Here is a 115343-nt window from a genome sequence, read left to right as displayed (position 1 = left end):
CGGTGGCGCTCGAGGAAAGGCTCGTAGTCCATGCGGTAGAGGTGGTCGCCCGAGAGGATCATGACGTCGCGCGGGTTCGGCGACTTGACCTCGCCCAGCTGCTTGCGGACCGCGTCGGCGGTGCCCTGGTACCAGTCGCTGTGGGTCGGCGTCTGCTCGGCGGCGAGGATCTGCACCGCGCCCGCGGAGAAGACGTCGAATCGGTACGTCTGCGTGATGTGGTTGTGGAGAGAGACCGAGTTGTACTGCGTGAGGATGTGGATGCGATTGAAGCCCGAGTTGAGGCAGTTGCTGATCGGGATGTCGACCAGTCGGTACTTGCCGCCGGTCGGGACCGCTGGCTTCGAGCGCAGCTTGGTGAGCGGATAGAGGCGGCTTCCGACGCCTCCGCCGAGGATCAAAACCACCACGTCGTTGTGCTTCAAGCGGACCTCCGCAGGTGAGGGGGACGGTTCGACGCCCGGAGCATGGGCGCGACTAGACTAGCCGATCCTCGGGATCGGTCGAGCCGAATACCATGTTGTGCGATGTGGTTGCAACCGTCGCGCTCGCCGGGTGATCCCGGGCCGGCCCGCGCGGGAGGCGCGCCGGCCCCGGGGCCGCCGCCGCCGCGCCGGGGCGGTGAGCTGCCGCCGCGCCGGCGCGGCGATCGGGCGAGAGAGAGACAAACCGCCAAGGCGCCGAGGACGCCGAGAGAGAGAATTCTCCGGGTCCCGTGGCGCCTTGGCGGTTTCTTCGGTGATCGGGTATCTCGCCCGGCGACGGAGGCTCGCGCAGCGTCACGCCGCTGCGCGAGCCCTGGCGCGGCCCGAGCCGTCGGGCGACGACGGCGGCCGCTCCGCCCGATCAGCGCGTGGCGCCGGAGCCCGGCGCGCTGCCCGTGGCGCCGGAGCCCGGCGCGCTGCCCGTGGCGCCGGAGCCCGGCGCGCTGCCCGTGGCGCCGGTGCCCGCTCCCGGGCTCTGCGTGCCGGCGCCGGTCCCCGTGCCGGTCGTGCCGCCCTTCTTGTTCTGCGGATTACCCTGCTGCGGGCTCGTGGTGGGCGACTGCGTGCCGCTGCTCGTGTCGCCGCGGAAGCCGCCGGGGACCCCCGCGCCCGTGCCCGGGGTCCCGGTGCCCGTCGCGCTGCTGCCCGTGGCACCCGGGGTGCCGGTACCGGTGGCGCCAGCGCCCGTGGTCCCCGTGCCCGTGCCCGTCAGACCGGTGCTCCCGGTGCCGGTGCCCGTTACACCCGTGCCCGTCCCGGAAGCGCCCTGTCCAGAGCCCAGGTCGCTCGTGCCGGAGCCGATGCCGCCCGTCGAGGGCTGACCCGCGCTGCTGCCGGTCCCAGGAGCTCCCGTGGCGTCGCCCGTCCCGACGCCCGTGCCCGCGTTCGTCCCGGTGCCGCTCGCGTCCGAGCCCCACGGCGCTTGCGTTCCTTCCGTGGCGCCCGGGGAGGTGGCGCCAGCGGGGCTCTGCGCAGGCTGCGAGTTGCTGGAGCAGCCGAATCCGGCGAGGGCGAGCATGGTCGAGAGCGCAAGAGAGTGAACGAGAGTTCGCATGATCATCAGTCTCCTCGCTACCGCCCGAGACGGGCGTGATAGCGCTGAAACGAGCTCCGGTGTCCCGGAGTCTCGTGGACAACGGCAATCCGTTGGTGTGAGCGGTGGCGGCCCAATGCACGGCGCGAGCCACCCGCGCGGCGGCCCCGGAAAACAGGCCGCTTCCGTACGTCGCCGCCACGCCGTCACCGCGAGCTCAGCCGCGCGTCCGTGTGGGGGCGCTCTGCCACAGGTGTGGCACGATGGCCGGCGGGCTCAGCGGCAGCGCGCCGGGCGGGCGCGCGCGCGGAGGCCCTCCCACGCGATCGCCCCCGTCTGCTCCTCGACGCTGAGCGAGGTGATCAGCGGGTCCGGCGAGGTGTCCACGCGCACGGCCACCGAGAGCGCCCCGCGCTCGCAGCGCAGGCCGAAGCGCGCCGACGTGGCGCTCTCGACCATCGCGGAGCCGTCGAGCGCGCACGCGCCCACCCTCGCGCCGACGTCCCGCAGCTCCTGCCGCAGCGACGCGAGGTGATCCTCGGGGAACCAGCCGGGCCGGAGCCGGCGATCGAGAGGATCCATCCGCGCGCGGCCGATGACCGAGGCGACCGCCTGCGCCGCGCGGCGCACCGACGGGGAGGGCGGGACGACGCGCGCGACCATCGCGCCGGTCGCCTCGAGCTTGCCGAGGGCCTTCGCGCTCAGCGACTCGAGATCGGCGCCGGCCACGTTGGCGAGCGCGACGACGCCGACGCCGCGCTGCGGGAGGATCATCACCGAGGCGGAGAAGCCGTCGATGAGGCCGTTGTGGAAGACCACGTGGCCGAGGTCGCAGTCCTCGCGCACGTGCCAGCCGAGCCCCGGGCCGTCGGCGCCGCCGGCCGCCGGGAACGCCGAGCCGTTGCGCGCCATCATGTGCGACTCGCGCAGCGTGCTCCGCCGCAGGGGGCCGGCCTCGGGCGCGTCGCGGGCGGGCCAGGCGGCGAGCTGGAGCCCGATGAACCGGCCCATGTCGGACAGGCTCGCGTAGAGCCCCGCGGTCGACTCGGAGGCCCCGAGCCGCCACGGCTGGATGGGCGTCACCTCGTCGCCCGTGCGCACGTGCGGCGACGCGAGCGCGTCGGGCGGCACCTCGGCGGCGTCCCACGCGGCGTCGCGCATGCCGAGCGGCGCGAGCAGCGCGTCGTTCATGTAGCGCCGGTACGGGACGCCGGCGGCGCGCCCGACGAGCAGCCCGAGGAGCGAGTAGCCGAGGTTCGAGTAGGACGTCTCGGTGCCCGGCGCGCTCTCGAGCCCGAAGCCGTCGAGGGTGGCGAGGATCTCGCGCTCGGTGACGTCGCGCGCCGTCGACGCGGGGGAGAACACGCCGAGCCGGGGCAGGCCGGAGCTGTGCGTGAGCAGGTCGCGCACCGTCATCGGCCGCGAGTCGCGCGTCGGGTAGACGACGCCGGCGAGCGCGGGCAGGTAGCGGGCCGCCGGGGCGTCGATCGACAGCCGCCCCTCGTCGCGGAGCCGCAGGACCGCCGCGGCGGTCAGCGTCTTCGTGATCGAGCCGATGCGGAAGCGCGTGTGCTCGTCGACCGCCCCGCCCCGCGCGACGTCGCGCACGCCGACCACCTTCTGGATCGCGAGCTCGCCGTCGATGACGACGCCGAGCGCCAGGGCGGGCAGGCGCTCCCGCTCCGCGGTGCGCTGCGCCAGCGCCTGCACCTCGGGCGCGGCCGCGCGGAGCTTCCGCCCGCGCTCCGGATCGAGGAAGCGCGGCGCCGGCGCGGGCTCGCTGGCGAAGCGCTGGAGGAGCGGCGCCGGGGCCGCTGGCCGGGCGGCCCGCGGCGCGGGCGCGGCCTTCGCGCACCCGCCGAGGAGCGGGAGCGACGCGGAGAAGACGGCCGTCGCGAGGCGTACGGCGAAGTTGCTACCAGTCGTCTTCAAGGCGGAGCCGTGATTTTCGCTCCTCCATCACGGTCCGACAATCGAAAGCAGCAATCGAACGATTTCCGTTCTCGATTTTCCATTGAAGGAAGACGGAAAGAGCCACCTCGGCGCAGCTCGGGCGTATGTCTCCCACGGTGTGGCCCGCGCGTGGGTCTCCCACGGTGTGGCCCGCGCGCGGGCCATGGGGCGGCGCGCGCCTACGCCCCTGCGAACCGATCCCGGAAGGCTCGGTAGTTCGGCTGGTCGGCGCCCCGGTCGTACACGGCGAACACCACGCGCGAGAACGCGCCGCGGAAGCGCGGGTGATCGAGCCACCGGGCGAACACGTCGGCGACCTCGCCCGGGTCGTTGCGGAAGACGCCGCACCCCCAGGCGCCGAGCACCAGGCACCGGTGCCCGTGCGCGCCCGCCGCCGCGAGCACCATGGCCGCGCGGCGCTCCAGGGCCGCGCGGATGTCTTGATCCACCCCCTCGTCGCGCAGGAGCGCCTCGCCGGCGTTCGGCGCCGGCGCGGTGATGATCGACAGCGCGAAGGGCCGCTCCAGCAGGCTGTGCTGGTCGTCGCGGAAGAACGGCACGTCCGGCGAGTAGATGAGGTGATCGGTGTACAGGAAGCTGCCCGAGGCGCGGTTCTGGTCGTAGTACTCGCGCTGCTCGACCAGGCATGCGTACAGCGCGGAGCACCTGGCGAGGTCCTCTTCCTGGGCCTTGGCCCCGCGCAGGAACCCGCCCCCGGGGTTCTTGCCGGACGCGAAGTTGAGGGCCGCGACGCGGGCCTCGCCCTCCTGCTCGACGAGCCGACGGCCGGCGGCCCCCGTGGTCTCGCCCGTGACCTCGAGGGTCGTCGGCCGCTCGAGGCGCTCCTTCGGCTCCCAGGTGTCGAGGGATCCGGGCCGGTAAAGCGCGGTGGCCTTCACCGCGGCGAGCACGCGGTCGCGGATGCGGACCGTCGCGCCCGAGGGCGCGGTGTACTCGCCCCGGCTCGCGATCTGCACGGTTTCTGCGGCGATGCCCGTGAGCTTCATGCGTCCAAAGATTGGCGAATCGCGGCCGAGCGTCCAGCGAAACGCGCGCCGCCGCGGGCGCGCGGGGCCTGCTCCACCGGGGCGCCGGCGGGCCGGCGGCGTCGTCTGCCCGCGATCTCCTGCGGATCGGCGCCGCGGATGGCGCGCGGGCGCCGCGCATGGCGCGCGGACGCCGCGGATGGCGCGCGGACGCCGCGCATGGCGCGCGGACGCCGCGCATGGCGCGCGGGCGGCGCGCGTGAGATCATGGCGCGCGATGTCCGAGGTCGAGCTCAGCGTCCGGCGTCACTCGGCCGAGCAGGCGGCCCCCCGCGCTCCGGCGGAGGCGGCCCCCCGCGCCCTGGCGAAGGCGGCCCCCCGCGCCCTGGCGGAGGCGACATCGGCGGCGCGCCCCTCGCGGCGCACCGCCACCCTCGCGGGCGTCGCGGCCATCTGCCTCTGGGGCAGCTTCACGCTGCTCTCGACCTCGGTGCGCAGCCTGCCGCCGCTCCAGGTGCTCGCGTCGACCTTCGCGATCGCGGCGCTCCTCGGCGCGGCGCGGATCGCCCGGCGTGGCCGGGGCGGCCTCGGCGCGCTCCGCCAGCCGCTCGGCTGGTGGCTCGTCGGCGTGGGCGGCCTGTTCGGCTACCACGCCCTCTATTTCTTCGCGCTCACCGCCGCGCCGCCCGTGCAGGTCAGCGTGATCTCGTACCTGTGGCCGCTGCTCATCGTCCTGTTCTCGGCGGCGCTGCCCGGCGGCCGCCTGCGCTGGAGGCACGTGGCCGGGGCGCTGCTCGGGCTCGCGGGCGTCTGGACCGTCCTCGCCGCCGGGGGCGCCGTCATCCCGAGCGCCGCGCACCTGCCCGGCTACGCGGCCGCGCTCGGCTGCGCGCTCCTCTGGTCGACGTACTCCGTGCTCCAGCGCCGCTTCGCCGAGGTCCCCGCCGACGCCCTCGTCGGCCCCTGCGCCGCGACGGCGGCCCTCGGCCTCGCCGGGCACCTCGCGTTCGAGCGCACGGTCGCGCCCACGGCCGGCCAGGTGCTCGGCCTGCTCGCGCTCGGGCTCGGCCCCGTGGGCGTCGCGTTCTTCGCCTGGGATCACGCGACGAAGCACGGCGACGTCTCGCAGCTCGGCGTGCTGGCCTACGGCGCGCCCATCCTCTCGACGCTGCTCCTCTGCCTCGCCGGCCACGCCGAGGCGAGCCTCGCGCTGCTCGCCGCCTGCGCCCTCGTGGCGGCCGGCGGCCTCGTGGCCACCGCTCGCGCCGCCTGAAAGGCGCGGCCGCGCCCCTCGTCACGGGCGCGATCGGATACGCCCTATTCCAGCCTGTCGCCTGACGATGCGGCGTCGAATCGGCTCAGGTAAGGTGTCCCTCGTGCATCGAATCGGCATACCCATGCGTGGTCAGGATCATACGCGGTAGCACCTCCGATAGAGACAGGCGGGGCCGTTTGTAGACTCGGCAGCGCCTCGAGGATCTCCTCGCTCCCCGCACGCCAGCGAAAGCACCATCTCGTCATCTCGGAAGGCCTCGGGTGATGCGCGCTTCGACGTTCGATGATACGGCCCCGCGTGTGGCGATACCATTCATTGAGCCGTTTGGCTACGTACAGATCTCCCGTGTGTGAAAACCATGCATCGAGCTCAGATTTCGCGTTGATCGAGTTGGCGAAGACTTTGACCGGCGAGAGCCACTCTCGCGATAGCTGTCGCAGGAGGAGCTCATCAAAGCGCGATAGGTAGAGCCCATGGCCTGCCCGTCGGGGAAAGAGTCCGGCATGATAACGCCCAAGGTTGGCCAGCTGTGGGTGGAACGTGCTCCCAGATGCACAGAACCTGGAAAAGGCGACGGGCGAGCGGCGGCACCACAATTTCCAGAGCGTAGCCGCGAGGGCTGTCTCGAGCTTCGACCATTGGACCACAGGCGGCTCGCGTAGCAGAGCATCCGCGACAGTGAGGGATGTGGCCCTGCCCGGGCCGGGCCCTTGCGGAAATGCTCCGGCGGCGTCCGGGCTGAGATCGACGACGAACACCGTTCGCCCGCGCTCGACCACGGAAGCGCAGATTCGACAGAGGCTCATCAGGCCGCTTGGTGTCGGCGGAAGCGCCACGCAGACCGGCGGCCCATCAGAACGCGCGAGCTCTTTATTGAGATCGGTGGACGGCTCTCCACCCAAGTATCTAACGCGCGCAGCGCGATGGCGTTCAGGATCGACTCTTGATGGCCCCAGCAGGAGCTCGTCATCGTCGACCACGACGGGGGATGCAACCTTGGCTAGAGCCGCTCCGGCAACCCTGCCCATGGCAACGTAGACTGCGCCCTGTATCGGCTCATTCATCATCTGAATCCGCACGATCTGCATTTGCGCGCTGGCGGGCATGGTGTGCTCGATTGTTCTCCGGCCCCTGCGCCTTCCGTCCCCCTCAGATAGCACTCGCCCACGTCGTAGTTGCGCGTGCACACCGTGAGACCGAGAGGAATAGGCACAGGGATGGCCTTCATTTCAGCCTGTGGCGCATACCCATCCCCCTGGTGGTTCCAGATGCACGTTCGGAGGGGCGGTGTCAACTGTGATTCAGGGCACGGATTGCGTCCCTGCGGCTACGGCTCGTCGACCTCGTCCAGGGCCGAAGCCGAGCTCGACTGCCCGCACTGCCGCGGGGGAGGGGAGGGCACGGCATGCAGTAAGAAGAGGGATCGCAAGGGCGCAAGGGGAAGGGAGATTCTATTCTTCTCTTCCCCTTGCGTCCCCTGCGCCCTCGCGGTCCTCTTCTCATGAGCCGATTTTCGCGGGACGACGGGTGCATGGCCCCACCCAGCGCTCTGACTGGATCGTCGCGTCACGCACCTCACGACGCCGCCGTCGCGACGGCGGTCGGCGACCTATCCGCCGTGCAAGCTACCGAGGCGGGGCCTTTCAGACGCCGGGCGTCGCGGTTCTTCCGGCCGATTCGTCGCCACCTCGGCGTCAGCGCTTGATCTGGGCATCGGGCCAGAGCCCAAGGATCTCTTGCAGCTGCTGCTCGGGACCGAACTCTTCCCAGAGAATGCCATTGCAATCCCGAGCCTCGGAAAAGGCGCTGGCGTCATCGTCCTCCCACCCCAGATGACGCAATCCCGGAGCCCCGCCATCGGGGAGCTGGCGAATCGAAAAGTTTACCGCGTCGGTGCGCCAGAGCGCGTACTGGCCCGGCACGATCACCTGCGGCTGGGCCGCCAGGCGCCGCGTGTAATCCGTGATGGAATCCGCCAGTGAGCTCACACCCAAAGCAATATGAATCTTTCGCATCCAGGACCCTCCGCGCAGCGCCGACGTCGGCGCCGCGAGACACGTCATGATCGAGCTCCGAACAGAGGCCGATACCATGGGCGAGGCAACGGCACCAGCCTCGGCGTGCGAGCTCGGCGCGCGCGCCGGATCGAGCTCGGACACGCCGGCGCACATGGCGCCGGAGCATCAGCGAGGGCGCGCCGCGCGCCCGCTCCGGCGCAGCCACGGCGCTACTGCCTGCGCACCTGCGCACGTTCGGGACGGGGCGACCCCGAGGCGCTCTGGTTTCGCCGCAGAATTTGTCGTTGACGTCCATCCCACGGCCGGAACAATGGCGCGCGGTCCTCAGCGCGCAGCGCGCGCATCGGCCAAAGGCTTCCAACCGGGGGGTGACGGTGAGGGCGTCACAGCGACGGATCTCATGGGCAGCAGGGGTTGTCCTCCCGCTCCTTGTTGTCCCGGCGCCCGTAGAAGCGTCCGAGCTGAGCGCCGGTGTGAGCCTCGGGTGGCTGCAGGCCGGTACCGTTCCGCGCCTCGCGGTGGGGCCGCACGCGGGCATCGCGTGGCCCATCCAGCGAGAGATCCTGTTCACGGTGCACGACCTGTGCACGATCCTACCCGCGACCCAGGAGGACGGGCCCGGGGTCTACAACCAGACCTCGGCTAACATCGGGTACGCGTGGAAGGACGGCAACGTCAGCGCGGGGCCCTCGGTCGCGTTCTATGTCATGCCGGCGTGCGGTATCACCTTGTGCGGCCGCGTCGGCGGCTTGGCCGTAGGTGGCCACGCGCAGGCCAACGCGTACGTTGCCGGACCGCTGGGCGTGTCGATGAGCGCCAACGTGAACTGGGTCGGCGGGAGCAGCCTGGTGCTCCCGGGCTACGTGTCCGTCGTCATTGTTGTTGGTCCTGTGCTTCGATGGAGTACCCAATGAGCATAAGAACGAGTCTACTGGCGACCATGGGCGCCGCCGCTCTGGCGGTTTCGGCGTGCAACTGGACGATAGGAGACTGCTATCCTGTCGAGGAACGAAGCTCGGGGGTAGGTGCAGGTCCAGGTTGGGATCCCGTCCCCATCTACACCTCCGCCGCATCCGGTGACTTCGGGGCGGAGCCGGACGGCCCGTACGATGGCAGCGAGCGCAAGATCGCGTGCAACGAGTCCGACCTCGAAGACGAAGACAAGAGGCCGAGCGACAGCTCGGAGAGCCCGGCATATAGCCCGGACAGCCCGCGAGACCCGTGCCCCGGATTCGGCGATGTAACGGGAGGCGGAGCGACCTTCTTGAGCTGTAGCGGTGCCTGCAGCTCGAAGTGTCCGCAGCCTGGAATGGCTCACTTTGTGTACGTGGATTTCGATCCGTCGGACTTTCCATTTGTTACGATTGTCAAGGATGACGGCCGGGGGAGCGCAGGCGGGTGGCAACAGGCCAAGGCAAACCTGAAGTTCACGCACAGATCCTCACGCGGCACCACCGAGTGGTACTGCGCTATCACCATCAAAATGCCGATTCGGACTGAGTTTATGGGAAAAATTGATCCGATTCGTGCGGCCAACCTCAGCGAAGAAATTACGGAGGCGGTCGCGAACGTCATGGACTACAATCTCCCGCCGGGGATCTTTTGCAAAGATTTTGCCGGCAAGGCAAAGGTCGCGTTCAAGTCCACGTATCCGCTGCTCGGCGCGTCGGTGACGAATCCATGAAAATGACCCGCTCCGAGCTGCTCGACGTCGTCTACCGTTTCTACCCGCGGGGGGTGCAGAAAATGCAGCGCATCTATGTGCCTCCGGGCGAGCGCGTCTACGAGGACACGGAGGAGCACCGCCGCTTGGTGGAAGCCGCAAACCGTGGACGTGCGGAGTATACAACGTGGGAAGCGATGATTCACCGCATGTACGAACGATACAGACTTCAAAACGAGTCTATCGACCTGTTCGCGGGAGGGGTTGCCCCGGCCTACTCGGCCCGCATCTATCGCCCCAAGGACTTCGAGCCCGCTCCCTCGCTCGGCAGCAGGGCTTCGCTCAGCTTCCACGTGAGCCTTCTCGGGCCGTATTATGGAATCCACAGTAGGGGCGAGCCAGACGAGATACCGGCGGCGGTCGCAGAAGAGATCGAGGCCACGTACCCCGGCTACCAGACGATCCCGCCGGAGCTCGGGAACGACGTGGTGCCGGATGTGGAGTTGGATGGGGTGTTGATGGGCGAGGCGACGATCTACATGTGCCTCTTCTCGGACGTCTGGACCTGGGTGGATCCGTAGCCATTCTCCTGGGCGGCCGTCGTCCACTCGGCCGAGCTCGGGCGCATCGCCGTCGAGACGCTCGAGGCGAGCTCGGCGCCGTCGCTGACGTGGAAAGCCGGCTTAGCCGCCGGGAAGCGCCGCTCGCTGGGGGCGCCGCTCGCTCGGGGCGGCGACTGGTGGAGGAGCGGCCGCGGATCGAGGTGGACACCGGGATCCCCAGCGACCCAGCACGAACGCGACGGCCGCAGAGGTGCCGCACGGTTGCATCGAGCTCGACCGGCGCCGAGACTCGGGGCGCCCCTGACCAAAGGAGGGTATCTCATGGGTTATCGCAATCTCAGCCCCCAGGCGATGGTCAACATCTCCGCGCCGTGGCTCGATCCGGCGCAGGATCGGAAGGTCTTCACGTCGCTGCCGCTGCTCGCGCCGCTCCTGCCAGCGGTCGAGGAGGCGCACGGTCGGATCCTGACCACGCAGCGGCTCGGCTCCAGCCTGCAGCAGCAGGCGAAGGCGCTCATGGAGCGCGCCCTCGCGCTCGACGCCACGCACGACCGCAAGCTCCGCGGGGCGTACAACTACCTCGGCGCGCTCGCCGAGATGACCGACGATCCCGAGCTCGCCGCGGCGCTCCTCGACCTGCGCGATCGGCTCGCCCCGGCGGGGCTCCGGGCGATCTCGCGCAGCTATGGCGACCAGGCGGGCGACGCAAAGCTGCTCCGGTCGCGCCTCGACGAGGCCTCGGAGAAGCTGCTCAAGAAGCTGAAGACGCCCGAGGGGCCGCTCGCGCAGGTGGTGGACGCCTGGGTCGCGGCCGCGCTCGAGATCGAGAAGGTGGAGGCGCAGCGCGAGCAGCTCGCGCTGAGCGCCCCGTCGAACACGGACGGCGCGACGCCGCGTGAGGTGCTGAACGCCCGCAACGCCTGGATCCGCATGGCCCGCGCGGTCGAGACGAACCTCGCCCTCGAGAAGACCGCGAGCGCCGAGGCCGTCGACCGCCTCCTCGGCCGGCTCCGCCGCGAGTCGGCCCGGGCCGACCGGCGCGGGCGCAAGGGCGGCGCCGAGGCCGCGGCCGAGCCCGCGCCGGCCGACGACGCCGCGCCGCCCGCCGCCGACGCCGTCGCCGACGCGGACGATTCCTTCGACGGCGCCTGAGCCCGGCGCTCCTCACCTCCTCGGCACGAGCACCACGCCCGCGCCAGGGCGCGCGAAGGTTGGGCACCTTGCTCGAACTGCCGTCCTCCACCCCGTTGAGGTAAGCCATCTTTCTTTTTTTGCCGCCTGCCAGGGGGTGCGAGGCTGTCCACTTGCGCCGATCGGTGGTCGGTGGCGATCTCGAGGAAGATGTCTCACGCCGAAGCGCCTCCAGGCGGCGATCTCAAGTAAGGTGTCTTACGCCGAAGCGCCTCCGGGCGGCGATTGCGAGTAAGAGGGCTTACGCAAGATCGCCACCGGGCGGCGATCGCCGAGAGTTGGTTTGCGCCGAGCGCCGCCGGGCGGCGATCTTGAGTAAGAGGGCTTACGAGAGAGCGCCGGCGGGCGGCGATCGCCGAGAGTTGGTTTGCGCCGAGCGCCGTCGGTCGGCGATCGAGGGAAAGGGGGCTCGCATCCGAACGCCGCCCGGCGGCGCTCGCCGGCAGTGGATTGGCGCCGAGGAGCCGCCCGGCGGCGCTCGCTGGCAGTGGATTGGCGCCGAGGAGCCGCCCGGCGGCGCTCGACGGAGCACGGCGACGTCCCGCTGCTCGGCGTGCGGTCCTGCGGCGCGCCCGTCCTCTCGACGCTGCTCCTCTGCCCCGCCGGCCACGCCGAGGCGAGCCCCGCGCCGCTCGCCGCCTGCGTCGCCATGACCGCAGGCGGGCTCGCACAGGCCGCGCCAGCGAGCCCCGCGCGGCGCGCCGGACAATTAGTTGTATTGACAATTAATTCTTCTGCGGTACGCTCGGCCATCATGCGCGACCAGTTCACGGCCGAAGGGGGGATCCTCCTCGACAACGCCCTCAGCTACTGGGTCGCGCGCGTGTACCTCGCCTCCCGCGCCGCGATGTACCGGCGCTTCCGCGCGCACGGCGTCGAGATCACGCCCGAGCAGTGGATGGTCCTCGTCCGCCTGTGGGAGCAGGAGGGCGTCACGCAGACGCACCTGGCCGAGCGCACCTTCCGGGACGTGCCCACGATGAGCCGGATCCTCGCGCTCATGGAGCGCGACGGGCTCGTCGAGCGGAGGCACGACCCGACGGACCGGCGCGCCCGGCTCGTCTACCTCACCGCGCGCGGGCGCACGCTGCGCAAGGCGCTGTCGGGCGAGGCCAAGGCCCTCGTGGACGCGCTGCGCGCCGGCATCCCGGAGGACGATCTGCTCACGACCCGGCGCACGCTGCAGCGCATCCTCGCGAACCTCGAGCCCGAGGGCTGAGCGCGGCCCGCCCCCCGCCCGCCTCATCATCCCCAATTGATTGCATTGACAACCAATTCAGGAGACACCCGCATGACCCAGACCGCTGCTTCCCCTGCCCAGGCCGCCGCATCCCCTCATTTCCCCGCGCACACGCTCGACACCGCGCCCGCGGCGGCCCGCGCCGCGCTGGAGCGGACCTCGCGGAAGTTCGGCTTCCTGCCGCTGCCCTCGGCGCGCTTCGCGACCTCGCCGCTCCTCGTGCGCGCCTTCGACGAGCTCCTCTCGGTCTTCGAGGGGGCCACGCTCTCGCCGGTGGAGCGCGAGGTCGTGGTGATGGTCGTCGCCGGCGAGAACGGCTGCGATCTCTGCCGCGCGATGCACCGCGGGCTGCTCCTCCGCGCGGGGGCGCCCCCCGAGGTCGCCGCGGCGCTGTTCGAGCGGAGGCCGGCGCCCGACGCGCGCCTCCAGGCGCTCGCGGCGTTCACCGAGGCGACGCTGCGCGAGCGCGGCCAGGTCTCGGACGCCGATCTCGACGCCTTCCTCGGCGCGGGCTTCACCGCCGAGCAGGCCCTCGAGGTGATCGTCGGCATCGGCACCTACACGCTGTCGACGTTCGCGAACCGGATGACCCGCACCCACGCGCTGCGCTGACGCGCCCGGAAGCGCGGGCGCTCGCCGCGATCGCGGGCCGCGCTCGCGATGGGTCACGCGCCGCGGAGCGGGCGCAGCTCCTCGCCGACGAGGCCCGCGGTCGCGCTCGGCGTCGCGAAGACCCCCGGCTCCTCGCCGGCCGGCGCCCATTGCCCCGCGCACATCAGCGCGCCCCCCAGGATCTCGGGCTGCGCCGCCGGGCGCACCTGCACGTCGTCCGCGTGGACGCTCACGTTGACGTGCACGCGCGCGTCCGCCCCCGCGCGGCGGACCACCGCCTCGTGCAGCGCCGCCGCGACCCGGAGCGCCGCGCGCCGCTCGTCGCGCTCCGCGTCCGCCCCGGCCGGCAAGAGGCGCACGCCGAGCACCTCGTTGCCGGTCGTCGAGGCCAGGATGAACCCCGCGCGCTCGAGCTGCGACTCGGCCGTGTCGAGCACCTGCCCGATGTCCGCCGCGAGCGCGTCGTCGAGATCGTCGGAGCCGCCGCGCGTCCTCACCTCCAGGTACACGCCCACCGCCGGCTGCGTCGGATCCGGCCCGCCCCTCGTCCCCGACGCGGGCTCGCCGATCGCCTCCCGGAGCGCCCGCACCAGCTCCTCGACCGAGCCGAACCGCCGCTCCCGCCGCTTCTCCATACAGCGAAGCACCACCGCGTCGAGCTCGAGAGGAAGCGGCACCCGCAAGCTCGGGGGCATCGGCGGCTCCTCGAGGTGCTTCCGCACCATCTCATCCATGTCATGTGTGTGGAATGGTAATCTTCCGACCAACATGCGATGGAGGAGCACTCCGAGCGCATAAACATCCACCCGCGCATCGATGGGGCCGCCCAGGATCTGCTCGGGCGCCATGATCGATGGCGTCCCGGGCATTCTTCCGGCGGTGGTCAGCCAGGTCGAGCCCTCCTCGGGCCCCATCAATTTCGCGATGCCGAAGTCGAGCAGCTTCACGGTCCGTGGTTTGCCGGAGCAGATGAAGATGTTGCTGGCCTTCACGTCGCGGTGAATGATGCCGGCGGCGTGCGCGGCCCCCAGCGCCGCGCAGATGGGCTCGAACAGCTCGAGCGCCTCCCGCGGCGCGAGCCGGGTTTCGGCCCTGATCAGCGCATCGAGCGTCTGCCCTTCCAGGCGCTCCATCACGTAGAACGGCTGATAGTTGTTCAGCTCACCTACTTCGTAAATTTCTACGATGTTTGGGTGGGAGATGAGGCGTAATGCCTCGATCTCGCGCGCGAAGCGCTCGACCACGCGGCGCGAGTGGGCTACCGCCTCGCTCAGCACCTTGACCGCGGCGGGCCTCCCTGAACGGGCGTGCCTCGCTGCATAGACGACCCCGCAGCCGCCGCGCGCGATGAATCCTTCGAGGATGTATTCGCCGGCCAGGGTCCCCGGCGGGAGCTCGCCGCGCGCGCTGGCCCGCTCGACCTCCGAAAATGGCCTCGTCTCGTCCTCTTTCGTCATCTTGCCCCACCGTGCGGCGCGTCACGGGCCGCGGCGCGCGCGCGCTGCTGTCCCCTTCGAGGATGATCTTGATGAACCGGTATACTCAGGAGCGTTTCTAAATGGTAACTTAAACTTGGCCGCACCTCGACACTGAACCGCCGGCCGGGACCCGTCGCTGAAAGGGGGAACAAGATGTTCCTTTGCTGGACACGGACTGTTGCGCTGCTCGCAATACCTCTGGTTACTACCGCCTGCATCGGGGCCGAGATCGACGACGAGACCGATGAAGAGCTCGAGGAGCTCATCGGCGAGGCGGAGGGCGCCGTCGTGGCTGGGAACGGCGCCCTGTCCAATATCATCAACCGGAACGCGCTCCTCTCCGGCGCGCTCACCCCGAGCCATCTCGGCGCAAACGCGCTCAAGCCGAGCGCGCTCAGCGCCGCCGCGCTCGCAGCCATCCAGGATCCAGGACCTCAGGGCGCCTTGTCAAGGCAGCTCCTCCAGTACGTCGTGAGCTGTGCGCTCCGGCCAGACCAGTCGTTCTCGTTCACGTGGACCGACAGCGGCGGGGCGAGCCGACAGGAGACGTACAGCGGCTACCTCGGGATCGTGGACTGGTGGGTGTACGGCCCGCTCACGGATCCCTTCTACCAGCGCTACATCTCCGCGTGCCTCGCCGCGCGCACGAACTATTACGGCGTCCCGGTGATGATCTCCCTGCGCGCGAGCCAGGTATCCATGGGCTCCTCGTGGTCCGAGCGCTCGAGCTACTCGGTCAGGGAGGGCGCGTTCTGGGGCAACCTGTTCACCTCGACGCCCTACCTACGGGCCTGCTACTCGCCGGCAGGCGTCGCGCGCGCGCGGGCGCTGAAGCGTGACTGTGCGGCAGGTCACATCGGGGTCGACCCGGCGACCGGGGGGCCGATCACGGAGCCGTGCGGCCCCATCGCGCTCGCGGGCTCGTGCGATACTGTGTGCGAAGCGGTGGTCGCCGACGGCGGCTTCTACTCCCAATGCCTCGACAACCCGGCGATCTCGTCCTCGGCGCGCACGGATGTGGTGATCACGTCCTTCCTGCCGCCGTAAAATGCGGCATGGGCTCCGAGGTCCAGCGGAACCAGGATCCCGAGCGCGCCCCTCCGGAACATCGGCGCTGCCCGTCGTGCGGGCGGCGGAACCAGGGTTCGTGCCCCGAGTGCCCGCCGTCCGAGCTGCATCGCTACGACGAGGCGAGCCCGCCGGACATCACCGAGGTCGTCCCCGTCTCGCTGCCTCGCTTCCCGGGCTACCGGACGCGCAGGGTCCTGGGGCAGGGCGGCTTCGGCACCGTGTTCGAGGCCGAGCCGGAGGGCGGCGGGGAGGCGGCGGCGATCAAGCTCGCGCGCGCCGATCGCCGCGGGGCCGCCCCGCGGCTCCGGCGCGAGATCGAGGCGCTCCTCGCCGTGGGGCCCCCCCACGTGCCGGCCGTGCACGCGCGCGGCGCGCTGGACGACGGCTCTCCGTACGCCGTGCTCGACCTCGTCGCCGCGCCCACGCTCGCCGCGCGCCTCGCCGCGCGGCCGGCGCCGCGGCTCGACGAGGCCGCCCAGCTCGGCCTCGCGACGCTCGCGGCCCTCGAGGCCGTCCACGCGCGCGGCTACGTGCACTGCGATCTCAAGCCCGAGAACATCTTCGTCGATCGCTCGGGGAAGGCGACCCTCATCGACCTCGGCATCGCCCGCGTCGTGGGGCGGCGCGACGGCGCGCAGGACGACGATCTCGCCCTGGGGACCGCGGAGTACATGGCGCCGGAGCAGTCCGCCGGGCGCGCGGATCTCGACGCGCGCGCCGACATCTACGCGATGGGCGTCATCCTGTACGAGCTCTTCGCCGGCCGGCCTCCGTTCTGGGGGCCGCGCGCGGTGGTGCTGGAGGAGCACCGGAGCCGCAGGCCGCCGCGCCTGTCGGCGCGCGCGGCCGTGCCGCGGGCGATCGAGCAGGTGGTGCACCGGTGCCTGGCCAAGGAGCGGGGCGAGCGGTTCGCGAGCGCGACCGAGCTCCGCGCCGCGCTGGAGCGCGCGCTCGGGGACGAGCTCACGGCGAGCGAGCACGGCGGGCCTCGCTCTCTGGCCGGCGCCGAGCGCCGCGCGGTGGGGCTCCTGTTCTTCGAGGGCGCGGCGGATCGGATGGCCGTGCAGCGCAGGGTCCGGGCGCTCGGCGGCGAGCTCGCGCACGCGTCCGGCGCTCGCTACGCGGCGGTCTTCGGCCACGAGGGCGCGGCGAGCCCCGCGCGCCACGCCAGGCGCGCGGCCGACGAGCTCCTGCGCGCGGGGCTGTGCGAGCGGGTGCTCATCGATCTCGCGCCCGTGTCGGTCCAGGCCCGCCCCGGCGGGGCGCGGCGCTTCCTGAGCCCGCTCTTCTCGCGCGCCGAGCGGTGGCCCTCCGCCTCCGGGCCGCCGGGGCCGTTCCTCACGCCCGCGGCGGCGGCCGCGCTCCCGGAGGCGTCCCTCGCCGCGCCGGAGGACGATCGCGCAGGCGACGGCGAGCCCCGGCCCGGCGACGACGCGCGGGAGACGACGGGCCCCGGCGCGCTCATCGGCCGCCGCGAGGTCCTCGAGCACCTCGTCCACGGCGCCGAGGAGGCGCTCCGGCTGCGGCAGCCCACGGTCGTGTCGGTGATCGGCGAGCCCGGCTACGGCAAGAGCCGCCTCTTCGTCGAGCTCGTCAGGCAGCTCCGGGAGCGCCTGCCCCACGCCAGGCTGATCGACCTGCGCGGGCGGGAGCCGACGAGCGGCGTCGCGGACGCGACGCTCCAGGAGCTCGTGCGCGAGGCGCTCGACATCCCCGAGGCGCCCCCCGAGAGCGGCGTCCGCGCGGCGCTCGCGGAGCGGCTCGGCTCCGCGCTCGGCGAGGAGCTCGGATCGGGGCTGGCGATGGCGCTCGGATGGGTGGACGAGCGGACGGGCGGCGAGTTCTTCCGCGACGTCGAGGCGCTCAAGGCCGTGCCCGGCGCGCTGCGCTCGGCGTGCGTGCGCGCGGCGGGCGAGTGCCTGCGCCGGTGCGCTGCGGCCGCGCCGGTCGTGGTCGTCCTCGACGACGCGCAGTTCGCGCACGAGGCGACGCTGGCGGCGCTCGAGTACGCGGCGCTCGGGGACGGGGCCGCGCCGCTGTGGGTCTGCGCGATGGGGCGCCCCGCCTTCGCCGAGGCGCAGCCCTCGTGGGGCGAGCGGGCGGCGCGGCGCGAGGTCGTGCGGCTCGACGCCCTCGACCCGGACAGCGCGCGGGCGCTCTGCCGGCGCCTGCTCCTGCCCGCGCGGGACGTGCCGGAGTCGGCGATCGATCGCCTGATCGAGCGGGCGCAGCGGGTGCCGCTGCTCCTCGTCGAGCTCGTGCACGGGCTCAAGCGCGAGGGGATCCTGCGCCGGCACCCGCGGGGCGACGCGTGGTACCTGGCGACCGACGAGCTCGAGCGCCTCCCGGCGCTGCCGCTCCTCGATCCGCTGGCGCAGGGGGAGATCGAGGCGCTCGGGCCGGCCCTCGGGGCGCACGCGCGGCTCGTCTCGCTGCTCGGCGCCGAGGTGTCGCCCGACGAGATCGCGGGCGTGCTGGGCCACCTCGATCGGCGCGGCGAGGGCGCGGCCTTCCCGCTGGACGCGCGGGTCGGGACCGAGCGGCTGCTCAAGGCGGGCGTGCTCGTCGTCGATCGGAAGGGCCGGCTCGGGTTCCGTCACGCGCTGATGCGGGAGGCGATCGCGCAGGGGGTGGCCGAGGCCGAGCGGCGGCGGATCCACCTGGCCGCGTACGAGCACCACCGCGAGGCGGCGCACGAGAGCCGGGAGCAGCGGCGGTTCAAGATCGCCTACCACGCGGCCGAGGCGGGGCTCTCGGCGGTGGCGGAGGCGGCCTACCTGGAGCTGGCCGAGCGGGCGCGGGCGCGGCACGCGTACATGGAGGCGGAGCTGCACTACAGCCGCGCGCTGGCGCAGCCGGCCCCGGATCGCGGCGCGCGGCGGAGGTCGGCGTACCGGGGCCGGGGCCTGATGCGCTACCGGCTCGGCCGCTACCACGACGCGCTCGGGGATCTCGCGCGCGCGCGCGCGATGGCGATCGAGGAGGGGGAGGCGATCGAGCAGATCGAGATCCTGCTCGACGAGGCGATCACGCTCGACTGGATGGACGACTTCGGGCGATCGAAGGAGCGGGTGGAGCAGGCGAAGGCGCTCGCGAGCGGCGAGCTGCCCCCGGCGCTCTCGGCGCGGCTGTCGATGGGGGTGGCGCTGTCGCTCCACCGGGAGAGCCGGGAGGAAGAGGCGGCGCGGGAGTTCGAGCGCGCGGCGGCGCAGGCGGAGGCGCTCGGCGACGAGGGCTACGAGACGCTGGTGGTGTCGCTGCTCGTCCTCGGCTTCATCTACCAGGGGCTGAGCAAGCTGGATGAGGCGGGGGCGGCGCTGGAGCGGGCGATCCGGATGTGCGAGGCGCGCGGCGATCTCCTGCACCTCGGGCCGGCCATCAACAACCGGGCGCTCCTGCGCGCGTGCCTCGGCGACAACGAGGGCATGATCCTGGACATGTGCCGTCTCCTCGCCCTCTCGCGCGAGCTGGGCCTCGGGGCGATGGAGCTCATGGGGGAGTTCAACCTCGGCGAGTACCTGTACATGGTGGGCAACCTCGAGATGGCGATGCCGCACGTGGAGCGGGCCGCGCACCTGGAGCGCCAGCAGCGGGGGGAGGAGGCGCGTCCCTGGGCGCAGCTCCTGCAGGCGAGGCTGCTCCTTTATCGAGGCGACGAGGGCAAGGCGCGGGAGATCATCGAGACCATCCGGGCCCAGCAGGGGAAGGCGATCGCCGCGGGGCGCGGGGGCATGGAGATGGCCCCCGCGGAGGAGGTGCTGTGGTCGATGATCGACCTGGCGACGCGCGACGCCACCGACGAGGAGTGGGACGAGCTCGAGGGGCGGTCCGCCCGCTGCTCCGTGGGCCAGGAGCAGATCGAGGTGATCGAGGCGCGGGCGCGGGCGCGCTCGCGCCGCGGCCGCGACGCCGAGGGGAAGGCGGCGCTCGCGCGGGCGATCGAGGCGGCCGAGAGGATCCCCAACTGGATGAGGGAGCGGCTCGAGCGGCAGCGAGGGAGCTAGGAGCCCGGCGGGCCGCGAAGTACAGGGGGAGCGCTGATGCGCGCTTCGGACGTGGTGGAGGGGCGGTTCGAGATCGAGCGCCTCGCGGCCTCGGGCGGGATGGGGGACGTCTACCGCGCGCGCGACCGGGGGTCCGGGCAGGCGGTGGCGCTCAAGGTGCTGCAGGGCGCGAGCGCCAGCGAGCTGCGCCGGTTCGCGCGGGAGGCGGAGGCGCTCGTGACGCTCCGGCTGCCGGGCGTGGTGCAGTACGTGGCGCACGGAGCGACCGGCGCAGGGCAGCCGTATCTGGCCATGGAGTGGCTCGACGGCGTGACCCTGGAGGAGCGGCTCGCCGCCGCGCCGCTCGCGCTCGCCGAGAGCGTGGCGCTGACCGCGCGCGTGGCGGAGACGCTCGGCGCCGTGCACCGGCTCGGCGTCGTTCACCGCGACCTGAAGCCGAGCAACCTGATGCTCGTGGGCGGCGCGGTCGAGCGCGTCACGCTGCTCGACTTCGGCATCGCGCGCGACCTCCGGCTCGCGCAGACCCTCACGGCGCCCGGCGCGGTGCTCGGCACGCCCGGGTACATGGCGCCCGAGCAGGTGCGCGGCGACGCGCCGGTCGACGCGCGGGCCGACGTGTTCGCGCTCGGGTGCGTGCTGTTCCAGTGCCTCGCGGGGCGGCCGCCGTTCCTCGGCAACGGCGCGCTCGCGCTCCTGATGAAGGTCGTCCTGGAAGAGCCGCCGCGGCTCGGGGAGCTGCGCGGCGACGTCCCGGAGCCGCTCGAGCGCCTGGTGGCGCGGATGCTGGCGAAGGCGGCGGGGGAGCGGCCGCGCGACGGCGCCGCCGTCGCGGCGGAGCTCGCGGCCGTGGCCGGCGCAGGGCCGTCCGCGGGAGCGAGCGCGATCGCGGCGCCGGCCGCGCCGGGCGAGGCGATCACGACGGCCGAGCGCAAGGTGATGTGCGTCATCCTGGCCGAAGACGGCGGCGCCGAGGCCGGCGCCACGCTCGAGACGCTCACCGACGCGGGCGGCGCCGCGCGGGCCGAGGCGCTGCGGGACATCGCGGCGCGCCACGGCGGGCGCCTCGATCGGCTGCAATCGCGCTGGCTGCTCGTCGCGCTCTCCGGCGCCGAGCCGCCGACGGACCTCGCCGCGCGGGCGGCTCATTGCGCGCGCGCCTTGCGGACGCCGCTCGGCGCCGTGCCCATGTCCGTCGCGACCGGGTTGACCGAGGTCGAGGGCAAGCTGCCGGTCGGCGAGCTTGTCGATCGGGTCGCGCAGCTCATGGCCGGGCGCGATGGCCCTGCGGCCGGGGAGATCCGGCTCGACGACGCGACGGCCAGCCTGCTCGCGAGCCGCTTCGAGACATCGCAAGGGCCCGGCGGGAGCTGGCTTGGCCGACCGAAGGAGGAGCCGGACACCGTGCCCCGGCTCCTCGGCAAGCCGACGCCCTGCGTGGGGCGCGAGCGCGAGCTCTCGCAGCTCGCGACCGAGTGGCGCCATTGCGTCGACGAGCCCTCCGCGAACGCGGTGGTCGTCGTGGGCGCTCCTGGCCTCGGCAAGTCGCGCCTCGCCTGGGAGTTCCTCCGCACGCTCGAGGAGCGGGGCGAAGCCGTCGAGACCTGGATCGGCAGGGCCGACCCGGTGGCCGCCGGGTCGGCGTTCGGCCTGCTCGCGCGGGCGCTCCGCCGCGCCATGGGCATCCGCGACGGCGAGCCGCTGGAGGTGCGGCGGCGCAAGGTGCTCGCCCGGGTGGAGCGGCTCGAGCGGCGCGGGGACGAGGGCGCGCGCGTGGCGGCGTTCCTCGGCGAGCTCGTGGGGGCGGCGTTCCCCGGCGACGGCGACGTGCAGCTCCGGGCGGCGCGGCAGAGCCCGAGGCTGATGAGCGACCGCCTCCGCGAGGCGTTCGAGGACTTCGTGCGGGCCGAGTGCCAGCGGAAGCCGGTGCTGCTGGTGCTGGAGGATCTGCACTGGGGCGATCTGCCCACGGTGACCCTGGTCGACGCCGCGCTCCGGCACGCGAGGGACCTGCCGTTCTTCGTGCTGGCGCTCGCGCGTCCGGAGGTCGACGGGCTCTTTCCTGCGCTGTGGAGCGAGCGCAACGGCCTCCGGCTGCGGCTCGCGCCGCTGCCGCGGCGCGCGAGCGAGCGGCTGGTGCGCGAGGTGCTCGGCGACGGCGTGGGGGCCGAGCTGGTGGAGGAGCTGCTCGCGCGCGCCGAGGGCAACGCGTTCGTGCTGGAGGAGCAGATCCGCGCGGTCGCCGAGGGCCGGAGCGCGGGCATTCCCGAGACGGCGCTGGCGATGGTGCAGGCGCGGCTCGAGGCGCTGGACGTCGAGGAGCGGCGCGTGCTGCGGGCGGCGAGCGTCTTCGGCGAGACGTTCTGGGAGGGCGGGGCGAGGGCCCTCGTGGGCGGCGCGCCGGTCGCGCCGCGGCTCGCCGAGCTCGCGCGGCGGGAGCTCGTGGTGCGGCGTCACGAAGGGCGCATCGCCGGCGAGGTGGAGTACGGGTTCCGCCACGCGCTGATCCGGGAGGCCGCCTACGGCATGCTCACCGAGCGCGATCGCCGCGTCGGTCACGCGCTCGCGGGCGACTGGCTGGAGCGCGCCGGGGTCGCGGACGCCATGGCGCTGGCGCAGCACTTCGAGGTCGGCGGCGCGCCGGCGCGGGCGGCGGACGCGTACCTGCGCGCCGCCGAGGAGGCGCTCCGCGGCAACGACCTGGCCACGGCGCTGGAGCGAGCCGAGCGCGGTATCGGCTGCGGTGCGGCCGGAGGCACCGCCGGAAGGCTCCGCGGCGTCCAGGCCGAAGCCCATGGATGGCGCGGCGAGGCCGCCCTCGCCGTGGAGCGAGGGACGGAGGCGGTCGAGCAGCTCGATCGCGGCTCGAGCGCATGGTTCTCGGCCATCGGTCAGGTGGCCATCGCCGCGTCCAAGCTGGGATGCCTCGACGACGTCGAGCGCTGGATGACGGCGGCGGTGGGCGCGCCGGCCGCGGACGGCGCGCAGGGCGTCAAGCTCACCTGCGTGGTCGAGGGCGCGACCGTGCTGATCCTGGGGGGGCGCTACGCCGAAGGGCTCGCCCTCGTCGAGACCGTCGAGCGCGCCCTCTCGCAATCAGACGCGCAGGACGAGGCGCAGGACGTGAAGCTGCGCACGCACCTCCAGGAGGCGCGCTGTTACCACGCGATGTGCGTCGGCGATCTGAGCGCCGGCGCGAGCGGCCTGGAGGCCGCGGTGCTCGCCTTCGAGCAGGCCGGCGATCGCCGCAACGCCTGCAGCAACCGCGCGAACCTCGGGTATGCCTACGCGGAGCTGGGCGACTTCGAGCGGGCGGAGCTGACGCTGCGCGCGGCCCGCGAGGAGACCGACCGGCTAGAGCTGCAGGATCTGAAGCTCATCGTGGAGTCGAGCCTCGCGAGCGTCCTCGCGTGCCGCGGTCAGCGGGCCGAGGCGCGGGCGCTCGCCGAGGCGTGCGTCGCGCAGAGCCGGCAGGCGAGCGGCGCGCGCGCGGAGATGATCGTCCGCTCTTGCCTCGCGAGGGTCGCCCTCGCCGCCGGCGACCTCGAGACCGCCGAGCGCGAGGCGCGCGCCGCCGTGGCGCTCTCGCCCGCCGTGCCGACGCTCGGCGTGCAGGCCTCCGCCGTCCTCGCGCGCGTGCTGCTCGAGCGCGGCCGCGTCGACGAGGCCGTCGGGACGGCCGCCGAAGCGAGCGACATGCTGGCGTCGTTCGGCGCCATCGAAGAGGGCGAGTCGCTCGTCCGCCTGACGATCGCCGAGGCGCTCTCGGCGCACGGGCGCCGTGAGGAGGCCGCCGCCGCGATCGCAGCCGCCAGGGCGGCCCTGCTCGCGCGCGCCGAGAAGCTCCGTGACCCGACGTGGCGCGAGCGCTTCCTCCGGGATGTCCCGGACAACGCCCGCACGCTCGAGCTCGCGCGGCGGTGGCTCGACGGCTGACGCAGCGCCGCGCTCACGCGCGCCGCCGGCCGCACGCGAGCCGCAGCATGCCGCCGAGGAGCGCGAGCCACGGCGAAAGCGGGCCGCCCGACGGCGCGCCGCTCGCGGCGTGGCAGTCACAGCCGGGTCCGCCGCCGCCGAGCCCGCCGCTGCTGCCCCACGACGACGACGACGACGCCTCGACCGACGAGCTCACCGCGCTCGAGGCCGCCGCGCCGCCGCCCTCCCCCCCGGGGCAACCCTGGTTCGAGGCAGGCCCGGGCTCGGTCGGGCACTCGTCATGGACGTCCCGCACGAAGTCGTTGTCGTCGTCGGCGTCGCACGCGTCGCCCGCGCCGTCGCCGTCGGTGTCGACCTGATCGGCGTTCGCTAGAGCCTCGCAGTTGTCGCACGCGTCGCCCACGCCGTCGCCGTCGGTGTCGGCCTGGTCCGGATTCCTGACGACAGGGCAGTTGTCCATGCCGTCGAGCGCGCCGTCGCCGTCCGAGTCGGCGAAATCCCCGTCGCAGGCGTCGCCGGTCCCGTCGCCGTCCGAGTCCTCCTGGCCGGGATTCGCCACCTTGGGGCAGTTGTCCTCATCGTTGTTCACGCCGTCTCCGTCGTCGTCGGCGTCGCACGCGTCGCCGACGCCGTTGCCGTCCGAGTCCCGCTGATCGGCGTTCGGCGTCCGAGGGCAGTTGTCGTCGGCGTCGAGGACCGTGTCGTCGTCGTCGTCCGGGTCACAGGCGTCGCCAGCGCCGTCACCGTCGGTGTCGCGCTGGGTCGAGTTGGCGGTGGAAGGGCAGTTGTCCGCGCCATCCAGCACGCCGTCACCGTCGTCGTCCGGGTCGCAGGCGTCGCCCTCGCCGTCGCCGTCGAGATCCTCCTGACGCGGGTTCTCCGCATGGGGGCAGTTGTCCGCGCCATCCAGCACGCCGTCGCCGTCGAAATCGATCGCGCCGGGCGTCGGGACGGCGCACGCGGCCCAGGTCGACGACGTCGGCTCGCTGGTCTCGACCGCGCCGGTCACCCCGTTCCCCCCGCTCGCGGTCTGGGTGCCTTCGGTGAAGTCCTGCCGACAGCTCCCGTTCGCGGTCGACAGCGGCGCGTGCAGCGCGGCGTCGTCCGCCGCGTCGTCCAGGTAGGCGCTCGGCGCGGTCCCGGGGTCCGGCCCGTCGATCGATACACCCGTCTTGTCGACAGGCGTGTTCGGCCCCGTCACGCCATAAAAGACGTAATCGACGTCCTTCACGAGATCGCTCACGCCGTCCCAGTAAAAGAGGATCAGGCACTCATGATCGTTCGTCAGCCCGCGCGTCTCTCCCACCGATCCCTGGATCGGCAGCCTCATGTCGGGCACCGCGTCGGCCGACTTGCCCTCCGCGCCGCCGGCGCTCTGGATCTCGTAGGTGGGGGGCGCGCCCCAGCCGTTGAACGCCCTGCTCTCGTTGCACCCCGTGCGGTAGCACTCGGCGCCTGCGATCGACACGGTCTGGACCTCACCGGGGCCGATCTCGGCGCCATCCGGGAAGCGCACCAGGAAATCATTCGTGTTCGGGAGCGTCGGGGCCGGCGTGACGAGCTGGTAATAGAAGCGGTAGTCCGCGAGGTAGTAGTCCGACAGATCGACCGGCGCGCTGCCCGGGTTATAGATCTCGACGAACTCCGCGGCCGCCGGGTGGACGAGGAGCTCCGTCAGGAGGAGCTTCGCGGGGCTCGACGCCTGCGCGCGCATCCGGCCGTGGCGCGCGTCGAGCTCCAGCGTGACGACCTGCCCCGCCGCCGCGCTGAAGGCGCCGCTCGACGAGTCCCGCGGGGCGTAGCTCCAGCCGTTCGCCCCGAGCCTCGTGCTCCAGGGGCCCTGCGCCGCGAACTTGAAGGACGCGCCGGAGAGCGCCGTCCGGGCCACGAAGCGGTACGTATACACCCCATCGCCCGCGACGCGATCGCCGAGGTTGCCGTCGTCGCGCGCGACCGTGAGGGAAGAATACGGGTTCCAGTCGGTGTCGCCCACGGAGCTCTGCCAGTCTCCGACGGCGACCCACACCTGCGGTGCGCCGCCTTCGTCGAGCGAGGCGCTGCGCGAGTCCGAGGCCGACTCGGTCGCCGGCAAGAACCCTTGTGCGGTCAGGTCGCGCTTGTCGTAGTAGAAGGTGACATCGTAGGGCGGTGTCCCGCCGGCCAGCGTGAAACGCAGGCTCTCGCCGCTGGCCGCGCCGGCGCCGCCGTCCGCGAGATCGACGCCGTTTCGCGAGATCTTGTACTCGACGTCTCCCGGCGCCGCGAACGAGACCGCCGCCGTGAAGACGCCGTCCCCGGCCGCCCTGTCCGGGGCGATCCCGTCGTCGCGGAGCGGCGCGCCGCGGCGCGCATCCCACGATCCGAGCTCCGGCGTGGAGCCGGTCACCGTCGGCGAGGCGAGCGCCGCCCTGGGCAGGAGCGAGAGCAAAGCGAAGCTGATACCGACGAAGGAGCGGCGTCGTCGCACGGGGCCACCTCGGTGCCGGGGCGAAAGTTCCGGACCCGCGGAACCCTAGCGCAGGACGGACGAACAACGAAGTCACAAAGCAGGAACGATCCAGCGCGCGTGACGCGGCGTCACGCGCCATCCATCGGTGAGCGACGAATCCCGACCTTGACCGCGTCGAGCGGCGTAAAGGTGTCTCGATGTCGCGGCCCAGGCGCGCGGGTCGCTCCAGCGACCCGCGCGACCCGCGCGGCGCCGCGCCCTCAACGCGGGACAGCCGCTGTGGCCGGGCGAGGCGAGTCCTCGCGATGCGAGATGCTCGTGAGAACGCTCTTTACGCTCGTCTGACCGGCGGGGTCGCCCGTCGCGTCGAAGAGGGCGAGCGCCCTCGTGTAGTCGAGCGCCGCGCCGGCGGTGTCGCCCCGCTCGCAGCGCAGGTCGGCGCGCGCCTTGAGCGCGGCCGCCTGGCCGGCGCCGTCCCCGAGCGCCTCGAAGAGGCGGAGCGCATCCTCGTAGTCGCGCTCCGCGCCCGGGAGCGCGCCCCGCTCGCGGCGCAGGTCGCCGCGGGCCTTGAGCGCGGCGGCCTCGCCGCGCCGATCGCCGTTGTCCCGGTAGAGCAGGATCGCATTGCCGTAGTCGCGGGCCGCGAGCGCCGTCTGGCGCTCCCGCAGCCGCAGGTCGCCGCGGGCCTGCCACGTGCGCGCGTGGGTCTGCTCGCACCCGAGCGCCCGGAGGAGCTCGGCCTGCGGCAGGATCTCGCGCGCGGCGCGGGCGCTCGACCCGCGGCGCTCCTCGGCGCCGCCCGGCGGCGAGCGGAGCTGGCTGAGGACGCGCTCCTCCACGCCCTCGAGGATGTAGAGCGCCCGGTCGTAGTCGCGCGCCGCGCCCGCGAGATCCCCCTCGCGGAAGCACAGATCGCCGCGCACCTTCAGCACGTTGGCCTCGCCCGGGCGATCGCGGCAGGCCCTGAGGAGCGTGAGCGCGCAGCCGTAGTCGCTCGCCGCGCCCTGCGCGTCGTCCTGGTCGAGCCGGAGGTTGCCGCGGGCGAGCAGCCCCATCGCCTCTCCGGTCCGGTCGGACGCCGCCCTGAACACCGAGAGCGCCCGCTCCAGGTCGCGCGAGGCGGCCGCGAGGTCCCCCTGCCGCCGGCGCAGCTCGCCGTCGAGCAGGAGCACCGTCGCCTGGCCGCGCCCATCCCCGGCCGCCTCGAAGGCGGCGAGCGCCTCGCCGCAGTCGGACGCGGCGGCCTCGAGCGCGCCCTCGCGGAGGCGCAGGGCGCCGCGCGCGAGGAGCTCCTTCGCGCCGCGGAGGGCGTCGTCCTCGACCGGCGCGCTCCGCGCCGCGGCGCGCTGCGCGTTCGCGCGCACCGCCTTGCGGAGGACGTCGCGGTGGCCCGGGCGGCCGCGCTCGCGGGCGGCCGGCGTGGCCCGGAGCGTCCCGAAGGTGCCCCGCCGCTTGCTCGCGAGCTCGGCGCGCCGCGTCCCCTCGAGCGCCGCCAGCGCGCGCGCGCCGAGCTCGGGGAGCGCGTCGCCGGCGAGGCGCGCCGCCTCGTCGAGCAGCCGCTGCTGGACCTCGGTCGGGAGCCCGAGATCGAGCACCGTGCAGGCGTCGACGAGCGCCCGCGCCAGCACGTCGGCGCCGCGCGCGCCGTCCCGGAACGGGGCGATGTCGAGGGCCGCGAACACCTCGGCGGCGACGCGCCGGCGCATCGCCGCCTCGGGCCGCCCCTCGACCGCGGCCGTCCAGAAGAGGAGCGCCTGCATCGCGTCCGCCGCCCCGCGGTGCAGCGCGTCCCAGCGCTCCGCGTCGCCGGCCACTTCCTTGCAGGCCACGGCGCGCACGAGCGGCGTCACCCGATAGGTCTGCGTGGCCTGATCGAGCGACGCCAGCCGGCCGTGCACGAGCAGATGAAGCGGCCGAGCGGCCGAGGGCGCGGGCTTCCCCGCCGCCGCGGCGACCACCTCCAGCGGGACCCCCGCGGCCGGCAGCACGGCGAGCGCTTGCACCACGCCGCGCGCGTCCTCGCCGAGCGACTCCAGCGCGTCACCGAAGACCACGCCCAGGATCTCGTCCCCGGGCCCTCCAGGATCCAGGTGCGTCGCATTTTTCCGCAGATAGGCCTCGGCCGACATCCCCGTCCGCCGCAGCGTGGCGGCGGCGATCTCGATCGCAGCCGGCAGGTACCCGAGCGCGGCGACGAGCGCATACGCCCACTGGACCTCTGCTGCGGGCGGGGCGTCCGTCCCCCATGCACCCTGAGAGAGGGCGGACATCGCAGCGGATACCGAGAGCACCGAGACCCTGAGCTCAGCTGTCTTCCGATCTCCGGACGTGGAGCGGAACCTCAACATTTCGCCTCTATCATTCCCGAAGAGCTGGTTATCCGAGCAGGCGCCGCCGGGCTCTCGGCCCGTGCCGACACGCCTGCTGGCCCCCGTGAGCCTGGAGATTGCTGCGGTTTCGAAGAGCTTAGCGCGGCGCGGGACGGGCTCAACGACCTTCCAGGTTTTCGCATACGGCGGCCCGCGCTGCACGCGCTCCGCATCGCCACTTCGCACCGGCGCCGCGCGCGGGGTGGCACGCGTCCGGCATCGCCTCGCGGCTCATGGGGAAGCGCGCCCGACGACATGGAACGATGGAACCCTGCGATGGACGCTCGCGCGGCGCCGCCGAGGTGTCTGTCCTGTGGCCGGCTCGAAGAGACGAGAGCCGGCGCCGCTCCGCGGACTTCGCGGCGAGGCGAGCGGCGCGGGAGGAGAGCCGCGGACGGGAGATCCGGGTCGGCGATGAGGTCGTTTATGTGACCGAGACGGGCACCGGGGCGCCGGTCGTGCTTCTGCCCAGCATGCTGGTCGGCGCCGCGACCTACCGGCCCGCGGTGGACGCGCTCGCGCGGCGCGCCCGGGTGTTCGTCCTGGAGCTGCCGGGCTCGCGCCGCGGCTCGCGGCTGCGCGCGCCGTGGTTGCTGGAGCGGTACGCGCGTTGCGTCGACGACACGCTGCGAGCGTTGCGGCTCGATCGCGTCACGCTGATCGGTCACTCGCTCTCGGGCGCTGCGGCGCTGGTCACCGGCGCCCTGTACCCCGAGCGGTTATCCGGGCTCGTGCTCGCCGATTCCGTCGGAGTCAACCCGCCGCGCTCGGTCCTGTCGCTCGTGTGCGCGCGCGCGATCGACATGCTGCTCGAGCCTCGCTTCTCCGTGCGGACGGCGCCCGCTTTCCTCTACAACATGCTCGTCCACACGCGGAGCGTGCTGAGCCTCGTGCGGATCGCCGCGACGGTGGACCTGAGCGGCTACGCCGTGCGCGTGCGGGTGCCGACGCTGCTCGCGTGGGGCGCGCGCGATCTCACGGTGCCGCTCCGCGATGCGCTCGCCCTCCAGCGCCTGATCCCGGGCTCGATCCTCGTCGTCTCCGCGAAGGGGAGCCACGACTGGATCGTCGGGCGACCCGAGGAGTTCGCGGACGTGGTGGCGAGGTTCATGGCGCGCGGCGGCTGAGCGCGGAGGGGGCGTGGCCCGCCGGCGTGCGCGATCGTGGTCGCGGCGATCCGCGCCGCCCGCGCGGTGGCGGCGCGCCCTCGCCCTCCGTCTTCCGTCCCCCTCTTCGTGCGCGTGCGCGATTTCCCGGATTTAGCGCGCACGAAGCACGAGCACGAGAGATAAGAGATGAGAGACGAGAGATGAGAGATGAGAGACGAGAGACGAGAGACGAGAGATGAGAGACGAGAGATGAGAGACGAGATGATGCGGAGGTGTATCGCACTATCTATCTCTTGGTGTCCTTGACGCCCTGGCGCTCTTGCTCACCTCCTTCAGCGAGATCGAGTTCCTGGACCGGAAGGTCTTTCCCCTCGGCCTCGGGGCCGCCATGCGGTTCACGCTGCGCACGAGGACGGCCCATGGCCGGGACGGTACGCTCGACGGCGTCGATGTGTTCGAGCTGAACGAGCAGCGCAAGATCGCGAAGATCACGAGCGACCTCGACGCGCCCGGCGCCAGCGCCGCGGCGTCGGCGCCGCAGGCGGGCGCGCTCGAGGTGTACTGGGCCAGCGGCAGCCCGCCCGCCTGGCGGGTCCTGCTGCTGCTCGCGGTGAAGGGGTGCCTTACACGTCGAAGCTCCTCCAGCTCTCGAGAGAGGAGCACAAGGCGCCGGCGGCTCGCCGACGAGGAGCCGGCCGTGCGCGCGGCGGTCGCCATGCTGCACGAGGAGCTCGCGCGCCTCGAGGCGTCGCTCGCGCAGCGCGACCACCTCGCAGGCCCGCGCCTCTCGGCGGCCGACCTCACCGTCTACCCGTCGATCCAGCTCGCCATGCGCGCCGCGACCCGCCCCGCCGCCGCGCCGCTCGATCTCGCCGCCGCGCCGCTCGCCGCGCGCTACCCGAAGCTCGCGGCGTGGGGCGCGCGCATCGAGGCGCTGCCCGGCTACGACGCGACGTACCCGCCGCACTGGCGCGCGGCATGATCCGAAGCGCACGCGCCGCCTCGTCTCGTCGGGGGCGACGTGCGCTCGTGCGCGCAGGACGGCGGCGCGCTCACACGCGGCGCGCTCACATGGCGCGCGCGGCAGCGGCGCGGCGCGCGCGCCGCGCGGATCAGAGGGCGTCGAGCTCGGCCGCCGCCTGCACCGGGTGGGCGGCGTGGATCGTGGGCGCGCGCGGCGCGGCGAGGCTGCCTGCCGCGAGCAGCGGCAAGGGCGCGCGCGGCGGGGCGAGGCTCTCCGACTGGAGCTTCATGAGCTCCTCGCGCTGGTACTTCCACACGGTGCGGTAGCGGAAGAACGGCACCGCCGGGTAGAGGTGGTGGATCAGGTGATACGTCTGCCCGAAGAGCAGCACGTTGAAGAGCGCGCTGTCGATCGCGCGCGTCGCGCGATACCGGTTCTGCGCCGCCGTGATCTCGTGCGGGTAGTGAGGCAGGTAGTCGAAGGCGAACGCGAGGAAGAAGATCGCGAGCCGCGCCGGCACGATCCAGTAGAGCAGCGCGAGCTCGCCGTGGCCGAGCCCGAACGCCAGCGCCACGAGCGCGAACATCGCCGCGAGCGTCGCGATCGTCTCGATCCGCTCGCCGCGCTTCTGCGCGTGGTACGAGCGCAGAAACAGGTAGTAGTAGTGGAGATCCTGCGTCGCCCAGCGCAGCGGGAGCAGGTACCACGGGCCGCGCCCGCTCCAGTGGTCGGGATCCCGGTCCGCGTCGTTCGTGTGCTTGTGATGCTCGAGGTGGAAGTGACGCACCGCCAGGAACGGCGCCATGAGCAGCAGCCCGGACAGCCGTCCAACCACGCCGTTCAGCAGCGCGGAGCGCGCCAGCGACCGGTGCGCGGCCTCGTGCATCGGCGTGAACGCGGCGTACGCCGCGACCGCCGCCCCGAGCACCGCCGGCACCGTCGACACGAGGCCCGCGACGCCCGCGTAGACCGACGCCGCGAACAGGGCGTACGACCCCGCGAAGAGCGCCAGCGACGGCCACTCGATCGGCCGGGTCTGCAGCAGGCCGCTCGCCAGCGGGAGCACGCTCCAGACCGCCGGCCGCCCGGAAGGTCTCCCCGACGGCCTCCCTGACGGTCGCGCCGAGGGCCGTCCCGAGGGCCGGCTGGAGCGATGCTCGTCGTTGTTCATCGTGAAATTCCAGACCGCTGGCCGCCCCGATGGACGACTGAGTCGATTCTCGTCGTTGTTCATGGCGTTCAACACTCCCGGGGGAAGCTTCGGTTTTTCACTATGATGACAGCGGACGACGGACGCCGGATCAAGCGCAAGCGAACGTTCGACCACCCGGGACCGCGCTCCAGGGATCGCGCCGCGAGATCGTCAGCGGCCGGCGATCTCCAGAGCGAGGTCCTCCACGGCCACTCTCTCGAATGAACAGGGGAGCGCCGTGGGCGTTTCCGCTGCGAGAGAAGGCGGGAGTTGCTCGCAGACGAGCACGAATCCAATCTAGCAGCCTCGCAACAAGAGCACAACGAGACTTTCGGAGCGATGCGTTGGGCTTCTGGTTAGCTGGATTTCAGGAGCGGCCTCTTCTGCTTGGCCTGCACAGGGTTCACCGCGTCACGGCGTTCACAGCGTCATAGCGTCACAGCGTCACAGCGTCACAGCGGGCGCGGCCGTTGCAGCGGCCACGCGAGCGCGGCTCGGCGGCGTGTCTTGAGCCGGCCCGGAGGCGAGGCGCTGAGCTCGCCGACACCGTCGAAACAGTGCGGGCGCGCTTTTTCTTTCTTTTTCCTTCGCGTTCCTTCTAGACGCAGCCGTGCGTCGAACCGCCGCCGTGCCGCAGCATCGCGCTCACCTCGCTGGCACAACCCCACGCGAGCGTGTACCCCGCGCCACCATGGCCGTAATTGTGGATCACGCGGCCTTCGCGCTCGAGGCGCACGACGCTCCGGTACGGGCGCAGGCCTGCGCGCGCGCGGAGCAAGCGGCCTGGCCGAAGTCCGGCCGCCCGCACCCGCTGGAGCATTGCGTCAGTACGCTCGGGATCGGGCGTCAGCGAGCGGTCGTCAGGGGACGGAACGACGCAGCCGCCAATCACGATCTCGTGACGCCGCGGGATCACGTAGACGAGCGCGGATTCGTCCCTTTCATCACCCAATGCGACATCTAGGTGTATCTCGCCTGGCTCGACGATCGCTACCTGGCCGTAAAGGGCGAGGAGCTCGCCGTCGCCGGTGAGGGCGCGCGCCCCGAGCCCGGTGCAATTCACGACGACGTCGCCCTCGACCTCGGCGAGCGATCGCACGCGCTCGATGCGCAGCGGGCGGTGGAGCTGGGACTCCAGCCAGGGCAGGTGCAGCGCCGGCTCGATGCGGGGCGCCGTGAACCGCAAGCTGTGGGGCGCGCCCAGCGGGTGCGGCCCAGGCTCGATCGCGAGGTCCGGGACGCTCGGGGCCCACCAGGGCAGCTGCACGTCGTCCGACGCCTCGCGCGTGATCAGGAGATCCACGCCCGCCTCCGGGTGCTCCCTGGCGATGCGCGTGAGCTCATCGAGGGTCGCGCGCGACCACGCGTTCACGCGCTCGGGCGGGTTCGCCGCGAACGGGTGCCACAGCGCGGCCGCGACCGCGGACGTCGTGTGCTCGCCGCGCTCTGCCGCGATCACCTGCACGCGGTGGCCGTCGCGCTGGAGGACGACCGCCGTGGTCAATCCGATCACCCCTGCGCCCACGACGGTGACGTCCAGCCCCGGAGCTTGCCTCGCCGATGACTCCACGATCGCGCGCTCTAGCACGCTGAGCCCCTGCGTCGAGAGCGCGCGTCGCGCCCGTGGATCGAGGCCGATCGGCCGGCCGACCGACCGGGCGACCGATCGCGCGGCCGCCCCGGGCGAGGCGCGGCCGCGGCGGCCCGCGCCTCGCGCGCGCTGACGCCGCCGCGCGGGCGGTGCTACGCAGTCGCGGATCCGCAGCGCCGGATCGCCGCCGTCCTGCGGCCCGGCGCGCGACGCGAGGGACCATGTCGAGCCACCGCTTCAACGATCCGGAGATCGCCGCCGTGTACCGCGCCATCCACGAGCGGCGCGACATGCGCCACTTCCTGCCGGGGCCGGTGGACCCCGACGCGCTCGCCAGGCTGCTCGCGGCCGCGCACGCGGCGCCGAGCGTGGGCATGATGCAGCCCTGGCGCTTCGTGCGGATCACGGCGCCGGCGCTCCGGCGCGACATCCACGCGCTCGTCGAGGCGGAGCGCCTCGCCACGGCGCGCGCGCTCGGGGAGCGCGAGGACGAGTTCATGCGCCTCAAGGTCGAGGGCGTCCTTGAATGCGGCGAGCTGCTCGTCGCCGGCCTCATGGCGGGGCGCGAGGCGCACGTGTTCGGCCGCCGCACGCTGCCCGAGATGGATGTCGCGTCGGTGGCCGCGGCCATCCAGAACCTGTGGCTCGCCGCGCGCGCGGAGGGGCTCGGCGTGGGGTGGGTGTCGCTCTTCGAGCCGGACAGGCTGGCCGCGCTGCTCCGCATGCCGCCGGGCAGCAGGCCGCTCGCCATCCTCTGCGTCGGGCACGTGGAGGCGTTTTACGGCCGCCCCATGCTCGAGGCGTGCGGCTGGGCAGCGCGCCGGCCGCTCTCGGAGCTCGTCGCCGAGAACGTCTGGCCCGAGGAAGCCACCGCGTCCACGGGCCGACGCCCGTGAGCGCGCCGCGCTCGCGCCGGCGTGCGCGCCGCGCGAGGCGAGCGCGCCGCGGGCTTGGCGTGCGCGCCGCGCTCACGGGCGAGCGCGCCGCGGCCTCACGGGTCCCGCGCGCAGCGGGCGCCGATGTTGTTGACGCGGTCGAAGGGGTAGCTGAAGTCGCGGTTGCCCGCGCGCAGGTCCGACGCCGGCGCGCGGTAGCTCCCGCCGCGCGTGACCCGCGTCGCGTCGCGCTCGCCGTCCACGCGATGCACGCAGTCGATGCACGGCGTGAGGAGCGCGTCGCGCCACCAGTCCATCGTCCACTCCCACAGGTTGCCGGCCAGATCCGAGTGCCCCCATCGCCCGTCTCCGCTCGGCTTCGACCCCACCGGCAGGATGTCGCTCAGCGCGCAGTCTCCCGCGGCGCTCCCATCGCCGATGCAAGCATAGGCGGCGCGCTCGCTGTCGAGATCGGCGCCCCACGGGTACGGCCGGTGCTCGTCGCCGCCGGCCGCCGCGTAGTTCCACTCCGCCTCGGTGGGCAGGCGGCCGCCGTCCCACGCGCAGAACGCGAAGGCCTCGAACCACGTGATGCAGTTGATCGGGAGCTCCTCGTTCGGCCCCGGCGCGTCGGTCCATGTCCAGAGGCGATCACCATTGCATTGCAGCGCCGATTTCAGCGCCGCGGTGTTCGGCTCGAGCCGCCGGTTCCACCCCGCGATCCATCCGCTGCCGTCGACGTGAGGGTTCCGGCCAGCCCCGATCGCGGGCGGGTTCTCCTGCACGCCCCGCCCGGCCTCCACGAAGGCTCGAAATCGACCCACGGTGATCTCGAACTTGTCCAGCCGGAAATCGCTGACGGCCGCAGGGAACGAGTCGTCCGTGCTCGATACGCCGTCGTAGCTCCTCAGGTACGTGCCGCAGGGGACCAGCCTGTTGCCGCAGCAGCTCGCGCCGCCGGGCCCGCAGCCGTCCCCGGCGCCGGGCGCGCCGCTCGCGCAGCTCGGCGGCCTGGCCATCACGTCCGGCGAGCCGCACGTGTTCGGGCAACCCGGGTCCCCGCACTCGCCGCATCCATCGTCGCCCTCGCACGGCACGCAGACCCCGGCGGGGTCGCACTCCGCGCCGCCGTCCGGCCCGCAGGGCGTCCCCGCCGGCCGCGGCCGCTCCGCGCACGCGCCCTCGCTGCACACCGCTTCCATGCACGCCCCCTGCGCCGGCGGGCAATCCTCCGCCGGATCGACGCAGGCCCCCGGCGCGCCGCCGGCGCCGCTGCTGCTGGCGCTGGCGCTGCTGCTGCCGGCGCCATTGCCGCTGCCGCCACCGCCGTCTCCAGGCTCGCCTCCGGAGCCCCCGCCGCCGTGTGCGTCGGGGAAATCGCGGACCCGCGCGTTGCAACCCGACACGAGAGAGATGGACACGAGGAGCGCCAATTGTCTCATGTACGCCATGATACGCCACGGCGTGCGCCACGTCGTCGCGTCGAGCGCGGGGAGGATCGACCCGGGCGCCGCGGGCCGTCCCTCCGGCGAGCCCGGGCGCTCTCTGTCGGCCGGGGCGGCCGCCGTGATGGCGGCGACGCTCTCGTCGCCGCGCCGCGCGCGCCGTGACCTCGACAGGCGGGGCGGCGACTCGATGGCTCCGGGATTGGCTACTTGCGCTGCCCGTCGCCGCCTTCGCGCCGCCCGGGCTCGATCTGGCCGACATCGCGGACAGCGCCATGGGCGGCGCTCGTGGCCATGAGCGCGTAGGCCCGCAGGGCAGGGGAGACCTTGCGATCGCGGTTCGGCTTGAATGCATCGGCGCCCCGCGCCTCGGCGGCGCGGCGGCGGCGCTCGAGCTCCGCGTCGCTGACGAGGACGTCGATGGTCCGGGCGGGGATGTCGATCCGGACGCGGTCGCCCTCCTCGATGAGCCCGATGTTCCCGCCCTCGGCCGCCTCGGGCGAGACGTGCCCGATGCTCAGGCCCGACGTGCCGCCGCTGAACCGGCCGTCGGTGATGAGGGCGCACGCCTTGCCGAGGCCCTTCCCCTTCAGGAACGACGTCGGATAGAGCATCTCCTGCATGCCCGGGCCGCCCTTCGGCCCCTCGTAGACGATGACGACCACGTCGCCCGAGCGGACCTGGTTGTTCCAGATCGCGTCGCACGCCGCCTCCTGCGAGTGGAACACCCGCGCGGGCCCCTCGAACTTCCAGATCTCGGGATCGACGCCCGCGGTCTTCACGATGCAGCCGTCCGCCGCGATGTTGCCGTAGAGCACGGCGAGGCCGCCCTCGCGGCTGTACGCGTGAGCGACGTCGCGGATACAGCCCTTCTCGGCGTCGTCGTCGGTGTCGGCGAAGTACTTGTCCTGCGAGAAGGCGACCGTGGTCGGGACGCCGCCCGGCGCGGCGAGCGCGCGCTTCTTCGCGGCCGCCGTCGCGGTGGGGCGGCGGAGGTCGTTCTCGTCGATCGCCTCGCCCAGCGTGCCCGCGTGGACCGTGCCCACCTGCCGGTGGATGAGCCCCGCGCGATCGAGCTCCCCGACGATCGTCAGCACGCCGCCCGCGCGGTGCACGTCCTCGACGTGGTGGTGCGACGACGGCGCGACCTTGCAGATGTTCGGCACCTTGCGCGACATCCGGTCGATGTCCGACATCTTGAAGTCCACCTGCGCCTCGCGGGCGACCGCCAGGAGGTGGAGCACCGTGTTCGTCGAGCCGCCCATCGCGATGTCGAGCGCCATCGCGTTCTCGAACGCCTCGAACGTCGCGATGCTCCGCGGCAGCACCGACGCGTCCCCGTCGACGTAGTACCGCTTCGCGAGCTCGACGACGCGCTTCGAGGCCGCCTCGAAGAGCCCCCAGCGCGCCGCGTGCGTCGCGAGCAGCGTGCCGTTGCCGGGCAGCGCCAGCCCGAGCGCCTCGTTGAGGCAGTTCATGCTGTTCGCCGTGAACATGCCGGAGCACGAGCCGCACGTCGGGCACGCGGACCGCTCCATCGCGGCGAGATCCGCGTCGGTCACCTTGTCGTCGCTCGCGGCGATCATCGGATCGATGAGGTCGAGCTTGCGGATGAGCGGCTTGCCGTCGCGGTCGTGCGTCCCGACGAGCTTGCCCGCCTCCATCGGACCGCCGGAGACGAAGACGGTCGGCACGTTGAGGCGCATCGCCGCGAGCAGCATGCCGGGCGTGATCTTGTCGCAGTTCGAGATGCAGAGCAGCGCGTCGGCGCAGTGCGCGTTGACCATGTACTCGACGCTGTCGGCGATGAGCTCCCGGCTCGGCAGCGAGTACAGCATGCCGGCGTGGCCCATCGCGATGCCGTCGTCGATGGCGATGGTGTTGAACTCGACGCCCCACCCGCCCGCGGCGTCGATGACCTTCTTCGCCCGCTGCCCCACGTCGTGGAGGTGGACGTGCCCCGGGACGAACTGCGTGAAGCTGTTGGCAATGGCGATGATCGGCTTCTCGAAGTCCGCGTCCTTCATGCCGGTGGCGCGCCACAGCGCGCGCGCCCCTGCCATGTTGCGTCCCTGGGTGGATGTACGACTGCGGTATCCGGCCATGCCCGGAACCTACTCCGTTCCAGCCGTGGCGCCTAGCCGACAGGCGGGGCCGGCGTCATCGGCGAGCTCCGCGTCGGAAATTCGCCGCGGCCGGGGCGCCGCCGCCGGTGGACGAGGCGCCCGCCCGGGCGCGGGGCCGCTCCGGCGCGGGCTCCTCGGCCGGGCTCGCGGACGGCAGCGCGAGCGCGAGCGCCGCCGCGAGGGAGGGCGCGGCGCGCCTCATCGGCCGCCTCGTGCCGCCGGCGCGGCGGCGTGGAGATCGACGAACGGCAGCGCGCCGAACGGGGCGTTGCGCGACTCGGCCGCCAGCAGGAAGCGGTACTGGCCGGGCTCGGGGGGCGTGAACGTCACCGAGAAGGCGCCGTCCGCTTCGGCGCGGGGCAGCGCGATCTCGCGGAAGCCGACCGGGAATCGGAAGATCATGACCTTCATCTCCTTGGCTTCGACGGGAGGCGCGGGCGCCTTCGGCGTCGCGCGGAAGCGCAGCGTCGCGGGCCTCGAGACCTCGAGATCGACGCTGCCGTCGAAGAGCGGCTCGATGGCGAGCCCGGGCGAGCGGTCCTCGGCGGGGGCGGCCGACGGCGCGACCGTCGCCTCGAGGCACGCGGCGACGCGGCGGCCGCCGAGCAGGAGCTCGACGTCGTACGCGCCCTCGTCGCCGAGCCGGACCGTGGCGGCGTACACGCCGGGCTCCACCTCCCTGAGCGACCGATCCTCGATGAGCGCCGCCCGGGGCTCTCGTCCGTAGTTCGAGAGGGTGCCCATCGGCGCCATCAGGCCCTCGACGTAGTAGTAAAGGCCCTTGTCGGCCGGGCTCGCGATGATGGCGCCGTTACCCTCGGGCAGGACGGCGAACGGCGCGGCGCTCCGGGCGCCCTTCGCCGTCCGGGGGGCCTGCTGGCCCACCGCCACCTCGACGACCACCGGCTTGCCGGGCCGCTCCAGGGAGGGCAGCTCGATGAGCGAGACCCGGTTCTCGCCGAGGCTCCTCACGTAGGCGTACGTCTTCGTGAAGGTGATCGCGTCGGGGCCCGCGAACCCGGCGAGCGTGTGCGCGAGCGCGCCCGTCGAGGCGTCGAGGATCGACACCTCGCCCTTCGCGGGGTTCAGCGCGAAGGCGAAGCGGCCGCTCGGCGCGAACTGGACCGCGCTGACGCCGGGCTTCACCGCGACGCGGCTGGAGATGGCGCGGCGCCCGGCGTCGAGGATCGCGATCTCTCCCCGCGGCTCGTTCGCGACGTAGACGGCGCCCGCGGCGTCGCTCGCCGCGACGGCGGCGGCGCCATCGCCGATCTCGATCGCGGCGACGGGCTCGAGCGCGCCGGTGTCCACGGCCGTGACGACGCGGGCGTCGCGGCTCGTGATCCACGCGGTGCGCCCGCCGTCGGAGAAGGCGATCTCGTGATGCCCGGCGCCGACGTGCAGCGTCTTCAGCACCTCCGCCGCGCGCGCGTCGACGACGCTGACCGTCCCGTCGCCGTCGTTGCCGACCCACACGGTGCGCCCGTCCGGCGCCACCGCGACGCGCGTCGGGGCCGCGCCGACGGGCACGTTGGCCGCCACCAGGCTGCGCCTCGTGTCGACGACGGCGAGGCCTCGCCCGTTCTGGAGCGTCACGTAGAGGCGGCTCCCGTCCGGGTGGAGCGCGAACGACGTGGAGCCGGCCGCGAGCGTGACGAGGCTGCGCAGCTTGCTCCGGGTGAAGGCGAGCTGCGGGTTGATGACCGACAGCGTGTTGTCGTCGTTCTGCGTCCACAGGAGATAGGCGTTCATGTCCACGTCCGGGCGCACGGCGATGAGCCCGCCCATGAAGCTCTTGATCTTCTCCTGGCACCCGGCGTCGTCGGGCGGCGCCGCCGCGCGCCTGGTCATCCAGGCGAGCGGCGACAGGTCGCGCGCGGGCGCGCCGGTCGCAGCGTCGGTGATCGTGAAGACGGCCGTCGCGTCGGAGCGCGCCTCCGGGAGCGCTGAAGCGCCGGGGAGCGGCCGGAGCTCGAAGGCGATCGACAGCCCATCTCGCTCGATCCGGCTCGCGGCCGGGCCAGGCTCGCCCTCGGCGCGGCCCTGCGCGGGCGCCGGGACCGGAGACGGGGGAGGCGGCTCCCGCCGGCCGCAGGCCAGCGCCACGACGGCGCCGAGGACGCCTGTGGCCAGCGAGAGCCGGCGCGCGGCGATCGAGGGCCTCACGGCACCACCCGGAAGATGCCCCAGAGGCCGTCCGAGACCTTGAAGCTCGGCTGATCGAGGTAGAGCCGGTCGCCGGGGACGAAGAACCTCCCGCCGGCCGCGGAGAACGGGACCACGTTGCGGTGGGTCATGGGGGCGATGGCGTTCTCGACGCCGATGTTCAGCACGTCCCTGTTCTCGCCGATGCGGCGGGAGCGCTCCCCCTCGGCGAACGGGTTGTGCGGCCACGCCGCGCCCCAGAGCCCGAAGGCGTGCATGCGCCGGTGGCCGGACGGCTGCACGATGCGCACGCGCACCTTCTGCGTCGCGCCGGCCGTGAAGATCGGCGTCGCCGGGTCGCCGTGGAGGCGGGAGCTGAAGATGTCGCTCAGGTCCTTCTCGTTGAGCAGCACCCTCGCGAGCTCGGGCTTGATCCCGAGCCGCGCCCAGAACGGCTCGGTGCGGTAGTTGAAGGCCTCGTGGCCCGTGTCCTCCGCGTCGTCCTCGCCGTCGTAGTTCCGGAGGGCGGTGCCGCAGTTGAGAGCGGGATCGAGGCACTGGAACCTCGGATCGTCCGAGTGCAGGCCGACCTCGTCCTGATAGACGACCACGAACTCCCGGAACGAGCGCGTGTATCCGTAGTAATCCTTGAACGTGACCTCCGCCTGCGCGTGCGTGCCCCGATCGGCGCGCCAGGTGGCGCCCTTGGGCTCGATGACGAGGGCGCCGACCGCGCCGTGCATGCCGTGGTTCACGACGTCGGCCATGTCCCTCAGGTTGATGGCGCCGTACTCGACGGCCCTCGGCTCGACCGGGCCCCACCTGCCGTCCTTCTGGGAGAGCTCGCCAGCGTACCACGTGTACTCGCGGGACTCGTCGGGCGCGACGGTCTGGTCCTCGTTGAGCCCGACGTTGGCCCCGTCGTCGGTCCTGACGTCGTAGGCGACGAGCTGCGGGTGCAGCGAGACGTGGTTGGACGGCCTGACCTGGTTCGTGTTGAACCCGTCGACGATCGGCGGGCTATAGTTCCAGTGCGGCGTCTTGGGCAGGTCGAAGGGAAGGTCGTTGACGAGGGTGACCTGGATGCAGTCGCCGGCGGCGGCGCGCAGGATGAGCGGCTCCGGGGCGCGGCGCCCGGCGCGGAGATCGGGCAGATCCTCGGCGCGGACGAACAGGATGGCGTCGGGGTCGTAGAGCTTGAACCTCTCGTTGTAGACGAGGCGATTGCGCGGCAGATTGCCCTTCGCGGTGATCGCGTGGACGACATACCTCGTCACCGGCGCGCCCGCCGGGCAGGTCGGGAAGCGGCGCATCCCGCGGGGCTCGCCGTCCGGCGGGCCGGGCAGCGGCAGCAAGGCCGTATCGGTCCGCGGCCGCACCCTCATGATCCCCCACATGCCGTCCCAGAGGTCGTCGGTCGGCGCGCTCTGGTAGAGGTAGTCGCCGGGCTCGCGATCGCCCCGCGCAGAGGCCGAGGGCGCCATGCCGAACTCGAAGTGCTCGGAGAGGCCGATGGGCTGGCCGTTCGAGTAGCCGCTGTCCGGGTCGTGGAGCTCGTTGAGCCACCGCTGCCCGTGCATCGTGAAGACGTGCTGTTCCTCCTGCGCGCCCTGGAGGAGGCGCACCCGGACGTGGTCGCCCTCGTGGGCCGAGAGCAGCGGCGTGAACGGGTCGGGGTGGACCCGGGAGCTGAACACGTTGTGCATCTCCCCCTCCTCGCCCGGCTTCTGCTCGACGCGGCCGGTTCTACAGTCGCGCCGGGCGATGCGCAGCGGGATCGGCTCGTTGCGATAGTTGATGAGCCCACCGCCCGGGTCGGCCGCCGAGATCGCCTCCGGCGCGAGCACGTCGCGGTGCTCGACCGCGAGCGGGAGCGGGGCCTCCTGCACGGTCGGCGGGTTCACCGGCTCGCCGCACTCGTCGAAGAGGAGGGCGAAGTCGGCGAAGGCGAGGTTGAACTCGCGGAAGGGCGGCTGCGCGGAGCCGCGCGGCGGGAGGATGTCGGCGCGGAAGCTCGTGGGCCCGCCGTCGGCGCGCGAGCCGAACACGACCCCGGTCTCCGGGTCGCGCCAGACCGAGCCGCTCGGCTCGATGACGAGGCCCATGTAGAGGCCGTGCTGCTGGTGGGAGGAGGGGCTGAAATGGTCGTGCGAGAACGAGGTGTTGAGGGTGATGTCCTCGGCGCGCCGGTTCTGGACGGGGTTGGCCCACCAGCGCTGCACCGTGGTCTGCAGGCCGTACCGGTCGTCGTGGATGCGCGGGTGTCGCCGCGCGGTCAGCCGGACGCGACGGCCGCGCTCGTCGACCGAGCCGTCCGCCTTCAGGGCGCCGCCGACGTTGTTGGCCGCGTCGATGCGCTGCACGACGTCCCGTGGCGCGAACGTGCCGTCCTCGTAGTTGAAGCCGTTCGTCGACCCATCCGAGGAGGTGACGTCGAACTTCACGAGGTGGATGTGCTGGCCGACGATGTCGGTGGGCGTGAAGATCTGGAAAGGATCCTCTTCCAGGGAGTCGGGGAGCAGGTTCGTCGCCTCGGAGACGACGCACTCGTTCGAGTTGGCGCGGATGAACAGCGGCTCCGGCGGCCGGGCGCCCGACAGGGTCGCATCGATGTCGCCCTCGAGGACGAGGATGCGCATCTGCGGGTCGTGCCAGCCGCGCCGGTTGACCACGCCGTCGAGCTGGACGAACGCGCTGCGGTACCTGCGCTCCGGCGCCCCGTCTGGGCAGGGGTTCGCGTACGGCGCGCCCGCGGCCGGCGGCTGGCCGTTGACGACGAACCGCGCGGGCTCACCCTCGGGCGTGAACGCCGGGTACGCCTTCGCGGGGAAGCCGTCCGTGGTCGTGATGGGCGTCGCTCCCGGGAACTGGCCGGAATGGAACGCCTGCGCCGCCAGCTCCGCGGGCGTCCCCTCGTTCGGCAGGAGCTTGATGTTGGCTCTCTCGATCTCCACGTCGAACCTGCCGCGCCTGCCGAGCTCGGCGCCGCCCGGGGGCACGCTGGTGACGACGTGCCGCGGGAGCCCGCCGTCGACCGCGAGATCGAGCGGCGGCTGAGGCGCCCTGTGGCCTTCCAGGGCAGCGATGTAGAACGGATATCCCGGCATCGACGGCCGCACCTTCTTGCCGCCGCCGGGCAGCTCCACGACGGTGGGCTCGTAGGTCGGCATGGGCGGCATCGCGATCCCGGGGACGGGCACGACGGCGGGCGTGGGCGTCCCGCTCTCGATCTCGCCGTCGGGCAGGGAGCGATCGCGCGTGCCGGCCTCGAAGACGTCGTGGTTGCGGAAGAGTCCCCACATGCCCTGCGCGAAGTGGGGATACAGGTGGCAGTGGAAGATCGCGTCTCCGGGCGTCAGGACGCGGTTGCCGCCCCTGCCGATGTTGTAGGTGAAGGCCGCGCCCGGGCCGATGGATTGCGCGTCCAGGACGCTCCCGTTCTCGTCGCTCGGCGTCTTCAGCCACTGGTGCGCGTGGAGGTGGAAGATGTGCGTCTCCTTCGGTCCAGCGTGCAGGTTCCTGAACCAGACGGGGTCGCCGAGGTACGCGTGGTGGACGTTCGAGGGGTCGGCGGGGAACAGCGCCTTCGTCGCCTTTCCCCGCCTGTCCCGCTCGACGATCATCGCGGGATCGCCGTTGGCCCAGGAGCTCAGGAAGAACTCCTCGTACTTGCACTCCATGCATTCCTTGCTGGGACCGAGCCTCGCCCGGTTGGCGAGGAGGATGGAGCCGAACCCGGAGGCGCCGTAGTTGACCCCGAACCCATCGCGCACGCCGTGGAAGGTCTCGTCGTCCTCGAGCTCGTCGAACGCCTGGACGGCCTTGAGCTCGTCGTGGAACAGCACCGTGAGCTCGCGGAACCGCCCAGGGGCGACGGGGACCCGGCTGTCGAGCTGGCTTTGCTCGTAACCGGCGATGATCGCGTTGAGATCGCCGTGCACGATCTCGTCGCGATCGTTGATCATCCTGAGGATCGGCTCGCCGCGCTCGTCCAGCGCGTCATAGTCGATCCTGGGCGTCCCGTCGGGGTTCCGCGTGGGCAGCGAGGCGGCGGCGAGCTCCTCGGCCGTGACCTGCGATCGGTACGCGACCGCCCCGGCGGGCTCGACGGTGACCGCGCCGAACAGCCCGAGCACGGTCTGTCCGCCGTCCCCCTCGCCGCCGGCCATGGCGCCGGCGCTGTGCATCAGGAACGTCCCCTCCTTGTCGGCGAAGAGCTCGTAGACGCGCGTCTCGCCTGGCTCTGCGAGCGAGTCGGGCCCCAGGCCAACGTTGCCGCCGAGCGCCTCGATGTTCCTGATCTCGAGCCCGGTGACGTGCACCGAGGCGCTCCTCGTCGCCGTCGAGTCGTCAGGGCGTTTGTCCGCCGGCCGGAGGAGGTTCGTGAACCGGATGCGGAGCGCGTCCCCGACGTTCACGCGCAGCACGAGCGGCCTCGGCCGCTTGCCCGGCCGCAGCATGGCGTTGCCCGGGCCGAGCGGCTTGCGCCGCTCGATCGGCACGACGTCCCGCTCGAGCGCGTAGATCATGCCGGCGGGGTTGAACGCCCCGAACCGGTTGTACACGTAGACCTGATCGAACGCGACGACGTCGGCGACTACGGTCCTGCCGCTCGTCGGATGATCGTTCAGCTCCGATGCTGCGAACTCATGACTTTCTTCCTCGGGCGCCGCGCCGTCCGGGGCTCCACAGCCCGCGACGCCGAGCGCCACCGCGGCCCACCCGATAGCTCCGAGCAGCCTATTCCTGATCAAGGTTGTCCTCTCCTCGGTATGCGCGCAGGCGCGCGCCTCGCACGGCGCGTCGACCGCGCCCCGTGCGTCTCCACTGCGCCGGATCGCCGCCGTCCGCCGTGGACTGGCCGCGATCAGGATGGCACTCCGGGTGAGCGAGTCTGTGACTTTGTGAGATCGCCGTCAATTAGAATTGCTCGCGTCCGGCCGGCGCAGTCGACGCGCGTGGATTACGAGCTTTACAGGGATCGTGTCGTCGGCGCGGCCCGGGGGGAGCCGACGGCGCTGGAAGACCGATGCGCGGTGGAACGGCGTCGCGCCCTCTCTGCGCCTCGATCGAGTCGCCCGCGTCGGGGTGGGTGAGGGGGTGTCAGGGACGTTGGGCCGCGTGGGCGCGCCCGTCGGTAACGTACCGGCCCCGCCGCGGCGCGAGGAGCCTCGCTGGCGGGGTGTTCAGCCTTGCGGCTTGGACCACCGGTCCACGGCGACCATCGCGGCGCCGAGCCCGTCGATGTACGTGCCGTGCCGGAACGTCGCGCGCTTGAGCGCCGTCACCAGCGTGCTCAGGAGCTGGCGCGCTTCGTCTCGCTCGCGCCGCAGGTCCTGGACCTCATCCCGCGACGGCCGGCTCACGGCCGCCGCTTGCCCGGCGTCCTTCGTGCCTGTCTGCTGTGCTCTCTCGGACATGGGTCTCATCCTCCCCTATCAAGGTAGCGCCGCCGCGACCTGGCCATCAATCTCCCGTGCAGGGTTTTGACCCGGTGTTCGTATCCCGGCCCACGCCGCCTCCGGAGCGCGCGACGAGGGTGACGAGGCCGCGCGCGATCTCGCGATGGAGGACGCGGAATCCGGCCGCTTCGAGCCTGTCGCAGACCCAATCGGGGGAGAGCCGCAGCTTGCGATAAAAGCTCGCCGATAGCCTCCACCGTCCGTCCTCGCGGCCGCGCGTGTGGACGAGATCGTGCACCTTGACGGTCTCCGGTTCGTATTCGAGGAAACAGGTCATGATCACGTCCGCCGAGTCGTGCACGGGGATGAACCGGTCGACGCCCTCGAGCTCTCGGGTGAGGTCGCGGAACGTGAGCACGAGCTGGCCGCCGGGCGCGAGGCGCCGACCGCAGGCGGCGAACATCCGCTCTACGTCCCCCTTGCTGCCCAGGTGCGGGAGCGTGTCACCCATGCACACGGCGAGCGCGCAGGGGGGGCCCGGGCGGCCCAGCGCGTCGAGGAGATCGCCTCGCACGAGGTCGACGGGGAGCTGCCCGCGGCGCGAGGCGAGCTCGGCGAGGAGCGTGTCCGAGGTGTCCACCGCCGTCACCCGGAACCCGAGCTGCGCCAGCGCGAGGGACTGGAAGCCCGAGCCGCACCCGAGGTCGATGGCCTCCGGAGCGCCCTCGGGGCGGACGCCGAGGCGCTCGAAGAGCGCTCGCTGCTCGGCGACCTTGGCGTCGTAATCCCCGAACATCCTGGAGTAGTGCTCGGCGAGGAGCTTGTCGTAGTGATCGGCGACGGTGGGCATGGGCTCTCTTCCTCCGCGGCCATCCTACAGCCGCGCGGCCGTCCGCCGCACACCGCCGCACGCGCGGAACCTACGCGACCACGCGACCACGCGACCCACGCGAAAGCGTACATGGACGCACGAGGGCGCACCAGAATCGCTTGTTCTGGAAAATTTCTGTTCTGCTTTGACGAAGGCGTGATATCTTGATTGAAACGCGACTTTTACTCCGACATCGATGTTCGCGTCGGCGATGTTGGAAGGCAACGGGGATGTCCCGGGGGCGATGTTGACGAGGGAGAGGTCGCGGTGTTGTGCGCAGCTGGTGTCGTCGGACGGGTCAGAATGAGATGCGGCGAGCTTGGACCGAGCACGCCGGTCGCTCGCGCGGGCCTCTCGCTCCTCGAGAGCGCGCCTCGCGCGAAGCGCGCTGACCTACCCGTGGGCGGAGCCAGCCAGGCGAGCCGGAGAGCCCAGGAGAGCGGTCGAGCCGGGTAACCAGGCAGCCAGAAGAGCCGAACGGCGGGCGAGCCAGAACGACAGGCGAGCCGCAGGAGCAGGTGACAGGTGAGCTCGGGCGAGCCGCGAGGCGCTGTTGCGCGCGCCGCTCCTCCAGGGCCGGCCAGCCTCGCCGAGCAACCCGCGCCGGGATCCAATCCGGAGAATCCGGCGGTGCGGTGACGCGGCGGTGCGGTGACTGCGGCGACTGCGGCGACTGAGGTGAAGCGGGATGACGCGACCGCGCCGTGAATGAAGCCGAAAGCTGAAAAAAAAGAGTTGCGGAGAGTGGCAGTCTCGGGCAGGATGAAAAGTTTTGTTACTGGGGTGTTTGCGGCCTCGCCGGGTGGATGCGGGCCGCGGGGTCTCATTGAAGCGAAGGAGCGGAGTGCATGAAGACGTTGGTTGTTAGGCTCTCCAGGTGCTCGCGATCCCTCGTCGTGGCGGGTGCGGCCGCGCTCCTCTCTGCCACGCCGGTCACGGCCTCGGCGGAGCACCCGGGGGCGACGCGGCCAGCCGCGCCCGGGGGCGCGGCGGCGGCCCCGGGCGCGGAGAGCGCGCCTGCGGCAGAGCCCGCTGCCCCGCCCGGTGCGGGCGAGTGGGACAGCTACTCCGTGGAGGTCTACGGTATGCTGGTCTCCCGCGCCGGGAAGGTCGCGACGCTCCTGCCGCTCGTCGCCACCAGCGCGACGCCGGTCGCCGCGGGGACCAAGGCGGTGCTCTTCCGCAGGATCGGGGATCCCAAGGGCGCGAGTCCCACGAAATGGGTCGAGATCGCCAGGGTGACCATGAAGAAGATCGAGGCCACCGGCAACATGCAGCTCAGCATCGACTCGGAGCCGCAGGCGCCGGCCGAGGAGAAAGGCAAGGCGCCGGGCCACTTCGTGAAGGGCGCGCGGCTCAAGCTCGCGATCCAGTAGCCCCGACACCGCCTCTGCTGAGCACGCCGCCCGCGTGAGCTGCGCCGCGCAGGGGCCGCCGCAGCCGCCGCGCGCCGTCGCGGCGCGGCGGGGGGGGCGGCGCGCCGCCGAGCGCCGCCCGCGCAGGCCGCGCGCGGCGCGGTGAGGCCGCCCTCCGGATCTCGCCGTCCCCGCACGACATTTTGAAACGCCGCGCCTCATCGTTGATAGAGTCGCCTTGCGGAGACGAGCGACGACGATGAACGCCCTTCGATCCTGGCTCTCGCAACTGAATCGCCCCGAGGTGACCGAGTTCGCCGTGGCCACGGGGCGCATGCCCAGCGTCAAGATCTCGGGCGCCTTCCAGGCCGTCGATCCCGGCGCCCTCACCACCGAGGACATCCTCATGCTCCTCAGCGCGCTCGGCGGCGGCCGCTACGTCGAGGCGCTCGGCGCGAAGCCGTCGCAGTGGCACATCCGCATCGAGGGCATCGGCGCCATCTCGGTCGTCGCCGCCCGCCAGGGCGACCTCGTGCACGCCCGCATGACGCGGATGCAGCCGTCGTCCGCCGCCGCCGCGCCCGGGGCCACCGCCGCGCCCGGGGCCGCCGCCGCGCCCGGGGCCGCCGCGGCCGCGCCGCCGGCCCGTCCCTCGCAGCAGTTCTCCATGCGGGAGCACCTCGCGCCCGAGGAGGCGCAGCGCCCGCCGCCGCGCGACCCGGACGCGAAGCGCCCGAGCTCCTCCGAGCTCGCGTTCGACCTCCGCGGCGCGCCGCCGCCGCCCGCCGAGCCCCGCGCCGGCCGCCCCTCGACGCCGCGCTTCGATCCGCGCGGCGAGGACGCGCCCCCCGAGCCCCGCGCCGGCCGCGCGTCCGCGCCGCCGGCCGAGCCCCGCGCCGCCGCCCGGCCGGCCGCGGCGGGCCCGCGCGCGCGGCCCTCGTCCGCCGACGTCCCGGCGGGCGCCCTCGACGGGCTGCTCGCCATGGCGCGCGATCAGGGCGCGAGCGATCTCCACCTCGTCGCCGGCCGGCCGCCGCTCCTGCGGATCGCGGGCGAGCTCGTGCCGCACGGCGATCCGCTCGACCCGGCGGCGGTCGAGTCGCTCCTGCTCCCGCGCGTCCCCGCGCGCCTCTCGCCGGTCCTCGCGGCCGAGGGCTCGTGCGACTTCGCCCTGGAGCTCGGCGCGCTCGGCCGCTTCCGGGTGAACATCGCGCGCCACCGCCGGGGCTACAAGGGCTGCTTCCGCCTGATCGCGCGCAGCATCCCCACCCTCGCGTCGCTCGGCCTGCCCGACGCGATCGGGCTCGCCACCCGCCACCATCAGGGCCTCATCGTGATCACCGGGCCGACGGGGCACGGCAAGACCACGACGCTGACCGCGATCGTCGACATCCTCAACCGCGAGACCAGCCACCACATCATCACGGTCGAGGATCCGGTCGAGTTCGTCCACGCGCGCGGCAAGGCGATGATCAGCCAGCGCGAGGTCGGCACGCACACCCGCTCGTTCGAGAACGCCCTCAAGGCCTCGCTGCGCGAGGATCCCGACGTCATCGTCGTCGGCGAGCTCCGGGACACGGCGACGGTGCGCATGGCGCTGGCGGCGAGCGAGACGGGCCACCTCGTGCTCGGCACGATGAACACCCCGAGCGCGGCGAAGACCATCGATCGGCTGATCGACCTCTTCCCGCCCGGCGATCAGCAGCAGGTCCGCGTCACCCTCGCGGGCGGCCTCCGGCTCATCGTCAGCCAGCGGCTCCTGCCGAGCGCGGACGGCAAGCGCATGGTGGCCGCCGCCGAGGTCCTGCCCGGCTCGGTCGCGCTGTGGAACCTCATCCGCGACTCGAAGACGTTCCAGATCCCGAGCCTCCAGCAGCGGGGGAAGGGCCTCGGGATCATCCGCCTCGACGACTCGCTGGCCGAGCTCGTCCGCGCCGGCAAGACGACGCTCGAGGCCGCGCTCACGGTGGCCGAGGCGCCGGACGAGCTCGAGGCGGTCCTCACCGGCAAGCGGCAGCCCGCGCTCGCGCCGGACAGGAAGCCGCCCGCCCCGCCGCCCGAGGCGTCGCGGCCCGGCGCCCCGGAGGCGGGCAAGGGCCTGTTCGAGCGCGCGGGCGCGCTCTTCGGGAAGAAGGGAGGTTAGCGTGGCCAGGATCGATCGCCTCTTCGACGAGCTCCTGATCAGGAAGGGCAGCGACCTGCACCTCGGCATCGGCTATCCGCCGCTCGTCCGCGCCCGCGGCGAGCTCGTCTCCCTGCGCGACACGCCCCTCGACGCGGCCGAGATGGAGGCGCTCCTCTTCGAGATCACGACCCCCGAGGAGCGGCGGCGCATCGTCGACGAGCTCGACCTCGATTTCGCCTATTCCTACGCGGACAAGGCCCGTTTTCGCGCCAACTACTTCTACAAGACCACCGGGCTCGCGGCCGTCTTCCGCACCATCCCGAGCAAGATCCTCTCCCTGGACGATCTCGGCTGCCCCGAGATCATCCGCCGGCTGTCGGAGCGGCAGAGCGGGCTCATCTTGATCACGGGCCCGACCGGCTCCGGCAAGTCGACGACGCTGGCGGCGATGATCGACCACATCAACCGCTCGCGCGCCTGCCATGTCCTCACGATCGAGGATCCGGTCGAGTTCGTGCACAGCCCGATCAAGGCCCAGATCACGCACCGCGAGGTCGGCCCCGACGCGGGCAGCTTCGCGAGCGCGATCCGGAGCGCCGGGCGGGAGGACGCCGACGTGATCCTGATCGGCGAGCTCAGGACGAACGAGACGATGAAGCTCGCCTTGCAGCTCGCGAGCTTCGGCGTCCTCGTCTTCGGCACGGTCCACACGAACAGCGCCGCAGCGACGATCGACCGCATCATCAACGCGTTCCCCGCCGACGAGCAGCTCCAGGTCCGCGGCATGCTGTCGGAGAGCCTCGCCGCGATCATCGCCCAGCAGCTCCTCCGCACGAAGGACGGCACGGGCCGCGTCGCCGCGCACGAGATCCTCGTCGGGTCCAGCGCGCTGTCCGCGATGATCCGCGAGGGCAAGACGTTCCAGATCACGAACCTGATGCAGGCCGGCCGCTCCGCCGGCATGCAGACGATGGACATGGCGCTGGAGCGGCTCGTCAAGAAGGACACCATCTCCGTCCAGGCGGCGCTCGAGAAGGCGATCGACAAGGACAACTTCCAGCGGCTCTTTCCCGACGCACCGGGGGCGTGAGGGAGGGGGAGCTGCCAAGGCGGTAGAAGATTGGATGATGAAGAAGAGAAAATTTAACGCAAAGGCGCAAAGGCGCAAAGGCGCAAAGACGCAAAAAAGAATGAGAATTAATTTTTAATATATCTCTCTCTCTTCTTTGCGCCTTTGCGCCTTTGCGCCTTTGCGCCTTTGCGTTGAATTCTCTCTCTCCTGTTCCAGCAGATCACGACGCGAAGCGGCGCGGCAGATCCACGGTGAAGCAGGCGCCCTCGCCCCGCTGGCTCGCCACCTGGATCGTGCCCCCGTGCGCCCGGACGATCTCGTTCGCGAGATAGAGCCCGAGCCCGAGCCCGCCGTAGAACCTCGACGAGACCGCCCGCTCGAAGCGCGTGAAGATGCGCTCCAGATCCTCGGGCGCGATGCCGATCCCGTGATCGCGCACGACCACGCGCGCCGCGTCGCCGCGCCCTTCGACGGTCACCTCGACGGGGCGGCCGGCGCCGAACTTGATCGCGTTGTTGAGCAAGCTCCTCAGGACCTGCGCGACGCGGAGCCGGTCGAAGCGGCCGAGCACCGGGCCTCGCGCGTCGAGCTCGACGCGACAGCCCGCCCGCGACGCGGCCTCGCCGAGCTCGACCACGACGTCGCGCGCCAGCGCGGCGAGGTCGAGCTCCGCGAGCTCCAGATCGAGCCCGCGGCGGGCGACCCGGTCGACGTCGAGCAGGCTGTCGAGGAGCGCCTCGATCCGCACGACGTGCCCCAGGCTCGCCGCGACCATGCGCTCGAGCGACGGGTCCGCGGCCTCGGCCGCGAGCTTCTTCTGCAGAAGCCCGAGCTTCAGCTTGAGCGGCGTGAGCGGCGTGCGGAGCTCGTGGGAGGCGACCGAGAGGAACTCCTCACGGAGCTGGATCGCCCGCTGCGCCTCGCGGTAAAGCCGCGCGTTGTCGAGCACGATCGCCGCCCTCCGCGCGAGCTCGTCCACGAGCTCGGCGTCGGCCCGGCCATAGGGCGGCGCCGCCCCCGTCCGCACCAGCGTGAGCACGCCGAGGCAGCGGTCCCGCGTCAACAGCGGCGCGTTCAGGTACGCCGCCGGCGAGAGCGCGAAGAGCGCCTCGGGGCGCGCCGCCGCCGCGGCCCAGCGCCGCATCACGCCGTCGTCCACGCGGCCGAGCTCGACGCGGTCGGCGCCCAGCGCGCGGCGGGGCGCCCAGGGCGCGCCCTCGGGCGAGGCGAGCGCGCGCAGCCGCCCGGCCCTCTCCGGCGAGTCCGCCGCCACGGCCGCGAGCTCGAGCGCGCCAGCCTCGTCGAGCGCGTAGAGCGCGGCGCCCTCGGCGAGCTCCGGCACCGCGACCTCGGCGATCGTCTGGAGCGTCGCCTCGTAGCCGAGATCGGCCACGAGCCGCCGGGTCGCCTCCGCCAGGAAGCGCTCGGTCATCGCCGCCCGCTTGCGCTCGGTGATGTCCGTGGAGATGCCGCAGACCGCATACGCGGCCCCCGCCGCGTCGCGCAGCGTGAACTTGAGGGTCAGGTAGGTGTGCGGCCCGTCCTCCTGCGGGATCACCTCCTCGAGGTCGAGCAGCGTCTCCACCTCGATCGCCCGGCGATCGTTCGCGGCGAACCGCTCCGCGGTCTCCCGCGGGAAGATGTCGTGATCCTTCCGGCCGACGATCCGATCCCGCGGCCGCTGGACCACCCGCTCGAAGCACCGGTTGACGAGGAGCAGGCGGCCCTCGAGGTCCTTGACGTAGATGATCGCCGGCGAGTTGTCGACGATGGCCTGGAGCTGCTCCTGGCTCTTCTTCAGCGCCGCGTACAGCGACGCGTTCTCGAGCGAGATGGCGGCCTGCGACGAGAGCAGCTCGAGCACCGCGATCGTGCCCTCGGAGAACGCGCCGCGCATCGCCGCGTTCTCCAGGTAGAGGATCGCGAAGGCCCCGGGGCGCCGCGCGATCGGCATGCACAGGACGGAGCGCGGCCCGGCCTGCGCGACGTACTCGTCGGCCGAGAACCGCGACTCCGCCGCGTCGTCGAGGACGACCGGCTCGCCGGTCCGGAGGACGTAGTTGACGATCGACAGCGGCAGCGCGGCGGAGGACGCCGGCGTGCGCGCCTCGCCCGTGAGCGCCTCCGCGAACGGCCTGCCCCCCTCGATCCTCGCCCTCGCCCGGATCGACGCGGCGCCGCGGCCGGCCTCCAGCAGGTAGCCCTTCTGCGCGCCCGCGTGCGCGAGCACGACCCGGAGCAGCGCCTCCTCGAGCCGGGGCATCAGGATCTCGCCGGAGATGCTCTGCGACGCCTTCACGACGGCCAGCCGATCGAGCTCCTCGGCCGGCATGGTGACCGTGCTCGTCGCCGCGAGCGGCCGCGCCGCGAGGTGCGGATAGAGCTGGTCGAGCTGCCTCACCTTGGCGTCGGCGCCCCAGCGGGCGTACGACGAGCGGGCCGCGCCGAGGTAGGTGTCGGCGATGAGGTCGAAGCCGCGATCGCGGTAGAACGCGGCGGCGAGCTCCAGCGCGAGCGCCTCGCCCTGGACGAGGCCGTTCGCGCGCGCGGCCCGGATGGCCTGCTCGTAGAGGCGCATCGCGGCGAGTTCGTCGCCCGCGATGCGCGCGATCTCGGCCGACACAAGCGCGTGGCGGTCCTCCTGGTTCGCGGGCTCGACCTCCGCCCAGCGGCGGAGCTCCGCCTCGTGCGCTCGCAGCGCGGGGAGGAGCGCGCGCCGCTCGGCCTCGGGCAGCGCGCGGGCGTGGCAGGACAGCGCGAGCGCCGCGATATAGCCGTGGTCGGCGGACTGGATCTGGCCGGTCACCAGGCCGAGCAGCTCGCCCGCCGCGGCCGCCGCGTCGACGGCCTCGCCGTAACGGCCGAACACGAGCGCCGCCTGGGCCGCGTAGAGGCGCTCGTAGAAGCGCGTGAGCGGCGACGCCGCCTCGCGCGGCCGGGCGCCCTCGTCCTCCGCGCCCTCGCCCGCCCGGCCCGGCTCGTGGCCGCGCAGGCGCTGCACGAGCCGGTGCAGGACGGCCACGATGTCGTGGACGGCGTCGTACCGGGCCCGGCGGGTGAAGTCCAGGCGCCGCTCGGCCTCGGCGGCGACGTCCGCCAGGGGATCGCCCGACGCGAGGCGCAGCGCCACGATGTGAAAACAGCAGTACGACGCGTAGATGAGCGCGCCGGTCTCGATGGCCTCGTCGAAGGCCTCGTGGAAGAGGGCGACGACGTCCCGGAAGGGGCGGATCCAGGGGTCGATGAAGGTGCTGATCATGTGGAGGATCTGCGCCCGGCTCCCGGCCTGGCCGCCGGCGTCGAGCAGCGCGCGGGCGAGCTCGCCGAACCGGTAGCTCTCCCGGTAGAGCCCGAGGACGCGGCCGAGCGTCCCGCCGAACGCGACGTAGCCGGGCGGAGAGGCGTCCGAGTTGCCCGCGCGCAGGCTGAGCCGGACCATGTGGCACGCGATGAGGCCGTAGAGGTCCGGATCCGTGTAGTAGGCCGACGGCAGCGCGGTCGACAGGGTGGTCATGAGGGCCGCCGCGTCCGGATCGGCCATGCGCGGCAGGCGGGCGAGCGCCTCGGTGCGGCGATCGCCGATCTCGCCCCACGCCTCGCGCGCCGCGCGCTCCACCGCGTCGCGCGCCGGGTGGAGCGGGAGGTCGACGCCGAAGCGGCGCGCGCAGGCGAGGGCGCTCCGCGCCGCCCGCTCGAAATCGGCCCGGGTCGTGTGCAGATCGATCTCGATGCGGTGGATCTCCGCCAGATCGAGCCGGCCCCGGGCGCGCCCGAGGAGCACGCCGACGAGCCGCTCGGCGGCGGCGAAATCGCCGCTCAGGAAGGCGCAGCGCGCGCCCTCGCCGTGGAGATCGAGCGCGAGGGCGTACTCCTCCTCCCACGCGTCGTCCGCGAGCAGCGCCATGCCCGCGGCGAGGTAACGGGCCGCCGCCGCGAAGGCGGAAGAGGCCTTGGCCCGCCGGCCCGCCATCAGGTTGAGCCTGGCGATCTGGTCCCTCTCGCGGCGATCCGTCACCAGCGCCGAGCCCAGGTTGAGGTGGCCGGCGATCTCGAAGACGCGCGGATCGGCGGCGTCCGCCGCCGCGCGGGCGGAGAGCAGCCGGCCGATGCGGAGGTGGACCGCCGCGCGATCCGCCGCCGGGATGAGCGCATGGGCCGCCTGCTGGACGCGGTCGTGGAGGAAGCGGTAGGTGTCGCCGGACCGGAGGAGCAGCCCCTCGCGCACGAGCTCCCGGTGGTCCTCGTGAACCGCGCCCGCGGGCCGATCGCGGATGACGGCGAGGGTGCCGGCGTCGACGGTGTTCCCGACGCAGGCGGCGAGCGTGAGCGCCTCCTGGGCGGGCTCGGAGAGGCGCTTGATCTTCGTGACCATGAGATCGATCACGTTGTCGGCGAGGCCCTTCTCGCGGATCGCGCCGATGTCCCACCGGAAGGCGCCGGCGCGCAGATCGACCTCGATCAGGCCCTCCTTGTGGAGCATGGCCAGAAACTGCGTGGCGAAGAACGGGTTGCCGGCGGTCCTCTCGTGGACGAGCCGCGCGAGCGGGGCGCTGTCTTCGCAGCTCGCCTGGACCGTGTCGGCGACGAGCCGCTGGACGTCCCGGGGGGAGAGCGGCGGGATCTCGATCTCGCGGACCGGCGCGCCGGCGCCCCGCGCGCGCTCGATCATGCGCGCGAGCGGGTGGAGCGGCCCCACCTCGGCGTCGCGGTAGGCGCCGATGGCGAGCAGGTGCCGCGTCTCGGGGTGGGTGACGAGCTGCTCGAGGAGCGAGAGGCTCTCCGGGTCTGCCCACTGGAGGTCGTCGAGGAAGAGGACGAGAGGGCGCTCCGCGCGGCAGAAGACGCCGACGAGCTGCCGGAACACCGCCTCGAACCGGCGCTGCACCTCGGTCAGCGGCAGCTCGGGGACGGGTGGCTGCTCGCCGAGGATGAGCTCCACCTCGGGGAGGACGTCGATGACGAGCTGCGCGTTCTTGCCGAGCGCCGCGGAGAGCCGCCTCCGCCACTCGCCGACGACGGGCTCGCTCGCGCCGAGCACGCCGAGCAGGAGCTCGCGGAGCGCCTGGGCGAGCGTGGCGTAGGGGACGTGCCGGTGCTGCTGGTCGAATTTGCCCGCCGCGAAGAGGCCGCGCCCGCGGACCGACGTGCGGTGGAGCTCCTGCACCAGCGACGTCTTGCCGGCCCCGGCGCTGCCGGCGAGCAGGACGAGCTCGGGCGCGCCGCGCAGGGCGACGCGCGCGAAGGCGGCGAGGAGGGCGGAGGCCTCGCGCTCGCGGCCATAGAGCTTCTTCGAGATCCGGAAGAGGCCGGAGAAGTCGTGCTCTCCGAGCCGAAATGGGTCGATGTGACCGGCCGTCGTGAGCCGCTCGAGGCACAGCTCGAGGTCGCGCGCGACGCCGCGCGCGCTCTGGTAACGGTCCTCGGCGGCCTTGGCCAGGAGCTTCATGACGAGCTCGGACACGGCCCACGGGACGCCGGGGACGAGCTCCGAGGGCGGCCGGGGGAGCACGGCGGCGTGGCAGTGGACCCACTCCAGGGCATCGCCGGCCGAGAAGGGCAGGACGCCCGTGAGCATCTCGTAGAGCGTGACGCCGAGCGAGTAGAGGTCGGCGCGGTGATCGACCGCCCGGTCCAGGCGCCCTGTCTGCTCCGGCGAGATGTAGCCGAGGGTCCCCTCGATGACGCCCGGGCTCCGCGCATCGCTCTGCTCCTCCGGGAGGAAGGACGCGAGATCGAAGCTCACGATCTTCACCTCTCCCGACTCGGGATCGAGGAGGATGTTCTGCGGTTTGATGTCTTTGTGGACAACCCCCTTCGCATGGATGTCCGCGAGCGCGGCGGAGGTCCGGGCGGCGATCGTCAAGAACCGCCCGAGCTCCATCGGCGCGCCCAGCATCCGGTCGAGCGAGCGCCCGCGGAAGTCCTCCAGGACGAGCGCCGGCCGGTCCCGGTACGTCGTGAGCTCGCAGGGCCTGATCGCGGTCTTTTCGCTGAGCCTCCGCCCGATCTCGAGCTCGCGGCGCAGGCGCGCCACGTCCCGGCGATCGAGGCGCTCTGCCCGGGGGATCTTGAGCAATACCGGACAGCCGTCCTCGTTCCGCACGCCGCGGTGGACGACATACCTGGTCTCCTCGCGCAGGACCTCCGTCAGCGTATAGCGATCGGGCCCGGGCATGGGCCTCAACCGGCGGTCAGGCTGCGCCGCGCGAGCTGCCGAGTTCGCCGGCGCTCGGCGCTGCGCGCGCCCGGGCGCTCGACCGAGCGGCTTCGCGCAGAGCGCCGCCGAGCGCTCTCCACGGCAGAGGGCGACCGAGCATACCGCGCGCTGGCCCGGTAGATCTGCTCCACTGTCGGGAGTGTGCTGGCCGGTACAGTGGCGGTCAAGCCGCGGGGGCGTATCGAAGCCTGCGGTCCACCGCAGCTCGGGCCGCGAAGGCGCGCGGCGCGCGGCGCAGCGATGCGGGCTCGAGCGCGCGCGACGACGGCTCCGCGCCGTCCGCCCCGCGGCCCTCGCCGAGCTTCCGCCTGGCGCGGTCAGGGGGGGCGCGCGTATCCTGAGGGCGCAATGCATCCGTCCGCACACGATACCGATCCGCTCGACCTCGACGCCTACATCGCCCGCATCGGCTACCGCGGGGCGCTCGCTGCCACGCGGGAGGTGCTCGATGCGCTGCACTCCGCGCACGTCTACTCCATCCCTTTCGAGAACCTCGACGTCCTCCTCGGCCGCCCTATCCGCATCGACCTGGCCAGCGTGCAGGCCAAGCTCGTCAAGGCGCGCCGCGGCGGCTACTGCTTCGAGCAGAACACCCTGTTCGTCGCGGCGCTGCGCCGGATCGGGTTCAAGGTCACGACGCTCCTCGCGCGGGTGAGGTTCCAGCGGAGCGACGTCGGCCCGCGGACTCATATGCTGTCCCTGGTCGAGCTGCCCGAAGGGCCGTTCATCGCGGACGTCGGCTTCGGCGGTCCGGGCCTCACGCAGCCGATCCGGCTCGTCGAGGGGGAGAGCCAGGCGCAGGCGCACGACGTGGTCGGCCTGCGCCGGGAGGGCCACGTATGGGTGCTCGAGTCGCGGGGGCGCGAGCCGTGGCAGGATCTCTACGCGTTCACGCTCGAGGAGCACTTCCCGGTCGATTACGAGGCGGCGAATCATTACACGTCGACCCACCCCGACTCGCTGTTCGTGAGCAATGTGCTCGCGGCGCTCGCCTCGCCGGAGGCGCGCCTGACGCTGCGCAACCGCCAGCTGGGCGTGTTTCGAGGCGGTCGGTTCGAGCGCTTCGGCGACCTCGGCGACGACGAGCTCCTCGACGTCCTGAAGAGCCGCTTCGGGCTGGAGCTCCCGGCCGGAGCGCGGCTCTCCTGCGCTGGCCTGAACGGCTGAAGCGGTGGCGCGGCGAGGGGGGATGTCCGGCGCGCCCCGCCTCCGCCGCGCGCCGTCGCGGGGGCGAGGCCGCGCCGGGCCGGCGCGCGCGGCTCGCCGGCCGCGCCCGCCGCCCGTCGCGCTGCCGCGTCAGTGGACGCGCCCGATGCCGCGGCGGATGAACGCCGATCGGCTCGTGGCCGCGCCGGCTCGCCCCGCGGTCGCGGCGCCTGCGAAGGTCGGGGCGGGCTCGCAGACCAGCGCCTTCAGGTCCTGGTTCCGGCGCCCCAGATCGTTCAAGAAGCGCAGCTCGCCGGTCACCGGGTCAGGCATGTTGATGCCGGTCATGAAGCCGGACAGCGTCGCCTCGTTCCCGAGCGACCTCGGGTTCACGTGCAGGAAGCCGGTCCCCGTCTCATCGGCCCCGTGGCACCCGTTGCAGGTGTTGAGCGAGAACTTGTGCCGCGCCTCGTTGTTGAGGATGCCCGGGGCCGTCCACGCCGTCAGGTTGTTGAACGACGAGCCGCCGAGGAACGGGCTCCCCTGGAACGTGTCGGGCACCGTGTGCTGCTCCAAGAGGATCGCCGCCTCGTTCTGGTTCACGAAGTCCGCGAGCCTGGCCGAGCCGTCGAAGCCGATGTCCGGCGTCAGCTTCACGGTCTCCGGGCGCAGGAAGCCCGTCTCGGCCGAGAGGACGAACTCGCGCAGCTCCCACGGGGCTGCCAGCGCGATCTCGTTCGTGCGGAGCTGCCCGAGGGAGCTCCCGTTCGGCCTGCCGGGCGCGGCGTTCCGGCCCGCGAACCGCGTGGTGATGGCCTGGAGGGCGGCGTTGTACTCCTCGGACGGGAAGGGCAGGCTGCCGAGGGCGTGCCAGTCGTTCGCCCAGTCGAGCACGTCGGCTTCGGTCGACGCCGGGAGCTTGTACTCCAGGATGATGGTGAACTGCTGCGGGAAGCCCTGGCTGACGACGCCGAACACGAAGCGCCCCTCGCCGGCGTGACCTTCGGCGAGGTTCCGCACGTCGATCCTGTTGACGATGCCGAGCAGCAGGAGCGGCGCCTGCGTCAGGTCGAGCGACCCGTCGGGGCTCCTCGGCCACTCGTCGAGCACGACCTGCTGAATGGTCGGGCGGGCCGGCACCGTGAAGCCGTTCACGACCTGGTCGGTCAGCCAGGTATTGAACATCTGCTCGACCATGGCCGGCGCGTCGGCGGGCGTGGGGGCCATGTCCTCCATGAGGCGGGCGAACGTCCACGCGCCCGTCCGGGGGTCTTCCGGCGGGCCATTGAACGTCGTGCGGATGGGATCCTCGACCACGCTGAGGTTTTTCACGAAGATCTCGCGGCTCGTCCGGACGAAGCAGCCCGTGGGGGCGGCGAGCTCGAAGTCGAGGGCGCCTGAGCCGACGAGGAACTCGGGCGAGCTGAAGTTGAGCACGTCGAAGGGGATCTCGTGGACGCCGGGATCCGCGTCCTCGGTGCCGCTCACGGTGACCGCGAAGTTCGCCGTGCTCCCGGGCGGGACGCCGGGGACGAACGTGGTACCCGCGGAGACGTTGATGCCTGGCGACGGGCTGAAGATCTGGAGGGCGTAGTCCCCTGGGACGCACGCGCCGACATCGTTGTTGGCGACGGCGACCTGGTACGCCACCGGCGTGTTCGGGGCGACCGGCCCGCTGCTCGCCGGGGTGACGGTGATCGTCCCGGGGCGCCGGAGGCAGGAGAGCTGGGCGATCTCGCTCCCGGTCGTCCGGCTGGCGGAGAGCCAGACCTCGTCGATCAGGCCTGTGAAGCGCTGCTGTTTCTGCGGGTTGCCGCCGACGTGGATCGGCGCGTTGACGTCGCGGATCGTGCCGGTGGCGCTGATCTGGCCGACCTGCTCGCCGTTCAGGAACAGCCGCACGAACCTGCCGTCGTAGATGCCTGCCACGTGCGTCCACACATTGGCCTCGATGGGGGCGCGGGAGGTGATGGTCCGGCCGTCGGTGAGGGTCACGGCGAACCGCGCCTCGTCGTTGCGGATGCCGAGCGAGAAGCTCGTGTCTCCGCCGTCCCGCTCCGTCGCGATCGTCTGCAGCGTCGACCCGGACACCGAGGTCGGCTTGACCCACGCTGCGACCGCGAGGTTCTTTCCGAAGGTGAAGCGCGGATCGTCGTCGGCGCTGACGGTGTCTTTCTTCTGGTCGAACGCGATGGCGAGGCCGCTGATGCCCTGAGCGCAGGCGGCGCTGGCCGAGCGGGTGGCGGTCGCGTCGTTGCCTGACGAATCGATCAGATCCGTCGTCGCGCCGCTGCAGTCGTCGAACTGCCAGAATCCGACGGCCGGAGGCCCGACCGGGGGTGGATCGACGGGGCCGCCGCCGGTGCCCCCGCCGACGCCGGTGCTGCTGCTGCTGCTGGTGCCGGTGCTGATTCCGCCGGTGCCGCCGGTGCCGCCGGTGCTGCTGCCGCCGCCGACGCCGGTGCTGCCGACGCTGACGCTGACGGCGATCGTGACGCCTTCCGCCTCGTCGAGCGCCAGCTCTGCGTTGCCGAGCGAGCCTTCATCGACGCCATAGCTTCCGCATGCGGCGGCGCCCGAGGCGAGCAGGGCGAGGACCGCAGCCGAGCTGGTTTTGATTGCGAGAGGATGGGCGAAGCCGAAGGAGAGGTTCCGCATCTGCGTTCTCGTTGGGTAAGAGTTGACTGCACGAGCGTGGTCCGGCCGCAGCGCGATCTGCGGCTGTTGACGCGAGCAGGCGATGGTCAGACCCGACCGGGCTGTTCGGGCTTGGGCGCTGGTGCGGAGCGCCCCTTGGCTCTTTGGCAATCGATATGCCCGCTGCTGGACCGCGATTTCTCCCTTGTCGCGTCGATCCGAGCGTGCCTGGCCATGTCGCGGGAGGCCGACGCTGGCACATCTGGCACACCATTTTTACGATGTCAGGCGGGGGCTCGAGGTCAGACAAGCACGCTTCCAACGCGTCCTCATCGTGCGCCGTTTCGCCGCGTCGACGATAAAGCTCCTCTTTGGTGCCGCGCGCCCGTCGCACTTCGTCCCGAACGCCGCGTCTCTGCCGTCCGTCGCCCCGTTACGCGCTGGAACGCCCGTCGCGCCGCGTTCCGCCCTCGCGCCGTCCCCCGCTTCTATATGCCGCGCCGCGCCGCCTCAATGCATTGCGCCGCCCCAATGCATTGCGCCGCGCTCTCCGAGCATCGTCCCGCGCCGCCGTCTCTCTCTTATAAGGAGGGGGCGTCGATAAGCAGCGGGCCGGCCGTCCCAGCTCCTATAAGGGGGGCTTGCCCCCTCGGCACCCCGACGGTTGGTCGGCCTTATGTCGCCGCGGCCGCAGCTCGTCGTTCTCTGGCGGCGGCCGCGGGGTTCGTTTCGAATCCCGGCAAGTTTCCGCCGCATCCCCCTCTACAACCTCACCCCCAATCTCTGCTACACGTCAGCGGAGCCTTCTCGCCCAGGAGACGGGCCTCGCCCCTCATCTCTGACCCACGTCAGCGGAGCCTTCTCGCCCACGAGACGGGCCTCGTCCCTCATCTCTGACCCACGTCAGCGGAGCCTTCTCGCCCAGGAGACGGGCCTCGCCCCCTCATCTCTGAACCACGTCAGCGGAGCTCTCCCGCACAGGAGACGGGCCCAGATCGGCGTTTTCGGCGCGGAGGCGTACTCTTGTACGCCGAGCACCGAAAACGTCGAGATGGGCCCGTCTCCGAAGCGGGAGAGCTCCTCAGGATGAGGACCAGCGGGGACCGGTGGGGGTGTCTTCGAGGACGACGCCGGCCTCGGCAAGCAGGTTGCGGATGGCGTCCGCCTTGGCGAAATCCTTCGCCTTCCGCGCGGCCTGGCGCATCGCGATCAGCCGGTCGACGGCGGCGTCGCCCCCGCGCCCCGCCGCGCTCTCGGAAGGGGCGACCGCGTAGTCGGCCGCGAGCGCCGGATAGAGCGCCGGCTCGGCGATCTCCACCCCGAAGACCCAGAGGTGGCGCGCCACCGCCCGGTACACCGCGAGCAGCGACGCGCGGTCGTCGCACTGCTCGATCCCCGCCGAATAGAGCGCGCTCACGTAATCGAAGAACGCCGCCACCGCGTTCGGCGTGTTCAGGTCGTCGTCCATCGCCTCGATGAAGCGCGCGATGAACCGCTCGGTGTGCTCCTTGAACCGGCCGTGGACGTACTGGTGGCGCATCCTCGGGAACCGCTCCTCCTCGGGCCGCTGCGACGCATACGCGCCCGCCGCGAGCGGCTCCTCCCCCGCGCCGCGCAGCTTCTCGGCGAGGACCGCCGCGAGCTTCTTGATGCGCGCGTAGCCCTGGGCGCTCTGCTGGAGCAGATCCCAGCCGAACGGGAGCTTGCACCGGTAATGGTGCGTCACGAAGAACCACCGCGCCTCGTCGTGGCCGTGCCGGGACAGGAGCTCCTCGATGGAGATGACGTTCCCGAGGCTCTTCGACATCTTCACCTCCTTGAGATCGAGGTGCTCGGGGTGCAGCCAGTAGCGCACCCACGGCCTCCCGCAGAGCGGCTCGCTCTGCGCGATCTCGTTCTCGTGGTGCGGGAACATGTTGTCGATTCCGCCCCCGTGGACGTCGAAATGGTCGCCGAGCAGCGCCGTGCTCATCGCCGAGCACTCGATGTGCCAGCCGGGGCGCCCCGTCGGCCACGCGCCCTCTCCGGTCGGCCAGCTCGGCTGGCCCGGGGAGGTCGGCTTCCAGAGGCTGAAGTCCGCCGGGTGCCGCTTCCGCGCGAAGTCCTCCTCGACGCGGCCGCTCGCGCCGACCTCCTGCTCGTCGACCTTGCGCCCCGAGAGCTCGCCGTAGGAGGGGCACGTGGCGACCTCGTAGAAGACCTCGCCGTTCACCGAGTACGCGTGGCCCTTCTCGATGAGCCGCTTCACCATGTCGACCTGCTCGTCGACGAAGTCGGTGGCGCGCGTGTAGACGGCGTAGTCCTTGATGTGGAGCTTGCGGCAGTCGCGCCGGAACGCCGCGATGTTCCGCTCGGCGACGTCGACGGCGCCCTCGCGCTCGTTCGCGCGCTGCATGATGCGGTCGTCGATGTCCGTGTAGTTGATGATGCTCAGCACGTGATAGCCGCGGTACTCGAGGTAGCGGCGGAAGACGTCCCAGAAGCAGTAGGTGCGCGCGTGACCGATGTGCATCGGCGCGTAGACCGTGAGACCGCATGTGTAGATGCGCACGATCTTCGGCTGGGCGGAGACGAATGGCTCCTTCTTCCTCGTGAGCGTGTTATGGACCTTGAGCGGCATCGGCCACCTGCGTGAATGTGCGAGCTGCCCCCCGGACCGCGTACGCTACCCTGGCGCTGCCGCCCGGTCAACGCGGAACATCGCCGCCGTTCCCGTGGTTTTCCGCACGCTTGCGGCCGTCCTGTCTTCGATCTACGCAGGCGCGCATGCACATCACTTCAAGGACCTTGCTGTTCGTCCTCACCGGCGCGCTCGCCGCCTGCGCGTCAAATCCGCCGCCCGTCGAGACCGCCCCGCCGCCTCCGCCGCCGCCTCAGGCGCCGGCCGCCGAGCCGGCCGCGCAGCCTGAGGCGGCGGCCCCGCCCCAGGTGGACCCGGCAGAGGAGAAGAAGAAGGCGGAGCTGGCCAAGCTCGCCGAGGACACGAAGGCCATGGAAGCCAAGGCCGACCAGGAGGCCGCGCGGTTCGACGACGCGCTCAAGGCCGAGGTGAAGGCGCTCGTCGCGGCCAATCACCCGAGCGCCGGCGCGGCGCTGCGCGCTGCGCTCAAGAGCAAGCACCGCGCCCCGGGCAACGCCGAGCGGGACGCGGCCCGCCACCCCGTCGAGACCCTGGAGTTCTTCGGCCTCAAGCCGACGAGCACCGTCGTCGAGCTCGGGGCAGGGGAGGGCTGGTACACCGAGCTGCTCGCGCCCGTGCTCGCCAAGAAGGGCAAGCTCGTCATCACCGCCTTCGACCCGAACGGCCCTGCGGAGTCGCGCAACACCCTCTATGGCAAGCGGGTGAAGCGCATGCTCGAGAAATCGCCCGACCTGTTCGGCAAGGTCGATGTCGTCGTGATCGACCGCGACGACCCGAAGCTCGGAATCGACGGCAAGGCCGACCTCGTCCTCGCCATCCGCGAGGCGCACGGCTGGCATCGGAACGGCAAATTCGACACCTACGTCGCCGAGGCGTTCAAGGCGCTCAAGCCGGGCGGCGTCTTCGGCATCGTGCAGCACCGCGCCAAGCCCGACGCGAACCCCGACGAGAGCGCCAAGCAGGGATACCTCCCGGAAGCGTGGGTGATCCAGAAGGTCGAGTCGGCCGGCTTCAAGCTCGCGACAAAGTCCGAGGTGAACGCCAATCCGAAGGACACGAAGGACTATCCGGAAGGGGTCTGGACCCTGCCGCCGAACTTCCGGCTCGGCGACAAGGACCGCGCGCGCTACGCCGCCATCGGCGAGAGCGACCGGATGACCCTCAAGTTCGTGAAGCCCGCCCGCTGACCCCCGCCCGCGCAGCCCCCGCCCGCGCCTCGAGCGCCGCGCCGGCCCGCCGCTACGCGGGCGCCGCGGCGCCGTCCGAGGGCGGCCGCGCGGCCACGCGGCGCATCGGGATCGCGGCGCCCGGGGCCCCCGTGGCCCGGTGCGACGCGAAGCCGAGGCCGTCCAGCATGGCCGGCGACGCGTAGACGCCCGCCGCCGCCGTCTCCGGGAGGCACGAGGAGAGCTCGAGCACGTTCCCGCCCACCACCGAGCCGTCCTCGGTGACCACCACGTCGCCGGCGTGGAGGCAGAAGCGCACGCCGACCCGCAGGTCGCGCCGGTCCGGCCCGGCGATCCGCTCGTACAGCGCGAGCGCGGCCGCGATCGCGCGGCGGCGCGCCTCCTCGGCGCCGCGCTCGTCGCGCGGCCAGCCCGCCGAGAGCAGCACGCTGGTGCTCGTGACCGCGAGCGGCGAGAACCCCGCGGTCGCGAGCTCGGCCATCGCCTCCGGGAGCACCGCCTCGAAATCGGTCAGGAAGGAGTCGGTCGGCGCCTCGAGCGCCCGGCTCTCGGCGAGGACCTCGACGAGCATCCCGATCGCGAGGCGGCGGATGCGCCCCGCCTCCTTCGCGTCGGTGCGGAGGACCCGCGCCGTCGCGGCCCGCACGTCCTCCAGGAACGCGGTGACGTCCGGGTGGCGGCCCGCGGGGTCCTTGCTCATCGCCCGCACGACGATGTCGTCGAACGCCGGGTCGACCGGCGCGTGCAGGCTCGGGCGCGGCGGCGCCTGGTGGAGGTGCAGGTGGCGCAGCACCGGGTACGCGCTCGCCGAGAAGGGCATGGCGCCCGCGATCATCGTGTAGAGCAGCGCGCCGAGCGCGTAGACGTCGGTCCGCATGTCGACCGGCCGGTTCAGGAGCTGCTCGGGCGACATGAACGCCGGGGTCCCCACGACGTGCCGCGACGACGTGAGCGAGAGATCCGTCGTGCCGAGCAGCTTCGCGATGCCGAAGTCGAGCAGCACCACCCGGAGCCCGCCGCCCTGCTCGCACAGGATCACGTTCGAGGGCTTCACGTCCCGGTGGATGATCCCGAGCGCGTGGACCGCGGCGAGCGCGCTGCAGAGCGGATCGAGGATCGCGAGCGCCTCGTCGGCCGGGAGCCGGCCGCGCGAGAACAGGTGCTGCTCGAGGCTCCTGCCCTGCAGCAGCTCCATCGCGTAGTAGGGCCGCCCGTCCTCGAGCTGCCCGACGTCGAGGATCTCGACGACGCTCGGGTGCCGGATCCGCCCGATCGCGTCGACCTCGCGCTGGAAGCGGAGCACCACGTCGGTGCGCGAGATGAGCTCGGCGTGCATGATCTTGACCGCCGCCGGCGCCCCGCTCGTCGCGTGCACCGCGCGGTAGACGACGCCGAACCCGCCCTCGGCGATCACCCCGTCGAGGAGGTACTCGCCCGCCCGCGGCGCCGCGGCGATGGGGATGCCCACGCCGTCGCCCTCCCGATCGCGCGTATCGAGCGTGCGCTGGTCCCAGGTCGGCGCCGTTCCGGCCGCCGTCGCGCCTGCGACGGGCGCGTCCGCCGCCGGCCTGGCGGGGGACGGCTCATCGTTTTGAGAGGAGGTCTTCATACATGACAGCCGTCGACTTCCTGCGTTACTGTAGGCGTCAGCCGGTGTCCAACGCGACCGTCGGCTGCCTGAAATCGAGCCGATCATGCACCGCTGCGCCGTATGTCACGGGCGGCTCGCCGATGGCGCGCCGTGCGCCAGGGACGGCTTCACGCCGCCGCCCGGAGAGCACCACCCCGTGGCAGGCGCGGCGCCCGCGGTCGGCGGCTTTTCGGTGCTCGGTCCGCTCGGGCGCGGCGGCTTCTCGGACGTGTGGGCCGCGGAGCGGGACGACGACGGCGCGCCGGCGGCCATCAAGGTGGCGCGGCAGGCGGCGGCGAGCCTCCGCGAGCGGTTCCGGCGCGAGGCCGCGCTCCTCGAGCGCGTGGGGGTGCCCCACGTCGCGCAGCTGTACGCGCAAGGCGAGCTCGCCGACGGCCGGCCGTACCTCGCGATGGAGCGGCTCTTCGGCCGGACCCTCGCCGACGAGCTCGCCGCGCTCCGCGCCCCGCTCGACCCGGACCGCGCCGCCGGGCGCGCGGACGCGATCCTCGCGGTGCTCGAGGCGGCGCACGCGCGCGGCGTCGTCCACCGCGATCTCAAGCCGGAGAACCTCTTCCTGCTCCGCTCGAGCGGCCGCGCCGTGCTGCTCGATCTCGGCCTCGCGAAGCTCGCCCAGGGCGACGACCAGCCGGCATCGTCGGTCCGCGCGACGCGCGCCGGCGACGTCGTGGGGACGCCGGAGTACATGGCCCCGGAGCAGCTCCGGGGCGACGCCGCGCGGATCGACGCACGCGCCGACATCTACGCGTTCGGCGTCATCCTGTTCGAGCTGCTCACCCTGCGCCCGCCGTTCGTCGGGAACGAGGACGCCGTCGAGCACGGCCACCTGGCGCTGCGCCCCCCGCGCCCGAGCGACCTCGCGGACGTCCCCGAGGGGCTCGAGGAGCTCACGCTCGCCTGCCTCGCCAAGGACCCGAGCCGCCGCCCGGACAGCGCCGCCGCGCTCCGGCGCACCCTGCACGCCCTGCGCGCGCGCCCGGCCGGCGACACCCTCCCGCCGCCGCCGTCGTCGCGGCGCTCCGGGCCGCGGTCGTCGCGGCCGGGCGACGGCGTCGCGACGGCCGCCGCCGAGGGGCGCCAGCCGGTCGCGCTGCTCCTCGCCGAGGCCGGCGCCGGGCCGGTGATCGCGGCGGTCGGCAGCCGCCGGGGGTTCGTCGCGCGGCAGCGGGGGCAGCGCTGCCTCGCCGTGTTCTCCGCTCGGGACGTCCACGACCCGGCCCGCGCCGCCCTCGCCGCGGCGCGCGAGATCGGGGAGCGCAGCGGCGCGCGCGTGGCGCTGCACCTCGCCAGCGTGCGCCTGCGCCGGGTCTCCGGCGGCATGCACGCGGCCTACGGCTCCCCGGTCGAGCGCCCCGAGACGTGGCTCCCCCCCGAGCCGTGGCGGGGCCTCGTGATGACCGAGGAGTTCCAGCGCGCGCTGCCCGAGGAGGAGCTCGCCCCCACGCCGCCGGACGATCCGGAGAGCCTGGGCGAGCCGCCGCTGCTCGGCCGCGACGACGTGCTCTCGGCGCTGGCGGGCAGCGCGACCGAGGCCTTCGACGGGGCGTGCCCCGGCCTGTTCACGCTGATCGGCGACGCCGGCCTCGGCAAGACGCGGCTCACGGCCGAGGCCGCCTGCATCGCCGGCGTGCCGGTCCCGGACGTGCGCGTGGTGGTGGTGCGCGCGCTCCACCCCATCCACGGCGGCGCCGCGCAGGCGGTGCGCGCGCTCCTGCGCGTCGCCCTCGACGCGCCCGACGGCACCCCCGACGATCCGCGGGGCTTCTGCGTGGCGCGGCTCGGCGAGGCGCTCGGCGGCGCGACGTGGGAGGCGGTCGCGGCGGCGCTCGGCTGGGCGGACCCGGGGGGCGGACGGCTGTCCGGCGCGGCCCGCCACGGCCTGATGCTGGCGCTCGCCGAGGCGCTCCGCCAGCGGGCGCGCCGCGGCCCGCTCGCCGTCATCCTCGACGACGCCGACCAGGCGGACGACGTGCTGCTCGACGCCCTGGAGTACGCCACGCTCGACGGCGAGGGCGTCCTGCTCTGGGCGGTCGTGAGCGCGCGCCCTCGCTTCGAGCAGGCCCGCCCCAGCTGGGGCCAGCGCAACCAGCGCCACACCCGCGTGACGCTCGCGCCGCTCGCGGAGGAGGCGGCGATGGACCTCGCGTCGCGGCTGCTCCTGCCCGCCGAGTTCCCGCCCGCCGAGACCCTCCGCCGCCTGGCCGACTGGGCGGGGGGCAACCCGGACTGCCTGCGCCAGATCGTCCGTTCCCTCAAGCACGCGGGCGTCGTGCGCCGGCGCGCCGGCGGCGGCTTCTACCTCGCGACCGCGGAGGTCGAGGCGCTGCCGCCCGCGCCGGCGTGGCAGTGGCTCGCGGCGCGGCAGCTCGACGAGCTGCCGGCGGAGCTCGCCGCGTGCGCCCGGGTCTGCTCGGCGCTCGGCATGTCGTTCGATCGCGCCGAGCTCGAGGCGGTGCTGGACGGCCTGGAGCGCGCGGGCGGCGCCGGCCCCATGGTCGACGCGGGCTTCGGGCTGTCGGCGCTCGTCGAGCGGCGGATCCTGCAGCGCGACAGCGAGGGCGGCGGCGGCGCGGACGACCGCCACGCCTTCCAGAACGCGATCTTCCAGGAGGCGGTCTACGAGATGCTCGACCCGGCGCACCGCGCCGAGATCCACCTGAGCGCCCTCGCCTACTGGCGCGCGCAGGTGGCGGCCGGCTCGACCGACGGGCTCCGCGCGCTCGCGCGCCACGCGGCCGCGAGCGGCGAGTGCGCCGAGGCCGCCGACGCCTACCTCGCGCTCGGCGATCTCGCGTCCGCGCGGCACCACGTCGTCGAGGCGGACCAGCGCTACGGCGCCGCGCTCCAGGTCGCCGGGCCGGGCGACGCGCGCCGGCGCGTGCGCGCGCTCGCGGGGCGCGGCAGGAGCCGGTACCGCATGTGCCGCCTGAAGGAGGCGCGCCGCGACTTCGGCGAGGCGCTCGCGCTGGCCGAGGCGCTCGGCGACGCCCACCAGAGGGCGAGCCTCCTGCTCGAGGACGCGACCGCGCTCGACTGGGACTTCGACTTCGAGGCGTCGGCGCGCCGGGTGGACGAGGCGCGGCCGCTCGTCGACGCGGCGCGCTCGCCGGAGCTCGCGCTGCTCCTCCGGGTCGCCGAGGGCCGGACCTCGTGGCGGCGGGGGAAGCTCGAGGCGTCGATCGCGGAGCTCACCGACTGCGCCGAGCAGGCCGGGGCGTCGGGCGACTACGACGCGCGCGTGCTCGCCCTCATCATGCTGTCGTTCCAGCTCGCGTCGGCGGGCCGCCGCGAGGAGGCCGAGCGGGCGTTCGGGGATCTCATCGCCCTGCTCACGGCGGCCGGCGACCGGTTCCACCTCTGCGCCGCGTACATCAACCGCATCGCGCTGTGGGCCTGGAGGTGGTCGCTGCCGGGCGCGGTCGACGACCTCCGCCGCGCGGTCGATCTCGCGCGCGAGATCGGCAATCCGTGGCTCGAGAAGATGGCTTCGTACAACGTCGCCGTGCTGCTTCACTGGAGCGACAGGCAGCGTGAGGCGCTCGCGCTCGCGCGGCGCGCCCGGTGGCTGGAAGAGCAGGCCTCGGAGCGCCCCGTGCCGCACACGGCGATCCTGCTCGCGCAGATTCACCTGGTGCTCGACGAGTACGAGCAGGCCAGCCAGCTCGCCCAGTGGATAGAGCGCTGCTGCGTCGTCGGGCCGGGCGAGGTCTCCGACTACACCTTGCTGAAGCTCGTGCTCTCCGAGGTCGGGCTCCGGCCGGTGAGCTCGCCGTCGCCCTCGTGGAGCGAGGCGATCCAGCTCGCGAAGGATCAGCCCTTCGTCGAGATCACGCTGCTGCTCCTCTACTGGCGTGCTCGGACGGCGCTTCGTCGAGGACACACCGCGGAGGCCGAGGAGGCGCTCGCGACCGCGCGGGAGCGGCGCGGCGATAGCCCCATGTGGCTGTCCCGCTTCGGCGAGCTGGAGCGCAGGCTGGAGGAGGCGTCGCGAACGGACGTTCGTCCAACCCTGCCAGCCTGATTCGACAAGCCATGTCCCGCGCCGCGCTCGGGCGAGCGTGGCTATCCGTGCACGCAGTGTATACCGGTTTTCAGTATTGCGCGTCTTCCTGGAAAATGAAATAGTGTTGGATTGAGAAAACGGTGCTTGTGGTCTTATGTCTGCCGCTGTAATCGCCCAGGAGGAGAGCGGAATGTCCTCGACTCGCTTCGTCGCAGTTGGTGTCCTCGGCGCTTGTGCGCTCATGGCGGGGTGCATCGGTCCATCCGACGTCGAGCCGGTCGAAACGGCCGAGACGGCGGAGGCGCCGCTGAGGCCTCGCACCGTGGTGCCCATCGGCGCGAACGGCCTGGCGCCCGCGCACTTCTGGGCGCAGGAGAACCGCGCGGCGTTCCGGGCGCTCGGCGGCGCTGCGCTCGCCGGCGCCGGCGGCGTCCTGGTCGCGACGCCGCTGCTCGGCACCGCAGGCGGGAGGAGCGTGCTCGACTATACGGTGCGCTGCGCGCTGTCCGAGGATCAGGTCGTCTACGCGCCGAACGGCGAGGCGTATTACGGCTCCTTTGGGTTTGCGCCGAACTGGACAGGTCGTGCTCTCAACGTCTCGGAGCAGCGCTGGGTGTCGGCGTGCATCTTTCAGCACCTGAACGGCTCCGGCGCCCATGTGGATATCCTGCTGAGGGGCGGCCATCCGGCCCTCGAGTGCTCTCCGGACGAGGAGCCCTTTCTCGATTTCATCGTGCGGGACGCCACGATGTTCGGCAACGCTTTCCTTTCCGGGCCCATTGCCGGGTTTGCCTGCATCGATCCCGATCTGACGGGGGAGCTCTCGAGGATCTCGTTGAGCTGCCCGCTCGATCTCAGCATCCTCGAGCTGGACAGGCTCTGCGGTCATGTGCCGACGTGCGGGATCGCCTTCGTCGGGCTCTGCGACCTGGCCTGCACGGAGGACACTGCCGGCAACAAGACGTGCCGCACGCTCCCGCTGCTCGGGCCGCTGCTCGGGCCGCTGCTCGGGCCGCTGCTCGGGCCGATCCTCGGACCAAGCTACGCGGAGACGATCCGGACCCAGCTACGCGACGCCGATCTCCTCCCGCTCTACCCAGGATGCGGCCTGCTCTGACCGGCGCCGGCGGGCGGGAGGGGAGCTCGCCCCGCGCATGTGCCCGGCGCGGGGAGCCATGCCGCCGTCCCCGCTGGGGATCTTGGGGGGAGGAACATCGCGTCCGGGCTGGGAGGGACAGCGGACGGATCATGGCCGGGCTGGGAAGGGCAGTGGACAAGTGACGTCCGCGCTGGGGAGGGCAGCGGACAAGTGGCGTCCGGGCTGGGAAGGGCAGCGGACGGGTCACGTCGGGGCTGGGAAGGGCAGCGGACGGGTCACGTCGGGGCTGGGAAGGGCAGCGGACGGGTCACGTCGGGGCTGAGGAGGGCAGCGGACGGGTCACGTCGGGGCTGAGGAGGGCAGCGGACGGGTCGCGCCGGGCTGGGAACGGCAGCTGCCAGCGAGCTCCAAGCTGGACGGGGTGGCGGCCCGAAGGCGTCCTGATCGGGCAGGACAGGCGGGTGCCGGGCGGCGGTGCACGCCGCGATGATCTCCCTTCGGACGGAGCCTGCGCTCAGGGCGGGGCGCTCGCCGGCTCCTCCTCGTCGTCCGCGGGCTCCTCCATGGCGAGTTCCTCTTCTCCTTCGCCGTTATCTCTCGTGCCCGAGCGCGCGGGGGGCGGATAGCGCTCGAGCAGCGCGAGAAAGGGAGCATGGAGCGCTTCGAGCTGCTGCCGCTGCACGCCGGGCGCGGTGTGCGCGAGGAGCCACGTGATCTCGTCATGGATGGCGTTGAACGCCGTCACACACCCGCTGATGGCCGCGCGCAGCCGCTTCGCCCGCGTCCCCAGCCGCTTCTCCCCGCCGCCTCGGCCGATGCCCCTGGCGAGCGCTTCGGTGGCCTTCTCGATACGCTTGAGGTGCGCACCGGCGCCGATCTTCTTGAGGTCGGCCTCCATCGTTCGTTTCGCAGCCGCCGCCTGGGAGCGCCCGAAGTCGACCTCGGCGTCGTACCCGAGGCGGGTCTGCTCGGTGCCGTTGCCCTTGAGCATGACCGCGCGGACCCGGGTTGCCGCCTCGCGGACCGCCGCGTCCTCGCCCTCTTCGGCCGAGGCGACGAAGTGGTGCAGCGCGCGCTGCGCCGCGTCCCACTCGGCGTCGAGCGTGGCGAGCTCGCTGGCCGAGGCGATGCCGAGCACCTCGTCGAGCGCGGCGATGCACCAGGTGGCGCGGAGCTTCCACGCGACGGGCCGCGGCGCCTCCATGAGCTGCGGCGGCATGCGATCGGGCGTGTCGTACTTCTTGATGGAGACGTCTTTCCACGCGCCCTCACCCAGATCGCGCGAGAAGGCGCTGAATCCCCTGTCGGGGACGAAGCTATACCCGTATCTGGCCATGTGTCCTCTTTCCCCCTCCCCCGAAGGGACAGTTTACCGGGGAGACCGGCGGCTCGTTCAAGCGTTTTTCGTACCTGGGCGCCGCCGCGTGCTCGACCCCGACCGGGGAGGGGCCGCTGCGCCCGTCGGCACGGTGCGCGAGCCAGCCGGGATCTGCTGGCCTCCTCTGCCTCGAGGCGCGCGGGCACGCGCCGACGGACCCGACCCCGACCCTCGGCGCTGCGCGCGGGCGAGCACGCCGCCGCGGCATGCAGACCCCGGCGCCTCGGTTCCGGCCCCCGAGGCGATGTCGTGGCCGCTCTTGCCCGAGCGGGAAAACGGGCATAACGTACGCCGGCAACGCGCGCCGACGAGCCATCCATGAAGCTGACGACCCTCCGAGCAGAGCGCTACCGCAGCCTCAAGCACGTCGACACCTCGTTTGGCGAAGACCGATCGCGTTGTTGGGCGGGCGGAAGTGGTAGTGCCGATCCGTAGCGCCGTACGGAGAGAGGAGCGCGTAGGCGCTCCTCTCCGGATCGGTGCCCGAGGCGGGCGGCGACGGGGTGGTGGCGTTCCAGAGACGGCTCCTGTATGCTCCGCGGAGCGCCGTGCCGGACCTCAAGGTCGCGTTTTGGAACGTCGACAACCTCTTCGAGCCGAGGCTCGGTCACGCCCGCGCTCCCGCGAGCATGGGGGAGCGGGACGCCAAGGTCGCCAGGATTGCTCAGGTCCTGAAGAGCCTCTTCGGTGGAGAAGGGCCGGACCTCGTCGGACTGGCGGAGATCCACTCGGACGGGATCGTGAACGAGCTCGTCTGTCGGCTCGCGATGCCCCCTCCTCGTCTGGGAGCCGTGCCGGAACACCGCCTACGCTCACACTGGGCTCGCCATCTTGGCCCGTAAGGAGCGCTTCGCGTCGCTCCACCTCGTCACCAAGTACCCAGACAGCTCCTTCTGTCGCCCGCGCTTCATCGTCGCCCGCTGTGTGCTCGGCGAGCGGAGCGAGCCGTTCTTTTTCGTCGTGAACCACTGGCGGAGCAAGATCGAGGTGGGCCAGTCCAGAGCCGCGGAAGCGGAGACTGATCGCGTGAACACCGCGGAGGCGCTTTCCACGTGGCTGGCGCAGAATGGTGCCGACACCTGCGCCATCGTCGTCGGAGACTTCAACGCCCAGCCCTTCGAGAAACCGTTCGGCAAGCCCGGCCTCCAGGCGGGCCGGTACTTCCGCCCGCTCGTCTACCCGAGGCTCTACAACACCGCGTGGCGTTTCATCACCGAGCCCGATTATTGCGAGGTCGCGGTCGCGCGCGGGGCTGCGTACCGAGCCTCCCGGCCGAGGACCACGCTCGATTACTATGACAAGGAGCGTCCGGTCTCGGTCGTGTTCGACCAATTGCTAGTAACCGAGCGGGCGATCGCCGGCGGCCCGGTCGTGCTGCAGGAGGGCACGATCGAGTACGCCTTCGACGACACCATCGGGCACCACCTGCCCGATGGTGACCGGCGACCGACGCGGTGGAGCTTCATTGGACGTGTAGCGCGCGGCGCGTCGGATCACTTCCCCCTGACCGCGAAGTTTCTCGTACGCACAGAGGCTGGCCATGGACAAGGACGAGCTGAAGAAGAAGGTCGCAGAGCTGCTGAAGGAAGGGGCGGGGGATGACCTGGATCGGTTCAGGCAGGCGGTCGGAAAGCTCCGCGAGCTGGCTGAGGCTGTGGAGGCCTCCTTCACGGCGGACACCGTGCGGGTGCACGTCGAGGCAGGCCACCGCGTCAATTACGGGCAGCAATACAACTTCGTAGTGTACGTCGACAAGGTCAAGCTCCGAGACGTGCTATTCCGAGCCTACGTGCCGCCGGACGGCTTCCCCGTGACCCTCGATCTCTTCGACATCGAGCGCCCCGAGTGCAGTGACGTCGGGGAACTGGAAAACAAGGTTCTCGATTTCCTCGCACACAAGGATGTGAGGGCGCGCCTCCTTGAGATCCGTGAGCTCGCTGCATGATCCGCGTATGACGCATGCGGACTTCGAAGAGGCTTCGATCGCCGAGAGATCGCGCGCGGCTCGGAAGCCGTCTCGTAGAGGAGCAGCATGAAATCGGCGAGCTTCGCGAGTTCGTGATCCGAAGGGTTCGCTTGCAGCGCCGCCCAACAAGGCGCTGGAACCGACGGGCTCTACGTGCCCGCGGTTCAGCGCCAAGGCGCTCGACCGAGAAATGAACCGCCAAGGACGTCAAGAAGAGAACGAGATCTTGGCGTCCTTGGCGCGTTGGCGGTTTGCATTTCTGCTCTTTCGAGCGGTTTCAACCCGTTTGTCACTCTAGGCTCGCCGCGCGGACTCGCTATGTCCCGAGGCGCTCCTTCAGCTGCTGGATGGCGTCGGCGATCGCCTTGTCCTCGCGGAAGCAGCACGGGTCGTTCCGCCTGCACCGGGCGCCGTGCAGCACCTGGAGCTCGAAGAGCGTGCGCTCGTCCCCCTCGGCCGCGGCGCGGCCGAACAGCGCCCGCTTGCCGTTGCACGTGGCCTTGCGGAACGCGAACGTGATGCGGAGCGCGGGGGTCGCGCGCGCCATCACCTCGGGCCGCGCCAGGATCTCGCTGGCGCGCCGGGCCGCCTTCGTGCCCCCCCGGGCGCGCACGATGTCGAGCAGCACGTCCAGCCCGCCGGTGCCGAGCCGGTTCGTGAGCAGGTCGAAGACCTTGTCCGCCGCCGGGTTGTCCTCCTCGAACGCGATGCCCGCCACCGTGGAGACGACCTCTTCGCGCAGGCCCCGGCTCAGGACGAGCTCCGGGTCGGCCTCGGCCAGGGCCAGCATCGACTGCGCGCCGAGCACCCAGTTCCTGGTCGCCACCGCCTTGCCGAGCTGCGCGCGCAGCGCGGCGGCGCCCCGGTCGTCGTCCTCGGGCGGCGCGCTCGCCGGCGCTGCCGGCGCTGGCGCTGCCGGCGCGGGCGGGGTGACCACGGCGGCCGCCGCGGGCGCCTCCGCGGTCGGCTTCGGCTGCCGGAGGACGAGCCAGATCGCGCCGCCGATCGCGAGCGCCGCCACGGCGACCAGCGCCACCGCGAGGGGCACCCAGCCCGCCGAGGGCGCGGGTCGGCGGTGCGCGTGGGCGAGCAGCGTCTTCCGGGGGCCTGACCAGGCCGGCGGCGCCTGGGCCTTGGGGGCGCCTTGCGCGGGCGGCGTCGCCGGCGCCCCCGCCGCCGCCTGCGCGGCCTGCGCGGCTGGCGCTCGCGGCGCGGGCTGCGCACCCGGCCCGGCCTGCGCGGCGTGCGCTCCCTGCGCGGCGTGCGCCGCCGCCCGCGCGATCGCCGCCAGCGCCTCGTCGAGCGCCGCGACCGCATCGGCCGCCGTCTGGTAGCGGAACGACGCGTCGTGCTCCATGAGCCGCGCCACGGCCTGCTCGACCTCGTAGGGCACGACCAGATCCGGCGCGCGCACGCGGAGGGACGGCGGCCCCGCCGCGCCCTGCTGCTTGAGCCGCGCCACGATGTTTTTCGTGTCGAAGGGGTGATGTCCGGTGAGCATCTCGTAGAGCACGAGCCCGAGCGCATACAGGTCCGCGCGCGCGTCCACCGCGTCCATCCCGCGCAGCGCCTCCGGCGCCAGGTACGCGAGCGTGCCGAACACCTCGCCGGCGCTCGTGAGGGCCGGGGTCGGGCTCGCCGTCTTCCGGCTCTGGCTGGACAGGAGATCGACATTCACCTTCGCCAGCCCGAAATCGATGAGCCGGACCTGATCGTGCGCGTCGAGCAGGACGTTCAGCGGCTTCACGTCGCGGTGGACGATGCCCTTCTCGTGCGTCGCCGAGAGCGCCGACGCGATCTGGCGCGCGATGCGGAGCGCCCGCGCGGGCGGTAGCCGCCCCTCCGCGATCACGTCCTTGAGCGGCGTGCCCTCGACGTACTCGAGGACGAGGAAGAACGACGCGTCGTCCAGCTGACCGAAGTCGATGGCCGCGACCACGTTCGGGTGCCGGATGTGGGCGCCCGCGACGGCCTCGCGCTCGAACCGGGCCACGAGCTCCGGCATCCGCCGGGCGAGCGGCCTGAGCACCTTGATGGCGACCCGCTTGCGGAGGTGCACCTGCTCGCCCCGGTAGACGGCGCCCATCCCGCCCTCGCCGATCAGCGCGTCGACGCGGTACCGCCCCGAGATCAGGCTCCCGACCAGCGCGTCGCCGCCCGCGCCGCCGGCGGCGGCCGCCGCCTCGATGTCCTCGGCCAGCGCCGAGCTCGAGAGCTCCTCCAGCGGCACGGCGGCCGGCGCTCCGACCTTCCCCTCCGTGAGCTCCTCGATGTAGGCCGAGCCGAGCGGCTCTTCGGCCGAGCCGAGCGGCTCTTCGGATCGCGGCGTCTCCGGCATGCGGCGCAGGATATCAGGTCGGCCGGCGCCGCGGGGAAGGGGCGCAGCGCCGGGGGCCGGGAGGGGGCGGGCGCCCGCGCCTCCCGGCGGCGCACCTCACAGGAGGAACGACACGCCGAGCGAGAACGCGGGGTACCCGAGGCGCATCGTGAGCGTCACGTTCTCGGTGAAGTGAAAGCGCCCTCCGATGAAGACCACCGGCGAGACCCCGGGGTACGGGGCGCGCCCCAGGTCGCCGAGATAGAACGACAGCCCCGGCTCGCCGAAGACCGACCACCGCCGGTGAAGCCAGAAGTTCCACTGCATCACGACCGAGCCGAACACGTAGTTCGACGCGTCCCCGTACGCGTCGACCTCGGTGCAGATGCGCGTGCCCGCAGGCCCGTTCTCGAAGCGCGTGCAGTCGCCGCGGTAATTCCCGTTGCCCGCGTAGTGGACGCCGTCGATGCCGAAGCCGAGCCCCACCGAGTCGTTGATGCGCTTGATGAAGCCGTCGGGCACGATATCGATGGTGGCGCGGAAGCCCGCGCCGACGCCGGTCCCGACGCCCGGGCCCAGCGGCTCGAACGGCGCGAAGAGCAGGTGCGGCTCGAGCTCCACCTTGTAATCCGTGCGATCCCCGGGGCGCTTGATCGTCATCTGCGCTTCCCCGACCTCGGCCCATCCGACGGTCAGCGCCGCGAACGAGAGCGCGGCGGCCAGGAGGCGCGGCGCGCGAAGCTGCGATGTCATCGCTCTCTGCATGGGTCTCCGTCTCCTCAGCATCCGCCGCACGCGCGCGAGCCGTCCGGGCAGCTGACCGCGGCCTCGCCGTCGGGGCAGCGGACGCGGCACTCGCCGCTCACGTTCTCGCAGAACACATGGCACGAACCCCGGCACTCGATCTCGCAGGTCGCCACGTTCCGGCAGGTCACGACGCTGCTCGACCCGACGCTGACGCCGCACCGGCTCGTGTCGTGGCACTCGTACCGGCAGCCGCGGTCGCAGATGGCGCCGCACGACGCGGTGTTATGGCAGTTGAGATCGCAGTCGTCGCCGCAGGAGGCCGAGCAGTCGTTGACGTCGAAGCACTCGAACGAGCACCCGTGCTCGCAGACGGCGCCGCAGTGGACCATCTGGAAGCAGCGCTGGTCGCAGAAGTCACCGTCGCAGCCGAGGTAACAGTCGTCGCCGTTGAAGCACTCGCACGCCTCTCCCTCGACGCAGGCGCCGCTGTTCCAGCAGCTCGCCAGGCAGAGGCCCGCGAAGAGCATGAGCAAACACAGTGCATAGAAGCGCATGGCCGGGGCAGCATACTCGAGCCGCCCGGAAACTGTCACCAAATCCGCGGAGGTACGCCCGGAGGTCGGCTCACCACCGCGTCCAGCGAGAGATTCGCCGAACGCGCGTAAATCTTGTGTCGTCGCTGGCGAGCCCGAGCCGGTCCGCGAGGTGGGTCCCGAGGTGGGGGCCCCAGCCGCCGTCGTCCCGCGGCTCGTCCCCGTCCGCGCCGAGGTTGTATTCCCAGCACTGCGCGTAGTGCTGCGTGACGCTCTGGTTCTGGAGCGCGCAGTTCCCCGGGTCGGGGTCGCCGTCGTGGTCCTGTGACGACCACCCGGAGAGGAACTGCGAGACGTAGATGTCGGCGTTCCCGGAGACGTGCTCGGGGCGCAGGAGCTTCATGGTCGCCGAGTCGATGCCTTGGGCGGTCGCGCGCATGACCACCTTGACGGTCCCCTCGATATCCTCGATCTCGTCGCGGTACTCTCGACCCACGAAGTAGAGCGAGCCCCGGTAATAGTTCTGCGAGATGGCCGGCTCTCCCCGGGTCCCGAGCCGCTCGGCGTAAGGGATGTTCCAGAAAGGGAGCGTCGCGCCCGCGTCGGAGCCGACGCTGTTGTAGACGAGCGCCCAGCCGCCGCCGTCCCTCGTCACGTCGCAGTAGACCGGGAACTCCGGCTCTGGGCCGGCCCCGTCCAGATCGAGGAGGACCACGCCGCTCGGCTGGCCGGGGGGAACATCGGCGCACCGGGCGTAGGTGCACCCCTGGTTGATCACACCGTCGCAGTCCTCGTCCTCGGCGGTGTCGCAGCGCTCGGACGCTGGCAACACCTCTCCGTCGCAGGGACCGTATCCGTTCCCGTCCTCGTCGCAGGTCCTCACGCCGCCGCGGCAGACGCCGCGGTTCAGCGTGTCGCGCCCTCCGCTGTAACAGCCGTTCTGGGTCCCGGGCTCGCACGGCCCGCCGCCGCTGCTCGCCGAGGCGCCGCCGGCGCTCGCCGTCGAGCCGCCCTCGCCGGCGCTCGCCGTGGCGCCGCCCGCGCCGCCTCCGGCGCCGTCCTCCCCGAACCTCCGCACCTTCGTCGTGCAGGCCGGCGCGGCGGCGAGCCACACGACGGCCGCGCAGCAGGCGCCTGCGACCGGACGTTTGCCGAGCACGATGCGATTTCGGGGGGATTCTTGGGAGGACCGAGCGCGCGCCACGCTGCCTTATACACCAGCTGCCTCGCCCCGCCCATCGGCCGAGCGCGACCGGGGCGAGCCGGGGGGGGCGGCGCCGGCGCGGCGTGGCCGCGGCGCCGGCGCGCGGCCGTCACGCGGCCGTCACGGGGACAGGGCCCGGGCCGGGGTCTGCCCGCTTTGCAGCGCGAACGAGATGGCGCTCTGGAGGGTGCTCTTCGTGATGACGCCCGCCAGGTCGAGCCCGAGCCCGACGAGCGTCTGCGCCACCGCCGGCCGGATGCCGGTCAGGATGGTCTTCGCGCCGAGCAGCTGCAGCGCCCTCGCGGTGTCGACGAGGGCGGAGGCGACCCGCGTGTCGATCTCCTTGAGCCCCGTCACATCGAGGATGACCATCTGGGCCTGGGTGGACTGGACTCCATCGAGCGCGACGGCCATCACCTGGCTGACGCGCTCCGTGTCCATCTGACCCACGAGCGGCATGACCACGATGCGATCGGTGATCGGGATGAGCGGCGTCGACATCGCCTGCATCGAGTCGCGGAGCCGCGCGAGCGTCCGCTCGAACTCGCCGAGCAGCTCCCGGTACGACGTGACGTCGTGGGCGGTGCCATAGACGAGGCGGTTCGCCGGCTCCTCGGACGCGTCCAGGTGCGCGGTCCACGCGAGCCACTTGTAGGAGCCGTCCTTGCACGCGTAGCGGTTGTCGAACCGGATGGTCGTGCGGCCCTGGAAGAGGGCGGTGGCCTCGGCGACCGTGGCCTCGCGGTCGTCGGGGTGGACGAACTCGATGAACGGCCGCGACGTCATGTCCTCGGGCGTCCACCCGAGGGTGCGCTCCCAGGCCGGGTTCGCGTGCCGGAAGTACCCGTCGGCGTCCAGGGTCACGAGCAGGCCCACCGAGACCTGGAACAGCCGCTCGTACACTTTTGCGAGCTGCGCCACCTGCGCGAACTGAGCCGCCTGCTCCCGGTCGCTCGTCACGTCGAGCGCCGTGGCATAGATGAGGCGCGCGTCGGCGGGCTCGGCCATGTCCACGCGGGCGGCCCAGCCGAGCCACCGGTACGACCCGTCCTTGCAAAGATAGCGATTGTCGAACCGGGACGTCGCGCGACCGTTGAAGAGGGCGTTGGTCTCGGCGAGCGTGGCCTCCCGGTCGCCCGGGTGGACGAACTCGATGTACGGCTTCGCCTTGAGCTCGTCGAGCGACCAGCCGAGGGTCCGCTCCCAGGCGGGGTTCAGATCGCGGAAATGGCCGCGTGCGTCCGCCGTGGCCAGGAGCCCTGACGCGACCTCGAACAACTTTTCGTGGCTCAAGCCAATATCCTCCCCTGCGCGGGCACGGCGCGCTCCTCGTCGCGTCCGGCCGCTCCCAGCGATTCCCCTGCCCGGATGCAGGTCAGCGCCTCCGCCGTCCGGCCGGAGCGCGCAGGCGCCCGCGTCCACACGGCGGGGAGGTCGACCCAACCCATGCTTCGGAGCTTGCTTGTCGACGAGATCGACTTTTATGTCAAGAGTGTTTCGTGGGCTCCGCGGCGTCGCCCGGAAGCCGCGGGGGAGCGGCCGGAGCCGAGTGTGCGTGCGCGCCCCTGGCCGGCGTCCGCTGTCAGTGTGAGCGAGGTTGCAAGGCCATGGTGAGGCGGGTAGGGTCCGCGCCACAAGGAGTGGACCATGACCGTCTCTGCGATTTTCAACCCGGCGCGCTGGCGTGAGGTCGAGGGGTTCTCGTTCGAGGATCTCACCTATCACCGCGCCGTGGATCAGGGCACCGTGCGTATCGCGTTCAACCGGCCGGAGGTGCGCAATGCCTTTCGTCCCCGCACGGTCGATGAGCTGTACACCGCGCTCGAGCACGCGCGCACGACCTCCGACGTGGGTTGTGTGCTGATCACCGGCAACGGGCCTTCTCCGAAGGACGGCGGCTGGGCGTTCTGCTCCGGCGGCGATCAGCGCATCCGCGGGAAGGACGGTTACAAGTACGAGGGCGAGAGCGCGGGGCAGGCCGACCCGGCGCGGCTCGGCCGACTCCACATCCTGGAGGTGCAGCGGCTCATCCGGTTCATGCCGAAGGTCGTCATCGCCGTGGTGCCCGGCTGGGCGGCGGGCGGCGGCCACAGCCTCCACGTCGTCTGCGACATGACCCTGGCGAGCCGCGAGCACGCGATGTTCAAGCAGACGGATCCGGACGTGGCGAGCTTCGACAGCGGCTATGGCTCGGCGCTGCTCGCGCGGCAGGTCGGGCAGAAGAAGGCGCGGGAGATCTTCTTTCTGGGGCTCGATTACACGGCGGAGCAGGCGGCGGCGATGGGGATGGTCAACGCCGTGGTGCCTCACGCCGAGCTCGAGGAGGAGGCGCTGCGCTGGGGGGCGATCATCAACTCGAAGAGCCCGACCGCGATGCGGATGCTGAAGTATGGCTTCAACCTGCCTGACGAGGGGCTCGTCGGACAGCAGCTCTTCGCCGGCGAGGCGACGCGGCTCGCCTACGGTACGGAGGAGGCGCAGGAGGGTCGGGATGCTTTTCTAGACAAGCGCCGTCCGGATTTCAAGCGCTTTCCCTGGCACTACTGACGGCGCCGCGCGGCCCGCGCCCCGCGGGGCCCCGATGGACTCCAGGAAATCCTCGGAAACATGAAGAAAAATTGATGTAGAGCCGGGCGGCCGGGCGCCGCTCCCGCGGCCCACGCGCGGGAGCGGGCCTGCAAAAATTCACCATGGGCGCACAGATGCGGCGTGTTCGCGACGCCGCGATGCGTGATCTCGAGTCAACGAGGTCGGGTGATCGTACGGCGCCAGGGGCGCCTATCTGCGCTTGACAATCACACCGTATCCATCAATGGTGTCGCTGCCGCGCCGTGACGTGACGTTCGCATCGTTCACTGCTGCGCGGCTCTCAACTTCTTCTTCTTCCGGAGATGCTCATCATGCTTTGTGCTGCTAGGTCGGCTGGTTGGAAGCGTTCATGGCTGTCCCTGGGAGGGTCGCTTCTCCTGGCGCTCGTGGGCGGCCTCACCGCGGTTGGCTGCGGCGACGACGGCTCCTCGAACGGCGCGAACAACGGTTCGGGCGGCGCGGGGGCCTCGGGCGGCGGTGGCGGCGGTGGCGGCGGGGGCGGCGTGGGGGCCTCGGGCGGGGGCGGCGCGGGCGGCGAGGAGCCGGTCGAGACGGTGCCGCCTTCCGGCACGGAGCAGATCCGCGTCAATCAGGTCGGGTACCTGCCGGCCGCCGCCAAGGTCGCGACGGTCGTGGCCGCGGCCGACAAGCCGCACGCGTGGGAGCTCGTCGACGCCGCCGGCGCGGTGGTCGACAGCGGGGCGACCCGGGTCGTGGGCGACGACGCCGCCTCCGGCGAGCACGTGCACACCATCGACTTCAGCGATTTCACCACCGTCGGCGAGGGCTACACGCTCCGCGTCGGCTCGGTGTCGAGCCATCCGTTCGACGTGAGCCCGACCATCTATTCTCAGATGAAGTACGACGCCCTCGCGTACTTCTATCACAACCGCTCCGGCATCGAGATCCTGGAGCAGTACGTCGGCCCGGACCACGCGCGCCCCGCGGGGCATAAGCCGGACCAGGCGCCCTGCGGCGAGGACATCGGCTGCACGTACACGCTCGACGTCACGGGCGGGTGGTACGACGCCGGCGATCACGGTAAGTACGTGGTCAACGGCGGTATCTCCGCCTGGACGCTGCTGAACCAGTACGAGCGGTTCGTCGCGCTCGGGTCCACGGCGGGGGATTTCGGCGACGGCAAGCTGAAGATCCCCGAGAAAGCGAACCAGATCCCCGACCTCCTCGACGAGGCCCGGTGGGAGATCGATTTCATGCTCAAGATGCAGGTGCCCCAGGGCGAGACCAACGCGGGCATGGTGCACCACAAGGTCCACGATCTCGCGTGGACCGGCCTGCCGCTGGCGCCGCACGAGGATCCGCAGCCGCGCTTCCTGCGCCCGGTCAGCACGGCGGCGACGCTCAACCTGGCCGCGACCGCGGCCCAGGCCGCGCGCATCTGGAAGGAGCTCGACCCCACGTACTCGGCGAAGTGCCTCGAGGCCGCGAAGCGGGCGTGGACCGCGGCGAAGGCGAACCCGCGGGTCATCCCGAACGAGGGCGCGGTGCAGGGCGGCGGCGCTTACGGCGACAGCGACCTGAGCGACGAGTTCTACTGGGCGGCCGCCGAGCTGTTCCTCACCACGGGCGACGCCGCGTATCAGGCCGAGCTCGCGGCGTCGGACTACAGCAAGGAGCTCATCGGCGTGAACGGCACGTTCAGCACCATGACCTGGGGCCAGGTCGACGGGCTGGGCGCCATCTCGCTCGCCGTGGTCCCGGCCCAGCACGCCGCGGCGGAGCGCGAGGCGGCCCGGACCCAGCTGATCGCCATCGCCGACAAGTACCTCGAGGCCATCGCGACGGAGGGGTACCGGGTGCCCTTCGACGTGGGCGAGGGCGGGTATCCCTGGGGCTCCAACTCCTTCGTGCTCAACAACATGCTGGTCCTGGCCCTGGCCCACGACTTCACCGGCGAGCAGAAGTACTTCGACGGCGTGGCGTCGGGCGCGGACTACCTCCTCGGGCGCAACCCGATGGACAAGTCCTATGTCTCCGGCTACGGCGAGAACCCGCTCCAGAACCCGCATCATCGCTTCTGGGCGGCCCAGGTCGACCCCGAGTACCCGTCGGCTCCGCCCGGCGCGGTCTCCGGCGGGCCGAACTCGGGGCTGGAGGATGAGGTGGCGCAAGAGGCGCTCGACGAGACGGCCGAGCGCGCGAAGTGCGCCCCGCAGAAGTGCTACCTCGACGACATCGGGGCGTGGTCGGTCAACGAGATCACCATCAACTGGAACAGCCCGTTCGCGTGGACGGTGGCCTGGCTCGACGAGAAGGCCAAGAGCGCCCAGTGACCCGGGAGCGCCGCGCGGTCGCGTGATCGCGCGGCGCGGGAGCGTCGCGCGGCGAGGCCGTGCGGCGCGGGAGCGTCGCGCGACGACCCCGCGCGGCCCCGCGCGACACCCCCCCGGCGCCGGCAGCCCCCCGCGCCCCCGCCGGGCGATTGGCCGCGACAACCGCCCAGGATCTGCTAGGTTGCGCGGCTTTCATGAATCCAGACTCACTGCACGACGCCTTGCCCGCGCCGCTCGCGGGCGCGCTCGCCCGCCGCGGCTTCACCTCCCTCACCCCCGTTCAACACGCCGTCCTCGCGCCCGAGCTCGCCGGGCGCGACATCCGCATCTCGTCGCAGACCGGCTCCGGGAAGACCGTGGCCGTCGGCCTCGCGCTCGCCCCCCGCCTCGAGCGCGCCCTCGCCGGGCGCGCGGCCGCGCCCGACGCCGCTCCCCGGACCGCGGCCGCGCCGGCCGCGGTGATCATCGCGCCGACGCGCGAGCTCGCCGCGCAGATCGCCGGCGAGCTCGGCTGGCTCCTGTCGCCCCTCGGCGCGCGCGTCGCGTGCGTCACCGGCGGCACCAGCTTCGGCGCCGAGGCGCGCGCGCTGCGCAGCGACCCGCTCGTCATCGCCGGCACGCCCGGGCGCCTGCTCGACCACCTGGAGCGCGGGACCCTCGATCCGCGCGGCGTCCTCGACCTCGTGCTCGACGAGGCGGACCAGATGCTCGATCTCGGCTTCCGCGAGGACCTCGAGGCGATCGTCGGCAGGATGCCCGAGGACCGCCGGACCCACCTCGTCTCGGCCACCTTCTCGCGCGAGGTCCGCGCGCTCGCCGACCGCTTCCAGCGCGACCCGGCGAGCGTCGAGGGCACGCGCCCCGGCGCGGCCAACGGCGACATCGCGCACGTCGCCCACCTCGTGCGGCCGGCGGAGCGCGACGCCGCGCTCGTGAACCTGCTGCTCCTCGCGCCCGGCGAGCGCACCCTCGTCTTCGTGCGCACGCGCGAGGGCGCCGCCGAGCTCGCCGACAAGCTCACCGCGCTCGGCCTGCCCGCGCGCGCCCTGAGCGGCGACCTCGAGCAGCGCGAGCGCACGCGCACGCTCGACGCGTTCCGCTCGGGCGCCGTCACCACCCTCGTCGCGACCGACGTGGCCGCGCGCGGCATCGACGTGCCCGAGGTCGGGCGCGTCATCCACGCCGATCCCCCGGGCGACCCCGAGGTCTTCACGCACCGGAGCGGCCGCACCGGGCGGGCGGGCCGCAAGGGGACGAGCGTGCTGCTCGTCGCGCCGTCGGCGCGCGAGCACGCGCTGAGGCTGCTCCGGCGCGCGCGCGTCGAGGCCACGTTCCGGCCGGCCCCGTCGCCGGAGGACGTGCTGCGCGCCGCCGACGAGCGGCTCGCGGCGGAGCTCGCCGGCGCGCGCCGGGGCGGCGCGGTCGACGCGGCCGCCCCGGCGGCCGCGGAGGGGGCGGGTGAGGCGCGGGAGCCCCGCGAGGCGGCGGGCGCCGCGCCCGACGCGCGGGAGCCCCGCGAGGCGGCGGGCCCCGCGCCCGACGCGCGGCTCCAGCAGCTCGCGGCGCGGCTGCTCGCGGACATGGACGCGACCGAGCTCGTCGCGGCCCTCCTCGCGCGGGCGAAGCACACCGGCCCCTGCGCTCCGCAGCCGGTCACCCCCGTCGCGCCGCCGCGGTCCGAGGCCCCGCCGCGCAACCGCCCCGCGGCGCCGCCGTGGTCCGGTGCGCCGCCGCGCGGCCGTTCCGCCGAGGCGCGGTGGTCCGGTGCGCCGCCGCGCGGCCGCTCCGCCGAGGCGCCGTGGTCCGGCGCGCCGCCGCGCGGCCCCTCCGCGCCTCGCCGCGGCGACGGCGAGCAGCCCCCGCGGCTCCCGTTCGTGCCCTTCCAGGTCAACTGGGGGGAGCGCCACGGCGCCGATCCCCGGCGCCTGCTCGCCCTCGTGTGCCGCCGCGGCGGCGTCTCGAGCCGCCAGATCGGCGCGATCCGGATCGGCTCCACCGCGTCGGTCGTCGAGGTGGCCTCCCCCGCCGCGCCCGATTTCGCGCGCGCGGTCAACCAACCCGACGCGCGCGACGCGCGGATCCGGATCGTCCGCGCGAGCTCGATGCGCGTCGACTAGCCGAGCATCGGAGCCGCGCGCCGCCGCGCCGCGATCGATCGCGCTCGCGCGCTGCGGCGACGATCGCCAGCAAGTGCAGGGGTTTCCTGATTTCTCGACGACCCCAGGTGTTGTACAAAGGCCGGGTGAACCGACGCCCGAACGACAAGCCAGCCCTACGCCGTCTCGCGAGCCCGGTTGCGGCGCTCGCTGCATTGCTCGGCCTCGCCCTCGCCGGTTGCGGCGGCTCCCTGCCTCCGCCGAACGACCAGCTCGCCGAATCCCAGGCCGCCATCCGCGCGGCCGACGAGGTGGGCGCCGAGGCCGACCCCCAGGCCACCCTCCACCTGAAGCTCGCCCGCGAGCAGCTCGACAAGGCCAAGAAGCTGATCGAGGCCGAGGAGAACGAGTCCGCCCTGCGCCTCCTCGAGCGCGCCGAGGCCGACGCCGAGCTCGCGCTGGCCATCGCCAAGGCGCGCGCCACGCAGGCCCAGGCGCAGGAGGCGCTGAAGCAGGTCGAGAAGCTGCAGGAGTCGGGGGTCCAGTGAAGCGAGAGGTGAAGGAGATGGCTTCTTTCGTGAACGACCTGTCGTCGCGGGGCTGGTCCCTCGCGCTGTGCGCCGCGCTCGTCGCGGCCACGGGGTGCAGCGCGGCGCTCCCGCCGAAGGAGCTCGTCGACGCCCGCAGCAGCTACAAGCGCGCGGCCCAGGGCCCGGCGTCGAGCCTCGCGCCCGCCCAGCTCGACACCGCGAAGCAGGCGCTCTCCCGCGCCGAGGGCGCGTTCAACGAGGACCCCGAGGCCCAGCAGACGCGCGACCTCGCCTACATCGCCGATCGCAAGGCGCGCGAGGCCGAGGCGGCGGCGGCGCTGCAGCAGGCCCAGCGCGACAAGGCCGCGGCCGAGGAGGATTTCAAGGAGCTCTCGCAGCAGCAGCTCGCCAGCGCGAAGGACGCGCTGCAGAGCGGCCAGCAGCAGATCGAGCGCGAGCGCCAGGCGCGCGCCCAGGCCGAGAGCGCGCGGCTCCAGGCCGAGAGCGCGCGGACCGAGGCCGAGAAGGCCCGGCAGGAGGCCGAGGCGGCGCGGCGGGAGGCCGAGCGCGTCGCGAACGCGGCGCTCGCGAGCCTCAAGGAGATCGCCGCGGTGAAGGAGGAGAAGCGCGGCGTCGTCATCACGCTCTCCGGCGCGGTGCTCTTCGCCTCGGGCAAGTCCGAGCTCCTGCCGATCGCCAAGGAGAAGCTCAACCAGGTCGCGACCACCCTGAAGGATCAGGGGTCGCCGCCGCTGCGGATCGAGGGGCACACCGACTCGACCGGCTCCGCCCAGGCGAATCGCAAGCTCTCGCTCGCGCGCGCCGACTCCGTGAAGGCCCACCTCGTCAGCGTGGGTCTGCCGGCCGACAAGATCACGACCGTCGGCCACGGGCCGGATCGCCCGGTGGCCGACAACGCGAGCGCCGAGGGCCGCGCCAACAACCGGCGCGTCGAGATCATCGTCAATCCCACCTCGGCGCAGTAAAGCCGCCGGAGGGGGCTCGCAGGAAGGCGGGGAGAACGTCGATTCGGCTCCTCCCGCCTCCCTGCACCTCTCTGATCATCACCTCACGGCGAGCGACGGCGCGACGCCGGTCATCCGGGGCTGCCCCCATCGCCCCGTGGGGCGCGCCGCGCGAACGGCCTCGGGACAGGCGTCCTCGCGACGCGGAGCGCCGCTCCTCGGACCGGCCTAGGCCTTGACGGGGCGAGCGCGGGGCGCGCCGCGCCGGCCGCGACCTGCGCCTCGATCGCGTCGAACATGCCCGTGAGCTCGCGGTAGCACCGCTCGATGAGCTGGAGCGCCTCGGTCCGCGCCTCCTCGTCGAGGGCGATGGCCTCGATTCGAGCGTCGGTGTCTTCCTCGAACACGTCGTGGGCCCTCTCGACGTCGAGGTGCGTCTGGGAGAAGTAGCGCAGGCGGCGCCGCTCGCCGATGCGCACCAGGTAGCGCGCGACGCGCTCGAAGAAGACGTGTCCCGCCGACTCGAGCGTCAGGAGCAGCGTGAGCCGGCCCGCGTCGTGGCGCGCTCGGACCGCGTCCGAGAGCAGCGCGAGGCTCGCGGTGCGCGCGGCGCGATGACGCTCGCCGAACAGCTCGGCCGCCGTGGGGGGCTCGAGGCCGAGCGCCGCCAGATCGCCGAGGAACCAGCGGTCGTGCCCCGCGTCCTCGAGGCGATGGCGGTGCACCACGCGCTTGTACTCCGGATCCGTCGCGCGCTCATCGCAGATGCGCAGGATGTCCTGAAATGTCATCACGAAGAACATCAGACAGACCGGGAAAGGCGCGAGCCGCTCGAAAGGCGGGTCCGTCGAGAGGCGCGCGAAGAAGGGGTGGTCGCTGAACTGCTCCTGATGGCGCACAATGTGCTGCTGAACGATTTTCATGGGCTGGCTTTCTCCGAGAGCCCGTAAGAGTGCAAAACACATACCGAAAACGGAGCGTCCGGTACGTCGCCAACCGCGCTGAGGAGCGCTGAGAGGCCCTGCGTCCGCCGGCCGAGGCGGTTCTGGGTGGGCGTGAGTGACGCGCAGGACGAAAGACACGGAGGAATCGGTGCACAAGCTCGATCGACGTACGTTTCTGGACCTCGTGGGGCTGAGCGGGCTCGGTCTGGCCATGGGCCCGGGCTGCGCGCCGGGCGACGCGGGGCGCGGGCCTGATGAGGCGGGCGAGGCGCTGTCGGACGGATTGCGCGCGGCGTCGGCGCTCTCGCTCCGGACCCGGCTCACCGTGGATTACGGTGTTCCGTTTCCGCTCGTCAGCGCCGGCATGGCGTTCGTCAGCCTTCCTCCGCTGGTCGCCGCGGTCTCGAACGCGGGTGGGATCGGCGTGCTGGGGTCGGCGACCGAGCCGCCTTCCGTGGTCGAGGCGCGGATCCGGGCGACCAAGGCGCTCACGGCGGGCCTGTTCGGCGTGGATTTCATCGTCGCGACCGGGCCCATGGGCGCTTTCGTCACGCGGGACCACATCGATGTCTGCGTCGCCGAGGCGGTGCGGCTCGTGATCTTCCACTGGAACGCGCCGGAGGTCGCCTGGGTCGACGCGCTCCACGCGGCGGGCGCGAAGGTCTGGGTCCAGGTGGGCTCGGTCGCGGCCGCTCGCGCCGCCGTCGCGGTCGGCGCGGACGGGATCATCGCGCAGGGGTCGCAGGCCGGCGGGCACGTGCGGGCCACGTCGACGACGAAGTCCCTCGTTCGCGCGATCCGCAGGGGCGTGAGCCCGGCGCTGCTCCTCGCCGCGGGCGGGATCGCGGACGGGGCCGGCGTCGTGCGGGCGCTGTGGCACGGCGCCGACGGCGTGGTCGTCGGCACGCGGCTGGTGGCGTCCACGGAGGCCTACGCCCATCCCGACTACAAGGCTCGCCTCGTCGCGGCCGGCGCCGGGGCCACGGCGGTACAGACCTTCTTCGGCCCGGAGTGGCCGGGTCAGCGCCAGCGCGTCCTGCGGAATCGCGTCGTGCGGCGGTGGGCCGGGAGAGAGCCTCGGATCCCGGATCCGCCGCCCCCGCCCGCCACCATCGGCACCACGGTGCTGTTTCCCGGGGTCCTGGACGTCCCGTACGAGATGCCCAAATTCAGCGCGATCGTGCCCACGCCGGACACGGTGGGCGACCTCGAGGAGATGGATATGCCCGCCGGCTCCGAGAGCGTCCTGTCCATCGCCAGCGTCAAGCCAGCAGCCGAGATCGTGGCGGAGATGATGACCGAGGCGCAGGACATCCTCGACGTGCTCGCGACCGGCGTGCTCGGCGCCGGCGTGCTCGACGCCGACGCGCCTGGCGCCGGGCCATCGGACGGTGACGCGGACGACGACGAATCCGACGATCGTGCGTCGGACGACTGACGGGCTGCAGAGCGGCCCGGCCGGAGGCCCGCGCGGGCTCGGGCGCGGGCCTTCCGGATTGTGCCGGGGGCGCCCGCGGTGATAAGGCACGGCGCGTGATCGGACGTTTTTTTCGCGGGATCTGGCAGGAGTACGTCATCGACCTGCGCGATCGGCTCGACGCCGAGGCGGCGCTCCATCGGGCCGAGACTCCCGCGGGCGAGGTCACCCGCCGCATGGTGAGCGTGTTTCTCACCGTGATCGGCGTGCTCATCTTCGTCCGGTTCGCCGGCAACGAGAACGACACGCGCTGGATGGTGGATGGCCTGCGCGCCGTGGGCCTCGACGACGTGGCGGCGCGGCTCCACGACGCGCTGAACACCTCCCCGGACCGCCGCTTTCACCAGCGGATCGTCTGGGCGGTCGGCCGCCTCGCCGGTTACCTGCTCCCGACCCTCCTCGTCGCGCGCTTCGTGCTGGGCGTGCCGATCCGGACCCTCGGCCTGCGCGTCCGCGGGACGGCGCGGCACTTGTCCATCTATGCCTTTTTCTTCGCGGTCATGGCGCCGGTCCTCTACGTCGCGTCGCTCTCGCCGGCCTTCCAGGCGAAGTACCCCTATTACAAGCTCGCGCGCGGCGAGGACCTCTGGCCGTGGTTCTGGGCGTGGGAGGCCCTTTACGCCGCGCAGTTCGTCGCGCTCGAGTTCTTCTACCGCGGCTTCTTCATCCACGGCGTCCGCCGCGCGCTCGGCTATGCCTCGATCTTCGCCATGATGGTGCCTTATGCGATGATCCACTTCGGCAAGCCGTTGCCCGAGGCGCTCGGCTCGGTGCTCGCCGGGTTCATCCTCGGCACCGTGAGCCTGAAGAGCGACTCCATCTGGGGCGGCTGCGCGATCCACGTCGCCGTCGCGACGTCGATGGACCTGCTCTCCCTGTGGCATCAAGGGCGTCTGTAGCGACGCGCGCGCCTCGAATCGCCATCGCCGTCCAGCAGCACCGTTCATTTCTCCGGAACCACCGCTGCAGCGCAGATTCAAGGAGAGTCACCCCGGTTCTAGCGCGGTGGCAATATTCCTGAATGAGCGTCGGGCGAAGGCGCTCTCGTTCAACGCGGCACGACGTTGCGGTCGATGGCGTGTCCCGCCGCGCCTGCCAGCGGGTCCCCGGGCGATGGCCGCAGGTTCGAGGGCGCACACGGAGCGCAGGATCCTCGAAAGAAAAATTTGAACATGCGCGGGCGACGGGCAATTGTTAAGGACTATGACAAAGTCGCCCCTCCTCGCCCTCGTCATCGCCGCCGCGGCTTCCCTCGTGCAACTTGGCTGTGCTGTGCTCCCGGAGGATACGGAGGAGCCCGTCGATGCGGACGAGCAGGCCGCGATCATGGGGAATGGGCTGACGTTCAACGGGCTGACGTTCAACGGGCTGACATTCAATGGGCTGACGTTCAACGCGCTGACGTTCAACGGGCTGACGTTCAACGGGCCCGTCATGGCGGCGCTCTCGGATCCGCGGGGCCGCCAGCAGCTGTCCGCCATCGTGGGCTGCGCGCTCCCCAAGGGGGAGGCCATCCGCCTGAACATCGACGGTGTCGACCACTCCTTCGAGGGCTCGATCGGCCTCGCGCCCGAGTGGGGCAAGTCCGGCGGCGCGTGCGGGGAGAACTGCAAATCCTGGGTGTCCGCGTGCGTCATCTCCCGGGTCAACCACCTGGGCCAGAGCGTCCAGATCTCGGCCCGGGGGAAGGACAAGGCGCTCGCCAGCGCGAGGGCGGAGCGCGAGGGATACACCGCGCGCGAGGGCGCCTATTTCGGAGACATCTTCGCGACCCCGCAGAAGCTCCACGCCTGCGTCGCGCCCGGCGCGTCGCAGATCCCCCGGGTGTGCGGGCCCTCCATCCAGGGCTGCTCCCCCATCGACGTGCTCGGGGAGTGCGATGACGTCTGCGGCCACGAGCTCGACGACGGCGCTTTCGACAAGTGCAGGGATCGCTCCGGCAAGATGCAGAAGGCCGCCGTGACGGTGTTCCTGGCCCCGTAAACCAGCTCACGTTCCGCGCGGCCGGCGAGCCCCGAGCCTCCCTCGGTGGCCGCCGCCGGGCGGAGCGCGACATGAGCCTCGGCGGCGCGGAGCTCGCTCAGCGCTTCCGCGCGAGCTGCGGCTCGGTCTCCCTGACGCTCTCGCGGGAACCGAGGCGCTCGCACCACGCGCGCAGGCGCGGGTGCGGATCGAAGAGCGACGCCTCCGGGGTCAGCAGGAGATAGCGGACGATCGGCAGGACCATGATGTCCGCCAACGTCAGCCGATCGCCCGCCAGGAACTGCCGGTCTCCGAGGAAGCGATCGAGCTCGGAGAGGCTCGTCCGCACGACCGGGACCGCCGCCTGCACCGCGGCCTCGTCCGGCGCGAGGCCGCGCGCCGCCGCGAACAGCCGCTGGCCCACGATGCCGGGGCCCGCGGCCCTCCAGAAATACCAGTCGACGATGCCGATCGCCTGGTTCATCCGCGCCGCGTCGCGCGGGTCGCTCGGCTGGAGGGGCGGGGAGGGGACCACCTGGTCGAGATACCGGAGGATCGCCTGCGTCTCGTACACCCTGAAGCCGTCGTGCTCGAGCACGGGCACCTTCGCGAACGGATGCCGCTCCCGGTGCGGCGGCAGGAGGTGCGCGCCGAAGGCGACCTCGACGAGCTCATAGGGGATCTTCTTCTCGACCAGCGCGATCTCCGTGCTCCAGGTGTAGGTCGAGCCAGGGGTGCCATAGACGATCATGCGCGACATGACAGCTCCTTTGACGAGAAACAGGGGCGCGGACGCGCGGCGCGAGCAGGCATGGAGCGCCCCTCTCGCCGCGCCTCCGGCGGTTCGCGCCAGCGCGCGGCCGAACCCGGCGCGCCGTATCGCGTAAGCCAATACTTACCGGTTCGACGGGGCCGGTCAAGCGGAAGATCGTTCTTGCGGCTGCCTTTGCGCCTGCGCATGCTGGATCCATGGATCCGGTCGGTGCGGTGCTGGCGGCACTCGCTGATCCGACGCGCCGGCAGATTCTCGAGCGGGTGCGCGCACAGCCGCTCTCCGTGGGGGACATCGCCAAGACGGTGAGCGTGAGCCGCCCCGCGGTGTCGCAGCACCTCCGCGTGCTGGAGGACGCCGGGCTGCTCCGGTGCCACAAGCGCGGTCGCCACAATTTCTACGAGGTCGACCGCGAGGGGCTCAGCGCGCTGCGGGCGTATGTCGAGAGCTTCTGGGACGATGTCCTCGGCGCCTTCCACGCCGCGGCCGTCGAGGAAGCGGAGCGCAAGAAGCGGCATTGAGGGCGGCGCTCCGGGCCCTCGGCCGCGGGCCTCCCGGGGCCGGTCAGGCCAGGGTCCTGCCGCCGTTCACGGAGAGCTTCTGGCCCGTGATGAACCTGGCGGCGTCGGACGCGAGGAAGACCACGGCGTCGCCGATCTCGTCCGGCGTGCCCAGGCGCCGGAGCGGGTTGCCCGCCGCATAGCCCTCCATGGCCGCGTGGCTCGCGCCCTCGCTGAGGTGGCGCTCGACCGGGACCCAGCCGGGCGCCACGAGGTTGACGGTGATCCCGTGCGGGCCGAGCTCCACCGCCCACGAGCGCGTGAGGCCGAGCTGCGCGCCCTTGGCCGAGACGTAGTTGGAGAACGCGGGGACGCCCTGCTCGAAGACCTCGGACCCGATCTGGATGATCCGGCCCGCGCGGCGCTCCTTCATCCCGGGGACCACCGCCCGCGCGAGGAGGACCGGGCTCTTCACGAAGAACTCGAGCTGATCGAGGCAGTGCTGCCAGGTCAACTCCTCGATGGTCACGTGCGGCTGCGGGCCCGTCGCGTTCAGCACGAGCACCTCGATCGGACCGAGGCGCGCCTGCACCTCGTCCACGAGGCGGGCGACCTCCCGCTCGTCGCGCACGTCGGCCTGGAACGCCTCGGCCTCGCCGCCGCCCCGGCGGATGTCGTCGACAACGCGCCCCGCGCCCTCGCGGCCGGCGAAGTAGTTCACCGCCACCCGCGCCCCGGCGGCCGCGAGCCGGCGGGCAATGGCCGCCCCGAGGCCGCGGGACGCGCCGGTGACCAGGGCTACTCGTTTCGATAGATCGTGCGCCATTCAGGCCTCTCCAGGGGATGGGTGACCGCGGGTCGCCCGGCGCCGCGAAGGAGATCGGCCGCGCAGGCGCGCCTCCGGGAGCCTCCCTCCCGCGCGGCGCCGCTCGCCGCGCGCAGCGGGCCAGGGTCGGTCGCCGCAGGTGGTATCGACTGCGATCCAGCAATACAAGATTTTTCCGTCATCCTGCCTTGCTGCTGCATCGTATGTGAATCTTCTTACCCGTAGAAGTGAAGTTTTTCAACGCGATGCGCCACTGGTCGACCTCCGAGCATCGTACGCTGGGACACATGAAACCACGAACGATGCGACATGCCCTGCGTCCCCTCGTGATGCTCGCCATCGGGCCGGTGTTCTGTGCGGCCGTGGGGATCACGCTGATCCACGCCTGGCTCGACGTGCGGCGCCGGCCGCGCGAGCGGCGTCGCTTCGGCCGCGCTGCGGTGCGGCATCGCCTCCAGCGGCCGCGGGAGCATGCGGGCTGCGATTGACACGGCGCTTCCTCGACACGACGGCGCGCGATGGCGCGCGACCGCACGCGACCGCGGTCCGGCTCAGCGCACGAGGAGGAGCCAGAGGAGCGCCGCGGCGGTCGAGGCCAGGGTCACCGGGACACCGACCCTGGCGTAGGAGCGAAAGCCGATCTCGCGCTCGGCGCCCACGGTCTCCACGACGATGATGTTCGCCACCGAGCCGAGCAGGGTGAGGTTGCCGGCGAGGGTGGACACGACGGCGGTCGCGATCCAGGCGAGGTGCGGATCGGGCTGGCTGCGGATGTACGACTCCGCGAGCAGGATGAACGGGACATTGGAGACGATCTGGCACCCGACGAGCATCGCGATGCTCAGCCCGAGCAGGCCGAGCGTCGGCCCCGCGGGGAGGTAGGGGCTTGCGTCGCGCAGCGCCTGCTCGGGCATGCCGGTCTTCTGGAGGCCCGCCACCACGATGAAGAGGGCGCCGAAGAACACGAGCACGGTCCACGAGATCCGGTCGAACAGGCCGCTCGCGTCCCGCCGGTGCAGCAGGATCGCCGCGGTCGCCCCGCCGATCGCCGTCCACGCCAGGTTCGCGCCCAGCACGAACAGCACCGACACGACCGCGAGGCACGCGAGCGGCACGAGGGCGCTCGGCCGGGCGCCCCTCGTCAGCACGGGCGCCGCGGATTCGGGCGCGTGCGCGGGCGTCGCGGATGCGTGAGCGGGCGTCGCGGATGCGAGCGTCGCGGATGCGGGCGCGGGCGTCGCGGATGCGAGCGTCGCGGATGCGGGCGCGGGCGTCGCGGATGCGAGCGTCGTGGATGCGGGCGCGAGCGTCGCGGATGCGGGCGCGGGCGTCGCGGATGCGGGCGCGGGCGTCGCGGATGCGAGCGTCGCGGATGCGGGCGCGGGCGCCGCGGATGCGGGCGCGGGCGCCGCGGATGCGGGCGCGGGCGCCGCGGATTCGGGCGCGGGCGTCGCGGATGCGGGCGCGGAGGCCTGCACCGCGATGCGGCGCCGGAGCATGAGGTGCAGCATCGCGGCCGTGACGGCGAGCCCGATCAGCGCGGCGGGGCCGGCCTCCAGCAGGTACGCGCGGTACTGGATGCCGGACAGCTGACCCACGAGCATGTTCTGCGGGTTGCCGGCGAGCGTGAGCGCGCTGCCGGCGTTGGCGCCCATCGCGAGCGCGAGCAGGTACGGCACCCGATCGAGCCCCGCGCGCCGGGCGGTCCGGTCGACGAGCGGCGCCAGCATCACGCAGACCGAGTCGTTCAGCAGCACCGCGGAGGCGAGCCCGGCGCCGAGCGTGACCAGGTAGAGCAGGCGGACCGGCGAGAGGTTCCGCCGCGCGACCCACACGGCGGCGCGCTCGAACACCCCCGCCACGTCGAGCGACGCCGAGAGCAGCATCATGCCGAGCAGCAGGCCGATGGTGTTCGGCTCGACCGCCGCGAACGCCTCGTGCGGCGTCAGGCCGGCGCCGGGCTCGATCGCGCTCAGGAGGACCATCGCGCACGCGCCCGCGAGCGCGCCGGCCGGGCGCCCGATGGGCAAGATCGACAGGCGCCGCGCGGCGATGAGGATGTACGTCGCGGCGAATACCAGCAGGACGGACCACACGGCGCGGCATCAGAGCGGCGGGGGGTGCGCGTGTCAAACGGAGCGGCGCGAGCCGCGCTCGCCGCCGGCCTGCATTCCGGCTAAGCAGGCAGCGACGGCCGCGGACCGGCGGGCGGGCGGGGCGCTCTCCCGGGCTCCGCGGGGAACGCCAAGGCATGCGCAGGCAGCTCTCGACCCCCACCGCGATCCTCCTCGGCAGCGCCATGATCGCCGTCGCGGTCTACCTCGGCCTGCGCCACGGCCCGGCCGCCGTCGCCCCGGATCCGCGCGTCGCCGCGGGCGATGCCTCACACCGGGGCGAGCCTGCGCCGCGCGCCGGGGCGGCGGAGGGCGCGCGCGCGCCGGGAGAGGGCGCGCCGGCGCCGCAGCGCGCGCCGGCCGTGCCGCGCGAGGAGGTCGAGAGGCAGGCCGCGCGGGCGCTCGACGCGCGCCGCCCGGCCCTGGTCGAGCGCTGCTACAAGCCGGCGATCGCGGCGCGGCCGGCGCCGCGCGAGGTGAAGTACGTCTTCAACCTGACCTTCGACGCCCAGGGCCGGCAGATCGCGCGCGGCATCATCGAGGACCGCGAGACGTCGCGCCCCGACGTGACGGCCTGCCTGGTCGCCGCGCTCCCGCCGATCGCGGTCGAGCCGCCCGGCGCGAGCGTGCGCGTGGACGTCCCGTTCTCGCTGCCGTGACGGGGGCCGGGCCCGCCGGCGCAGGGGCCGCGCGCGTCGCCCTTGACGCACCCGCCTGAACGCCCGATGCCGGAGCGGTGACGCCCGACCAAGCCTTGAAGGAAGCGGCCACCGGCGCCCTTCGCCCGGTCTACCTCGTGATGGGGGAGGAGCGCTGGCTTGTCGATCGCGTGGTGAGCGCGCTCCGGGAAGCGGCGGCCAAGGGGGGCATCGCCGGGTTCAACGAGGACAAGTTCACCGCGGGGGACACGCCCGTCGAGTCGATCCTCGGCGCCGCGCGGATGCTCCCGATGATGGGCCCGCGCCGCTTCGTGCTCGTCCGCGGCGTCGAGCGCTGGGAGAAGAAGGACGACGCCGACGGCGACGACGGCGACGACGAGCGCGGCGGCGCGGGCGGTGCGGGAGGTAAACGGAGCGCGTCGAAGCAGGCGAGCCCGCTCGACGCGCTCGCCGAGTACGCCAAGGCGCCGTCGCCGAGCGCGGTCCTCGTGCTCGTGGCGGCGAAGCTCCACGGCCAGCGCCGCCTCGTCACGTCGGCGAAGAAGGGCGACTTCCTCGTCTCGTGCGAGCCCTTGAACCGCCGCGCCCTGCCCGGCTTCATCACGTCGATCGCCCGCGAGAAGGGCAACCCGATCTCCAGCGACGTGGCCGACCAGCTCGCCGAGCTCGCCGGGCCCGAGCTCGGGTACGTGGTCGACGCGATCGAGCGGCTCTCGCTGTACGTCGGGCCGAAGCAGCCGATCACCGAGGACGCGATCGCGCAGGTGGTCATCCGGGTCCGGCAGAGCACGGTCTGGGAGCTCATCGACGCGCTCGGGCGGCGCCGGCTCGATCGCGCGCTCGCGGCGCTTTCGGACGCGTACGACCCGCGCGACGGGGGGCTGCGCCTGCTCGGGGCGGTCTCGTGGTCGGTCCGCCAGATGGTGAAGTTCGAGTCGGCGCTCGCCGGGGGCGCGAGCCAGGCCGAGGCGGCCCAGCGCGCGGGCGTGGCCCCCTACAAGGTGAACGACGTGGCGCAGACGATCCAAAAGCTCCCGAGGGGCGCGCTCGGCGGCTGGATGCGCCTGCTCGCCGAGGCCGACCTCGCGCTGAAGAGCAGCCGCCGCCCGGCGCAGGCGGTGCTGGAGACGATGCTGATCGAGATGTGCGCGCGCTGAGCGGGAGGCCGCGGCGGCGAGATCGGGGATGCGCGGGGGCCCGCCCTCGTGAACGAGGATCCGCCGAACGAGGCCGGGGCGCGATGCCTGGTTTCGCGTCGCCCGAGTTCGTACGTGGCTCCGCCATGAGAAGAATTTGAACCACCGAGGCACGGAGGGCACAGAGGAGAGAGAAGAGAGAGCAATAGTTTCTTCTCTCTCCTCGTTCCCCCTGTGCCCTCTGTGGTTCCTCCTCTCATGAACCAGGGAAGAGGCTGGGCGATGCGGTATCAGGCGGGCTTTCGTGCCCAGGCGCCGAAGACCATGTCGCTCACGTACGTGGCATTCGCCTTCGTTCGCTCGTCCGCGAGGCGCTCTTCGAGCGTGTCGACGTCGATCTCGGCCTCGGTGGCGACGCCCTGCTGCACGATGCGCGGCAGCATCGCTCGGATGATCGCGGCGGTGCGGTGGTGCGCCCGCGGCGTTTGCACGATCGCCTCCGCGCGCACGCGCACGACGTCGAGGCCCGCCTGCTCGAGCACGGCGGCGAGGTGGAAGCCGATGTGGATGTCGGCGCCCTCGCGCTCCACCGTTCGCCACATCCATTGATGCGCGCGTTCATGAAGCGGCAGCGGCTTCAGGCTCGCAGGCACCATGGTGGCGTCGTGCTCCTGGAAGACGACCAGGCCGCCGGGGCGCAGGGCGCGGGAGAGGCCCTTCACGGCCGCCGCCGGGTCGGGCTGGTACATCAGGACGCGCCTGCCCACGACGGCATCGAAGAGGCCGTGCTCGGGCGCCAGCGCGCCGAGGTCGCCCTCGGCGAAGGTCACGTTCGGCAGCCCGAGCTCGCGCGCCCGGTCGCGCGCCGCCGCGAGCGGGCGCGCGTCGCGGTCGATGCCCACGACCTGCCCCCGCCCGCCGACGAGCTGCGCGATTCGAAACGAGACATCCCCGGCGCCGCAGCCCACGTCGAGCACGCGCATACCGGCGCCGAGGCCCGCATCGGCCAGCAGCCGGTCGGTCATTTCTCCAACCATGTCGATCATCGGTCCACGCTCCTCCGCTTCGTTGGCCCTCCTCGACACGTAGGGCGAGCGGCGCCGCCGCTGAAGGGCGTCGTTTGTTGACGGATCGGCGGATCTTTCGATCGGGGGACTGGGGCTAGCCGAGCAGCGCCTCGAGCGCGCCCTTCTCCCGGAGATCGCTGAAGCTGTGGGTCGGGGCGCAGGCTTCGAGCTCCGCGAGGGCGTACGTGCCCGTGGCCACGGCGATCGACTCCGCGCCGATCGCCCGGGCCGCCGCGATGTCTTTCGGCGTGTCGCCGATGATCACGACGCGGCACGCCTCGAGCGGCGCCTCGAGCTTCGCCGCCCCGCGCGCCGCGCCGATGCGCAGGAGCTCGTCGCGGAGCTCGTGATCGCAGCCGAAGCCGCCGAACGCGAACCGCTCGTAGATGCCGACGCGCGTGAGCTTCGCCTGCGCCCCCGCGCGGACGTTCCCCGTGCCGAGGCCGACGGCGCACCTTGCCCGCCGGGCGGCGGCGTCGAGCGCGTCGAGGACGCCGTGGTGGACCCGGGTCTCGCCGGCGAGCGACATCTCCTCGGCGAGGATCTCGACGTAGAGCGCGAGGAGCGCGTCGATGGCGCTCTCGGTGACCTCGCGCCCGAGCGCCTCGAGCCCCGCCCGGATGATGGCCCTGTCGGTCATGCCGGCGAACGAGAACGCCTCGCACGCGTCGGGCCGGCCGGCAAACCGGTCGAAGGCGCGCTCCATGGCGCGCCGGCCTGCGCCCCCGGTGGAGAGCAGGGTGCCGTCGATGTCCCAGAGGAGGACCGTGGGGCGCATGCCCCCATGGTAGATGCGGCGCGGGCCGAGGGCGAGCGCGGAGGCGCGGCGGATGGTCGTCAGAACGCCCTCCGACAGGGCGCGACGGCGCGGATGAGCACGCCTCGCCTCCCGGGCCGGCCTTTGCAAGGTCCGGAGCTCTCAACATGGGTACCGCACCCGGACACGTCGCGGTCGCCCGGACAGGGGAGGCGGTCACCCGGACATCCCGCGCGCCGCCCGGACAGGGGCGGCGGTCACCCGGACACGTCGCGCGCCGCCCGGACAGGGATCGCGGTCACCCGGACACGTCGCGCGCCGCCCGGACAGGGATCGCGGTCACCCGGACACGTCGCGCGCCGCCCGGACAGGGATCGGGTCACCCGGACAGCGCGCCGGCGCGACCGGTAGCGTGCGGGCGTCCGGCCAGCGCGGGCGTCCAGGCGGCTGTCCGGAGGACGCCTCTCCGCGCAGGGTATCAGGAACGCGCAGGCGGAGACCGACGTGGACACGTCATGCTTCTGCCAGCAGACGCGGTTTCTGCGCGTTGATGCACGAAGATAGAGAATTGAAGAGCGCTCGACGTAATGCATGGTTCGCGCGGCGCCTGCGTGCCTGTCGAGCGCTTCGAGCGCAACCGTGCGCCGATCTCTGCTATGAGGGGCCCGTCGAGGGCGGGAGATCGCGTTGCTCGGGCTCTCGTGCAGGTCACAGGCGCCGGTCGAGGGACAGGGCGCCTGCGAGCACCTCGCGAACTGCACAGGGCGCCGGTTGCGCGGAGGGTGCCCGGGAGACAAGACCATGCGACGCTCGCCACGAAGCCCGATCACCGCGGTCCTCCTGCTGCTCTCGTGCGCCGCGCCGGCGGCGGCGGAGCCGCTCCCGCGACGCCGCCCGTCGACCGGACCGGAGCAGGAGATGCTCGACGAGGCGAAGCGGCTCGTGGACCAGGGGCGCATCGCGGACGCGCGCGATATCCACCTGACGCTGTGGCGGCTCACGAAGAGCGCCTCCGACGCGTTCCGCGTGGGGATGCTGTCGTTCCGGCTGCGCGACTTCCAGATGGCGGCGGAGTTCCTGGCCATCTACTTCGACATGGTCGGCACCCCCGAGGCGCCGAAGATCTGGGTGCCGCCGGGCTTCAAGGAGAGCTACGAGCTGGCGCGGGCGAACTTCGCGGAGGCGCGGCGGCACGTCGGGGCGATCGAGGTGCGCGTCAGCGAGCCGGGCGCGGCCGTGCTCGTGGACGGGCGGCAGGTCGGCGTCTCCCCGCTCCCGCACCCGGTCTACGTCGCCCCCGGCCAGCACCGCGTGGGCGCGCAGCTCGCCGGGCGACAGGTCGAGGTGCCGGCCGCCGTCGACGCGGGCGGCGAGCGGACCGTCTGGCTGGTGCTCCGGCGCGCGGACGCGGAGGCGCCTGCGCGTCCATCGACGAGCAAGGCGGCCGTCCCGCTGGGCGCGGCGCCGCCGCGGGCCGCGCGCGATCCGGCGCTCCGGTGGTGGACCGTGGGCGGGCTCGCGGCCACGTCGGTCGCGCTCGGCGTGGTCGGGGGCGTCTCGACCGCGGAGGCCAACGACGCGGCCGGCGATCGGGACGCCGCTTTCGTCCGGGCGCGCTGGGAGGCGTTCCGCTGCCGGCCGGGGCTGCCCGCGTGCGACGCCTACGCGGAGGCCGACGGGCGCGCGAGGACGTTCACGGCGCTGTCGGTGGGCGCGTTCATCGGGGCTGGCCTCGCGGCTGGCGGCGCCGTGGCCGCGGGGTTCCTGCTCGCGCCGGAGGCGACGGTCCGCGTGGGGGCGATGGGGGGCGCCCCCGGCGCGGTGCTCTCGTTCGGGTGGTAGGGGTGCGGCGTCGCGCCGGCGGGCTCCGGGGGAGCGGGGGCCGCTCTCGCCCGATGCTCTGCGTGATCGTTCACTTCAGATGAGAATTCGATGGCGATCGTCGTAATGCGATGTGCGTGTGTGATTCGACGCCTGCCATGAATCTCCGTGATCCCGAGGGCGAGCAGGCCTGGTACCGTGCCGCGCATGTGGAAGCGGCGGCTGTGCGCCTCCTGCGCGGTGTTCCTCGCGGGTCTCCTCTGGGCGGCCTGCACCGGTGACGCCTACGTCGACGTGGAGCAAGAGCCCACGTGCGATTCGACGGAGGAATGTCAGCCCGAGAAGACCGGAACGGAGTGCATCGACGGGCGCTGCCAGTGCGCCATCGCCGAGGAGGAGAGCTGCTGCGAGCCTGGGGCCGTGGAGGAGGAGGGCGACCGGTGCGAGCGGGCGTGCCGACCCGCCAGCGAATGCACCGCGGCGGCTTGCGAGACGTCTCGGGACTGCCCGGGGCCCGTGGACCCGAGGTGCGGTCATGCGCTGTGCGTCGCCGGCGTCTGCAGGCTTGCGCTGCGTGAGCAGCTCGAATACCAGCTCCCTGGCGACTGTCGGGTCGTCAAATGCGACGATGTCGGGGCGATCCGGGTCGAGCATTCGGGGAGCGACGTCTTCGACGACGGCAACGAGTGCACGATCGATCGCTGCATCGACGGGGCCAGCTCGCACGTGCCTCAGCCGACCGGGCCATCGCCGGAGACGTCGGGGTATTGCAAGGACGGCAAGTGGGTTGGTTGTCTACGAGACGAGGACTGCGGAAACCCGTCCTATGCATGTTCCGGGTCCGGCAGATGCGTCCACGAATGGTGCGAGAACGGCATCCTGGATGTGTCCTCCGGAGAGACCGCGCTCGACTGCGGCGGTCCCTGCGATCCGTGCGCATCCGGGCAGCCGTGCGACAGCGACGACGACTGCGTCGAGCAAATCTGCGCGGACGACGGGACGTGCGCTCACGCGCGCTGCGGCGACGGTGTGCTCAACGGATCGGAGACGGACGTGGATTGTGGAGCTCCGTCTTGCCCGGCGTGTGATCCGGGAAAGAGGTGCAGCTCGCACGGGTCGTGCCAGAGCGGCGTGTGCTCGGATGGCCGGTGCCGCGAGGCGAGCTGTAGCGACGGAGTGATGAACGGCGACGAGACCGGCCTCGATTGCGGCGGCCCCTGCGTCTCGTGCCCGCTGTACATCGACGGGCCAGACACCTGACACGAGGGATCATGAAGCTATTGAGAAGTTTCGCCGCGGCGTTCGCGGCGCTCATCGTCGCGTCGTCCTGGCTCGCTTGCTCGGACCCTCCGCCACCCCCTTACACGCCGCCGCCCGAGTGCAGAACCACGGCGGACTGCGAATTGCCTTATAACGTGGACCCGAGGTGCGGGGAGATCGCCTGCGTCGAGGGGACCTGCGAGCTCGAGCTGTTCGAGACATCGAGGAGCCAGTACCGAGGCGACTGTGAGATCACGCGCTGCCATGAGGGGCAACGTGTCGCCGAGCGTGACCCGGAGGACGTGTGGGACGATGGCAACCCGTGCACCGAGGACGTCTGCGAGCCGACAGGTCCCGCCAACAAGTTTGTAGAACCTTCCCCGGCGCCCTCGGGCTCCGGCTTCTGCAATGGCAGTGGACAGGAGGTTACATGTTTGTACGACGCCGACTGTGAAGACCCGGAGCTGTTCTGCTCGCTTCTCGGGAACTGTATTCCTGTCGAGTGCAAGAACGGCATGCTCGACCCTGATTTCGGGGAGACGTACATGGACTGCGGGGGGCACTGCGATCCGTGCAGGATAACGCAGCCGTGCAAGAACAAGTACGACTGCCTCACGGGCGTGTGCGGGCCGGACGGGACGTGCTCGGTCGACAGATGTCGTGATCGCGTGCAAAACGGCAACGAGACCGATGTGGATTGTGGCTTCGGTTGCTACCCGTGTGCAGACGGGTACAAGTGCCGGGCCAACGAGAACTGCGAGAGCGGGATCTGCTTCGCTGGGAAGTGCCAGGCGCGCACGTGCAGCGACGGCCGACGGAACGGCGAAGAGGAAGACGCGGACTGCGGCGGGGATTGCCCTCCGTGCCGTTAGCGGGGGGGCTCGTCGGCGGCGAGGGGGGAGCGGAGGGCCTCGTGCAAGATCAAGCGTCTGACGAAATCGTTGCCGAGCACATCAGGTCGCCTTGAGGCGAGCGAGCCGTCCGTTTTCGAGGAGCACCCAGGGGGATGATGCTGCGTACGCCTCGGTTCCGGCCATGGGCAGCCGTGGCGCATCCGTGAGCTGATCGAGCCCCTTGTCTCGGAGCCGCACCCCACGCTCGGTGAGTCTGTAGACCTCCGATAGCATGGGGTAGCCGGCATTGGGCGGCTTTGGACCAGGGGCCCGATCCATGGCCGCGCTCGAATCGTGCCCTGCCCAGTCCTCCAGCCGCTGCGGGAGGAACAGATCTCCCGTACAGGAAAGGAGATGCCACAGGTTCATTTGCGCTTCCGATTCGTGGGCGACCAAGGCCAACGGGGTCTTCCACTCCGTCGAGAGGAGGGCAAAAACTATATCGTCGAATCGGCTGAGACGCAGGGAGCCATCCGCGGGTTTCCTTGGAAAGAAGCAAGAGAGAAGTGCCCATAAGGAGGCGAGCTCTGGAAATCCTTCAACGCCACGGATGCAGCTTTCAACGAATGGCAACGGGTTCTCGTCGACGTATCTGTCCCAGAGGCCAACGGCACGATCGTGCCGCTCGCGCGGCCAGGGACACGCACTGGCGATGCGGTCGAGGAGAACCTCATCTGGATGATCAGACACGGACTCCGAACAGGTAAACGGACGCGTCAAAACCTCACGGCTCGCTGCGCTCGACAGCGGAACTGGCTCAAAGTCGAGAAGAAATACGTCGCTGTGCGGTATCCCAAGGTGACGCAACCAGCTGCAGGTCCTCCAGAGGTTCACCCGCTCGTGAAGGCTCGCCGACACCCATACGACGACCGGGGGCTCCCAGCGGACATCCGACGAATAAAGCCTATCCCACTCTTCGCCTATGTTCCACCACGCCTCGCGCGCCCGAGCATGCTCCACGGCGTCCCGGCGGCTCGGTCCTATAATTAGGCAATCGGACGAGCGCACCAGGTTGGTTGCACCGATGTGCGATAGACGTTCCACCGTCCGTGTGTCGAAGGCGACGTGCGTTCCTGCGCGAAGCATTGGATGGCTGTTCATGTTCACTCAAACCCGCAATCGTAGCACTCGCGATATGAATAGCTCTTCTCGAGCTGGCAATCGCGCCGGCAGATGGCGCAGAGAGTCTTGCGTCCCTCGATGGTGCGCGTGCAAGGCCAGCCCTTGCCCTGGCAGTTGACGAACATATCGGTACATGTCTTGCTTGGCGAGCACGAGCCCGCCATCGCGAGCTCTGCGCTACCTATCTCTCGGCTCCGTCTTCTTCACCTTCGTCGTTGTTCGGGTAATCTCCCGCTCTCGCGGATCCTGTCGGGTATCCAGCACCCGCGCCTCCCGGCTCCACTGTGTCGCAGGTGTAGGACAAATCGCATGCCGATACGAGCATCAATCCGAGCCCGCCGCACAGCACGAGCGCGCTCGCCTTCGCCCTCAGACCGTCTCCAATCTCTCCTCCTGCCGGATGAGCGGAGCGTTGCCCCAGCGGATGAGCGGAGTCAACAGGTTGTCTCGGCCGCAGTTATGTCCTCACGGCATCGAAGCGACGTTATGGGCATGGCCGGTCGGCCGCGTCGCGGGGTCGAGGCCCGCAGCGGCAACTCGATGCCGTCTCCGTTCGCCGGCTCGGCGGGGACGTCCTCGGAGGATTGTTCGTTGCCTCCGGCGTCGGCATACGGGGTCGACCCGCATCCGTCACGGCGTGTAATCTCGCTATGCCCCGACGCCTGGGGGAGCTCCGGGAGAGGGACTGCGAGGTGGCGAGAGGAACTGAGCCCTCGGCAGTCGCTGACACCCCTCCGACGCGGGGATGGTCGTATCTCTCGCGCGTGCTGCCCGCCGATTCAGCTCCGGAGTCCATTCCCGGCACCTCACCCGGAGGATACGGCGAGAGCCGTGTCCGTCTGAACGTGTGACCTGCACGCGACCTGAATAATTTTGGCGCCGCTGAACTGCTCCTGCGAGCTCGACAGCACGTTCGCGACCCTCGGACACCTTCCCAGACCCTCTCCATCCGGGTAAGCCTCATGCTTATGCCCAAGAAGCAGAACAACACTCATTACGACCGCTGGCGCGACCAGGCCAAGGCCGCCGCTCAGACGGAGAACCCCCTCAAGGTGCCTTACGACGTCGCCCTCAAGGAGGCAGGTCAGGTCGCCGGATTCTTCGACAAGCACTGGGAGCCCACGGCCACGCTGTCAGGCCTCAGGCGCGTCAAGGCGCGCTTGCCCGAGAGCACCGGTGAGGAGATCGTCTCTCTGGTGTACGCGGTCCAGGAGGCGCAAACGAAGCTGCTCCTGCTCGTCGATCCCGTCGTCGTCGACCACGGCGAGCGCGCGCGCCTCGTCCTCGACGAGCTCGAGTCCGCCCTCGAGTTCCTCCTCGACGACGGCGTCGAGGAGCCCGCGGACGCGCAGCTCACGGCCATCCAGGAGTTCCACGCCGACATCGGCCAGCGCTCCAGCGCGCTGCACCAGGCGCTGAGCGACTATGCCGGCCTCGCAGACGCGCTGAAGGACCGGCTCGTGGAGGTGGACGAGGAGTTCGACGTCGCCCTCATCACCGAGGCGAAGGAGCTCGCGCGCGCGCTCGCCGCGGCGCCGGCCGCGCGGCCGGCGGCCGATTCCGAGGTCAAGGAGGCGACGCGGATCCGCAACGGGCTGCTCAGGCTGCTCCAGGAGAAGACGGCGCTGGTGCGGAAGGCCGCAGCGCGGGTGTTCCAGCGGAATCCGGAGGTGCTGCGCGAGGTCACGAGCAGCTACGAGCGCCGCCGCCGCGCCGCCGCGCGCCGCGCCAAGGCCGCCCGCGACGCGGCGAAGCCCGAGAGCGCGCCCGCGAAGGGGCCCGGAGAGAGCCCTCTCCTCGGCTGAAGCGCCGCGCCCCCGCAGCGCCGCGCCCCCGCAGCGTCACACCCCCGCAGCATCGCGCCCCTCCGCTGTGCGCGCGGCCTTCGTGACGCGGCCCGCCGTCCGCGCCGAAGCTCGCGCGCACCGCCGCGAGTTGCGCTACTCCTCCAACTCGATGGCGCTCCAACCTTTCCGCGTCGCCGCGCTCGCCCTCGTGGCGGGCCTTGTCCTCATCGGCTCTCCGGCCTGCAAGAAGGGCGAGGAGGCCTCGCCAGAGCAGGGGCGCAGGCCAGGGAAGCAGGCGATGAGCTTCCCGGTCGAGGTCGCGCCCGTCGCGGCGGAGCGCGTCGAGTACGCCGTGCCCGCCGTCGGCGCCGTCGAGGCGTTCGAGCAGGTGCAGCTCACCGCGCGCGTCGCCGGCGTCGTCGAGGCGGTGCGGTTCATGGAAGGCGACGAGGTCAAGGCGGGGCAGGTGCTCGTCGAGATCGATCCGGCCCGGTACAACCTCGCCGTCCGCGCCGCGCGCGCGACGCTCGACCGCATGACCGCCACGCAGGCCGAGGCCGCCGCCGGCCTCGAGCGGCGCGAGGCCGAGGGCGCCGAGGGCGTCTTCAGCAAGGAAGAGGTCGCGTCGTGGCGCTCCAGGGCGGCGACGACCGCCGCGCAGGTCGCCGAGGCGAAGATCGCCGTCGACCAGGCGCTCCTCAACCTGCGCGACGCCTACGTGCGCGCGCCCATCCCGGGGAAGATCCAGACGCGCACCGTGCAGACCGGCCAGCACGTCGCCGTCGGCACGGTGCTCGCGACGCTCCTCCGCCGCGACCCGCTCCTGCTCCGCTTCCAGCTCCCCGCCGCCGACGCCCTGCGCGTCCGCCCCGGCATGGAGGCGCGCTTCACGGTGAAGGGCGACGCGCGGACCTACACCGCGAAGCTCACGCACGTCGCCGACGCGGCCGATCCCGCGACGCGCATGGTCGCCGCGACCGGCGAGGTGCAGGGCGAAGGCAAGGACCTGCTCCGCCCCGGCACCTTCGCCGAGGTGACCGTGCCCGTGGGCGCGAGCGGCGACGCGCCCGTGATCCCGCAGACCGCCGTGCGGCCGAGCGAGCGCGGGTTCCTCGCCTACGTGGTCGACGGCACCACCGCGCGCGAGCGCGTGCTCTCGCTGGGGCTGCGCACGACGGACGGGCGCGTCGAGGTGAAATCGGGGCTCTCCGTGGGCGAGCGCCTCGTGGTGCGCGGCGCCGAGGCGCTGCGCGACGGGTCCCAGGTCCGCGTCGCGACGCCCGGCAGCCTGCCCGGCGGCCAGGCCGCGGGCCACGCCGGGGAGGGCGCCGGCGCCGGCGCTGCGTCCGGAGCACCGGCCGGCGCTGCGCCCGGAGCACCTGCCGGCGCGCCGCCGCCCGCCTTGCCCGCCGGCTCATCGCCGGCGCCGGCCGGCTCGGCGCCGGCGACCTCCCCCGCCAGCTCGACGCGGAGCGCGCCGTGAGCCTCACCGAAGCGTGCCTCAGGAAGCCGGTCTTCGCCTGGATGCTGATGGCGGCGACCATCGTCTTCGGCCTCGTGGCCGTGTCGCGGATCGGCATCAGCCAGTTCCCCGACGTCGACTTCCCCACCATCACCATCTCCGCCACCCTGGAGGGCGCCGCCCCCGAGATCATGGAGCACGACGTGGTCGAGCCGCTCGAGGAGGCGGCCGTCCAGGTCGAGGGGATCCGGTCGATCACGTCGACGTCGCGCCAGGGCAGCGCCTCGGTCACCATCGAGCTCGATCTGTCGCGCGACGTCGACGTCGCGCTCCAGGACGTGCAGACGAAGATCTCCCAGGCGCAGCGGCGGCTGCCGCTCGACCTCGACCCGCCCGTCGTCTCCAAGACGAACCCGGAGGACCAGCCGATCATGTGGGTCGGGCTCTCCGGCCCCTTCTCCCCGCAGCTCGTCGCCGACATCGCGCGCTACCGGCTGAAGGAGAAGCTCCAGACGGTGCCCGGCGTCGGCGAGCTGACCCTCGGCGGCTACCTCGAGCGCAACGTCCGCATCTGGATCGACGCCGATCGCCTCGCCGCCAAGGGCCTCACCGTCGCCGAGGTCACCGAGGCCCTGCGCCGCCAGCACATCGAGCTCCCCGCCGGCCGCATCGAGACCCAGGGGCGGGAGATCAACGTGCGCGTGATGGGCGAGGCGCTCGACCTCGCCACCTTCAAGAAGATCGTCATCCGCGAGGGCGACCCCGGCGGCGCCGCCCCGCCCGGCGCGGCCGCCCAGCCGGCGGGCCCGCCGTCGTCGGCGCGCGCCACGGTGTACCTGGAGGACGTCGCGCTCATCGAGGACGGCTTCGAGGACGTCCGCCGGCTCGCCCGCGTGAACGGCGAGCCCGCGCAGGGCCTCGGCGTGCGGAAGCAGCGGGGCTCGAACGCGGTCGAGGTCGCGCAGGGCGTCCGCGCCGCGCTCGCCGAGGTCCAGAAGACCCTGCCCGAGGGGATGGAGGTCGGGGTGAACTTCGACTCGACGAAGTTCATCGAGGAGTCGGTCCACGAGATCGAGCTCGAGCTCGGCATGGCCATCGCGCTCACGGCCCTCGTCTGCTGGATGTTCCTCGGCTCGCTCTCCAGCACGATCAACGTCGTCCTGGCGATCCCGATGTCGCTGCTCGGCACGGTCGCCGCGATCTACTTCCTCGGTTTCACGCTGAACACCTTCACGCTGCTCGGGCTCTCGCTCGCCGTCGGCATCGTCGTCGACGACGCGATCATGGTGCTCGAGAACATCCACCGGCACGCCGAGGGGGGGAAGGACCGCGTCCGCGCCGCCCGCGAGGGCACCGCCGAGATCACCTTCGCGGCGCTCGCCGCGACGCTCGCGGTCGTCGCGATCTTCATCCCGATCATCTTCATGGAGGGGGTGGTCGGCCGCTTCTTCCTCCAGTTCGGCGTGACCCTCTGCATCGCCGTGCTCCTCTCGTACCTGGAGGCGATCACCCTCGCGCCCGCCCGCTGCGCGCAGATCCTCGACGTCTCGCGCGAGGGCCGGGGCCGCCTCGGGCAGCTCGTCGACCGCGGCTTCGAGGCGCTCTCCCGCGGCTACGGCTGGCTGCTCGCCCGGGCGCTGCGGTTCCCGGTCGCGGTGGTCCTGCTCGGCGCACTCCTCTTCGCCGGCGCGATCGTCACGATGCAGCGGCTCCCGACGGAGTTCGTCCCGTCGCAGGACCAGGGGCGGCTCCTCGTGCGCCTGCAGACGGCGGTCGGCTCGGACATCGAGGAGACCGACCGGCTCTTCCAGCGCGCGGAGACGTTCGTGGGCGAGCACCCGGCGGTGTCGCGCGTCTTCGCCGTGGTCGGCGGCTTCGGCGGCGGCGCCGTGAACACGGGCGTCCTGTTCATCACGATGAAGCCGCCCGAGGAGCGGTCGCTCTCGCAGGCCGACCTCCAGGGCGCGCTCCGCAAGGAGCTGAACGGCTACCCCGGCCTGCGCGCCGTGGTCCAGGACCTCTCGCAGTCGGGCTTCACGGCGCAGCGCGGCTTCCCGGTCGAGTTCTCGATCCGCGGCCCCGACTGGGGCGAGCTCACGAGGCACAGCGAGCGCATCCGGAGCGAGCTCGCGCAGAGCGGCCTCGTCGTCGATCTCGACACCGACTACCAGCTCGGCATGCCCGAGCTCCGCATCACGCCCGACCGGGCGCGCGCGGCGGATCTCGGCGTGAGCGTCGCGTCGATCGCGACGACGCTGAACACGCTGGTCGGCGGCGGGCGCATCGCCAAGTACAACGACAATGGGCGCCGCATCGACGTCCGCGCGCGCCTGCTCGCCGAGCAGCGGAGCCGGCCCGAGGACCTCGCGCGCATCCAGGTGAGGAGCGCGTCGGGCGCGCTGGTGCCGCTCACGTCGGTCGTGAGCTACGAGGAGCTCCCCGCGCTGCAGGCGATCACGCGCCGCGACCGCGAGCGCGCCATCTCGATCTTCGGCAACATCGCGCCCGGGCACTCCCAGGGCGAGGCGGTCGCCCGGGTCGAGGAGCTCGGCCGGGACCTGCCGGCCGGCTACCGCGTGGTGCTGGGCGGCGCGAGCGTGACGTTCCGCGAGTCGATGGGCGGCCTCATCTTCGCGCTCGTGCTCGGGATCCTGGTCGCCTACATGGTGCTGGCGTCCCAGTTCAACTCGTTCCTGCACCCGGTCACGGTGCTGACGATCCTGCCGCTGTCGATCGCGGGCGCCGCCTTCGCGCTGCTGCTCTCCGGGCACACGCTCAACATCTTCAGCATGATCGGCATCCTCCTGCTCATGGGGATCGTGAAGAAGAACTCGATCATCCTCGTGGATCACGCGATCGAGGTGCGGCGGGGGCACGGCGAGGGGATAGGGGAGGCCATGGACGCCCGCACGGCGATGCTCCGCGCCGGCCCGGTGCGGCTCCGGCCGATCCTGATGACCTCGATCGCGACGCTGATGGCCGCGGTCCCGTCGGCGCTGGCGCTCGGGCCCGGCGCCGAGATCCGGGCCCCGATGGCCGCGGCGGTCATCGGCGGCCTCCTCGTCTCGACGGCGCTCAGCCTCCTCGTCGTGCCGGCGTTCTACGTGCTCGCCGACGACGTGCAGGGCCGCGTCGCGCGGCTCCGGGCGCGGCGCGCGGGGCGCCACGCGCCCGCCGGGCCGGCGCACCCGGCCGCGCCGGAGCGCTAGGGCCGGCCGTCGGGTGCGGGGCGCTGCCCGGGGAGCAGGGCTAGCATCGACGCCGCTATTCCCCGCGTACTCAGACCTGAACCACTTCATCGCACGCGCGAAGCTGCGGCAGGCAGGGACAGTTTCATGACGATCTGGATCAGCGGAGTCTGCGAGACGAACGGCATCGACATCCATTACCTCCGAACTGGAGGCGCCAAGCCTCCCGTCGTGCTGCTCCATGGATTGATGGGGAGCGGCGCCTGCTGGACTCCCGTGGCGCGGGCGCTCGAGGGGGAGTTCGACGTCGTCATGCCCGACGCCCGAGGGCACGGCGGTTCGAGCGCGCCGCACCACGGATACCGGTACGAGGATCACGCGAGCGACGTCGTGGGCCTCATCCGCGGCCTGGAGCTCTCTCGTCCGGTCCTGCTTGGCCACTCGATGGGCGGCATGACCGCCGCGGTGGTGGCGAGTCGAGGGGCGGGGGTCATCCGCGGCCTCATCCTGGTCGACCCGACGTTCTTGAGCCCCGAGCGCCAACGCGAGGTGCGCGACAGCGATGTCGCCGATCAACACCGCCAGGCCCTCGGTTTACAGAAGGCTGATCTCGTCGCGCAGGCCCGCGCCCGACACCCGGGTCGCTCGCCGGAGATCGTCGAGCTTCAAGCCGAGGCGAGGCTGAAGACCCGCATGGGCGCGTTCGACGTCCTCACGCCGCCCAACCCCGAATATCGCGACGTGGTGAGCGCGATCGACGTCCCGAGCCTGCTCGTCATCGGTGACAGCAGCCCCGTCGTCACGCTCGAGATGGCGACGGAGCTGCGGAGCCTCAACCCGCGCGTACGGATCGAACAGGTACAGGACGCCGGCCACGGCCTTCCATTTCAACAACCCGAGCGCCTGGGAGAGGTGGTTCTGTCGTTCTTGCGTGGGCTCGCTTAGCTGCTCGTGCGCCTCGGCCTGACGAATCGTTGCAGCTGTCTCGGCGGTGGCGCACGGCAACGGGCCGAACGGGCTCGCCGCGGTCCAGGCGGCGCTCGTTGCCCTCAGCCGGCTCGACCAGGAGCACGCGATGGTCTATTTCAGCTCATCTGGAACGGGTTGCCCTACTTGCTCACCGACACCACGTCCAGGTGCAGCATCTGGCCGGTGGTCGGCGCCGTGTCGTACGGTGGCAGCCCCTCGAAATAGTCCTTGGTCCAATTGGCGATCTGGCGTTCGTTGCCGTCGTTCATCACCACCTTGACCATGGCGCCGCCGTTGACCTGGATCGTCGCCTCGTAGTCCTCCTTGTGAATGTCGTGAGCGCGGTACTGATAATTGTTCAGCCAGTACGTCTGGCGCGGCTCGCTCACCTCAATCGAATATTGCTGGTAATTGATGGAATCGTTGGGGCCAATGCTACCGCCGATCATGAACGGCTTCACGGGCATCTCCCCCCCCACGATGTCCGTCGGCTCCCAGATCCCGCGCACCCGCAGCTTGACCGAGTACGTCGTGTTCGGATCGCCGCCGAAGGTCACCTGCTTCTCGATGTGCTGGGTGTTGGGCGGATGATTGCACGTCGCCATGGACGCCAGCGGCAAGGGCGTCGACGGGTCGCACGGGGCATCGATAAACAGCTTGTCCAACCCGCTCGCATAGCTTGCCAGATCTGGAGCGGCGCCGCCGCCGCCTGCCTCGACGGAACCACCGGCGCCACCCGAGCCACCGGCGCCACCCGAGCCACCGGCGCCACCCGAGCCACCGGCGCCACCCGAGCCACCGGCGCCACCCGAGCCCGACGCGGCGTCCTGCGTACCGGCATCGCCCGGCGCTGCTCCCGCGGTTCCATCCATGCCACCCGTCTCGGTGCTGCTGCATCCGGCGACCGTAAGCAGCAGCGCAAGCAGGGCCATCGCCGGCGTTGCGCGGATGCTCCGCATCCCTGCGGTATCGGGACTCGGACCGGGGTCATCGATGGCGGTGCGGTTCGCGCAGACGAGCCGCGCTGTAGCGAACGGAAAAATCCAGCTCATCGAGCCAGTATCCTACGATTGCGACGCGCCTGCAAGAGAGGGGAGGCCAATCGTGGACCGGCGTCATCACCCGATGCGTCGCGCCGTTGCGCCTCGGCTTGCGGAGGAGGTGTCCCGCGCGGCCATCGGCCAGGATCGAGAGGCGCTCCAAGCTGAACGGCGGGCGCGCGCCGTACCAGCACAATCGCTCGAGCCCTCCGCGATCCCCCGCGCGCCCGGTGATCGATCAGCCATGCTGCAATCCTACACGGGTCGTTCGAGTGTCCTCGCCGCTGAGTTCGGTCGCGCTGACGCGACGGTCTGCGGCCTCTGCCAGCGTGGTGTAGACAATATTGCACAGCCGAGTGAACTCGTTGGATCTGTTGGTTTTTGTAGGCGGAACAGTAAATCGTACGTTATGTCAACTGCCGGTCGGCGCCGTGGGCGGTCCGAACCAGGTGGTCAGGGCGTCACCGAGGCCCTGGTCCGTGCCTTCTCCGACCCACGCGACGTAGCCGTCAGGGCGAATCAAGACCGCGGTGGGAGCAGCGACCGCGCCGAGCACCGGGAGCTCCCACGCGCCGGCGTATCGCGCGTCGACTCGCCGGACCCGAGCCGCCCACGGCGTGATGTCGAAGGCGCCGGGCTCGCCGAGGTTGAGGAACACCGGTCGGGCATCGTGCAGCAGGGCGAACACGCGCTGCGGGCCGTCCGTGATGACCACGTCGAGATCGGGCATGCGGCGCCCGAGCAACGGGTGTCCCTCGCCGAGATCGTAGTTGATGTCCACGCCAGACATCATCGCGACGTATTGCTGGCGAGGCGCGTCCCTCTGCATCAGCTCGGACATCATCCCGCGCAAGGCCTCGATACGATCGTCGCTGCGATCGAGCGCGGTGAGCGCCATGGTGTTACGCAGCACGCGGGCGCCGACTGGGTGCCGCTCGGCATGGTACGTGTCCAGGAGGCTCTCCGGCGACGTCCCGTGGACCACCTGGGCGAGCTTCCATCCCAGATTCACCGCGTCCTGCACGCCGATGTTGAGCCCCTGTCCGCCCATCGGGGAATGCACGTGCGCCGCGTCGCCCGCCAAGAGCACGCGGTTGTTTCGGTAGGACGCCGCCTGCCGAGCCATATCGGTAAACCGGGAGATATAGGTGGCGCTGCGAAGACCATAATCCGTCCCGTAGACGGCGATGAGCGCCTCGCGGACGTCGCGTAGGGTCGGCTTGTCGCCCTGGGCGAGGGGCGGTTCACTCAACACCATGCGCACGCTCTTGCCGTCCTCGAGCTTGCCTATCGCATTGATGCCCTTTTCACCACGGCGGATGCCCCACTCGGGCTCTTCGGCCATCTCGACCTCGGCGATCAAGTAGCTGGTCGACGGATCCCACCCTGGGAAGTCGATGCCTGCTTTCTTGCGGATCAGGCTGCGACCGCCGTCGCACCCGACGAGATACTTCGCGCGCAACGATCGGCCGTCGGACAGCTCGACATCGACGCCGGCGTCGTCCTGCGCGAAGCCCGTGACCTCACTTCGGCGATAGATCGGCACCCCCAGCTCAGAGACCCAGTCGGCCAGGATGCGCTCGGTGCGGTACTGCCAGAGCCCGAGATAGTAGTTGTGGCGAGCCGGGATGTCGCTGATGTCGAGCGTGCCCCGCGCGAAGGGCGCGCTCCGAAACACCTGCCCTTGCGAAATGAAGCGATCGGCGATTCCTCGCTGATCGAGCACCTCGATCGTGCGTATGTACAGCCCGCCTGCGCGCAAGCCCTCGAGGTCTTGGCTCTCACGCCGCT

General features: G+C 72.1%; 76 protein-coding genes (2 of these 76 running past the window's edge). 41 read left to right on the top strand and 35 right to left on the bottom strand.

The features are described 5' to 3' along the window. The 4 genes from WMF20_RS32010 to WMF20_RS31995 all read right to left on the bottom strand — a co-directional run. On the bottom strand, window positions 1-425 hold the 5' portion of the coding sequence (locus WMF20_RS32010; RefSeq protein ID WP_437605659.1) for a glucose-1-phosphate adenylyltransferase. 838 nt of this gene lie to the left of the window's left edge; 425 of the gene's 1263 nt are visible here — the first part of the coding sequence; its start codon is at window positions 423-425; its stop codon lies beyond the left edge, outside the window. Between the two features lie 421 nt (window positions 426-846). Continuing rightward, window positions 847-1539, bottom strand: coding sequence for a WGxxGxxG-CTERM domain-containing protein (locus tag WMF20_RS32005; protein WP_437605658.1), 693 nt, complete (start codon window positions 1537-1539; stop codon window positions 847-849). A gap of 255 nt (window positions 1540-1794) precedes the next feature. Then, complete coding sequence (locus WMF20_RS32000; protein ID WP_437605657.1) at window positions 1795-3450, bottom strand: serine hydrolase domain-containing protein; 1656 nt, start codon at window positions 3448-3450, stop codon at window positions 1795-1797. 200 nt (window positions 3451-3650) lie between these two features. Further along, the gene (locus tag WMF20_RS31995; protein WP_437605656.1) at window positions 3651-4478 is read right to left on the bottom strand and encodes a TIGR02452 family protein; all 828 of its coding nucleotides are present in this window, start codon (window positions 4476-4478) and stop codon (window positions 3651-3653) included. Window positions 4479-4734: 256 nt separating this feature from the next. Here WMF20_RS31995 and yddG point away from each other — a divergent pair, with 256 nt between their 5' ends. Then, entirely contained in the window at window positions 4735-5730 is a 996-nt protein-coding gene (gene yddG / locus WMF20_RS31990; protein WP_437605655.1) for an aromatic amino acid exporter YddG, read from the top strand. A gap of 1697 nt (window positions 5731-7427) precedes the next feature. On the opposite strand, the gene WMF20_RS31985 is transcribed toward yddG, so the two are convergent. Continuing rightward, window positions 7428-7892 carry a hypothetical protein gene (locus WMF20_RS31985; protein ID WP_437605654.1) on the bottom strand — a complete coding sequence of 155 codons (465 nt, stop codon included), beginning with the start codon at window positions 7890-7892 and terminating at the stop codon, window positions 7428-7430. A 332-nt stretch (window positions 7893-8224) separates the two neighbouring features. On the opposite strand from WMF20_RS31985, the gene WMF20_RS31980 reads away from it, so the two are divergent. The 6 genes from WMF20_RS31980 (at window position 8225) to WMF20_RS31955 (ending at window position 13020) form a co-directional block, all read left to right on the top strand. After that, window positions 8225-8665: a hypothetical protein gene (locus WMF20_RS31980; RefSeq protein WP_437605653.1), complete on the top strand. Its 441-nt coding sequence runs from the start codon at window positions 8225-8227 to the stop codon at window positions 8663-8665. 413 nt (window positions 8666-9078) lie between these two features. Beyond that, entirely contained in the window at window positions 9079-9435 is a 357-nt protein-coding gene (locus tag WMF20_RS31975) for a hypothetical protein (protein WP_437605652.1), read from the top strand. Beyond that, complete coding sequence (locus WMF20_RS31970) at window positions 9432-9995, top strand: hypothetical protein (RefSeq protein WP_437605651.1); 564 nt, start codon at window positions 9432-9434, stop codon at window positions 9993-9995. Before WMF20_RS31975 ends, WMF20_RS31970 begins: the two co-directional genes overlap by 4 nt. Before the next feature lie 303 nt (window positions 9996-10298). Continuing rightward, entirely contained in the window at window positions 10299-11129 is an 831-nt protein-coding gene (locus WMF20_RS31965) for a hypothetical protein (protein ID WP_437605650.1), read from the top strand. Window positions 11130-11922: 793 nt separating this feature from the next. Continuing rightward, window positions 11923-12387, top strand: coding sequence for a MarR family winged helix-turn-helix transcriptional regulator (locus WMF20_RS31960; RefSeq protein WP_437605649.1), 465 nt, complete (start codon window positions 11923-11925; stop codon window positions 12385-12387). A gap of 72 nt (window positions 12388-12459) precedes the next feature. Continuing rightward, a complete protein-coding gene (locus WMF20_RS31955; protein WP_437605648.1) occupies window positions 12460-13020 on the top strand; it encodes a carboxymuconolactone decarboxylase family protein in 561 nt (186 codons plus the stop codon). A gap of 53 nt (window positions 13021-13073) precedes the next feature. Here the strand turns inward: WMF20_RS31955 and WMF20_RS31950 are convergent, their stop codons facing one another. Next, a complete protein-coding gene (locus tag WMF20_RS31950; protein ID WP_437605647.1) occupies window positions 13074-14477 on the bottom strand; it encodes a serine/threonine protein kinase in 1404 nt (467 codons plus the stop codon). 309 nt (window positions 14478-14786) lie between these two features. On the opposite strand from WMF20_RS31950, the gene WMF20_RS31945 reads away from it, so the two are divergent. The 3 genes from WMF20_RS31945 to WMF20_RS31935 are packed head-to-tail and all read left to right on the top strand — an operon-like array spanning window position 14787 to window position 23506. Then, window positions 14787-15545 carry a hypothetical protein gene (locus WMF20_RS31945; protein ID WP_437605646.1) on the top strand — a complete coding sequence of 253 codons (759 nt, stop codon included), beginning with the start codon at window positions 14787-14789 and terminating at the stop codon, window positions 15543-15545. Window positions 15546-15553: 8 nt separating this feature from the next. Further along, on the top strand, window positions 15554-19573 hold the full coding sequence (locus WMF20_RS31940) for a serine/threonine-protein kinase (protein ID WP_437605645.1): 4020 nt from the start codon (window positions 15554-15556) through the stop codon (window positions 19571-19573). A gap of 36 nt (window positions 19574-19609) precedes the next feature. Then, entirely contained in the window at window positions 19610-23506 is a 3897-nt protein-coding gene (locus WMF20_RS31935; protein ID WP_437605644.1) for a protein kinase domain-containing protein, read from the top strand. 13 nt (window positions 23507-23519) lie between these two features. On the opposite strand, the gene WMF20_RS31930 is transcribed toward WMF20_RS31935, so the two are convergent. Continuing rightward, window positions 23520-25973, bottom strand: coding sequence for a thrombospondin type 3 repeat-containing protein (locus WMF20_RS31930; RefSeq protein ID WP_437605643.1), 2454 nt, complete (start codon window positions 25971-25973; stop codon window positions 23520-23522). Window positions 25974-26215: 242 nt separating this feature from the next. Then, the gene (locus tag WMF20_RS31925) at window positions 26216-28225 is read right to left on the bottom strand and encodes a hypothetical protein (protein ID WP_437605642.1); all 2010 of its coding nucleotides are present in this window, start codon (window positions 28223-28225) and stop codon (window positions 26216-26218) included. A gap of 527 nt (window positions 28226-28752) precedes the next feature. Here WMF20_RS31925 and WMF20_RS31920 point away from each other — a divergent pair. After that, a complete protein-coding gene (locus tag WMF20_RS31920; RefSeq protein ID WP_437605641.1) occupies window positions 28753-29451 on the top strand; it encodes an alpha/beta fold hydrolase in 699 nt (232 codons plus the stop codon). A gap of 301 nt (window positions 29452-29752) precedes the next feature. Beyond that, window positions 29753-30415 carry a glutathione S-transferase family protein gene (locus WMF20_RS31915; protein ID WP_437605640.1) on the top strand — a complete coding sequence of 221 codons (663 nt, stop codon included), beginning with the start codon at window positions 29753-29755 and terminating at the stop codon, window positions 30413-30415. Window positions 30416-30545: 130 nt separating this feature from the next. On the opposite strand, the gene WMF20_RS31910 is transcribed toward WMF20_RS31915, so the two are convergent. Continuing rightward, window positions 30546-31463: a fatty acid desaturase gene (locus WMF20_RS31910; protein ID WP_129577928.1), complete on the bottom strand. Its 918-nt coding sequence runs from the start codon at window positions 31461-31463 to the stop codon at window positions 30546-30548. 724 nt (window positions 31464-32187) lie between these two features. After that, complete coding sequence (locus tag WMF20_RS31905) at window positions 32188-33177, bottom strand: FAD-dependent oxidoreductase (protein WP_437605639.1); 990 nt, start codon at window positions 33175-33177, stop codon at window positions 32188-32190. Window positions 33178-33401: 224 nt separating this feature from the next. Here WMF20_RS31905 and bluB point away from each other — a divergent pair, with 224 nt between their 5' ends. Further along, window positions 33402-34076: a 5,6-dimethylbenzimidazole synthase gene (gene bluB / locus WMF20_RS31900; protein ID WP_437605638.1), complete on the top strand. Its 675-nt coding sequence runs from the start codon at window positions 33402-33404 to the stop codon at window positions 34074-34076. Between the two features lie 95 nt (window positions 34077-34171). On the opposite strand, the gene WMF20_RS31895 is transcribed toward bluB, so the two are convergent. From WMF20_RS31895 to WMF20_RS31870, 6 genes are all read right to left on the bottom strand, one after another. Further along, window positions 34172-35497 carry a formylglycine-generating enzyme family protein gene (locus WMF20_RS31895; protein WP_437605637.1) on the bottom strand — a complete coding sequence of 442 codons (1326 nt, stop codon included), beginning with the start codon at window positions 35495-35497 and terminating at the stop codon, window positions 34172-34174. Between the two features lie 209 nt (window positions 35498-35706). After that, a complete protein-coding gene (ilvD, locus tag WMF20_RS31890; RefSeq protein ID WP_437605636.1) occupies window positions 35707-37605 on the bottom strand; it encodes a dihydroxy-acid dehydratase in 1899 nt (632 codons plus the stop codon). Window positions 37606-37824: 219 nt separating this feature from the next. Then, on the bottom strand, window positions 37825-39792 hold the full coding sequence (locus WMF20_RS31885) for a YncE family protein (RefSeq protein ID WP_437605635.1): 1968 nt from the start codon (window positions 39790-39792) through the stop codon (window positions 37825-37827). Further along, window positions 39789-44525, bottom strand: coding sequence for a copper oxidase (locus WMF20_RS31880; RefSeq protein ID WP_437605634.1), 4737 nt, complete (start codon window positions 44523-44525; stop codon window positions 39789-39791). Before WMF20_RS31880 ends, WMF20_RS31885 begins: the two co-directional genes overlap by 4 nt. 432 nt (window positions 44526-44957) lie before the next feature. Beyond that, window positions 44958-45191: a hypothetical protein gene (locus tag WMF20_RS31875; protein ID WP_061623714.1), complete on the bottom strand. Its 234-nt coding sequence runs from the start codon at window positions 45189-45191 to the stop codon at window positions 44958-44960. A 46-nt stretch (window positions 45192-45237) separates the two neighbouring features. Further along, on the bottom strand, window positions 45238-46023 hold the full coding sequence (locus WMF20_RS31870) for a class I SAM-dependent methyltransferase (RefSeq protein WP_437605633.1): 786 nt from the start codon (window positions 46021-46023) through the stop codon (window positions 45238-45240). A gap of 869 nt (window positions 46024-46892) precedes the next feature. Here WMF20_RS31870 and WMF20_RS31865 point away from each other — a divergent pair. From WMF20_RS31865 to WMF20_RS31855, 3 genes are all read left to right on the top strand, one after another. Beyond that, on the top strand, window positions 46893-47420 hold the full coding sequence (locus WMF20_RS31865) for a hypothetical protein (RefSeq protein WP_437605632.1): 528 nt from the start codon (window positions 46893-46895) through the stop codon (window positions 47418-47420). A gap of 238 nt (window positions 47421-47658) precedes the next feature. Continuing rightward, window positions 47659-49542, top strand: coding sequence for a type IV pilus twitching motility protein PilT (locus WMF20_RS31860; protein WP_437605631.1), 1884 nt, complete (start codon window positions 47659-47661; stop codon window positions 49540-49542). 1 nt (window position 49543) lies between these two features. Next, the gene (locus WMF20_RS31855) at window positions 49544-50614 is read left to right on the top strand and encodes a type IV pilus twitching motility protein PilT (protein WP_437605630.1); all 1071 of its coding nucleotides are present in this window, start codon (window positions 49544-49546) and stop codon (window positions 50612-50614) included. Window positions 50615-50816: 202 nt separating this feature from the next. On the opposite strand, the gene WMF20_RS31850 is transcribed toward WMF20_RS31855, so the two are convergent. Then, window positions 50817-56771, bottom strand: a complete 5955-nt coding sequence (locus tag WMF20_RS31850) for an AAA family ATPase (RefSeq protein WP_437605629.1) — start codon at window positions 56769-56771, stop codon at window positions 50817-50819. Between the two features lie 390 nt (window positions 56772-57161). Here WMF20_RS31850 and WMF20_RS31845 point away from each other — a divergent pair, with 390 nt between their 5' ends. After that, window positions 57162-57980, top strand: a complete 819-nt coding sequence (locus WMF20_RS31845; protein WP_437605628.1) for an arylamine N-acetyltransferase family protein — start codon at window positions 57162-57164, stop codon at window positions 57978-57980. A 129-nt stretch (window positions 57981-58109) separates the two neighbouring features. Here the strand turns inward: WMF20_RS31845 and WMF20_RS31840 are convergent, their stop codons facing one another. Together WMF20_RS31840 and cysS are read right to left on the bottom strand one after the other, a co-directional pair. Beyond that, the gene (locus WMF20_RS31840) at window positions 58110-60617 is read right to left on the bottom strand and encodes a LamG-like jellyroll fold domain-containing protein (protein ID WP_437605627.1); all 2508 of its coding nucleotides are present in this window, start codon (window positions 60615-60617) and stop codon (window positions 58110-58112) included. A 1060-nt stretch (window positions 60618-61677) separates the two neighbouring features. Further along, entirely contained in the window at window positions 61678-63216 is a 1539-nt protein-coding gene (cysS, locus tag WMF20_RS31835) for a cysteine--tRNA ligase (RefSeq protein ID WP_437605626.1), read from the bottom strand. 146 nt (window positions 63217-63362) lie between these two features. Here cysS and WMF20_RS31830 point away from each other — a divergent pair, with 146 nt between their 5' ends. After that, a complete protein-coding gene (locus tag WMF20_RS31830; protein WP_437605625.1) occupies window positions 63363-64424 on the top strand; it encodes a class I SAM-dependent methyltransferase in 1062 nt (353 codons plus the stop codon). Between the two features lie 52 nt (window positions 64425-64476). On the opposite strand, the gene WMF20_RS31825 is transcribed toward WMF20_RS31830, so the two are convergent. Continuing rightward, complete coding sequence (locus tag WMF20_RS31825; protein ID WP_129577915.1) at window positions 64477-66033, bottom strand: serine/threonine-protein kinase; 1557 nt, start codon at window positions 66031-66033, stop codon at window positions 64477-64479. 85 nt (window positions 66034-66118) lie between these two features. Here WMF20_RS31825 and WMF20_RS31820 point away from each other — a divergent pair, with 85 nt between their 5' ends. Together WMF20_RS31820 and WMF20_RS31815 are read left to right on the top strand one after the other, a co-directional pair. Next, a complete protein-coding gene (locus tag WMF20_RS31820; RefSeq protein ID WP_437605624.1) occupies window positions 66119-70096 on the top strand; it encodes a protein kinase domain-containing protein in 3978 nt (1325 codons plus the stop codon). A gap of 172 nt (window positions 70097-70268) precedes the next feature. Continuing rightward, window positions 70269-71195: a hypothetical protein gene (locus WMF20_RS31815; RefSeq protein ID WP_437605623.1), complete on the top strand. Its 927-nt coding sequence runs from the start codon at window positions 70269-70271 to the stop codon at window positions 71193-71195. Window positions 71196-71691: 496 nt separating this feature from the next. Here WMF20_RS31815 and WMF20_RS31810 read toward each other — a convergent pair whose 3' ends face one another. Further along, window positions 71692-72513 carry a hypothetical protein gene (locus WMF20_RS31810; RefSeq protein ID WP_437605622.1) on the bottom strand — a complete coding sequence of 274 codons (822 nt, stop codon included), beginning with the start codon at window positions 72511-72513 and terminating at the stop codon, window positions 71692-71694. Window positions 72514-73386: 873 nt separating this feature from the next. Between WMF20_RS31810 and WMF20_RS31805 the strand changes: the two genes are divergently transcribed. Both WMF20_RS31805 and WMF20_RS31800 read left to right on the top strand, forming a co-directional pair. Then, window positions 73387-74157 carry a hypothetical protein gene (locus WMF20_RS31805; protein ID WP_437605621.1) on the top strand — a complete coding sequence of 257 codons (771 nt, stop codon included), beginning with the start codon at window positions 73387-73389 and terminating at the stop codon, window positions 74155-74157. Then, complete coding sequence (locus tag WMF20_RS31800; RefSeq protein ID WP_437605620.1) at window positions 74096-74500, top strand: hypothetical protein; 405 nt, start codon at window positions 74096-74098, stop codon at window positions 74498-74500. The genes WMF20_RS31805 and WMF20_RS31800 overlap by 62 nt, the downstream gene beginning before the upstream one ends. Window positions 74501-74837: 337 nt before the next feature. Here the strand turns inward: WMF20_RS31800 and WMF20_RS31795 are convergent, their stop codons facing one another. From WMF20_RS31795 to WMF20_RS31775, 5 genes are all read right to left on the bottom strand, one after another. Then, on the bottom strand, window positions 74838-76859 hold the full coding sequence (locus WMF20_RS31795; protein ID WP_437605619.1) for a protein kinase domain-containing protein: 2022 nt from the start codon (window positions 76857-76859) through the stop codon (window positions 74838-74840). Between the two features lie 96 nt (window positions 76860-76955). Continuing rightward, entirely contained in the window at window positions 76956-77591 is a 636-nt protein-coding gene (locus tag WMF20_RS31790) for a hypothetical protein (protein ID WP_437605617.1), read from the bottom strand. Between the two features lie 26 nt (window positions 77592-77617). Continuing rightward, window positions 77618-78139: a hypothetical protein gene (locus tag WMF20_RS31785; protein WP_437605616.1), complete on the bottom strand. Its 522-nt coding sequence runs from the start codon at window positions 78137-78139 to the stop codon at window positions 77618-77620. A gap of 70 nt (window positions 78140-78209) precedes the next feature. After that, window positions 78210-79277: a fibrinogen-like YCDxxxxGGGW domain-containing protein gene (locus WMF20_RS31780; RefSeq protein WP_437605615.1), complete on the bottom strand. Its 1068-nt coding sequence runs from the start codon at window positions 79275-79277 to the stop codon at window positions 78210-78212. Window positions 79278-79442: 165 nt separating this feature from the next. Then, window positions 79443-80615 carry a PAS domain S-box protein gene (locus WMF20_RS31775; protein ID WP_437605614.1) on the bottom strand — a complete coding sequence of 391 codons (1173 nt, stop codon included), beginning with the start codon at window positions 80613-80615 and terminating at the stop codon, window positions 79443-79445. A gap of 354 nt (window positions 80616-80969) precedes the next feature. Between WMF20_RS31775 and WMF20_RS31770 the strand changes: the two genes are divergently transcribed. From WMF20_RS31770 to WMF20_RS31750, 5 genes are all read left to right on the top strand, one after another. Further along, the gene (locus WMF20_RS31770; RefSeq protein ID WP_061629811.1) at window positions 80970-81869 is read left to right on the top strand and encodes a 1,4-dihydroxy-2-naphthoyl-CoA synthase; all 900 of its coding nucleotides are present in this window, start codon (window positions 80970-80972) and stop codon (window positions 81867-81869) included. A 353-nt stretch (window positions 81870-82222) separates the two neighbouring features. Beyond that, window positions 82223-84205, top strand: a complete 1983-nt coding sequence (locus WMF20_RS31765; RefSeq protein WP_437605613.1) for a glycoside hydrolase family 9 protein — start codon at window positions 82223-82225, stop codon at window positions 84203-84205. Between the two features lie 194 nt (window positions 84206-84399). Continuing rightward, window positions 84400-86322: a DEAD/DEAH box helicase gene (locus tag WMF20_RS31760; protein ID WP_437605612.1), complete on the top strand. Its 1923-nt coding sequence runs from the start codon at window positions 84400-84402 to the stop codon at window positions 86320-86322. Between the two features lie 125 nt (window positions 86323-86447). Beyond that, window positions 86448-86849 (top strand): DUF4398 domain-containing protein, encoded by a 402-nt coding sequence (locus tag WMF20_RS31755; RefSeq protein WP_437605611.1) that lies wholly within the window; start codon window positions 86448-86450, stop codon window positions 86847-86849. A gap of 17 nt (window positions 86850-86866) precedes the next feature. Continuing rightward, a complete protein-coding gene (locus WMF20_RS31750; RefSeq protein WP_437605610.1) occupies window positions 86867-87817 on the top strand; it encodes an OmpA family protein in 951 nt (316 codons plus the stop codon). Window positions 87818-87927: 110 nt separating this feature from the next. Here WMF20_RS31750 and WMF20_RS31745 read toward each other — a convergent pair whose 3' ends face one another. After that, window positions 87928-88719 (bottom strand): hypothetical protein, encoded by a 792-nt coding sequence (locus tag WMF20_RS31745; RefSeq protein WP_437605609.1) that lies wholly within the window; start codon window positions 88717-88719, stop codon window positions 87928-87930. A 169-nt stretch (window positions 88720-88888) separates the two neighbouring features. On the opposite strand from WMF20_RS31745, the gene WMF20_RS31740 reads away from it, so the two are divergent. The 3 genes from WMF20_RS31740 to WMF20_RS31730 all read left to right on the top strand — a co-directional run bounded on the left by WMF20_RS31740 (window position 88889) and on the right by WMF20_RS31730 (window position 92200). After that, window positions 88889-90178, top strand: a complete 1290-nt coding sequence (locus WMF20_RS31740) for a nitronate monooxygenase (protein WP_437605608.1) — start codon at window positions 88889-88891, stop codon at window positions 90176-90178. Between the two features lie 95 nt (window positions 90179-90273). Next, window positions 90274-91116 (top strand): CPBP family intramembrane glutamic endopeptidase, encoded by an 843-nt coding sequence (locus tag WMF20_RS31735; protein ID WP_129577902.1) that lies wholly within the window; start codon window positions 90274-90276, stop codon window positions 91114-91116. A 304-nt stretch (window positions 91117-91420) separates the two neighbouring features. After that, window positions 91421-92200 carry a hypothetical protein gene (locus WMF20_RS31730; protein WP_437605607.1) on the top strand — a complete coding sequence of 260 codons (780 nt, stop codon included), beginning with the start codon at window positions 91421-91423 and terminating at the stop codon, window positions 92198-92200. 97 nt (window positions 92201-92297) lie between these two features. Here WMF20_RS31730 and WMF20_RS31725 read toward each other — a convergent pair whose 3' ends face one another. Then, entirely contained in the window at window positions 92298-92939 is a 642-nt protein-coding gene (locus WMF20_RS31725) for a glutathione S-transferase family protein (protein WP_437605606.1), read from the bottom strand. A gap of 209 nt (window positions 92940-93148) precedes the next feature. Here WMF20_RS31725 and WMF20_RS31720 point away from each other — a divergent pair, with 209 nt between their 5' ends. Then, the gene (locus tag WMF20_RS31720; RefSeq protein ID WP_061628859.1) at window positions 93149-93472 is read left to right on the top strand and encodes an ArsR/SmtB family transcription factor; all 324 of its coding nucleotides are present in this window, start codon (window positions 93149-93151) and stop codon (window positions 93470-93472) included. A gap of 43 nt (window positions 93473-93515) precedes the next feature. Here WMF20_RS31720 and WMF20_RS31715 read toward each other — a convergent pair whose 3' ends face one another. Beyond that, the gene (locus WMF20_RS31715) at window positions 93516-94277 is read right to left on the bottom strand and encodes an SDR family oxidoreductase (protein WP_437605605.1); all 762 of its coding nucleotides are present in this window, start codon (window positions 94275-94277) and stop codon (window positions 93516-93518) included. 287 nt (window positions 94278-94564) lie between these two features. On the opposite strand from WMF20_RS31715, the gene WMF20_RS31710 reads away from it, so the two are divergent. Further along, window positions 94565-94765 (top strand): hypothetical protein, encoded by a 201-nt coding sequence (locus WMF20_RS31710; protein ID WP_129577898.1) that lies wholly within the window; start codon window positions 94565-94567, stop codon window positions 94763-94765. Window positions 94766-94828: 63 nt separating this feature from the next. On the opposite strand, the gene WMF20_RS31705 is transcribed toward WMF20_RS31710, so the two are convergent. Continuing rightward, window positions 94829-96373 (bottom strand): SLC13 family permease, encoded by a 1545-nt coding sequence (locus WMF20_RS31705; protein ID WP_437605604.1) that lies wholly within the window; start codon window positions 96371-96373, stop codon window positions 94829-94831. Window positions 96374-96528: 155 nt separating this feature from the next. On the opposite strand from WMF20_RS31705, the gene WMF20_RS31700 reads away from it, so the two are divergent. Both WMF20_RS31700 and holA read left to right on the top strand, forming a co-directional pair. After that, window positions 96529-97050, top strand: coding sequence for a hypothetical protein (locus tag WMF20_RS31700; protein ID WP_437605603.1), 522 nt, complete (start codon window positions 96529-96531; stop codon window positions 97048-97050). Between the two features lie 77 nt (window positions 97051-97127). After that, window positions 97128-98207: a DNA polymerase III subunit delta gene (gene holA, locus WMF20_RS31695; protein ID WP_437605602.1), complete on the top strand. Its 1080-nt coding sequence runs from the start codon at window positions 97128-97130 to the stop codon at window positions 98205-98207. A 269-nt stretch (window positions 98208-98476) separates the two neighbouring features. Here the strand turns inward: holA and WMF20_RS31690 are convergent, their stop codons facing one another. Beyond that, window positions 98477-99232: a class I SAM-dependent methyltransferase gene (locus WMF20_RS31690; RefSeq protein ID WP_437605601.1), complete on the bottom strand. Its 756-nt coding sequence runs from the start codon at window positions 99230-99232 to the stop codon at window positions 98477-98479. 115 nt (window positions 99233-99347) lie between these two features. Then, the gene (locus WMF20_RS31685; RefSeq protein WP_437605600.1) at window positions 99348-100031 is read right to left on the bottom strand and encodes an HAD family hydrolase; all 684 of its coding nucleotides are present in this window, start codon (window positions 100029-100031) and stop codon (window positions 99348-99350) included. Window positions 100032-100811: 780 nt separating this feature from the next. On the opposite strand from WMF20_RS31685, the gene WMF20_RS31680 reads away from it, so the two are divergent. The 3 genes from WMF20_RS31680 to WMF20_RS31670 all read left to right on the top strand — a co-directional run bounded on the left by WMF20_RS31680 (window position 100812) and on the right by WMF20_RS31670 (window position 103963). After that, window positions 100812-101852 carry a hypothetical protein gene (locus tag WMF20_RS31680; protein ID WP_437605599.1) on the top strand — a complete coding sequence of 347 codons (1041 nt, stop codon included), beginning with the start codon at window positions 100812-100814 and terminating at the stop codon, window positions 101850-101852. A gap of 177 nt (window positions 101853-102029) precedes the next feature. Further along, window positions 102030-103091, top strand: coding sequence for a hypothetical protein (locus WMF20_RS31675; RefSeq protein WP_437605598.1), 1062 nt, complete (start codon window positions 102030-102032; stop codon window positions 103089-103091). A gap of 11 nt (window positions 103092-103102) precedes the next feature. Beyond that, window positions 103103-103963, top strand: coding sequence for a hypothetical protein (locus tag WMF20_RS31670; RefSeq protein ID WP_437605597.1), 861 nt, complete (start codon window positions 103103-103105; stop codon window positions 103961-103963). An 81-nt stretch (window positions 103964-104044) separates the two neighbouring features. Here WMF20_RS31670 and WMF20_RS31665 read toward each other — a convergent pair whose 3' ends face one another. Continuing rightward, complete coding sequence (locus tag WMF20_RS31665; RefSeq protein ID WP_437617193.1) at window positions 104045-105085, bottom strand: hypothetical protein; 1041 nt, start codon at window positions 105083-105085, stop codon at window positions 104045-104047. A 989-nt stretch (window positions 105086-106074) separates the two neighbouring features. Here WMF20_RS31665 and WMF20_RS31660 point away from each other — a divergent pair. The 4 genes from WMF20_RS31660 (at window position 106075) to WMF20_RS31645 (ending at window position 112488) form a co-directional block, all read left to right on the top strand. Then, window positions 106075-106911 carry a hypothetical protein gene (locus tag WMF20_RS31660; protein WP_437605596.1) on the top strand — a complete coding sequence of 279 codons (837 nt, stop codon included), beginning with the start codon at window positions 106075-106077 and terminating at the stop codon, window positions 106909-106911. A 151-nt stretch (window positions 106912-107062) separates the two neighbouring features. Beyond that, window positions 107063-108376, top strand: a complete 1314-nt coding sequence (locus WMF20_RS31655) for an efflux RND transporter periplasmic adaptor subunit (RefSeq protein WP_437605595.1) — start codon at window positions 107063-107065, stop codon at window positions 108374-108376. Then, the gene (locus tag WMF20_RS31650) at window positions 108373-111564 is read left to right on the top strand and encodes an efflux RND transporter permease subunit (RefSeq protein ID WP_437605594.1); all 3192 of its coding nucleotides are present in this window, start codon (window positions 108373-108375) and stop codon (window positions 111562-111564) included. The genes WMF20_RS31655 and WMF20_RS31650 overlap by 4 nt, the downstream gene beginning before the upstream one ends. Window positions 111565-111690: 126 nt before the next feature. Continuing rightward, the gene (locus WMF20_RS31645; protein ID WP_437605593.1) at window positions 111691-112488 is read left to right on the top strand and encodes an alpha/beta fold hydrolase; all 798 of its coding nucleotides are present in this window, start codon (window positions 111691-111693) and stop codon (window positions 112486-112488) included. A gap of 164 nt (window positions 112489-112652) precedes the next feature. Here the strand turns inward: WMF20_RS31645 and WMF20_RS31640 are convergent, their stop codons facing one another. Together WMF20_RS31640 and WMF20_RS31635 are read right to left on the bottom strand one after the other, a co-directional pair. Further along, on the bottom strand, window positions 112653-113564 hold the full coding sequence (locus tag WMF20_RS31640; RefSeq protein ID WP_437605592.1) for a hypothetical protein: 912 nt from the start codon (window positions 113562-113564) through the stop codon (window positions 112653-112655). A 400-nt stretch (window positions 113565-113964) separates the two neighbouring features. Beyond that, window positions 113965-115343 carry the 3' portion of an FAD-dependent monooxygenase gene (locus WMF20_RS31635; protein ID WP_437605591.1) on the bottom strand. It continues 127 nt past the right edge of the window, so 1379 of the gene's 1506 nt are visible here — the last part of the coding sequence; the start codon falls outside the window, past its right edge; it ends in the stop codon at window positions 113965-113967.

This window comes from Sorangium sp. So ce834 (assembly GCF_051521425.1).
Lineage (GTDB): Bacteria > Myxococcota_A > Polyangia > Polyangiales > Polyangiaceae > Sorangium > Sorangium cellulosum_D.
The sequence above is the reverse complement of the archived record's forward strand: the minus strand, read 5'-3'. Positions and strand labels throughout refer to the sequence as shown.

What these genes read in the sequence shown, in the direction of transcription:
- WMF20_RS32005 (WP_437605658.1), bottom strand. Translation starts at nt 1,539, where the DNA reads ATGCGAACTCTCGTTCACTCTCTTGCGCTCTCGACCATGCTCGCCCTC.
- WMF20_RS31995 (WP_437605656.1), bottom strand. Translation starts at nt 4,478, where the DNA reads ATGAAGCTCACGGGCATCGCCGCAGAAACCGTGCAGATCGCGAGCCGG.
- yddG (WP_437605655.1), top strand. Translation starts at nt 4,735, where the DNA reads ATGTCCGAGGTCGAGCTCAGCGTCCGGCGTCACTCGGCCGAGCAGGCG.
- WMF20_RS31970 (WP_437605651.1), top strand. Translation starts at nt 9,432, where the DNA reads ATGAAAATGACCCGCTCCGAGCTGCTCGACGTCGTCTACCGTTTCTAC.
- WMF20_RS31965 (WP_437605650.1), top strand. Translation starts at nt 10,299, where the DNA reads ATGGGTTATCGCAATCTCAGCCCCCAGGCGATGGTCAACATCTCCGCG.
- WMF20_RS31960 (WP_437605649.1), top strand. Translation starts at nt 11,923, where the DNA reads ATGCGCGACCAGTTCACGGCCGAAGGGGGGATCCTCCTCGACAACGCC.
- WMF20_RS31955 (WP_437605648.1), top strand. Translation starts at nt 12,460, where the DNA reads ATGACCCAGACCGCTGCTTCCCCTGCCCAGGCCGCCGCATCCCCTCAT.
- WMF20_RS31950 (WP_437605647.1), bottom strand. Translation starts at nt 14,477, where the DNA reads ATGACGAAAGAGGACGAGACGAGGCCATTTTCGGAGGTCGAGCGGGCC.
- WMF20_RS31940 (WP_437605645.1), top strand. Translation starts at nt 15,554, where the DNA reads ATGGGCTCCGAGGTCCAGCGGAACCAGGATCCCGAGCGCGCCCCTCCG.
- WMF20_RS31935 (WP_437605644.1), top strand. Translation starts at nt 19,610, where the DNA reads ATGCGCGCTTCGGACGTGGTGGAGGGGCGGTTCGAGATCGAGCGCCTC.
- WMF20_RS31925 (WP_437605642.1), bottom strand. Translation starts at nt 28,225, where the DNA reads ATGTCCGCCCTCTCTCAGGGTGCATGGGGGACGGACGCCCCGCCCGCA.
- bluB (WP_437605638.1), top strand. Translation starts at nt 33,402, where the DNA reads ATGTCGAGCCACCGCTTCAACGATCCGGAGATCGCCGCCGTGTACCGC.
- WMF20_RS31895 (WP_437605637.1), bottom strand. Translation starts at nt 35,497, where the DNA reads ATGAGACAATTGGCGCTCCTCGTGTCCATCTCTCTCGTGTCGGGTTGC.
- ilvD (WP_437605636.1), bottom strand. Translation starts at nt 37,605, where the DNA reads ATGGCCGGATACCGCAGTCGTACATCCACCCAGGGACGCAACATGGCA.
- WMF20_RS31875 (WP_061623714.1), bottom strand. Translation starts at nt 45,191, where the DNA reads ATGTCCGAGAGAGCACAGCAGACAGGCACGAAGGACGCCGGGCAAGCG.
- WMF20_RS31870 (WP_437605633.1), bottom strand. Translation starts at nt 46,023, where the DNA reads ATGCCCACCGTCGCCGATCACTACGACAAGCTCCTCGCCGAGCACTAC.
- WMF20_RS31865 (WP_437605632.1), top strand. Translation starts at nt 46,893, where the DNA reads ATGAAGACGTTGGTTGTTAGGCTCTCCAGGTGCTCGCGATCCCTCGTC.
- WMF20_RS31860 (WP_437605631.1), top strand. Translation starts at nt 47,659, where the DNA reads ATGAACGCCCTTCGATCCTGGCTCTCGCAACTGAATCGCCCCGAGGTG.
- WMF20_RS31850 (WP_437605629.1), bottom strand. Translation starts at nt 56,771, where the DNA reads ATGCCCGGGCCCGATCGCTATACGCTGACGGAGGTCCTGCGCGAGGAG.
- WMF20_RS31845 (WP_437605628.1), top strand. Translation starts at nt 57,162, where the DNA reads ATGCATCCGTCCGCACACGATACCGATCCGCTCGACCTCGACGCCTAC.
- WMF20_RS31840 (WP_437605627.1), bottom strand. Translation starts at nt 60,617, where the DNA reads ATGCGGAACCTCTCCTTCGGCTTCGCCCATCCTCTCGCAATCAAAACC.
- cysS (WP_437605626.1), bottom strand. Translation starts at nt 63,216, where the DNA reads ATGCCGCTCAAGGTCCATAACACGCTCACGAGGAAGAAGGAGCCATTC.
- WMF20_RS31830 (WP_437605625.1), top strand. Translation starts at nt 63,363, where the DNA reads ATGCACATCACTTCAAGGACCTTGCTGTTCGTCCTCACCGGCGCGCTC.
- WMF20_RS31825 (WP_129577915.1), bottom strand. Translation starts at nt 66,033, where the DNA reads ATGAAGACCTCCTCTCAAAACGATGAGCCGTCCCCCGCCAGGCCGGCG.
- WMF20_RS31820 (WP_437605624.1), top strand. Translation starts at nt 66,119, where the DNA reads ATGCACCGCTGCGCCGTATGTCACGGGCGGCTCGCCGATGGCGCGCCG.
- WMF20_RS31815 (WP_437605623.1), top strand. Translation starts at nt 70,269, where the DNA reads ATGTCCTCGACTCGCTTCGTCGCAGTTGGTGTCCTCGGCGCTTGTGCG.
- WMF20_RS31810 (WP_437605622.1), bottom strand. Translation starts at nt 72,513, where the DNA reads ATGGCCAGATACGGGTATAGCTTCGTCCCCGACAGGGGATTCAGCGCC.
- WMF20_RS31800 (WP_437605620.1), top strand. Translation starts at nt 74,096, where the DNA reads ATGGACAAGGACGAGCTGAAGAAGAAGGTCGCAGAGCTGCTGAAGGAA.
- WMF20_RS31795 (WP_437605619.1), bottom strand. Translation starts at nt 76,859, where the DNA reads ATGCCGGAGACGCCGCGATCCGAAGAGCCGCTCGGCTCGGCCGAAGAG.
- WMF20_RS31790 (WP_437605617.1), bottom strand. Translation starts at nt 77,591, where the DNA reads ATGACATCGCAGCTTCGCGCGCCGCGCCTCCTGGCCGCCGCGCTCTCG.
- WMF20_RS31785 (WP_437605616.1), bottom strand. Translation starts at nt 78,139, where the DNA reads ATGCGCTTCTATGCACTGTGTTTGCTCATGCTCTTCGCGGGCCTCTGC.
- WMF20_RS31770 (WP_061629811.1), top strand. Translation starts at nt 80,970, where the DNA reads ATGACCGTCTCTGCGATTTTCAACCCGGCGCGCTGGCGTGAGGTCGAG.
- WMF20_RS31765 (WP_437605613.1), top strand. Translation starts at nt 82,223, where the DNA reads ATGCTTTGTGCTGCTAGGTCGGCTGGTTGGAAGCGTTCATGGCTGTCC.
- WMF20_RS31760 (WP_437605612.1), top strand. Translation starts at nt 84,400, where the DNA reads ATGAATCCAGACTCACTGCACGACGCCTTGCCCGCGCCGCTCGCGGGC.
- WMF20_RS31750 (WP_437605610.1), top strand. Translation starts at nt 86,867, where the DNA reads ATGGCTTCTTTCGTGAACGACCTGTCGTCGCGGGGCTGGTCCCTCGCG.
- WMF20_RS31745 (WP_437605609.1), bottom strand. Translation starts at nt 88,719, where the DNA reads ATGAAAATCGTTCAGCAGCACATTGTGCGCCATCAGGAGCAGTTCAGC.
- WMF20_RS31730 (WP_437605607.1), top strand. Translation starts at nt 91,421, where the DNA reads ATGACAAAGTCGCCCCTCCTCGCCCTCGTCATCGCCGCCGCGGCTTCC.
- WMF20_RS31725 (WP_437605606.1), bottom strand. Translation starts at nt 92,939, where the DNA reads ATGTCGCGCATGATCGTCTATGGCACCCCTGGCTCGACCTACACCTGG.
- WMF20_RS31720 (WP_061628859.1), top strand. Translation starts at nt 93,149, where the DNA reads ATGGATCCGGTCGGTGCGGTGCTGGCGGCACTCGCTGATCCGACGCGC.
- WMF20_RS31715 (WP_437605605.1), bottom strand. Translation starts at nt 94,277, where the DNA reads ATGGCGCACGATCTATCGAAACGAGTAGCCCTGGTCACCGGCGCGTCC.
- WMF20_RS31710 (WP_129577898.1), top strand. Translation starts at nt 94,565, where the DNA reads ATGAAACCACGAACGATGCGACATGCCCTGCGTCCCCTCGTGATGCTC.
- WMF20_RS31700 (WP_437605603.1), top strand. Translation starts at nt 96,529, where the DNA reads ATGCGCAGGCAGCTCTCGACCCCCACCGCGATCCTCCTCGGCAGCGCC.
- WMF20_RS31690 (WP_437605601.1), bottom strand. Translation starts at nt 99,232, where the DNA reads ATGATCGACATGGTTGGAGAAATGACCGACCGGCTGCTGGCCGATGCG.
- WMF20_RS31685 (WP_437605600.1), bottom strand. Translation starts at nt 100,031, where the DNA reads ATGCGCCCCACGGTCCTCCTCTGGGACATCGACGGCACCCTGCTCTCC.
- WMF20_RS31680 (WP_437605599.1), top strand. Translation starts at nt 100,812, where the DNA reads ATGCGACGCTCGCCACGAAGCCCGATCACCGCGGTCCTCCTGCTGCTC.
- WMF20_RS31670 (WP_437605597.1), top strand. Translation starts at nt 103,103, where the DNA reads ATGAAGCTATTGAGAAGTTTCGCCGCGGCGTTCGCGGCGCTCATCGTC.
- WMF20_RS31665 (WP_437617193.1), bottom strand. Translation starts at nt 105,085, where the DNA reads ATGAACAGCCATCCAATGCTTCGCGCAGGAACGCACGTCGCCTTCGAC.
- WMF20_RS31660 (WP_437605596.1), top strand. Translation starts at nt 106,075, where the DNA reads ATGCCCAAGAAGCAGAACAACACTCATTACGACCGCTGGCGCGACCAG.
- WMF20_RS31655 (WP_437605595.1), top strand. Translation starts at nt 107,063, where the DNA reads ATGGCGCTCCAACCTTTCCGCGTCGCCGCGCTCGCCCTCGTGGCGGGC.
- WMF20_RS31645 (WP_437605593.1), top strand. Translation starts at nt 111,691, where the DNA reads ATGACGATCTGGATCAGCGGAGTCTGCGAGACGAACGGCATCGACATC.
- WMF20_RS31640 (WP_437605592.1), bottom strand. Translation starts at nt 113,564, where the DNA reads ATGAGCTGGATTTTTCCGTTCGCTACAGCGCGGCTCGTCTGCGCGAAC.